Below are 115,343 nucleotides of genomic sequence, written 5' to 3' on the forward strand. Positions count from 1 at the left end.
CGGTGGGGCCAATAAAGCGTGGGTTCAACATTGAAGCATTCCTCAGAATATCAGGGCTGGAAAAGGGGGGGTAGCGATGGGATTGCGGCGATCAGATCGCGGGTAGCGGCATGGCGTGGACTGTGCAGCAGCTCAGCGGTTGGGCGATCTTCCACGATGGCACCGCACTCCATCACCAGTGTGCGTTGGCATAAAGCGGCGACCAGCGAAATATCATGGGAAACAAGCAGCATGCCCATATTTTGCTGACGAGCAATTCGATCGAGCAGGCTGATGATCTGCCGACGCAGCGGCAGATCCAAACCACTGACCGGTTCGTCGGCGATTAAAAAACGGGGTTGCAGCGCAATAGCTCGCGCCAGTGCCACCCGTTGTGCCTGCCCGCCGGAGAGCTGCCCTGGGCGGACGTAAAGCAGATGCTCTTCCAACTCAACCTGCCGTAATGCCCGTTCGGCGGTGACGCCTAAATCTTGCGAAGGAGCGAGTTGCCGCAGAGGGGCGATAATCAGTTCGGCCACCGTGTGGCGAGGGTTGAGTGAGGCGTGGGCGTCCTGCGGTACATACTGCACCAATCGCCGGTACCAACGTAAGCGGTGCGCTGGGGCTGGGCGGATTGCGGTATCCTGGCAAAGAATGTGGCCGGCGTCCGGTGCCTCCAGAGCCAGCAATAATTTAAGCAGGGTAGATTTCCCGGCACCGGAACAGCCCACTAACCCGACGCGATCCTCAGGGTACAGATTCAGGTCGGTGGGTTTCAGCCCGCCGGACTTCGCTGAATACTGCCGACAGACTTGCTGCAGGCTGATAAAGGGCAGCGTCCTGCTGACTGACATGCCATTCATCCCGTTAACCGACCAGACTCAACGGCGATGCCTGGTGGAAGGTTGGGCACTGTACCGTGGCAACCAACTGCTGGGTATAGGGATGAACAGGGTGATGCAGTAACTGTTCGAAGGAGCCCTGCTCGGCTATTTCACCTGCCACCAGGACAATGGCACGCTGACACAGGCTGGCGGCGACGGTGAGATCGTGGGTAATAAACAGCAATGCCGGGGCGTGGGGACGTTCAGTGTAACGCTTCAGGATAGCGACCAGTTGATGCTGACTGACCATATCCAGTGCGGTAGTAGGTTCATCTGCGATTAGCAGGTTTTTCTCACCCACTAACGCCAGTGCCGCACAGACCCGCTGACATTGCCCTCCTGACAGTTGGCCGGGATAGCGCGCCATCATGATCTCTGGCGGCAGGCCTAATGCAGCCAGCATTTCGGCGGCACAGCGTTGCGCCTGTTGTTTTTTCATCTTGCTCTGGCCGCATAACGCCAGGATTAACTGCTGGCCCACGCAGGTCAGGGGATTGAGACTGGTGAAGGGATCCTGGAAAATAGCCGCCAACGCGGTGCGTTTACGCTGTTGTAAGCGTTGACCGCTGATTTCTTGACCCTGAAGTCGGATTGAGCCACTGACTTGCGTGTTGTCAGGCAACGTACCCAAAATGGCGGCGGCAGTGAGGGATTTTCCGCAACCCGATGCGCCAAGCAGACACACCCGTTCGCCGGGGTACAGAGTGAAATTCAAATTGCGAATTTTGACCTCACCGTCAAGCGATAGCGTCAGGTTTTCTACGACGAGTAACGGTGGGGTTTGGCTTTCCATTGATGCATCTATGTTAAATGTTTTGATATGTAATAACATAACATTCGTGTGACTGAGATGACCAGCGGATTTATGAAATAGTTAGAAATAGTCTAAAACGGGTTAACCAAGGTATGATACCCAGGGTTTTGCTGTCAGGTTGGTTTTATCGGTGAGAACACTTATTTTCATTTTGTGTATGGTTGGGTATCTGGTGGTATTAGGCTACCTTGGCATTTTTGTCACTGACAAGATCTGTGAGAAATCCAATAACTACACCAAGGTGTGCCGTCTGGTCGATATCTCGGAGCCGCATATCCCAAAGTAAATGCCGGCTGTCAGCCCAGATAATCGCTGGTGATCAAAGGTGTCAGTAGTCCCGATAACGCGGCCAACGTTGCCCACTGCCGCCACCCCAGGCGCGCCAGCCAATCCTGGCGCAGCGGTGGTGTAGCCAGTTGGCCCACGGCCACCGTGCCGGTAAACAACAGCGTCAGAAAAATGAATACCAGTCCACGGCTCCACGCATTGAATTCGATATGCAGTACATTGGCGTAATACAGTCTCATCAAAATGTAATAGGCCAGCATCACCCAGGCGAAATGCGTGCGTTTTTTCAGCACATTATAAAGTATAAATGCGATGAAAATGCTGTGACATACGGAGATCAGTGGTGCTTCGATCGGGCGTCTGACACAGCCGTTATATACCGCCAAATAGATATTAAAGATCAACTGCGCGTAGATGGTATATATATACCAGCCGTAGGTGATTTTGAGTTTTTTGGGGGTTGGCGGGATTGGGCAATAGTCCGGTATCATTGGAGCCTCCTGAGCTGACTAGCGTTATAACATCCAAAATCTAAATGAAATTTAAACGCCAAACAGGCTTTATTTTACCCTAACGCTGGAACTAATCAGCACTTGTCAGGTCTGTTTAAACCGCAATGCTCAGGGTGTTTTTAAATTGACTGGTGATGGTAATTCATTGATATGAAAGATTATAAAAACGATCGCTCCGCAGTGTATCTGCTGATTATCACGCTGGGACTCTATTTTCTCCTGCTACCGGCGCTGGTAGCGATCGTTTTTAACTGGTTAAATCTAAACCCTTTTACCATTATTCGCTTTTGGCATTTTAATCCGTTCGCCGCTGCCCGGGGTATTCCCCTCTATCAAACCTTTATATACGTATTAAGCCTGTGGGTTATGGTGAATATTCTGCTGGCGCTCATTCTGCTGGGGGCAGGGCGTCTCTATGCCTGGTTTGTCAAAGGGTCTGGTTGAGCACGGCCAGTAACTGCCGAAAGGGGTAGATGGAAAGCGCCTTATGAAGGATAATGATAGTCGTTATCATTTTTAAGCACCAGTAAAGGTTTGAGGATTGTCTCCTTATGCGCAGCCCGCACTGGCAATAAATTGCTCACATTGCTTCTAGTTTGTATGCCAGCCTAGCGCTGGCATTTTTTATTTTTTATTTTCAAATCAATGCCCACATTCTGCCCGGTCCTTTCTCTGCGGCAAGTTACTTTGCCCGCTCATAAAAAGTTTGCTCATACTTGAAATTCTTTATCGATAAAGATAATAATTATCATTAATATTTCCTTTTCTTTACATGCACCATACCGATAGATCCTTGGCCCCTTCGTCAGCCAGCGTTGCTGACGGGGCCCCTGTCGGGTGCGGTTTAATGATACTTACCAGGGATTACCGGCATGCCAATGATTTTTCCAGTCAAACGGTCGAGTGTTTTATGCGCGTTCGCGATGTTCCTGCCACTGAGCTCGCTAGCTGAAGATACCCTGGTGGTCACCGCCAAACCTGCCGATACGGCCGAGGCAGCGACCCAGGGTTACCAGGCGACTACCAGTCAGGGAGCCACTAAAACCGACCAGCCGCTGATCCTGACGGCGCAGTCCGTATCGGTGGTTACACGCCAACAGATGACCGATCAGAATACTCAGACGGTTAATGACGCACTGAAATATACCCCGGGTGTTTTCACCAACTTCTCCGGTGGAGCGACACGCTATGACACCATTGCATTGCGTGGTTTCCACGGCGGTGATGTTAATAACACCTTCCTCGATGGTCTGCGCCTGTTAAGCGATGGCGGCACCTATAATGCCTTGCAGGTTGATCCCTGGTTCCTGGAGCGTATCGACGTCATCAAGGGACCTTCTTCGGTGATGTATGGGCAAAGCATTCCGGGTGGGCTGGTGGCCCTGACCTCTAAGCGACCGCAGTTTGCCACGCAAGGGCAGGTTAACCTCTCGGCAGGCAATAACGACACCAAGGGCGCGGCTTTTGATGTGACCGGCCCACTGTCGGACCAGTGGGCTTATCGCCTGACCGGGATGACGCGCAGCAGTGGCACCATGTATGACCATCAGCGCGAAGAGCGCTATGCCATTTCGCCGTCATTGTTGTGGCAGCCGGATGAAAATACCTCACTATTGCTGAAAGCTTATCTGCAAAAGGATCCGTCCGGCGGTTACCACAGTGCAGTACCGGCAGATGGCAGTCTCTATTCCAGCTCAGGCGACAAGCTGGGGCGCGGATTCTTTGACGGCGAGAGTAGTCGTAACGTCTTCAAACGCTGGGAACAGATCTACAGCTACGCCTTTTCGCACAGCTTTAATGACATTTGGTCATTCCGACAAAATGCCAGCTATACCCATTCCAACGTTGAACTGCAACAGGTGTATCAGATTGGCTGGGATCAGAACCATCAGTTGCTGAACCGCTATTACAGCGGCTCCGCGACCTCACTGGATGCTTTCGCCGTCGACAACCAACTGGAAGCTGACTTTGCCACCGGGCCGCTGGAGCACAAGGTGATGCTGGGTCTGGATTACCAGCGCTTTCGTAATAACCTGTGGGACGAGTCCGCCGGAGCCTCTGAGCTGAATCCTTATACCGGCGTGTCCGGTGGCGCGGGGTTGACCAATCTGACGCATACCGATTCCAGACGCCACTATGAACAGAGCGGTGTTTATTTACAGGATGAAATCAGCCTGCAGAACTGGTATCTGAATCTGTCTGGCCGTTTTGACCGGTTAGAGTCAAAAAATACGGTGCTAAACACCGGCACCAGCGATGAACGTCGTGATGATAACTTTAGCGGCCGCGCCTCGTTGCTATACCGCTTTGACAGCGGTTTCTCACCTTACGCCAGTTACAGCTCGGCGGTGACACCAGAGGCGCTGTCCGATCAAAGTGGCCATATGCTCAAGCCGAGTACCAGTGAGCAATATGAGGTCGGCTTGAAATATCAGCCACCGGGCAGTTCATCAATCTACAGCGTGGCGTTGTATGACCTGACGCAGAACGATGTAGCCAACCGAGTGGTGCAGCAAAGTTATTATCTGCCCGCTGGCAAGGTACATTCTCAGGGGATTGAACTGGAGGCTCGTAGCAAGATCACCGAACGCTTCGATCTGATTGCAGGCTACACCTACAACAAGGTGAAGTTCAAAGATGCGATTGACGGCAACAACGGCAATACGCCGTATCTGGCACCGGATCAAATGGCTTCACTGTGGGGTAAATATGCCGCTGCCTACGGCGTAGATGTTGGCGCTGGGGTACGTTATATCGGCAAGCAATGGGCGGATAATGAAAATACGTTACGCATTCCTTCCGTGACGCTGCTGGATGCTTCGGTACGGATGAACCTGGACAGCGTTAATCCGTCGCTGAAAGGCGCTTATGTGCAGTTAAACGTGAACAACCTGACCGACCGTAAATACGTCGCGGCCTGTTATGGCACCGGTTATTGCTATTGGGGGGCAGAACGCTCAGTGGTGGCGACGGTGGGGTACGACTTCTAAAGGAAGGTTGTGACTGCCCCGTCGATCTTTGGCGGGGCGGTTTCTACTGAGTTAGAACAAAGAGAACATCAACACTACCGGCAGGCTCAAAGGCCAGGTCAGACCAATCGTTAACGCACTGATAAAACGAATCTTGATGGTATCCCGGCTGACCAGGTAGGTAAAAATCATAGAAACCAACAGGCCAATTAAATAAAAGTATTGTGTTGCAACCCACAGCGACGACATGAAACCAATCCCAGTTGTATTTTTAAGCTGTAAATTTTAAGGGCTCAATTCCACATAATCAATGCTTATTAATTCTTTCTTTTATTCGCTCTGTAAAACCACAATATCTGTAGATATATCCGGCTTAAACGGTTCTATAAGAATTCTCGATGAGAGCGTCATTTGAAAATGTTAAGGGTATGTAATATATTGGAGGCTTATAAAGCAAAATGAGGCGTTATTATGAGCTTTTGGAGAATCGTTTTTACCATCATCCTGCCCCCTTTGGGTGTACTGCTGGATAAAGGGATTGGCGGCGCGTTCATCCTCAACATTATTCTGACCTTGCTGGGTTACTTCCCCGGCCTGATCCATGCGTTCTGGATCCAGACCAAACAGTAGCGCATAGGGGGAAATTGTCGCTTTGCAGGCTTCCCCTTAGCTTAATGTTACCGACCCTGGCGTGGGCTCATGCCGGGGTTTTTTAATCTCAGAACGGGCCTAGTGAATATTGAGGCCATAGACAAACAGCCAGGAAAAAAGCATCGCCAACAGGCCTGCGATAAAAAGAATAGAGATCATTTCCTTCACGTAAAATTCCCTTTTGATTTTGTTTGAATGACTTCTCATTGTTTTTTCATGGAATTTTAGATCGTAATAGGTATAAATCCTAGTTTTAATGTGATGGCGAGGCTGATTAACGACCAAGAGACAACATTAGTATTGGAGGTTTGGTACTTGGATATTCCCGTTTTAACCAGCCGCCGGCTGGTATTGCGCCCTCTGCAACCCGATGATGCAGAAGATATTCAACATTTGTTTCCACATTGGGAAATTGTACGTCTGATGACCAACCAAATCCCCTGGCCATATCCTGAGGGGGCCGCGCTTGGATTTATCAACAATGTCGCGTTACCGGCAATGGCAGCGGGTACTGGCTGGTTTTGGTCTATTCGTCGCCACGAAGATCAACGTCATCTGATTGGTGTGATTAACCTCAGTCTGGGCGGTAACAGCAATCGAGGATTTTGGTTAGCGCAGCAATGGCAACGTCAGGGCTTGATGACCGAAGCCAGTCAAAGTGTCACGGATTTCTGGTTCAATGTGCTGGGGCAAGCGGTATTGAGGGTGCCAAAGGCAAAAGACAATCTGGCGTCACGCCGCGTAATGGTATGCGAGTAGTCGCTACACAAGAAAATGACTATATCGGTGGGCGCATGCCGACGGAAATCTGGGAGATTACCCGGGCCGAATGGAACGCCAGAAGGGATGTGGCCGCAGGTTAACTATTCGTAGCTATTGCAGAAAACCACCGATGTGAACTATATACAACAGGGCATATCAGGCGTTATTGGCTTGGAGCCGAGGGCACTGGAAGGATAGCAGTGCCGTGATGAACGGGTCTGGCGTAACGCCTCCACGTGGTAAAAGAGGGAATCTGTAATGAAGGTAAAACCTACCGTAGTTCTGGTCCATGGATTTTGGGGCGGTGCAGCGCACTGGAGTAAAGTCATTACCGAACTGTCACATAAAGGATATCACTCGATCCATGCCGTAGAGATGCCGCTGACATCGCTGGCCGATGATGCAGAACGTACGCGCAAGATGGTGGCACAGCAGGAAGGTCCTGTTCTCCTGGTCGGCCATTCTTATGGCGGCGCGGTGATCAGCGAAATGGGCAACCAACCCAATGTGGTCGGGTTGGTGTTTATCGCCGCCTTTGCGCCGGACGCCGGCGAAAGCCCTGGTGCTATCACTCAGCAACATCCACCGATTGCGGCGGCGAATCTGGCGCCGGACAGCGATGGCTATTTATGGATTAAAGCCGATAAATTTCACGAAAGCTTCTGTCAGGATCTTCCCGCCGATGCAGCACTGGTGATGGCGGTAACGCAGAAGGCACCGCTGGCCAGCACCTTCGGCAATGAGATAACCGAGCCAGCGTGGAAGCACAAACCTTCCTGGTATCAGATTTCCAGCAATGACCGGATGATTGCGCCGGAAAATCAACAGCATATGTCGGCACGCTTGAAGGCTAAAAAAGTAATCACCCTGAATGCCAGCCATGCCTCGCTCGCTTCACACCCACAGGAAATAGCCACTTTTATCGATGAAGCGGCTAACGCCTCGTAAACGCCTATCGTTCAGACCCCGCTACTGCGGGGTTTTTTTATGCCCTGAGATGGGCGGCTAAAATTAATTTTCCTACGCTGCATCCAAAAGCATCTCCTCGTACGTATATCCGGATGTGAGGCAAAACTTCACCTCTCTTACCTTCGAGGAATTGGTCATGAAAAAGCTCATTACTGGCGTTTTATGTGCATCGGTCCTGTTTAGCGGCGCGTCAGCCGCTGCCATGATGTCTGATCAAGTCATGGTCGGCGGTGCCGCCATGTATCCAAGTAAAAATATCGTCGAGAACGCGGTTAACTCCAAAGATCACTCTACTCTGGTGGCTGCAGTCAAGGCTGCAGGGTTGGTAGATACCCTACAAGGCAAGGGACCCTTTACCGTTTTTGCGCCAACCAATGCGGCCTTCGCCAAATTGCCCGCGGGTACCGTCGATAATTTATTGAAACCGGAAAATAAGGCGTTGTTGACCAGTGTGCTGACCTATCACGTCGTGGCGGGCAGATATGATATGAAGCAATTGGAAAAGAAAATCCATGAGGGCAAGGGTTCTGCTGAATTGAAAACGGTGAACGGGCAGCCTCTGTGGATCATGAGCAACGGACCACACAATATTCAGCTTAAAGATGGAAAGGGCAATATTGCTAATATAAGCACCTATGATGTATTCCAAAAAAATGGGGTGATTGATGTTATTGATACCGTCCTGATGCCTAAATAAATTAGGGCTATACTTGGTGCGGATGGCCTGAATAACGGTCATCCGCAACCCGAATCAGGATGGGACATGACAGCACCTTTACCGGAACATGATGTGGCGATGATGAAGGCTATAGGCCGTGGCGATCGTCAGGCCTTTGAACAGCTGTATCGTCAGACGTCGCCGCGTTTGTATGCCGTTGCTTTGCGCATACTACGACGACAATCCTGGGCGGAAGAAGTGTTGCATGAGAGCTTTATCAGCGTGTGGAGTCGGGCTGCCAGCTATGACCCGCAGCTCAGCTCCCCTCTGACCTGGCTGACGCATATTGTGCGCAATCGTGCCATCGACTGGTTACGCGGTACGGGGGGCAGGGCGGCAGAACGTGAGGAAGAGTTCGAAGATATTGACGGCGCCACTCTCACCGAGCCCGTCGAGGAGCTGCAGCGTTCGCAGGAGGGGAAAAAGCTGACGGCGTGTTTAGATCATTTGCCCATCGATCAACGGCAAAGCATTGTGCTGGCTTACTATCAGGGCATGTCGCACGGTGAGGTTTCTGTCTATCTTCAACAGCCGCTTGGCACGGTTAAAAGCTGGATCCGCCGAGCACTCGATCATCTAAAAGACTGCGTGGGATTATGAAAAACCGGGGGGAGTATGACTCAGCCCTGGCCGCGGAGTATGCATTGGGTACGCTGCGTGGCCCGGCGAGATTCAGACTGGAGCAGCGGATCCGTCACGAGCCGGAGCTGGCCGCCCTGGTGGCACAGTGGCAGCGATTATTGGCGCCACTCGACGATGGGTTGATACCCATAATGCCGCCGGAGCGAGTGTGGAAGAAAATTCAACTTAACTTGCCACCGGTAGCGGGCCAACGTCGGTGGCGCTGGGATTATCTCGCCTGGGCTCTAGCCGCCGGTTTGGCCGCTGTGGCGCTGGTGCCGCGTTTTATCGAACCTTCGTCGGAGTTTATTCCTGCCGTGGTGCTGAACAGCAGCCAGACCGGCAGCGGGCAGTGGATTGTGGGGCTGGATAAGAAGACTCGACATCTGCAGTTAACACCGCTCAATGCGCCGCCTATCGACGTGGCTAACAGTCTGCAACTGTGGGCGATCCCTGCCGGGGAAAAACCGGTTTCGCTGGGCATCGTGGCGGCACAACGGGTGACGCGACTCGCACTGGATCCGGTTCAGTTGTCCAGGGGAATGACCATCGCCATTAGCCTGGAACCGGCCGGCGGCTCGCCAACCGGACAACCGACGGGACCGGTACTGTACAGCGGGCTGCTAGCCTCGTTGTAAAGTTAGGGTTTCATTCAAAAAAATCCCGCACAGCGGCGGGATCAAGGGATGATATCGAAAACTGGATGCTGTTTTGATTCTACGGTGTTGTGTGTATCCAGACGACGACAGTAGCGCACCTGAATTTGAGCGACAAGACGAAAATCTATAATGCCGCATGTATCAGAATATCCTCATAAAAAATCAGAAGTATTTGCTCAGCGGTTAATTCTGGCTGGTGTGGGAAGCAAGCTGGGATGAAGTGGTGTTCTGATAACGGTTATTGAACCACTTCCTTGTGGATAGGCGTCCTATCGTCGTTTCCGCTTGGTGTTGAAAGTAGTCCCCCTTCTTTGTCGCAAATACATGACAAAGGAAAATACAACAACTGCAATCAAAACGACGATGATTGCGATGGTCAATAATTCCATGGCGCTCACCTGAGATGGCAATTTGGCCCCTCATTAAATAGGATTATTCCTAACTCGCGCAATGGGAATCGGGCCAGTCAAGCGTAATTAGGAATTACCTTAGCTATCGAGCGTTTTGCCTGGTCAGGAGGAAAAACCATAAAAGCGAACAGTAACTTACAGATTTAACTACGGGAAAGAACGGCGGGGTATTGATTTAATAGCGAACGGTGTTCTGTAAACCCTGAAGTCAATCTCGCCAGCGGTGGTTTTCATTCTTTTTCTAAAAGAAAACGGCCGATTAATCTGATTAACCGGCCGTGATTAATAGTGCGAGTTATGCTGTTTGCTTGTGGAAAAGCTCGCGGAATACCGGATAGATATCGTCCGGTTCGCGGATATGCTGCATGGCAAAGTTTTCGAATTTTGCCTGCAAATCCTCGTACTCACGCCACAACGTTTGGTGGGCGCGGCGGGTTATTTCAATGTAGCTGTAATAACGCACCATCGGCAGCAGTTTCTTCGCCAGCAGTTCGTGACACAGCGGTGAGTCATCGGCCCAGTTATCACCATCTGACGCCTGTGCGGCATAGATGTTCCACTGCGCCGGGTCGTAACGTTCTTCAACCACTTCATTCATCAGCTTCAGCGCACTGGAAACTATAGTGCCGCCAGTCTCCTGCGAGTAGAAGAACTCCTGTTCATCCACTTCCTTCGCCTGGGTATGGTGACGGATGTACACCACGTCGACGTTTTTATAGGTTCTGCTCAGGAACAGGTAGAGCAGAATATAGAAACGTTTGGCCATGTCTTTGGTCGCCTGATCCATCGAGCCGGAAACGTCCATCAGGCAGAACATCACCGCCTGGCTGGAAGGTTCGGGCCGACGCTCATAGTTCTTGTAACGTAAATCAAAAGTGTCGATAAAGGGCACGCTTTCGATTTTTTTGCGCAGCTCGGCAATTTCCTTACGCAGCCGCTCCTCTTCCAGCAGTTGCACCGGTTCGGTGTTTTCCATCTGGGTGAGTTCGTCTTCCAACTCATGTAAGGCGCGCCGTTTCCCGGCGGTCATGGCGGTACGTCGCGCCAGTGAATTCTGCAACGAACGCACCACGCTGATATTAGCCGGCACGCCGTTGGCGGTGTAGCCGGCTCTATGGGTTTTGTACTCGGTGAGCTGCTTATACTGGTTCTTTTTCAGGTTTGGCAGCGCCAAATCTTCAAACAATAGGTCAAGATACTCGTCCTTGGAGATCTGGAAGACAAATTCGTCCTCGCCTTCACCATCCTGGCTGGCATTACCCTGGCCGCTGCCTCCACCGCCGCCGCCCTGTGGGCGTTCGACGCGGTCATTCTGGACAAAATGGTCATTGCCGGGATGAACGCGGTGGCGTGTGCCACCGCGACCCTGATGAAACATCGGTTCGTTGATATCGCCAGAGGGGATCGAAACTGACTCCCCGCTGTCCACGTCGGTGACCGAACGCTTGTTGATGGCTTCGGCAATCGACTGTTTGATTTGCGACTTGTAACGACGCAAGAAGCGCTGGCGGTTCACCATGCTCTTGTTTTTGCCATTAAGCCGTCGGTCAATAAAATACGCCATACTTCCCCCAAACGACGTTGCCAACTTTCTACGCCATCTCCATGACGCTAATTCTCATTAGACGTTATGAAGACTTTCTGACCCGCAGATACCATTCACACAGCAGGCGAACCTGTTTGCGGGTGTAGCCTTTCTCCATCATGCGGTCGACGAAGTCGTCGTGTTTCTTCTGCTCATCCGTTGAGGTTTTAGCGTTAAATGAAATCACCGGCAGCAACTCTTCGGTGTTCGAGAACATTTTCTTCTCGATCACGGTACGCAGCTTCTCATAGCTGGTCCAGTTAGGGTTGCGGCCACTATTATTAGCGCGGGCACGCAGCACGAAGTTGACTATTTCGTTACGGAAATCTTTCGGATTGCTGATGCCGGCAGGCTTCTCGATTTTCTCCAGTTCGGCGTTCAGGGCCTCGCGATCGAACAGCTGACCGGTATCCGGATCACGGTACTCTTGATCCTGGATCCAGAAGTCTGCATAGGTCACGTAGCGGTCAAAAATGTTCTGACCGTATTCCGAGTAAGACTCCAGGTAAGCCGTTTGGATCTCTTTGCCAATAAACTCGGCGTATTTCGGGATCAGGTAGCCTTTCAGGTGCTCCAGGTATTTCTCTGCCTGATCCTGTGGGAATTGCTCGCGTTCGATCTGCTGTTCCAGCACGTAGAACAGGTGGACCGGGTTAGCGGCGACCTCTGCGTGATCGAAGTTAAACACCCGTGACAGAATTTTAAACGCGAAACGGGTGGACAGGCCGTTCATGCCTTCATCGACTCCGGCATAGTCGCGGTATTCCTGATACGACTTGGCTTTAGGATCGGTGTCCTTCAGGCTTTCACCGTCGTAGACGCGCATTTTCGAGTAAATGCTCGAGTTTTCCGGTTCTTTCATGCGAGAGAGTACGGTAAAACGTGCCAGCGTTTCCAGCGTGCCCGGGGCGCATGGCGCATGAGTCAGCTCACTGTGATCCAGCAGTTTGTCGTAGATTTTGATCTCTTCCGACACCCGCAAGCAGTAAGGCACCTTGACGATGTAAACACGGTCGAGGAAAGCCTCGTTGTTTTTGTTGTTACGGAAAGTCACCCATTCGGATTCGTTGGAGTGAGCCAGGATAATACCGCTGAACGGCAGGGCAGAGATCCCTTCGGTCCCGTTGTAGTTACCTTCCTGGGTGGCGGTCAGCAGGGGGTGCAGCACCTTGATCGGCGCTTTGAACATCTCCACGAACTCCATAATCCCCTGGTTGGCACGGCACAGGGCGCCGGAATAGCCGTAGGCATCCGGATCGTTCTGTGCATGATTCTCCAGCTTGCGGATATCAACCTTACCGACCAGTGCCGAGATATCCTGATTGTTCTCATCACCTGGTTCGGTTTTGGCGATGGCAATCTGTTCCAGAATGGAAGGGCGTACTTTTACTACTTTGAATTTGGTGATGTCGCCACCAAACTCATGCAGGCGTTTGGCTGCCCAAGGCGACATGATGGTGCCGAGGTAGCGATTTGGGATGTTATATTCTTTCTCCAGAATATTGGCATCCTCCTGCGGGTTGAACAGGCACAGCGGGTGGTCATTAACCGGGCTGCGTTCACCGTTGGCGCTCAGGGTGTAAATCGGCACCAGTTGCATCAGCGCTTTCAGGCGTTCCGCCAGCGATGATTTCCCGCCGCCCACCGGGCCCAGCAGGTAAAGGATTTGTTTCTTCTCTTCGAGCCCCTGAGCGGCGTGTTTCAGGTAGGAGACTATCTGCTCGATAGCTTCCTCCATGCCGTAGAACTCTTCGAATGCTGGATAGCGTGCGATCACGCGGTTGGAGAACAGGCGAGACATGCGCGACTCAAGCGCAGTGTCGACCATGACTGGTTCACCGATAGCCATTAGCAGACGTTCGGCCGCATTGGCATATGCACTGCGATCTTGCCGGCAAATGGTAAGAAAGTCCTGCAGTGTGAACTCTTCGTCCTTGGCAGCTTCGTAGCGCTGGCGATAGTGGTCAAATATGTTCATGGTGATGCCCGTCCTTTCGTTATTAGCACAGGTAAAGGGAGCTGGTGATGGTCTTTTGGCTCCCGAAAGAAGAAGTTATCCCTGAGTACAGCAACCCGTATGCCAACTTGGTGCGCTTATTATCGCGAGTTGCGCTGTATTGCCACTGGCTCAGGATTTATTCACCTTCTGATTTAAGCTTAGTTTGCATACCAGAAAATTTCCTGCTTGGTAAAAGGCTTTTTTTAAGTCATATCAATGACTCAGTTATTACAGGGATAGCCAAATGCCTTGTCTGGCGCGGCTTGCGGCAAAAAACGTCATGGTTCTGCCATGATTAATTCATATTTCCGATCTAAGTTATTCGATCTTGGTCCTTTTCTATTGTAAAGATTCAGCGCGTAACGGAATTCTCACATAAACTAAGCACGCTATTAACTCTGTTATTTATGGAAAAAGAACCAGTGAAGATTTTTAAACTTAAAACGCTAGCAATTATCGCTTCCGCAATGGTTTGTGCGCAAAGTGCTCAGGCAGGAACTTGGTCACTCGGCGCTTCCGCGCTGGTTAGCCCGGATCCGTATCGTGGTTATCAAGACCGCGTATATCCGGTACCCGTCATTAACTATGAAGGTGACGACTTCTACTTCCGTACGCTGACCGCCGGTTATTACCTGTGGAAAGATCAGGAAAATCAATTGAGCCTGATGGGCTACTTCTCCCCGTTGGGCTATCGCCCGGGAGACAGTGACGACGACCGCATGAAGCAGTTGAACAAGCGCCGTGGCACCCTGATGGCTGGACTGGCCTATTCGCATTTCGCTGAGTGGGGTACTCTGCGTACCACCTTTACCGGCGATACGCTGAACTACAGCAACGGCATGGTGGGTGATTTTGCTTACCTGTACAAATTTGATCTGGGCGATTTCACGTTGGTTCCCGGTGTGGGTGTGTCGTGGAGCAGCAAAAACCAGAACAAATACTACTTCGGCGTGAGTGAAAATGAATCTCGCCGCAGCGGCCTGGACAGCTACACGCCGAGCGATAGCTGGGCTCCGTATTTTGAACTGAGTGCCAACTATCAGATCAACAAGGATTGGAATGCCTTCTTTATGGGGCGTTATATCCGTCTGTCCAGCGAAGTGAAAGACAGCCCGATGGTGGATAAATCTTACACTGGGTTGTTGATGACAGGTGTGAGCTACAGCTTCTAATCGAGATTTGCACGATTATAGTGCGATTCATGCATCATAAAGGGGCGCTGGCGCCCCTTTTGCACATCTGTGGTGCGGTAGTTGGGTGGCTGACTTCGCCCCCTTAACGGGATCAGGCGTTGTTACGGATCCTGAAGGTCACTGCCAGCCGAGCCGGTTGCTCACCTGCAGCAACCAGAGGTTTACTGATGCGGCCGGTTTCTACACAAACCATGGTTTTATAACCGTCGTTTGGCATATCTGCCATGCTGCAAGAAAGCTCTACACCCGGGTTCCAGGCAATCACATCACTCATGTGATGGTGATGAACCTCAATGGTGCGTTGTAGCGACGCATCCTTAATCAGGCTGAATGCGTCCGGTTGGGTATAAACCCGGTCAGTCTGGCCGACGAAGGTCACGTCACCCACCTGGCGGGCTTGTGCGCCAGCGGCCACTTTATCAATGTAAGGCTCGCCGAGGCCGGCCACTTTGACCTGATCAATATCACCAATCTGGAAGTAGGTGTGCAGGGCGGCAGTCGCCTGATAGTCGCCGTGAGATTCCAGCTCTATTTCACATTCTTCACCCAGTTTGAAACGGGCAATCAGCGTAAAGGCATGTGGCCACAGGCTGCGGGTTTGCTCATTGTCTTTCAGCGTAAAGGTCAGAATAACGCCGTTATCGTTTTCATCATGCGCCGTCAGGCTCCAGGGTTGGTTGCGGGCAAAACCGTGCGAAGGTTTTGCCACTGGGCCAAACCAGGGCCAGCAAATTGGCACGCCGCCACGGATGGCGTTGCCTTTTTTAAACGGCGTATTGTTACTCAGCCAAATAACCGGGGTCTCACCGCTAGGCTGCCAGGCCAACAGATGTGCGCCTTGCAGCGAGATGGCTGCGCGTACTTTGGGATGGGAAACCACCACCACCGGCAGCTCATCGAGCTGGCGTTGACTGATATAAGGTGAAATTTGTTCGGTAACGGGTAGGGTGAAAATTTTTTCGTTCATCGGGTTGCCTTTTGTTCGCCGTAAAAACAAAAAAAGGGCGACAAAAATGTCGCCCTCATCATCAGCTTAACATCAATCCATTATTTGGAGATGTGAGCGATCAGATCCAGAACCTTGTTGGAATAACCAGTTTCGTTGTCGTACCAGGCAACCAGTTTCACGAAGCTGTCGCTCAGTGCGATACCGGCTTTGGCATCGAACACGGAAGTCAGAGTTTCGCCGTTGAAATCGGTAGAAACCACTTCGTCTTCGGTGTAGCCCAGCACGCCTTTCAGCTCGCCTTCAGAAGCGGCTTTGATAGCAGCACAGATTTCTTTGTAAGAAGCTGGTTTTGCCAGACGAGCAGTCAGGTCAACCACAGACACGTTCGGAGTTGGAACGCGGAACGCCATACCGGTCAGTTTGCCGTTCAGTTCTGGGATAACTTTACCTACTGCTTTAGCAGCGCCGGTAGAAGAAGGGATGATGTTCTGGGATGCGCCGCGGCCGCCGCGCCAGTCTTTGTGAGACGGGCCATCAACAGTTTTCTGAGTAGCGGTAGTTGCATGCACAGTGGTCATCAGCGCTTCAACGATACCGAAGTTGTCGTTGATAACTTTAGCCAGTGGTGCCAGGCAGTTGGTGGTACAAGAAGCGTTAGAAACGATTTCCTGACCAGCGTAAGATTTGTGGTTCACGCCCATAACGAACATAGGGGTGTCATCTTTGGATGGGCCAGTCAGAACAACTTTCTTAGCGCCTGCAGCGATGTGTTTACGTGCAGTTTCGTCAGTTAGGAACAGGCCAGTTGCTTCAGCAACGACGTCAACGTTGACTTCGTTCCACTTCAGGTTAGCCGGATCTCTTTCTGAGGTACAACGGATGGTTTTGCCGTTAACAACCAGGTGGCCGTCTTTAACTTCTACAGTGCCGTTGAAGCGGCCGTGAGTAGAGTCATATTTCAGCATGTAAGCCATGTACTCTGCGTCTAACAGGTCGTTGATTGCAACGATCTCGATGTCAGAACGTTCTTGAGCAGCACGAAACACAATGCGACCGATACGGCCAAAACCGTTGATACCTACTTTGATAGTCATATATTCCACCAGCTATTTGTTAGTGAATAAAAGGTTGCCTGTAAAATTACAAAAACCTTACCAAGCGTCAAGCGGAATCGTGTCAATTCTTGCTGCAAATCAAACCTGGAAGCCGGGTTTGAGTGCTTATTGCACATTCCGTTTGCGTTCGGCCTCATCCGTTATATGGGGTCAAACCGCTAAGTATAAAGTCAGCCCGTTTAAGATATGTGATCGGTGTCACATATTGTCATGGCGTGACCTTTATGGGCTACAGTTTAGGCCAAAAAGCGCTGCAGTGTTGTTAATTTTTTGTTATTATTACTCATTGTTTTCGTTGACATTATCCACATTCAGAGAAACGCACAAATGGCTAAAGAGACAACCCCTGACCATCCGGCCACGGAACTGAATGAAATCCAACGTTATGTCACTCAGGAACGTGGTACCGAGGCGCCGTATTCCGGCAAACTGCTGCACAACAAACGTGAGGGCGTGTACCATTGTCTGTGCTGCAACCATCCGCTGTTCTACTCCGACAGCAAGTATGACTCCGGCTGCGGCTGGCCGAGCTTCTATCAGCCGGTCTCTGACGATGCTATTCGTTATCTTGATGATAATACGCATAATATGCATCGCGTTGAGATCCGTTGTGGCCATTGCGACGCACACCTGGGGCATGTTTTCCCCGATGGCCCGCAGCCAACCGGTGAGCGTTTTTGCGTTAACTCGGCGTCGCTGAGCTTTACCGACGGTGAGAACGGCGACAAAACGGCCGGCTGACGGATTATTCAGTAAGAAAAATCGATTCAGCTAATTATTCTTCCGTGAGTGAGGAGATGCCCTGATGGACGTAAAAGATCTGATTGCCGCCATGACGCCGGAAATCTATCAGCGACTGGTGCTGGCCGTTGAGTTGGGCAAGTGGCCGGATGGCGTAGCGCTGACGCCGGAACAGAAAGAAAATAGCCTGCAGGCGGTGATGCTATGGCAGTCATTGCACAACGCTGACCCGCAGCATATGAGTATCGGCACCGACGGCCAGATTGTGATGAAGAGCAAGCAGGAGCTGAAACAGCAGTTCATTGCTGAACCGCTGGTCAAGTTAAAGCCGCAGTAAATCTGACAGCAGGGCGATGCGAGCATCGCCCTGCTGATTTATCGTTTCCCGCCGTTAATCCCCAGTGACTCCGCCAGTTGATGTGCCAAGCGGTTATTGTCGTCTGCGCCATATTCCCAGAACATCGCACCCCCCAACCCTTTGCTTTTGATGTAGTCAGCCTTGAGTTCAACCGAGCGTGGATTCTCGTACGAAATGGCAAACAGCGGCTTGCCCTCGGCGGATTTCATCGTCAGGTAGGGTACTTTGGCGTCACTGTCCCAATGGGCGGTGAAGCGCCGTTGCGGATCGTTCAGTAGTTTGCTGACGATATCGTTGTATTTGAAGTAGCTGTCTTTGGTCAGATCCAGCCCCATCTCTTTGAACACGGCGGTTTCGCGTGCGGTGAAGTAGGGCTGGGTGACCGGGTTTTTGGCCGCGTCCGGTTTATCCCAGTCAACGCCCGCTTCGGTTGCCCGTTTTGGCACCCGGCCATAGAAACCAATACCCAGATTTAACTGGGCTGGCTTCAACCCGGCCGCCAGATAGTTTTCCACCACAAAATTGGCGCTGTAACGATCGGCGGCGACGACGGTCGGCCACTGTTTGGAGTCATACAGGTTGGAGTTGAAGTATTGGGTACCGTACGCCATGTCGTAGGTCATCAGGTTGATGTAATCGAGGTAGGGCGCAATGCCTTTAACATCGACCCATTCCTGCGGGCTTTTCACATTGGCGCCGACGGCGATAGTCAGCAACTTGCCTTTATCCAGGGCTTTATGCAGCTCTGCCAGCAACAGCGTGAAGTTGGCGCGATCCGCCGGTTGGCTTTCGACCAGTCCCCAGGCGCCGTTAACCGGGTATTCCCAGTCGAGATCGATGCCGTCCAGATGATATTGCTTAATTACCTGCTGCACCGAACGGATAAACACCGCCCGGCTTTCCGGTGTGGCGGCCGCGCCGGAGAACCCGCGTGCGCCCCAGCCGCCAACGGACAGCAGCACTTTCAGTTCCGGATTCTGTTTACGCAGTACCGGCAACAGTTGCAGATCGGACATCACCTTGGGCGACAGATAAACTTGGTGCAGGCGAGCCGGATCTTTTAGCGCCGGGTTGGTTTCCTGTTTCTCGTCGTTGTAAATCAGGCCGAAAGAGTAATTGAGATGGGTAATTTGAGTGACGTCCAGCTTGTTGATATCGCCGCCAGGGCCGGCGGTAACGTCACCGCCGCCGTTGAAATAACCGACGGACAGGTAAGAAGCGGCGTGGGCCATGCCGGCGCCAGCCATACCAAGCTGTACCGCTACCAGTAAAGGCAGCAGTTTACGGGTTAATACCATGTAATCTCCTTTGGTCGACAAGGCCGACCGAAACCGCCTGAGGCGGTAACATAAAGCCGGGCTCAATCGGCCCCGGATGCGTATAACTTACTGATGCTAATGCATCAGCGGTCATAACAGCAAAAGCGACGCAGACGAACAAGATGTAATCACAGGAGAATGGTTGGAATGTGAGCGATGTCGAGGTTTGGAGCGAGGGAATGAAAATGGGCGCAACCCGCGCCCAAGGATATCAGCGTGCGATAAATTGTGACAGGGTAACGAGTTGTGCCCCGGCCTGTTGCATCGCCTGGAAGGCTTCCTGGCTGTCGTCGGGCTGTAAATTAACGCCGCGGCAGCCGTCGGTAATCACCGTAGTTTTGTACCCCAGCGCCAACGCATCCAGCACGCTGAATTTTACGCAGTAGTCGGTCGCCAACCCCATAATCGCCAGATGGCTAACCTGCTGCGCTTTCAGCCAGGTGTCCAACTCGGTGTGTGAGCGGTGGCCGTTGTCGAAGAAGGCGCTGTAGCTGTCGATAGCCGTATTTTGCCCTTTACGGAACACCGCGATAATGTCTCGCTGGTGTAATTGCGGATGAAACTCAGCACCTTGGCTTTCCTGTACGCAATGCACCGGCCACCACACCTGAGGTAAGCCTTCGAGTTCACCCAGGGTACCAACCTGCGCGTTGGCGTTTACCGCAAAGCTGCGGTGATTGGCGGGGTGCCAGTCCTGGCAAGCGACCACCGACTCACCGCGCGCGGTGCAGGCCGCTATTGCCTGATTGGCTGCGGTAATCACGGCATCACCGTCGGTTACCGCCAGTGCGCCGCCGGGGCAAAAGTCGTTTTGCAAATCGATAAGCAACAGGGCTGTTTTCATCGTCACTCCGTAGTGTGGAACAGGGTTAACCGCTGATACTCAGCTCACCGCGCAGATCTTGCTGCATCTGGCTGCGGATTTGTTCCGGCGTCAGCGGCTGGCTCAGCAGGTAATGCAGCTTGGTCAATGCGGCCTCGACCGTCATATCATAACCGCTGATGACGCCGGCATGGGCCAGCGCATTCCCAGTGGCGTAACCTTCCATGTTGACCCGGCCAGAGATGCACTGCGTCAGGTTGACCACCACAATGCCGCGATCAGAGGCATCGCGCAATTCATCCACCAGCTCCGCTTTTTGTGGCGCGTTGCCCACACCGTAAGAGCGCAGGATCAAGGCTTTCACCGGCTGTAGCAGGAAATTGCGCACGACCGCGCCAGAAATTCCTGGGTAAATTGTCACCACGCCAATCGGCTGCGGCGTAATGTCATGTACTTTGAGCTCACCGTTGCAGGCCGGGCTGTCGATACCGTTCTGGCGGCGAATATGAATACCGGCTTCCAGCAGCGGCGGCAGATTAGGGGAAGCAAAGGCATCGAAACCGTCAGCATGCGCCTTGGTGGTGCGGTTGCCGCGGAACAGCTTGTTGTTGAAGAACAGGCTGACCTCATTCACCGGATGGTTGGCCGCCAGATAAAGCGCGTTCAGCAGGTTGGTTTGGCCATCGGAGCGCAGTTCCGCCAGCGGGATTTGCGAACCGGTCACAATCACCGGTTTGGCCAGGTTTTCCAGCATGAACGACAGCGCCGAGGCAGTGAACGCCATGGTGTCGGTACCGTGCAGGATCACAAAGCCGTCATAGCGGTCGTAATTCAGTTTGATATCGTCGGCAATATGTTGCCAGTCTTCCGGCGTCATGTCGGAGGAGTCGATCAGCGGCGCATATTCATGAATGGTGAAGTCCGGCATTTCCGGCCGGTGGAATTCAGGCATCAAGGCCAGTTGGCGCTGCAAGTGACCGGAGACCGGAATGTAGCCGTGCTCAGAACGCTGCATGCCGATGGTCCCGCCGGTGTAGGCGACGTAAATCGATTTCTTTTGCATAGTGATTGTTTTAACAGAAATAAGATGGGCTGAATTATAGGGGGATAAGCGCAGAAAAAAAGCCCGGCGGGTGCCGGGCTGAGGATTAATTTGTTAGCGGACTTCTCCGCAGGTCAAACAAATGGCGTAGCGGTTTTGCGGATCGTTCAGGTTATTGAACAAACCCGGCTGCTCTTTGACCGCCATGGCCACCGACGCCAGCGGCGCAGGCAGCATGGACTGGATGGCCGCCGGCAGCATGGCGTGAATCGACACACCAAACTGGCTGAGCACCATGTCGGTCAGGCTTGGGGTATCGACAAACCAGTTAAGCTGCCACTGTTTCAACTGCGCCAGCTCGGCGGCTTTCTTCACCGCGTCGTCGAAGTCACCCAACTGATCGACCAACCCATTGGTCTTGGCATCGCTGCCCAACCACACGTGGCCCTGAGCAATCTGATCAACCTGCTGCGGTGTCATTTTGCGTGACTTGGCGACCAGGTCGATAAAGTTCTGGTAACCTTTTTCGATGTTCAACTGCATCATCTGCGAGAACTCTGGCGGCAGCGCCTTGGTGACGGCCAGATCCGCCAGTGGGGAGGTTGCCACACCGTCGGTATGCACGCCAATGCTGTCCAGCGTCTGCTCGTAGGTATTGATCACCCCGAAGATGCCGATGGAGCCGGTGAGGGTGCTCGGGCTGGCGATGATGTAGTCCGCCGGCGTAGAGACCCAATAGCCCCCTGAGGCAGCCATGCCACCCATGGAGACCACCACCGGTTTGCCGGCGGCACGTACCGCAGCCAACTCGGAGCGGATCACTTCAGAGGCACTGACGCTGCCCCCTGGGCTGTTGACCCGGAAAATCACCGCCTTGATGGCCGGATCCAGTCGCGCCTGACGCAGTTCTGCCGCGGTGGTATCGCCACCCACGGTGCCTGGCGTTTGCGGACCGTCCATGATCGCGCCGTTAGCGAAGATCACGGCGATTTTGCCGCCTTGATCCGGCGTCGGTTTCGGCTGATAGTCGTAGATGCTGGTCGCGTTGAAATCATTCGCCTGCTTGTCCCAACCGAAAGTCTTGATCAGTTGGTTCTCGATCACGGTGCGCGACGCCAGTTCATCGACCAGTTTGTTATCCAGCGCATACTTCGCCGTATCACCACCGGCAGCCTGCATACCGCTCAGCACGCCTGCAGCACCTGGGAACAGCTGCTGTGCGGTGATCTGACGGTTAGCCGCCACGGTATCCAGATAGTTCTGCCACAGCCCGCCAATCCAGCGGCTGTCGGCTTCACGGGCGGCCGGTGACATATCGTCACGGATCAAAGGTTCCACTGCGGATTTATACGTCCCGACGCGGAAGATGTTGGTGGTGACCTTGAGTTTTTCCAACAGCGACTTGTAGTAAAGGTTGTTGGTGGCAAAACCGTGCAGATCGACCGCGCCCTGCGGCGACAGGTAAACCTTGTTGGCGTAGCTGGCCAGATAATATTGCGTCTGGTTATAGCTGTCGCCGATGGCAAAGATCGGCTTGCCGCTGTCACGGAATTCACGCAGTGCTTTACCGATGTACTGCAGTGAAGGCTGGTCGGCACCGGCGAAGTCATTTAACTGCAATACCATGCCGGTAATGTTTTTGTCGTCTTTGGCCTTGCGGATGCTGTCAACCACGTCAAACAGGGAGTTTTCCTGCAGGCGGTTACTGGAAGCGCCCAGCAGTTCACGGCCCCATTGGCGTACCTTGTTGTTCATCGACGGCTGGTCAACTACCACGCCGCTCAGATCCACCAGCAACGCACCGCGGGTAGGGACGGCAGGGGTGGTGGCACTCTGGAATGAAAGATAAATACCGACCCCAACCAGGATCAGCAACACCAGGAACAAATTAAGGATCAGTTCCCTGATAAAGTTCAGCAGACGCCATGTCCACCTGAAAACGCCGGCAATGATTTGCCACAATGTGCGCATGTGCTCTCCAGCAAGAGTCGAGAATGTTCCGCTATCCTAATGAGCGGCTGAGGAAATGTCAGCTTTAAATCGTGGGTCACAGAGGCTAATGCCGAGGCTGTCACTCACCGTTTAGCTATGTTAACGTGATCGTAATGAAAATTGTTATCAGGAGTTTACGATGGATGCACTGGATCTTTTACTGAATCGCCGCTCTGCGTCACGCCTTGCGGCCCCTGCGCCGACGGATGAGGCGCGTCAGAATATCATCAATGCGGGCCTGCGGGCGCCCGATCATGGCGCGTTGCAGCCATGGCGGTTTGTGATGATTGAAAACCAGGGTCTGGAGCGTTTTAGCCAATTGTTACAAGCTGCTGCAAAGCAGGACGAGATGGACGAAGCCGCGATAGAAAAGGCGACAAAAGCGCCATTCCGTGCCCCATTGATCATCACCGTGGTGGCACACTGCACCGAAGAAACCAAGGTCCCCCGCTGGGAGCAGGTGGTTTCTGCCGGCTGTGCGGTACAGGCGATGCAGATGGCCGCACTGGCGCAGGGCTTCAATGGCATCTGGCGCACCGGTGCCTGGACCGAGCATCCTCTGGTGCGTGAAGCCTTTGGCTGCCGCGAGCAGGACGAAATTGTCGGCTTCCTGTATTTGGGCACCCCGCAGCTAAAAGCGTCCACCAAAGTGATTGCCCCAGACAGCACGCCTTTCGTCAGCTATTTCTGATCCCTGGCGCAGGCAGCGGCAAAATCGCACTAAATCCCGCCATTCTGTGTTGTTTCTGAGCAGGCTGTTCGGTTATCGACGGCCCGCTCTTACCATTCCCCTCGGCAAGCGCTACCCTATGCTATCTTGAATGCCGTTAACCGAAGGGAGTGGTATATGACATCGCCAGCGATCCGTTTAACCCAGTACAGCCATGGCGCCGGCTGCGGTTGTAAAATCTCACCGAAAGTTCTCGAAACTATTTTGCACAGCGAGCGGGAGAAGTTTGTCGATCCCCGCTTGCTGGTAGGTAATGAAACCCGCGACGATGCGGCGGTGTATGACATCGGCAACGGCGTTGGCATCATCAGCACCACCGACTTCTTTATGCCGATCGTCGATAACCCATTCGACTTCGGCCGTATCGCCGCCACCAATGCCATCAGCGACGTCTATGCCATGGGCGGTAAACCGATCATGGCGATTGCGATCCTCGGCTGGCCGATTGCCACGCTGCCAGCGGAAGTAGCACAGCAGGTGATCGACGGTGGGCGTTATGCCTGCCAGCAGGCGGGTATCGCGCTGGCGGGGGGCCACTCTATTGATGCGCCTGAGCCTATTTTTGGTCTGGCGGTCACCGGCATCGTCAACACCGACCGGGTGAAGAAAAACAGCGCTGCGCAGGCTGGGGCTAAATTATACCTGACCAAGCCATTGGGCATTGGCGTGCTGACCACCGCCGAGAAGAAAAGCAAATTGCTGCCGGAGCATGAAGGTCTGGCGACCGAAGTGATGTGCCAACTGAACAAACCGGGCACGGATTTTGCCGAAGTCGAAGGCGTGACGGCGATGACGGATGTCACCGGTTTCGGCCTGCTGGGCCATCTGAGCGAGGTTTGCCAGGGGTCAGGGCTACAGGCGACGGTATGGTTTGATCAGGTCCCTAAACTGCCTGACATCGAGCGTTATATTGCCGAAGGCTGCGTGCCTGGCGGCACCGGGCGCAACTTTGAAAGTTACGGCCATCTGGTTGGTGAAATGACCGACCTGCAGCGCCAATTGCTGTGCGATCCGCAAACCTCCGGCGGCTTGCTGTTGGCGGTGCTGCCGGCGGCAGAAGCGCAGGTGCAGGCGATTGCCGAGCGCCACGGCATTCAGCTTCAGGCTATCGGTGAATTGCATGCGGCCGTGCCGTCCAAACCCCTGATCGAGGTTGTCTAGTGTCAGCCTCGAGGGAACGGGAAGACACCCAGGACTACCGCCGTATTTTTTTGCAGGATATCCCGCTGATTGATGTGCGCGCGCCGGTTGAGTTTCAGCAAGGTGCGTTCGACAATGCGCTGAATCTGCCGCTAATGAACGACGATGAGCGGCAGGCCGTCGGCACCTGTTACAAACAGCAGGGGCAGCAGGCGGCGATTGCGCTGGGTCATAGCCTGGTTAATGGCAGGTTGCGCGAGCAGCGCACGGCGGCCTGGCTGGCGCAATGTGCCCAATGGCCGCAAGGCTATATTTATTGCTTTCGCGGCGGGTTGCGTTCACAGCTGGTGCAGCAGTGGCTGCGTGAGGCTGGCGTAGTCTATCCGCGCATCACTGGCGGCTACAAAGCGCTGCGTAATTTCCTGCTCACCACGCTGGAGCAGAGTGCCGAACTGCCGATGGTGCTGATCGGCGGCAATACCGGCAGTGGTAAAACTCTGCTGGTCAATGAGCTGGCCGACGGCATCGATCTGGAGGGTGCGGCACACCACCGCGGTTCATCTTTTGGCCGAACGCTGGTGGATCAAAGCGCTCAGATAGATTTTGAGAATCGTCTGGCTGTGTTATTGCTGAAAAAACAGCATGGTGGCTGCCGCCGTTGGGTGCTGGAGGACGAAGGGCGCATTATTGGCAGTAACAACCTGCCGTTACCGATCTTCAACCGCATGCAGCAGGCACCTGTAGCGGTGATAGACGATCCCTTTGAGGTGCGTCTGGCACGGCTGCAGCAAGAATATATCGATCGGATGCGTATTGAGTTTGAACAGGCTTACGGTGCGCAGCTGGGCTGGCAGAAATACGATGAGTATCTGCATCACGGCCTGTTTGCTATTCGCCGTCGCCTGGGGCTTGAACGTTTCCAACTGCTGACGCAACGTCTGGAATGGGCGCTACAGGGCCAGCAAACCACTGGGAATAGTGACGAGCATCAGGCGTGGCTGGTGCCGTTGTTGCAGCACTACTACGATCCGATGTATCACTACCAATTGGAAAAGAAATCCCAGCGGATTGTGTTCCGTGGGAATTATGCTGAAGTAAGAGAATTCCTGATGACGTACAGCCAGAATAACGGTGAATAATGCGACTGTTTATTGCCGAGAAACCGAGTTTGGCGCGCGCCATTGCCGACGTCCTTCCCAAGCCGCATCGTCGCGGCGACGGATTTATCGCCTGCGGTAACAACGATGTGGTGACCTGGTGTGTGGGCCACTTATTAGAACAGGCGCAGCCGGATGCCTACGACAGCCGTTATGCGCGTTGGTCGCTGGCGGATCTGCCGATCATCCCTGAAAAGTGGCAGTTGCAGCCGCGTCCGTCGGTCAGCAAGCAGCTTAATGCCATCAAAAAGCTGCTGCACGAGGCCGATGAAGTGGTGCATGCCGGTGACCCGGATCGCGAAGGGCAATTGCTGGTGGACGAGGTGCTGGATTACCTGGCGTTGTCGCCGGAAAAACGCCACAGCGTCCGCCGTTGTCTGATTAACGATCTCAACCCGCAGGCGGTAGAACGCGCCATTGAACGGCTGCGTGATAATCGCGACTTTATCCCCTTGTGTGTCTCTGCTCTGGCGCGCTCCCGCGCAGACTGGCTGTATGGCATCAACATGACCCGCGCTTACACCATTTTGGGGCGCAATGCCGGGTATGACGGTGTGTTGTCGGTAGGGCGGGTGCAGACGCCGGTGCTGGGGTTGGTGGTACGGCGTGACGAGGATATTGAAAACTTCGTCTCGAAGGACTTCTTCGAAGTTAAAGCGCACATTGTGACGCCCAAAGATGAGCGTTTTGTCGCTCTGTGGCAACCCAGTGACTCCTGCGAGCCTTATCAGGACGAGGAGGGACGCCTGCTGCACCGGTCGTTGGCAGAACACGTGCTCAAACGCATCGAGGGCCAACCGGCGCTGGTCACGTCTTATAATGATAAGCGTGAATCAGATACCGCCCCCTTGCCGTTTTCACTGTCGACCTTGCAGATTGAGGCTTCCAAACGCTTCAACCTGAGCGCGCAGCAGGTGCTGGACGTCTGCCAGCGGCTGTATGAAACCCATAAATTGATTACCTATCCGCGTTCTGACAGCCGCTACCTACCGGAAGAGCACTTTGCCGGACGTCATTCGGTGCTGAACGCCATCAGTGTTCATCAGCCGGATCTTTATCCGCAGCCGGTGATCGACAGCGATCGCCGTAACCGTTGCTGGGACGACAAGAAGGTGGATGCCCACCACGCCATTATCCCGACTGCCCGCGCCAGTAAGGTCAGCCTCAGCCAGGACGAACTGAACGTTTACGGCTTGGTTGCGCGACAATACCTGATGCAATTCTGCCCGGATGCCATGTTCCGCAAGTGCGTGATTGAGCTGGATATCGCCGGGGGCAAGTTTATCGCCAAGGCGCGTTTTCTGGCGGAAGCCGGGTGGCGAACGCTGTTGGGCAGTAAAGAGCGTGATGAGGAAAACGAAGGTTCTCCGTTGCCGGTGGTGGCGAAAGATGACGAGCTATTGTGTGAGCGCGGGGAGGTGGTTGAGCGTCAGACACAACCGCCAAGGCCGTTCACCGATGCCAGCCTGCTTTCCGCCATGACCGGGATTGCGCGTTTTGTTCAGGATAAAGCGCTAAAGAAAATCCTGCGAGCGACCGATGGTTTAGGGACCGAGGCCACGCGCGCAGGGATCATCGAATTACTGTTCAAGCGGGCGTTTTTGTATAAAAAAGGGCGTTATATTCATTCCAGTGAAACCGGTCGGGCGTTGATCCATTCGCTGCCGGATATTGCCGCCCGTCCTGATATGACGGCCAACTGGGAAGCCACGCTGACGCAAATCAGTGAGAAATCCTGTCGCTATCAGGACTTTATGCAACCTCTGGTAGGCACTTTGCAGGAGCTGATTTATCAGGCCAAGCAGAGCCGGGCGAGTATGGCGTTTCGCGGGTTGCCGCCGTCACCTTCAGCCGGTGCGAAAAAACGCAAGAAAAGCGCCGGTAAGGCGCGGGAGAAGAGCGAATGAATTATGGCTTACTGATGCTGGCCAGCGGCGCGTTGCTGTTTTGTTCCACGGCGATGGCCAATCGTGGTGACGTGGATGTGGTGGTGCCGGTGTCGCCGGAAATCTGGGGGGCAGCAAAAAATGCCGCTGCCCAGCCCTCCGCGCAGCCTTGCAGTCGCTGCTGTATCTATCAGGATCAAAACTATTCTGAAGGGGCGGTGCTCAAGGTGGAAGGGGAAGCGTTGCAGTGCGTACGCGACCCCAACGTGGTGGGGACTAACCCGTTGATCTGGGTGCGTCTGAAGAAGTGACGTTGTAACTCAGACCTTCGCCCGCTGTGCGGCGATATAGGCAGTTAATAGCGGTACGTCCGCCGGGGCCAGGGGATAGTCAAACGCCTGCTCCGGCGCTAACCAAACAAAGTCCGAATGGCAGCGGTTTTGTAATTCACCGCTGAAGGTTGCTACCCGCCAGGCATGCAAGCGAATAATGCGCTCGCTTTGCTGCCACTGGTTACTGGCGACATAACTCCCCACACTGGCTACAATCCCCAACTCTTCATCCAGTTCACGCGCCAGCGCCTGTGGTTGGCTCTCGCCTGCCTCGACCTTACCGCCGGGAAACTCCCACAGCCCAGCCTGATCGCTGTCGGCATCACGTTGTGCCAGAAGAATTTTGCCATTTTTTTCAATGATGGCGGCGACGACATCGATAATTTTCATACGTACCACATAGCAAAACCCCGGCGGTGCCGGGGTTGGGTAAATTACAGTGAGAACTCTGCCCAGACCGGGGCGTGATCCGAAGGTTTTTCCATCCCGCGGATCTGATAATCGATGCCAGTCGCGGTGCAGCGTGCGGCCAATGGCGTGCTGGCTAACAACAGGTCGATGCGCAAGCCCCGGTTTTCATCGAATCCACGTGAACGGTAGTCGAACCACGAGAATTCATCGTTACGTTCCGGGTTCGCATGGCGGTAGGTATCCACCAGACCCCAGTTCATCAGGCGATCCATCCATTCGCGCTCTTCCGGCAGGAAGGAGCACTTACCGGTACGCAGCCAGCGCTTGCGGCTTTCTTCACCGATACCGATGTCGTAATCGCTTGGGCTGATATTTACGTCACCCATCACCAGTACCGGTGAGTCCACCGACATTTGCTGCTCCAGGTAGTTTTGCAAATCCTGGTAGAAGCGCGTCTTGGCTGGGAATTTGATCGGATGGTCACGGCTTTCACCCTGTGGGAAATAGCCGTTGATTACCGTCAGTGTCCCTTGGGGTGTCGCCAGATCGGCCATGATGATGCGGCGCTGTGCGTCTTCATCATCGGTCGGGAAACCACGGCGTACGGCAAGCGGTTTTTCTTTGGTTAGCAGTGCCACGCCATAGTGGCCTTTTTGGCCATGGTAGAACACGTGATAACCGTGCTGACTGACTTCTTCCAGCGGGAACATGTCATCGTGAACTTTCGTTTCCTGCAGGCCGATGACGTCGGGCTGATGCTGTTCAATGATGGCGGCCAGCTGGTGCGGACGCGCACGCAGTCCATTGATATTAAAAGAGACAAACTTCATGAGCGGTGCCGTTTTTACAAGAAAAATGTGTTGAGATAGTAGCAGAGTTTGGCCAGAAATGTAACGCAGGCCAGCGGCAACGGCCGCCGGCGGCAAGCAGAGTTATTTTGCCCAGCGGTCGTAATTCTTCGGTTGATAGTCGTCGAATTGCTGCAGCAAGGTTTGCGCTGAATCGCTGATGTGCATGGTGCCGAGGTAGTCATGGCGCATAAAGCCTTGATCGGCCACGTGCTGCAGGAAACTGTTTAACGGGCGATAAAAACCGTTCACGTCCAGCAGGCCAACCGGTTTGCTGTGATAGCCGATCTGACCCCAGGTCCAGATTTCAAACAGTTCTTCCAGCGTACCTATGCCGCCAGGCAAGGCAATGAATCCATCTGCCAGCGCCGCCATGCGTGCCTTACGGGTGTGCATATCAGGTACCACTTCCAACTCCGTCAGGCCCCGGTGCGCGGTTTCTGCTTCGACCAGGCGCTCAGGAATGATGCCCACGGCCTCACCACCGGCGGCGAGGACCGCATCCGCCACAATGCCCATTAATCCTTTTTTACCGCCGCCATAGATTAGACGCCGACCCTGAGCGGCCAACGTCTGACCCAATTGCCGTGCATTCTCGGCATAAGCAGGATTGACGCCTTCGCTGGCACCACAAAAAACGCAGATATTGTTACGCATGCACTTTCTTCCTTACTGCATTAAAGAAGTCAGTGGTATAGCGAATTGTGGGCCGGAGTTCAAGTTGAGGATGCGCTAAAGGGTTAGGGGAATTGATAAATGAGAGATCTGCAAGATAGAGCGGATTTGGTGTTTGATTTAATACTGGGGGACATACAAGGATGGTGGTGGGGGAAGGATTATTCGTCGCGGTGCGACTCACCCTTCGGGCCGCGCTGAAGCGCGTTGTCTCATTGCATGAGACTCGAACCTGTCGAAGCTTCTCATCCCTCCCGGTAAGGAGTGATGTGGTACTTTCAAGTTTGATTTAATACTAGGGGAACATACAAGGATGGTGGTGGGGGAAGGATTCGAACCTTCGAAGTCTGTGACGGCAGATTTACAGTCTGCTCCCTTTGGCCGCTCGGGAACCCCACCATGGTATTCATGGTTTACAAATTGTAGTTCCGGTTTGAACCGGAAGAAACCTGGCCGGTTTCTTTACTGCGACTTCACTCTTAACAGAGAGAAGATGGTGGTGGGGGAAGGATTCGAACCTTCGAAGTCTGTGACGGCAGATTTACAGTCTGCTCCCTTTGGCCGCTCGGGAACCCCACCACTGGCCTTGCTTGCGAAACATCTGTCTCGGTAAGCGGGGCGCATCATATCAAATGAAACGGGCGTGTAAAGTATTGAAATGCAGAAAATGAATCGTTTGCCGATTTTTTACTCGCGGCGGTGCATCCCTGAACGAAAGGCACCGCTTTATTGAGCAATTACAGAATAACCGTCCGGTTGCCGTAAACAAATACCCGCTGCGCCAGCACATGGTACAGCGCGCGGCTGAGTGCGTTTTTCTCAACGTCACGTCCGGCACGCATCATATCGTCAGCAGAATAGGTGTGATCGACATGGATCACGTCCTGCATGATGATGGGGCCTTCATCCAAATTATCGTTAACGTAGTGGGCGGTAGCGCCGATGATTTTCACACCGCGTTCGTAAGCCTGATGATAAGGACGAGCACCGATAAACGCCGGCAGGAACGAGTGATGGATATTGATCACCTGATTCGGGTAGTGCTGGACGAATGCCGGCGTCAACACCCGCATATACTTGGCCAATACCACGTAGTCCGGTTGATACTGATCGATCTGGGCCATCATTTTCTGATCGTGCTGATCGCGCGTCAGGCCTTCATGGCTGACCAGGTGGAACGGAATATCGAAACGCTCGACCAGCGTTTGCAAGGTATCATGGTTGCCGATAACCGCCGCGATTTCCACATCCAGGCCGCCATAGGCGCTTTTCATCAACAGGTCGCCCAGGCAATGTGCTTCCTTAGTGACCAGCACCACAATGCGACGACGGCCAGAGTTATGCAGTTCGCGAACCGAGCCCACCGGCAGCGCGCTGTCGAGATCTGCCAGCAGTGTGGTGTCGTTGAAAATGCCTTCCAGTTCGGTACGCATAAAGAAACGGCCGGTGCGGTGATCAACGAACTCATTGTTTTGAATAATGTTGAGTTCATGCTTGTAACAAATATTGGTGATCTTGGCGATCAGGCCTTTGGCATCCGGACAAATGGTGCGCAAAACTTTTCTTTGTACATTTTGGTGTGGCATGGGAGTGAGGATCCTGTCTGATACTGAACGTCCTGTCTTCGCAGGCGAGAGTTTTTATCATCTGTATTTTCAAGCAACGCCTGATTGGCCGCGGCCTGAAATCTATTGAATACTATGACTGCCGGCTAACGCCCGCAGCACTTTTTATATTTTTTCCCTGAGCCGCAGGGGCAAATGGCGTTTCTGCCTGGCTGGGGCTTGGTTCCGTCAATATAGTACCAGCGTTGCTCAAGTTGAAGGAAGCGTGAACGCTCGTGCATCGCCTTGTGCTCGCCGGTGCTGCCGTCGACGAAGCGGGCGATGAACTCGACAAAACCCTCTTCGACTTCATGCCCCTGTTTTTCTTCCACCACCGTCAGACCGAGCCATTCGGTATTCTTGAAGCTGTCGACGATCCCGTTGCGCCATTCAGCGGCATGGCAGTCGGGATGCCAGGTGGCTATCAGGTAATCTACATTGTGTTTTACGTAAGCGCTAAAACGCGAACGCATTAATTTACCGGGGGTCGCAGGCGTTTGGGTGCCGTTGATGTAGGGCTCGCAGCATACGCTATACTCCAGGCCGCTGCCGCAGGGGCATAATTCGGGCAAGGTAACTCCTAAAATGGCCGGAACGAAGTGAACGGGCCGATGCTGAAACAAATTTAGCGCATATGTTACCTAACAATATTCGGCTGTGACAATCTACGCTGACAGCAGGGTCGAAACAATTCACCGAAAAAGGGCGGAAACGATGCGGAAAATTAAGGTCGGATTGGCATTGGGCGCGGGGTCGGCCAAAGGATGGGCTCATATCGGTGTGATCAACGCGCTAAAGAAATTGGGTGTTGAAGTCGATATAGTAGCCGGCTGCTCGGTGGGTGCCTTGGTTGGCGCGGCATTTGCCAGCCACCGTTTACCGGCGATGGAAACCTGGGTGCGTTCATTCAGCTATTGGGATGTGATCCGTCTGATGGACTTGTCCTGGCAACGCGGTGGGCTGTTGCGTGGCGAACGTGTGTTCAACGCGGTAGCGCAGTTGTTGAAGATTGATGATATCGCTGAATGTTCACTGAAGTTTGGCGCGGTAGCGACTAATCTGAGCACCGGGCGGGAACTGTGGTTAACGGAAGGAGATATTCATCAGGCGGTGCGTGCGTCGTGCAGCATGCCTGGTCTCTTGGCACCGGTGTGGTTTGACGGTTATTGGCTGGTGGATGGTGCGGTGGTGAATCCGGTACCTATCTCATTGACCCGGGCTTTGGGGGCAGACATCGTTATTGCCGTTGACCTGCAACATGATGCCCATTTAATGCAGCAAGATTTGTTCTCGGTACGCGGTCCTGAGCTGGAGGCACCAAAAGATTTCCCCGCCCGAAACTGGCGAGGGCGATTGAGGGAACGTATCAGCAAAATGACCACCAGAAAGCCGAATTTCACGCCGACGGCGATGGAGATCATGGGGACTTCGATCCAGGTGCTGGAAAATCGGCTGAAACGCAACCGCATGGCTGGCGATCCGCCGGACGTGCTGATCCAACCCTATTGCCCACAGATTTCGACATTAGACTTCCATCGCGCCGATGAAGCGATTGAAGCGGGTAGACTGGCGGTTGAAAAACAGCTGGATAAGCTGTTGCCATTGATAAAAAACAAATAATTTACGGCTCTTAACGGTATGACCTGCAGTGGGGAAAATTTCCGGCAGGCATAAATAGTCTTTTTGAGCCACTATTACACTATGGAAAGGGAAGAGGCTCGGCTGATGGCATTACCACTGACTCACAAGCGCATTTTGGTCGTTGAGGACGAACTGGTTTTTCGTTCCGTGCTTGTTGGCTATTTGAAATCGTTGGGGGCGGAAACCAGTGAAGCGGCCAACGGTTTGCAGGCATTGAGTCTGGTGGATGATGTTCATCCCGATTTAATCCTGTGCGATCTGGCGATGCCGGAAATGGATGGGATCGAGTTTGTCGAACATCTGCGCCTGCAAGGCGTACAAACCCCGGTGTTGGTGATCTCGGCAACCGATAAAATGGCGGATATCGCCAAGATGTTGCGGTTGGGCGTCCAGGACGTGTTGTTAAAGCCGGTGACCGATCTTAATCGCCTGCGTGAAGCGGTGCTGGGTTGCCTGTATCCCAATATGTTTACTTCGCCGGCTATCGAAGAAGTGGAACTGTTCCAGGACTGGGATGCACTGAGTAAAAATCCCTCCGAAGCAGTGAGGTTGCTCAAACAGCTACAGCCACCGGTTCAACAAACCATTGCTCATTGCCGGGTTAATTACCGGCAATTAACCACCGGCGAAAATCCGGGGCTGGTGCTGGATATTGCCGCGCTATCGGATAAGGATCTGGCGTTCTATTGTCTGGATGTGACCCGTGCAGGGGATAATGGCGTATTGGCGGCATTACTCCTGCGGGCTTTATTTAATGGACTACTGCAGGATCATTTAGCTAATCAGCGTCATCGGTTACCGCAAATGACATCATTGTTAAAGCAAGTTAATCAATTATTACGTCAGGGCAAACTGGAAGGGCAATTCCCGCTGTTGGTCGGTTATTATCACGCCGAATATAAAAACCTGATTTTGGTCTCCGCAGGCCTACATGCCAATGTGAATACCGGTGATAATCAAATTCAACTGAGCAACGGTGTGCCGCTAGGGACACTGGGTGCGACCTATATGAATCAAATCAGCCAGCACTGTGCCGCCTGGCAGTGCCAGGTCTGGGGCTCTGGCGGCAGGCTGCGCTTGATGCTCAGCGCCGAATAAACCAACGTGATTAAAACAGCATGTGGAATTTAGATATTTGACGTGCTTATTTTTACCTCAGTTAGCCCATAGGGTAATTGTCCTAAAGTTTTTCTATTTGTGCTGTGGCTAATGCCAGTCAGTCATAAGCTGGTATACTCCGAAGGTTTTTTTGTATGGTTGATGAAGCTCATAAACCGAGCGCTATTAAGAGAGGAAATAATGCCTGCTGTAAATCGTAAAGTCAGAAAGGCTGTGATCCCGGTTGCAGGCTTGGGAACACGGATGTTGCCGGCGACAAAAGCCATTCCAAAAGAAATGCTGCCGCTGGTTGACAAGCCCTTGATCCAATACGTTGTCAATGAATGTATTGCAGCAGGGATTAACGAGATTGTGTTGGTTACCCATTCCTCCAAGAATTCGATCGAAAACCATTTCGATACCAGTTTTGAACTGGAAGCGATGCTGGAAAAGCGTGTTAAGCGCCAGTTGCTGGATGAAGTGCAGTCTATCTGTCCAAAGGGCGTTACCGTGATGCAGGTACGTCAGGGGGTAGCTAAAGGGCTGGGGCACGCGATTATGTGTGCTTATCCGTTGGTGGGTGACGAGCCGGTGGCAGTGATTTTGCCGGATGTTATCCTCGATGAGTACAGTTCCGATCTGAAAAAAGACAATTTGCACGAAATGCTGCAGCGCTATGAACAAACCGGCATCAGCCAGATTATGGTCGAACCCGTGCCGCATAAAGATGTTGGCAACTACGGCGTGGCCGATTGCAAAGGATATGAGCTGCAGCCGGGCGAAAGTGCCCCGATGGTCAGCGTGGTCGAGAAACCTTCGCCGGATGAAGCGCCGTCTAACCTGGCCATTGTTGGCCGTTATGTGCTCTCCGCCGATATCTGGCCGCTGTTGTCGAAAACCCCTCCGGGTGCCGGTGGTGAAATCCAGCTTACCGACAGCATTGAAATGCTGATGCAGCAAGAGACCGTAGAGGCTTATCACCTGAAAGGGATCAGCCATGATTGTGGCAATAAGCTCGGTTATATGCAGGCGTTTGTCGAATATGGCATGCGCCATGCCGGGCTGGGCCAAGATTTTACGCAGTGGTTGAAGCAGTTACTGGCCGCTGATAAAAAATAATTTATTTATCTTTCGTCTTAATTTGAAAAACTAGGATTTTCCCATGAAAGTAACAGTTTTTGGTATTGGCTATGTTGGCCTGGTGCAGGCTGCGGTTCTTGCTGAAGTCGGCCACGACGTGATGTGTATTGATATAGACGAGCGTAAAGTCGAAAACCTGAAGAAAGGGAACATCCCTATTTTTGAGCCTGGCCTGACGCCGTTGGTGCAGCAAAACTATGAAGCCGGTCGTTTGCATTTCACCACCGATGCTAAAGCCGGCGTCGCGCATGGCACCATTCAGTTCATCGCCGTGGGGACACCACCGGATGAAGATGGTTCGGCCGATTTGAAATACGTGACTGCTGTAGCGCGCACCATCGCAGAACATATGACCGACAGTAAAGTGGTTATCGATAAATCTACTGTGCCGGTTGGCACCGCAGATAAAGTCCGTCAGGTTATGGAAGAAACGTTGCAGAAGCGTGGCAGCAAAATTCCTTTCGATGTGGTTTCCAACCCTGAGTTCCTGAAAGAAGGCGCTGCGGTAGCAGACTGTATGCGTCCTGAGCGCATCGTCATCGGTACCGATAACAAAGATGTGATCGAGCCTATTCGCGAGCTGTATGAGCCGTTCAACCGCAATCACGATCGCATGATCATGATGGACATTCGCAGTGCTGAGCTGACCAAGTATGCTGCCAACTGTATGCTGGCGACCAAAATCAGCTTTATGAATGAAATGTCTAATCTGGCCGAAATGCTCGGTGCTGACATTGAAAAAGTGCGCCAGGGTATCGGTTCTGATTCCCGTATTGGCTATCACTTTATCTACCCAGGCTGCGGTTATGGCGGCTCCTGCTTCCCGAAAGACGTTCAGGCCCTGATCCGCACCGCTGAACATATTGGCTACCAGCCAAAACTGTTGCAGGCGGTAGAGCAGGTCAACTATCAGCAGAAATATAAGCTGACCAAATTTATCAAACATCACTTTGGTGAAGATCTGAAAGGCAAAACCTTTGCACTGTGGGGGCTGGCATTCAAACCCAATACCGACGACATGCGTGAAGCTTCCAGCCGTGTGCTGATGGAGCAACTGTGGGAAGCGGGTGCTACCGTGCAGGCGTACGATCCTGAAGCGATGAACGAAGTGCAACGTATCTACGGCCAGCGCGACGATTTGAAGCTGGTGGGTACTAAAGAAGCGGCTCTGCAGGGGGCTGATGCGCTGGTTATCTGTACCGAATGGCAGAACTTCCGCGCGCCTGATTTCGACGTGATTAAAGGCTCGTTAAAGCAGCCGGTGATCTTTGATGGCCGCAACTTGTTTGACCCTGAGCGTCTGGAAAATCGTGGCTTTACCTATTATGCAATTGGTCGCGGCGCGTCCATTCAGCCGGTTATTTAAGGGACAAATATGAAATTCCTGGTTACAGGCGCGGCAGGGTTTATTGGTTATTACACCGCTGAGCGTCTGTTGGCCGCTGGGCATCAGGTTGTCGGTATCGACAACCTGAATGATTATTACGATGTGGGTCTGAAAATGGCTCGCCTTGATCTGCTGGCGGATAAACCTGATTTCCAGTTTATCAAGCTGGATCTGGCCGATCGTGATGGCATGGCGCAGCTGTTTTCAGAGCATCAGTTCCAACGGGTGATTCACCTGGGGGCTCAAGCCGGGGTGCGTTATTCTTTGGAAAACCCGCTGGCATATGCGGACTCGAATCTCATCGGGCATTTAAACGTGCTGGAAGGGTGCCGACACAATAAAGTTGAGCATCTGTTATATGCTTCTTCCAGTTCGGTATATGGCCTGAATCGTAAGCTGCCATTTGCGACCGAAGATTCTGTTGATCACCCGATATCATTGTATGCGGCAACCAAAAAAGCCAATGAGCTGATGTCGCACAGTTACTCCCACTTATATGGTCTTCCCACCACCGGTTTGCGTTTCTTTACCGTATATGGCCCGTGGGGGCGCCCGGATATGGCGCTGTTTAAATTTACCAAGGCCATATTGGCGGGCGAAAGCATTGATGTATATAACCACGGGGAGATGCACCGTGACTTTACCTACATCGACGATATCGCAGAGGCTATTGTGCGATTGCAGGCAGTTATTCCTCAGGCAGATCCAGCCTGGACGGTTGAGCAGGGTTCGCCGGCGACCAGTTCTGCGCCATACCATGTTTATAATATCGGCAACAGTAGCTCGGTGAAGCTGATGGAATATATCAGGGCACTGGAACAGGCGTTGGGGGTTAAGGCTCGTAAGAATATGCTGCCGATGCAGCCTGGCGACGTGTTAGATACCAGTGCAGATACTGCGGAGCTTTATCGTGTGATTGGCTTCAAGCCTGAAACCAGCGTTGAAGAAGGCGTGAAGCGCTTTGTTGAATGGTATAAATCATTTTATAAAGTTCAGTAATTGAGCAGTGTGTAAATGCTATAAGGGGCCTTGGCCCCTTTTTTATGTTTAGGCAAAGTCAGGGCAGCCCGGTAAATCAGGAGACAAAACCAATGGGGAGAGGGTGACTTCCATAGGATAATTACCTAAAGCCTAACTTGAGTTCTGTCATCTCTGAAAATAAGCATAACAAAAAGGCTCCCGAGGGAGCCTTTTTAACGTGCAGCGGAATGCTATTACAGCAGGAAATCGTCCAGAGATTTACCTTGCTCTTCGATAGCTTTCTTAATCACTGCTGGAGTACGGCCCTGGCCAGTCCAGGTTTTCAGTTCACCGTTTTCGTCTTTATATTGGTATTTAGCCGGACGTGCTGCACGTTTAGCTTTACCAGCGGCTTTAGTTGCAGCCATAGTTTGCAGCAGTTCATTAGGATCAATACCGTCAGCAATCAGCATTTCACGATATTGCTGCAGTTTACGGGTGCGTTCTTCAACTTCTGCTTGAGCCTGGCTGTCTTCTTCGCGACGTTCGTTCACAACAACTTCCAGTTTTTCAAGCATCTCTTCCAGCGTTTCCAGGCTGCATTCTCTTGCCTGTGCGCGTAGAGTACGGATGTTGTTCAAAATCTTTAATGCTTCGCTCATTGTCCTAGTCTCAAATTATATTGGTGGGGGGCGTCTGGATAATAATAGAGTGCTCTTTTCTTTTCTGCAATAGACAAATTGAAAGGAACGCTCAAATTTACCTTTTAAAACACCTAACCTGAACACTCCGGCTAATATAGGCGGGGGGGATAAGTATTACAACCTCCATTTTTAAGTCAAATTTTCAACAATGCGGTATGTTTGCTATGGCTGAAAGGCATTCATGGCTAAGTTATAATTGTGTTTTATATCAATATTACGATGAATTCTGTGGGTTAAATCACGCGTCTTAGTATGCAAACACTGTAAACAATGGGGGTATACGAGTAAGGATAACGTCAAGAACTGTAGCCTTAGCTGTTTTATGTCATTAAATACTCTGCTGTAGAACCGGCTGGTGTTAATAGATTCAGTACCTCTGTGTCTCGGGGACTGACCTGTGTTGGTATAACCATTAATGCCGGATGCTAATCATTAGCAGTAATTAAATGTGATGACGGACGGGAGTTATCCTGTAAATAGATGTAAAAGCACGGCGCGCACAGAACCTAATGTTTCATTTGAAAGTTTGGTATTCGTTTAGTCGGGATGTTGATTAACCCGGACGTGAGCAGGCCAGCAGGTTATGTTACACTTTACGTCTGAATCAACGTTTGAATATTTCTTATACCATTGGAGTTGCGGGCCCATGGCTCAACTTTATTTTTATTACTCTGCTATGAACGCAGGGAAATCTACCGCGTTGTTGCAATCTTCATATAATTATCAAGAACGTGGTATGCGTACGCTGGTGTTTACCGCCGAAATAGATCACCGTTTTGGCGTGGGTAAAGTGAGCTCGCGGATCGGCCTGTCATCCCAGGCACAGCTCTATAATAACGAGTCGATGCTCTACGCAATGATTGCACAGGAACATCAACAGCAACCGATACATTGCGTGTTGTTGGATGAAAGCCAGTTTCTGACGAAGCAGCAGGTTGAGCAATTGTGCGATGTGGTCGACCAACTGGATATTCCCGTTTTGTGTTATGGCTTGCGCACTGACTTTCTGGGTGAGCTGTTCATCGGCAGCCAATACTTGCTGGCCTGGGCAGACAAACTGGTAGAGTTGAAAACTATCTGCCATTGCGGACGTAAGGCCAATATGGTGTTACGGCTGGATGAGAGCGGGCAGGCTATGCATGCCGGTGAGCAGGTCGTGATAGGCGGCAACGAGAGCTATGTCTCCGTTTGCCGCAAGCATTATAAGGAAGCCATACAGGCACAGGAGTAAGATTTTGAACCCCACAGGGAGCCTTGTAGCGTGTTTGAGCGCAATGGTGCAACCTGGAAGGTTGAGTTAATCCTTCAGCATAAAAAAACCGCCTTTCGGCGGTTTTTTATTGGTTCAATGAACCGTTACTTTTTGGTCTTTTTTTCCGCTTTGGCCGCAACAGGTGCTACCAAAACTTCTTCATCTTCCGCTTCACTAAACTTACGGCCGTAGAAGGTATCCAGCATAATTTGCTTAAGTTCTGCAATCAGCGGATAACGCGGGTTGGCGCCGGTACATTGGTCGTCAAAGGCGTCTTCAGACAGCTTGTCAACTTTCGCCAGGAAATCGGCTTCCGTCACGCCGGCTTCACGGATTGATGCCGGGATGCCCAGTTCGGCTTTGATCTCGTCCAGCCAGGTCAGCAACTTCTCGATTTTCTGTGCGGTACGGTCACCCGGTGCGCCCAGACCGAGGTGGTCAGCGATTTCAGCATAGCGACGACGAGCCTGTGGGCGGTCGTACTGGCTGAATGCCGTTTGCTTGGTTGGGTTGTCGTTCGCGTTATAGCGAATAACGTTGGAGATCAGCATGGCGTTGGCCAGACCGTGTGGGATGTGGAACTCAGAGCCCAGTTTGTGGGCCATTGAGTGGCAAACCCCCAGGAAGGCGTTGGCGAACGCGATACCGGCGATGGTGGCGGCATTGTGCACGCGCTCACGGGCTACCGGGTTCTTGGCACCTTCTTTGTAGCTGGCTGGCAGATACTCTTTCAGCAGTTTCAACGCTTGCAGCGCCTGGCCATCAGAGTATTCGTTCGCCAGTACTGAAACGTAAGCTTCCAGTGCGTGAGTCACCGCATCCAGGCCGCCGAAGGCGCACAGGGATTTTGGCATGTTCATCACCAGGTTGGCGTCAACGATCGCCATATCCGGTGTCAGTGCGTAATCCGCCAGTGGATATTTCTGGCCGGTCACGTCGTCGGTCACTACCGCAAACGGCGTTACTTCTGAACCGGTACCTGAAGTGGTCGTCACGGCAATCATTTTTGCTTTGACGCCCATTTTCGGGAACTTGTAGATACGTTTACGGATATCCATAAAGCGCAGCGCCAGGTCTTCGAAATGGGTTTCAGGATGTTCGTACAGTACCCACATGATCTTCGCAGCATCCATCGGTGAACCCCCACCCAGCGCGATGATTACGTCTGGTTTGAAGGAGTTCATCTGCTCAGCGCCTTTACGCACGATGGACAGTGTTGGATCCGCTTCAACTTCAAAGAAGACTTCTGTTTCAATGCCGTGAGACTTCAGAACGGAGGTGATCTGGTCTGCATAACCGTTATTGAACAGGTAGCGGTCGGTCACAATGAAGGCGCGTTTTGCCCCGTCGGTCGCTACTTCTTCCAGCGCGATAGGCAGTGAGCCACGGCGGAAGTAGATTGATTTCGGAAGTTTATGCCACAACATGTTTTCTGCTCGCTTCGCTACAGTTTTCTTGTTGATCAAGTGTTTTGGACCGACGTTTTCAGAGATGGAGTTACCCCCCCATGAACCGCAGCCCAGCGTCAGTGACGGAGCGAGTTTAAAGTTGTACAGGTCACCGATGCCCCCCTGAGAAGCCGGGGTGTTGATCAGGATACGTGCGGTTTTCATCTTGTCGCCGAAGAAGGCAACGCGTTCCGGCTGGTTATCCTGGTCGGTGTACAGGCAAGAGGTGTGACCGATACCGCCCATGGCGACCAGCTTTTCCGCTTTGCTTACGGCGTCGGCAAAGTCTTTGGCGCGATACATAGCCAGTGTAGGCGACAGTTTTTCGTGAGCGAAAGGCTCTGTTTCATCAACCAGCTTCACTTCACCGATCAGCACTTTGGTGCTTGCCGGTACTTTGATGCCAGCCATTTCAGCGATTTTCGGTGCAGACTGGCCAACGATAGCCGCATTCAGGCCACCGTTTTTCAGGATAATGTCCTGAACGGCTTTCAGCTCTTTACCCTGCAGCATGTAGCCGCCGTGGGTAGCGAAACGTTCGCGTACTGCATCATAGATTGAATCAACCACGATGACAGACTGCTCAGAGGCGCAAATAACGCCGTTGTCGAAGGTTTTGGACATCAAGATTGAAGCAACAACGCGTTTGATGTCTGCAGTTTCGTCAACCACCACAGGGGTGTTACCTGCACCAACGCCGATAGCCGGTTTGCCGGAGCTGTAGGCGGCTTTCACCATGCCTGGACCGCCGGTCGCGAGGATCAGGTTGATGTCAGGGTGGTGCATCAGTTGGTTAGACAGTTCAACGGTAGGTTGGTCAATCCAGCCGACGATATCTTTAGGCGCACCGGCGGCAATCGCGGCCTGCAGCACAATATCCGCGGCTTTGTTGGTGGCATTTTTCGCACGTGGGTGCGGAGAGAAGATAATACCGTTACGGGTTTTCAGGCTGATTAACGCTTTGAAAATCGCCGTGGAAGTTGGGTTGGTGGTAGGGACGATACCGCAAATCAGGCCAATAGGCTCTGCAATAGTGATGGTACCGAAAGTATGGTCTTCGGCCAGAATGCCGCAGGTTTTTTCATCTTTATAGGCGTTGTAGATAAACTCTGATGCGAAGTGGTTTTTGATCACTTTATCTTCAACGATACCCATTCCGGATTCTTCGACGGCCAATTTGGCCAGAGGAATACGGGCATCGGCAGCGGCGAGGGCAGCAGCGCGGAAAATTTTATCAACTTGCTCTTGAGTGAAGTTGGCATATTCGCGCTGGGCTTTTTTGACACGTGCAACTAGCTCGTTCAGTTCAGCGACATTTGTTACAGCCATAATGCTCTCCTGATAATGTTAAACTCTTTCAGTAAATCAGCCGTGCGAGCAAGTAGTATAGACAGATCGGTGGAAAATGCTGTTTTAAAAACAAAGGCTTTCCGCCATTTTTTGTCACATGTCGCTGATTTGCTTAAAGAGCTTTACCCGATGCTTCAGCAGGAGAAGACAGCGGGGCGAACAGAGATGCCACTTTTTCCTTAATCTGTTCTACTCCCTGACTACGACTAAGAGCTTAACTACTCTTGGTTAGTGATTTTGTGATTTAAATCATAAAAACCGCAAGCTGACACCATTCAGCTGTGGTTGTTGAGAATTATTATTGATAACTGCTATGTCAGGCACTTTTCTCAACATGAAAAATCATAAACCGTACATTGCTTTAACAATAGAGAATTATCTTATCGGCATGGGCATAAATAGATATAAATCCCGCCCATGACCAATGGATTACCCGTGGCAATTCTATTACATTAGCGCGCGAAGGCAGTGTCACTTTTAGAGCTACTAAAGCGGAGTCATTTGTGGGCCCATCTCTGTTGGATTTTTCCGGCTTCATTAAATTTTTTGTCGGCCTGTTTGCGCTGGTGAACCCGGTGGGTATTTTACCGGTGTTTATCAGCATGACCAGCTACCAGGCGGCGGCCGGGCGCAATAAAACTAACCTGACCGCCAACCTGTCGGTCGCCATTATCCTGTGGACCTCACTGTTTTTGGGGGAGGGGATTTTGCGCATGTTCGGCATCTCGATTGATTCGTTCCGTATTGCCGGTGGCATTCTGGTGGTCAGTATTGCCATGTCGATGATCAGCGGCAAGCTGGGTGAGGACAAACAGAACAAGCAGGAGAAATCAGAGAGCGCAATCCGTGAGAGCATCGGCGTGGTGCCGTTGGCATTGCCACTGATGGCTGGGCCGGGCGCTATCAGTTCTACCATAGTGTGGAGTTCTCGCTACCACAGCTGGCAGAACCTGCTGGGGTTTACCCTGGCCATCGCGTTGTTCGCCTTTTGTTGCTGGTTGTTGTTCCGTGCTGCGCCTCTGCTGGTGCGTCTATTGGGGCAAACCGGCATTAACGTCATTACCCGTATCATGGGGTTGTTGCTGATGGCATTGGGTATCGAGTTTATCGTGACGGGTATAAAGGCCATATTCCCCGGCTTGCTGTAATCCGGCGAATGAGTCGCGAATAGGATGATTCGCGACTCAAATTAATTTTAAAAAATAAAAACTATTATTGGCTCGCATTAATATAGTGCTTAATGTGAATGAATTTTATTCACTTGCACCATAATGCGGCATAAATCTTAATCTGTTGCTCAATAAAAGCTCTAAGCGCTATTTTTACCCCTTATCCTCCTCGGTTATTGCCCTTTATTACCTTCTGAACATCAAGTTTGCTGTTAATTTAATCACATCATTCTGTAGGGCTTGTCTCGCTTTCATCCAGGTGTTATTAGTGATTAACCGCACATAAGCAGGTGTTTGTTCTTTGAACGGTGTCTTTGTTAACTGAATGTTTCTTTATCTGGTGTGTGAGTTCGCTGCGTACGGCTTTGATGGTGATAATTTAAATTTTAGTGATTAAAATCAATGAGTTGAATTGCACCTTTGTTACCCCTTCGTCATGGTGACAAAACCCGTCTGATGCAATAAAAGAGAATTGCTTAACATTTCTGTAAAAATTATTGGCTATGGAAATTGCCTTCTGCTAATTTCCGAGCAACTTTCTACGCGTAATTAACGGTATCGCGTCGCCAAAGTGGGAATGATTTTTGCTGGTGTCTGTTTATTTAGAATTCTTATAAATACTTCACGAATATCGATAAGCATTGCTTGTCGGTGAAAAGGAGCCTCGACCATGCAGCAAACCCTAAAATGCACTCCATTGGCCATGTTCATTGCCGGCTTGCTGAGTCTCAGCACCGTTTATTCTGCTCAGGCGGCTGATGTTCCGGCCGGGGTACAATTGGCCCAACAGCAGAAGATTGTCATTAACAACGGTTCGGAAGTGGCTTCATTGGATCCGCATAAGGTCGAAGGTATACCGGAAAGCAATATCATTCTGAACCTGCTGGAGGGGCTGGTCAGCACCGACGCTAATGGGCACGTGATTCCGGCCGCGGCGACAAATTGGGAAAATCAGGATTTTAAGACCTGGACTTTCCACCTGCGGCCCGACGCGGTATGGAGTGATGGCTCACCGGTGACCGCACAGGATTTTGTCTACAGTTGGCAGCGCCTGGCCGATCCGAAAATCGGCTCACCTTACGCCAGCTATCTGCAGTACGCCAAAGTTGAAAATATCGACGCGATCCTGACCGGCAAGCAAAGTCCGCAGACCCTCGGCGTTAAAGCCATTGATGATAAAACGCTGCAGGTCTCTCTGAGCGAGCCAGTGCCGTATTTTATCAGCATGCTGAGTCATACCTCGCTGAAACCGGTGAAACGTTCGGTGGTGGAGAAGTTTGGCGACAAATGGACGCTGCCTGCGAACTATGTCGGCAATGGGGCCTATCGCTTGAAAGATTGGGTAGTGAATGAGCGCATTGTGCTTGATCGCAGTCCAAGCTACTGGAATAACAAGAAAACGGTTATCGATCAGGCAACGTTCTTGCCAATTTCTTCTGAGGTCAGTGACGTTAACCGCTTCCGCAGCGGTGAAATTGATATCACCAACAGCGCCATCCCGCCGAACCTGTTCGCGAAGATGAAGAGTGAGATCCCTGAGCAATTGCACGTTAACCCTTATCTGTGCACTTTTTATTACGAGATCAACAATCAGCGCGCGCCATTTACCGATGCGCGGGTGCGCGCTGCAGTGAAACTGACGTTGGACCGCGACATTATCGCCAACAAGATCATGGGCCAGGGACAGATCCCGGCCTACAGCTTTACCCCGACCTTTACCGAAGGTGCCAAGTTCACCGCGCCGGAATGGGCAGGATGGAGCCAGGAACAGCGTAATGCCGAGGCGAAGAAACTGTTGGCCGAGGCTGGCTTCAGCGCGGCTAAACCGCTGAAATTCACGCTGCTGTACAACACCTCCGATCAAAATAAGCAGCAGGCGATCGCGGCGGCGTCAATGTGGAAGAAAAACCTCGGCGCGGATGTCACGCTGCGCAATCAGGAGTGGAAAACCTCACTGGAAAGCCGTCATCAGGGGCAGTACGACGTGGCTCGGGCCACCTGGTGTGGTGACTATAACGAGCCAAGTGCCTTCCTGAACCTGCTGATCTCCAATAGCAGTATCAACACCATTTTTTACAAGAGCCCGGCGTTTGACGCCCTGATGGCCAGCACGCTGAAAGCGCCGGACGAAGCTGCGCGTGCTGCCCTTTATCAGCAGGCTGAGGTGCAGTTGGACAAAGACTCAGCGTTGGTCCCGGTGTATTACCGCGTTAGCGCGCGTTTGATCAGACCTTCAGTGGGCGGCTTTACCGGTAAAGATCCGCTGGATTACACCGATGTGAAAAATCTATACATCATCAAGCAGTAACGAGGGGTATTACGTCACGCCAACAACGGTGAGTAATACAGGGAAGGCCGCCTGCCGTATTCGTTCATCGGCAGCCGGTATAACAAGGTCCGCTCACGGGCAACGCAGGCTCCACGACGAGCCTGTGATAATAAAAACTGGAGTATACACATGACCAACATCACGAAAAAAACCATCCTTGCGGCCGGCATTATTGCCGCGCTGGGCATCACAGCAACCGGAAGTGCTTTTGCGGCTAACGTGCCGGCGGGCGTGCAACTGGCGGACAAGCAAGAAATCGTTAAAAACAACGGTTCGGAAGTGCAATCCCTGGATCCGCACAAAATTGAAGGCGTGCCGGAAAATAACGTTACCCGCGATCTGATGGAAGGTCTGGCCAACAATGGTCCGGATGGTTCCATCGTTCCAGGCGTGGCGGAAAGCTGGGATAACAAAGATTTTAAAGTGTGGACCTTCCATCTGCGTAAAGACGCAAAATGGTCGAATGGCAAGCCGGTAACGGCGCAAGATTTCGTTTATAGCTGGCAGCGCGTGGTGGATCCGAAAACGGCATCCCCTTACGCCAGCTATCTGCAATACGCTCACGTAGAAAACGTCGATGACATCATCGCCGGCAAGAAAGACAAATCCACCCTGGGCGTGAAAGCTATCGACGATCACACCTTCCAGGTCACCCTGACTGAGCCGGTGCCTTACCTGGTTGAAATGACGCCGCACTATGCGATGAAGCCAGTGTTTAAAGACGCGGTCGAGAAGTTTGGCGAGAAGTGGACCTTGCCGGCGAACTACGTCAGCAACGGTGCTTACAAGCTGAAAGACTGGGTGGTTAACGAACGTATCGTGCTGGAACGTAACCCGGAATATTGGGATAACGCCAAAACCATCATTAATAAAGTGACGTTCCTGCCAATTTCGTCGGAAGTGACCGATGTGAACCGCTACCGCACCGGCGAAATCGACATGACCTATAACAACATGCCGATTGAACTGTTCCAGAAGTTGAAGAAAGAGATCCCGAAAGAAGTTCACGTTGATCCCTACCTGTGTACCTATTACTACGAGATCAACAACCAGAAAGCCCCATTTACCGATCAGCGCGTACGTGAAGCGCTGAAGCTGGGTCTGGACCGTGACATCATCACCAATAAAGTGAAAAACCAGGGTGATCTGCCGGCCTACAGTTTCACACCTCCTTACACCGATGGCGCCAAACTGACGCCACCAGAGTGGTTCGGCTGGACACAGGAAAAACGCAACGAAGTAGCGAAAAAACTGCTGGCTGACGCGGGTTACGGCCCGGGCAAACCACTGACTTTCTCACTGCTGTACAACACTTCCGATCTGCACAAAAAACTGGCGATCGCCGCGGCCTCCATCTGGAAGAAAAACCTGGGTGTGGACGTGAAGTTGGTGAATCAGGAGTGGAAAACCTTCCTGGATACCCGTCATCAGGGGACCTATGACGTAGCGCGCGCCGGCTGGTGTGCCGACTATAACGAACCAAGCTCGTTCCTGAACATGATGCTGTCTGACAGCAGCAGTAATACCCCGCACTATAAGAGCGCGGAGTTCGATAAGCTGATGGCGAATGTGCTGACGGCGAAAACCAAAGAAGAACGTGCAGAGCTGTATCAGAAAGCCGAAGTGCAGTTGGATAAAGACTCCGCCATCGTTCCGGTTTATTACTACGTGAATGCCCGTTTGGTGAAACCTTATGTTGGGGGTTACACCGGTAAAGACCCACTTGATAACGTGTACGACAAAAACCTGTACATCATCAAGCATTGATAAGGTAAGTGCCGGCGGTGTGAACCGCCGGCCCATGTTGAGAATAATAAGCCGTTATCAGGCTGCAGCACAGGGTTAGGGCAATGCTTAAATTTATATTTCGTCGCTTGTTAGAAGCGATCCCGACACTATTTATCCTTATTACCATCTCATTCTTCATGATGCGTTTGGCACCCGGCAGCCCATTCACCGGCGAGCGCGCATTGCCGCCGGAAGTGATGGCCAACATCGAGGCCAAATACCATTTGAACGATCCGATCTGGAAGCAGTATGGCCATTATCTGGTGCAACTGTCGAAAGGGGATTTCGGTCCGTCATTCAAATACAAAGATTACTCGGTTAACGATCTGGTGGCTGCTTCATTCCCGGTCTCCGCCAAGCTTGGCCTTGCCGCATTTTTGTTGGCGGTCGTCCTGGGAGTTAGCGCCGGGGTGGTTGCCGCGCTGAATCAAAATACCAAATGGGATTATACGGTGATGGGCTTTGCCATGACCGGGGTGGTGATCCCCAGTTTCGTGGTGGCGCCGTTACTGGTGTTGATTTTCGCCATCACGCTGAAATGGTTGCCGGGTGGCGGTTGGAACGGCGGGGCGCCGAAATACATCATCCTGCCGATGGTGGCGTTATCACTGGCCTATATTGCCAGTATCGCCCGTATCACGCGGGGATCGATGATTGAAGTGCTGCACTCAAACTTTATCCGTACAGCCCGCGCCAAAGGCTTACCGATGCGTCGCATTATTTTCCGCCATGCGCTCAAGCCTGCGTTATTACCGGTACTTTCTTATATGGGCCCGGCGTTTGTCGGCATCATCACCGGCTCCATGGTGATCGAAACCATTTATGGTCTGCCGGGTATTGGCCAGCTGTTTGTTAATGGCGCGCTGAACCGCGACTACTCTTTGGTATTGAGCCTGACCATCCTGGTAGGCGGCCTGACCATTTTGTTTAACGCGATCGTGGACGTGCTGTACGCCGTTATCGATCCAAAAATTCGTTATTAAGCTGGAGCACGCAAATGATGTTGACGAAAAAGAACAGCGAGGCTCTGGAGAACTTCAGCGAAAAGCTCGAAGTGGAAGGGCGCAGCCTGTGGCAGGATGCCCGTCGCCGCTTTGTGCATAACCGTGCGGCAGTCAGCAGCCTGTTCGTGCTGGTGCTGATTACCCTGTTTGTGATTGTGGCGCCCTGGCTGTCACAGTTTGCCTATGACGATACCGATTGGGCGATGATGTCGGCCGCGCCGAGTTTTGATGCGGGACACTACTTTGGCACCGACTCCTCCGGTCGTGACTTGCTGGTGCGGGTGGCGATTGGCGGACGTATCTCGCTGATGGTTGGCGTATCGGCCGCGCTGGTGGCGGTGGTGGTCGGGACTTTGTATGGCGCGATGTCCGGTTACCTGGGCGGAAAAACCGACTCGGTAATGATGCGCCTGCTGGAAATCCTCAACTCCTTCCCGTTCATGTTCTTCGTGATCTTGCTGGTTACCTTCTTTGGGCAAAACATCCTGCTGATCTTTGTGGCGATCGGCATGGTGTCCTGGCTGGATATGGCGCGTATTGTGCGCGGACAAACCCTGAGCCTGAAGCGTAAAGAGTTTATCGAAGCGGCGTTGGTGTGCGGTGTGTCGAGTCGCAATATCGTGCTGCGCCATATCGTACCGAACGTGCTTGGCGTGGTGGTGGTATACGCTTCATTGCTGGTGCCGAGCATGATCCTGTTCGAATCTTTCCTCAGCTTCCTGGGGTTGGGTACCCAGGAGCCGTTAAGCAGCTGGGGTGCATTGCTGAGCGATGGCGCCAACTCGATGGAAGTTTCACCGTGGTTGCTGCTGTTCCCGGCGGGTTTCCTGGTTGTCACTCTGTTTTGTTTCAACTTTATCGGCGATGGCCTGCGTGACGCCCTCGACCCGAAAGATCGTTAAGGAGTGCAATCATGAGCACCATTGAAAATCCGCAGTTGCAAACCAGCACCGCCGCTAAATCGCCGCTGTTGCTGGATGTAAAAGACCTGCGCGTGACCTTCGGCACCCCGGACGGTGACGTGACGGCAGTGAACGATCTGAACTTTGACCTGCGCGCCGGCGAAACGCTGGGTATCGTGGGGGAGTCCGGCTCCGGTAAATCCCAGACTGCCTTTGCGCTGATGGGGCTGTTGGCCAGCAACGGTCGCATTGGCGGCTCGGCTAAATTTAACGGCCGTGAAATCCTCAACCTGCCGGAGAAGCAGCTCAACAAGCTGCGGGCGGAAGAGATTTCGATGATTTTCCAGGACCCGATGACCTCGCTCAACCCTTATATGCGCGTTGGCGAGCAGTTGATGGAAGTGCTGATGCAGCACAAAAACATGGGCAAAAGCGAGGCTTTTGAAGAATCGGTACGCATGCTTGATGCGGTTAAAATGCCTGAGGCGCGTAAGCGCATGCGCATGTATCCGCATGAGTTTTCCGGCGGTATGCGCCAACGCGTGATGATTGCCATGGCGTTGCTGTGCCGGCCGAAGCTGTTGATCGCCGATGAACCTACCACCGCACTGGATGTGACGGTTCAGGCGCAGATCATGACGCTGCTGAACGAGCTTAAGCGCGAGTTCAACACCGCCATCATTATGATCACCCACGACCTGGGCGTGGTGGCCGGTATCTGTAACAAGGTGCTGGTGATGTACGCCGGGCGTACCATGGAATACGGCAGTGCACGCGATGTGTTCTATCGTCCGAGCCACCCTTACTCGATTGGTTTGCTGAATGCGGTACCGCGTCTGGACGCCGAAGGTGAGGCGCTGATGACTATTCCTGGCAACCCACCGAATCTGCTACGTCTGCCGAAAGGCTGCCCGTTCCAGCCGCGTTGTTCTTACGCGATGCCGCAATGTGCAAGCGCTCCGCCATTGGAGCAGTTTGGTGAAGGGCGTCTGCGCGCCTGCTTTAAACCGGTGGAGGCGTTGGTATGAGTACGGTAACCGACAAGAAAGTCTTGCTCGAAGTGGCTGATTTGAAAGTGCACTTCGACATTCATGATGACAAACAGTGGTTCTGGCAGCCGCCGAAAACTCTGAAGGCCGTTGACGGCGTGACGCTGCGCCTGTTCGAAGGGGAAACTCTGGGTGTGGTGGGCGAGTCGGGTTGTGGTAAATCAACCTTCGCCCGCGCCATTATCGGTTTGGTGAAAGCAACCAGCGGGCGCGTTGCCTGGCTGGGTAAAGACTTGCTCGGCATGAGTGACGTTGACTGGCGCAAAACCCGCAGTGATATCCAGATGATCTTCCAGGATCCGCTGGCCTCGCTGAACCCGCGCATGACCATCGGGGAAATCATCGCCGAGCCGCTGCGCACTTATTACCCAAAAATGCCGCGTCAGGAAGTTAAAGACAAGGTTAAGGCGATGATGCTGAAGGTTGGCCTGTTGCCAAACTTGATCAACCGCTATCCGCATGAGTTCTCCGGCGGTCAGTGTCAGCGTATCGGTATCGCGCGCGCCCTGATCCTGGAGCCAAAATTGGTGATTTGTGATGAACCGGTCTCGGCGCTGGACGTGTCGATTCAGGCGCAGGTGGTGAACCTGCTGCAGCAACTGCAGCGTGAAATGGGCCTGTCGCTGATCTTTATTGCCCATGACCTGGCGGTAGTAAAACACATCTCTGACCGCGTGCTGGTGATGTATCTGGGCCATGCGGTGGAACTGGGCACCTATGACGAGGTGTACCACAACCCACAGCACCCTTATACCAAAGCACTGATGTCGGCGGTGCCGGTTCCGGATCCGGACAAGGAAAAGGATAAAAAGATCCAGTTGCTGGAAGGGGAACTGCCTTCACCGATCAACCCGCCATCTGGCTGCGTGTTCCGCACTCGCTGCCCCATCGCCGGGCCGGAATGCGCCAAGACCCGACCGTTGCTGGAAGGTAGCTTCCGCCATGCGGTTTCTTGTCTGAAGGTTGATCCGCTGTAACCGGTGTTTTTCGCCAACAAAAAACCCGCCAAATTGGCGGGTTTTTTTATGCCTGATGGCCTCTTACTCTTTCCACAGAATGTGGCAAAGCTTGTGGTCTTTCTCACGGCACAGCAACACGCGGGCAAACACGTCGTTGATCGGCTCGCCATCGCTGTCTGCCAGGCCAATCACCACTTCGGCGAAAAAGTCCGGGTTCAGGTCAAAATCCACATGTTCTGACCAGTCTTCCGCCGGGTCATACAGTTCGGCACCACCGCGCTCCTCAAACTGCAGGTTGAACAGCAGAATATCCGCCGGATCCAGATTGTCGCCGGCCAACTCCAAAAAGATGTCGTAAGCCTGTTCCAGCGTTTCGTCTTCAGTAAGGCGGTTATTCAAATCCATAATTAAATCCCGATAACAAATGATTCCTCATTATACCCTATGAATTTCAAGTTGCAGCTAGGCGATCAGCTCATTCATCCTCAGATTGGTAGGGGCGCTGCATGCTGCGCCCGTTTTAATCGGGGCGAATTTGTTCGCCCCCTACGGAAAGGGTATAAAGCATGCCCGCTACGGCATTTATAGCAGCGGGCTGAAAAAGTAGAACAGGCGCTCAACAATGCGGTGCCAGAACGGCCGTTTCTGCCACTCTTTGGCATTCAGCAACTGCGAGCGGGCTATATAGTCATCCTGCACGCAGGCCAGATCGCTGCCGAAACCGTCATCGTCGATCACCAGTGTAATTTCGAAATTCAGCCACAGGCTGCGCATATCCAGATTCACTGTGCCAACCAGGCTGAGCTGGCCATCGACCAGTACGCTCTTGGTATGCAGCAGGCCATCTTCAAACTGGTAGATATTGACGCCGGCTTCCAGCAGCTCGGAGAAGAAAGAGCGACTGGCCCAGCGTACCATCGTGGAGTCATTGTCGCGTGGGACAATAATGCTGACTTCAACCCCGCGCAGGGCGGCGGTGCAAATCGCATGCAGCAAATCGTCACTGGGCACGAAGTAGGGGGTGGTCATGATCAACTGCTCACGCGCTGAGTAAACCGCGGTCAGCAGCGCCTGGTGGATCATTTCTTCCGGGAAGCCGGGGCCGGAGGCGATAACCTGGATGGTGTGACCGCTTTCCTGTTCGAACGGCATGATATTGACGTCCGGTGGTGGCGGCAGGATCCGTTTACCGGTTTCAATCTCCCAGTCACAGGCATAAACGATGCCCATGGTACTGGCGACCGGGCCTTCCATTCGTGCCATCAGATCGATCCACTGACCAACACCGGCGTCCTGTTTGAAATAGCGTGGATCAACCATGTTCATACTGCCGGTGTAGGCAATATAGTTGTCAATCAGCACCACTTTACGGTGCTGGCGCAAATCCATTCGGCGCAGGAATACGCGGAACAGATTGACCTTGAGTGACTCCACCACTTCGATGCCGGCATTACGCATCATGCCGGGATAGGGGCTGCGGAAGAACTGCAGGCTGCCGGCAGAGTCCAGCATCAGGCGGCAATGCACGCCGCGGCGCGCAGCGGCCATCAGGGATTCGGCTACCTGATCCACCAATCCGCCGGGTTGCCAGATGTAAAACACCATCTCAATATTATGACGCGCCAGCTCAATATCGCGGATCAGCGCTTTTAGCGTTGCGTCGGTGGTGGTGAGTAACTGGAGTTGGTTGCCCTTGACGCCATCAATACCCTGGCGGCGATTGCACAGCTGGAACAGAGGTCTGGCGACCTCGCTGTAGTCGGTGGCGAAGATGCGTTGGCTCTCTTTTAATTCGCTCAGCCAGCGTGCGGTAGAAGGCCACATCGCCTTGGCGCGTTCGGCGCGGCGTTTGCCCAGATGCAATTCACCAAAGGATAAATAAGCCACAATACCGAACAGCGGCAGAATATAGATAACCAGCAACCAGGCCATAGCAGAAGGCACAGCACGGCGTTTCATCAGAATACGCAGTGTCACACCGGCGATAAGCAGCCAGTAACCAAAGACCATGAGCCAACTGATTACGGTATAAAATGTTGTCATAAAGGCGAAAAATCCCGTTCGCAAACCACCAACGATGAGTGTACGCACAGAACGCTAAAGGGGAAACCTTTTCTCGGCGCTTATGTTGCAAAAATATGATTGGCTTAAGGCACTTGCTGTAAACAAAAAATACATTTTTCTCCGGTCATCGCGTCGCCCAGTCGGATTGAAATACGGCGAACTGAGGGTTGGATCGCTCAGCGAAAGGGCTATAATGCCCGCCGTAGGTTTTTGACGGATGAGTGACAAACGATGAGACGCAGTAGAAACGAGGTCGGCCGCTGGCGGATGCTACGACAGAGTCAGCGCCGCAGGCATCGCTGGTTGGAACGCCAGTCTTGCAGTAATCGACATATTATTCGGGTGCGGCGTCGCCTGGATGACCAGCACCGGCGTTCATTGCTGTTTGTGGTGGCCTACGAGTGGTAAAACAAAAACAGTCCCCTCAGGGACTGTTTTGCTAACTGCGGCAGGGGTTATTTCCCCAGATAGGCGTTAAGCATCCAAACCTGCTTTTCCTGTTCTTTGATGTAGTCGCTCATCAGTGAAGCCGTGCCTTCATCACCCGCATCGGCGGCCAGTGTCAACAGGTCGCGCTGCTGTTGCAGCAGCACCGAATAACCGTGCAGCAACCCACCCAGCGTGCCTTTATCGTCGGTAACGTTGGTGTCTTCCTTGATGTCGGAAGTTTTCAGATAATCGCTGAAGGCATGACGTGGCTGCGAGCCCAGGGTCAGAATACGTTCCGCCAGCTCATCCACCTTGGTCAGCAGATCGTTATAGGTTTCTTCAAATTTGACGTGCAGCTCAAAGAAATGCGGGCCGGAAATGTTCCAGTGGTAGCCGCGCACGTTCATATACAGCACCTGATAATTCGCCAGCAGCGCATTCAACGCTTCGGATAGTTTTGCCGATTGTTTACTGTCCAGGCCGATATGGTTTTTCGCTGCTTTCTTCGTCGTTGCCATAATAATCTTCTCCTGATTATTTGATTCGATGATTTACACAATATCCATAACAAACACAGTAACCGGATTTATCGCAGGGTTAAAGACGATCAAAAGCATCAATGCAATCGCTGAAACCAATAACGATAAATCCGACAAGCAAATTGCCAATTCAGTTTAAGCAGAATGCGCTAACAACAACAGCGGCTTCTTATCATTACTTGCGCAAGGCCATTTTTGCCACACCGGCACCCAGTACCATCAGCAATGCCGCCGCGATCAGCACCACGATAAATGCGCGGTCGAAAGCCAAACGGGCCAGTTGTTTAAGTTGTTCAGCCTGATCGGTGGCCAGAGTGACGGTCAGCCGCAGGGCTTCATCGATACTGTCGTAAGCGATAGCGCTTACCGGCAGAGTGCCAGGCAGCACCAGGCTGTGGCTGTAGATGGCGCTCATCAACCCGCCCAGCAAGGTGATACCCAGAACGCCGCCCAGTTCATAGGACACGTCTTCGATCGACGCCGCCATGCCGGATTTTTCTTCCGGGGCATTGAGCATGATGGCGGTCGACGCGGCGGTAATCGCACCACCGATGCCAAAACCGGCGATAAACAGGCAAACCAACTGCAACACCAGGTGACTCTGATAAAGCAGGGCCAGGCCGCCGATACCCAAACCGGTCAGGAGCAACCCACCGAATATCATGCTGCGCTCGCCGTAGCGTGGCAGCATTAATCCGGCCAGCGGACCGGCTAATGCAGAGGCCACGGGGATAGGCAGAATAAACAGCGCTGCTTGTAACGGGCTCAGTTCAAGTACCAGTTGCAGACGTTGAGTCAGCACCAGCTCCACACCGACTAACGCAATCATCGAAATCAGAGCGACGCCGACGCCGCCGGCAAACAGCCGATTCTGGAACAGCGAGAAGTCGATCATTGGATAACGCGCCTGACGCTGGCGGCGGACAAACAGCCAGAGCGAAAAAATACCGATGGCAGCTGCCACCGTTAACGCGGTGAAGGAGGGAGTCGCCTTGCTCAGTTCCTTCAGCGCATAGATGCTGCCCACCAGACCGGCCATGATCTGCACCGAACCGATGATATCGTAAGGGCGTTTATTTTCTCCGCCGCAGTGCGGTATCAACCGCCATGCCAACGGTAACACTACCATGACGACGGGCACGTTAATCAGGAACACCGACCCCCACCAGAAATATTCCAGCAACACTCCGCCAACCACCGGGCCAATAGCGGCACCACCGGAGGCGACAGCAGCCCAAATGCCAATCGCCAGGGCGCGTTCGCGTTCGTCGGTAAAAACGTGGCGGACAATGGACAGCGTGGCTGGCATCATCATTGCTGCGCCGACAGCGAGGAATACGCGGGCGGCGATCAACCATTCGGCTGATGGAGAAAAGGCCGCACACAGGGAGGCGACGGCAAACACGGGCAGTCCGGCAATAAACAGCCGTTTATGACCAATGCGATCGCTCAACATGCCTGCACCGGGCAGCAAACCGGCAACCACTAACGGGTAGGCATTCACAATCCATAATTTTTGCGAGGCACTGGCATCCAGCGCTAACGTCAGGCGTGGCAATGCGGTGTACAGCACCGTCATGTCGATGATGATCAAAAATAGCGCGCTGGAAATCATTGCCAAGATCAACCAGCGGTTGTTTACGTGCATAATATTATTCCAAAAAAGCGAGCGACGCGGATGCGTTGCCATAAAGTCACTACCCGAATCTGTCGGGTGGTATACTGACGCTAATATATATCCATACGTATGTATTGAAAAGAGGGTTTCTCAATGGGACGTCAACGCAGCATCGATCGTGACAAGGTTCTGGATGCGGCTGAAGAGATTGTTGCCACGCAGGGTGCCGCCGGGCTGACCATCGACTCCGTCGCCAAAGCGATGGGGATTTCCAAGGGGGGGGTGCAGTACTGCTTTGGTAGCAAAGACGCGTTAATTGACGCGATGTTCGATCGTTGGGGTAAGGCCTATGATCGGGTGTTTGATGCCATTGCCGGAGACGATCCCTCGGCCACCACTACCGTACAAGCGCATATGCAGGCGACCCGAAGCTCCGATCAGGCGTCCAGCGCCAAGGCGGCGGGGCTGATGGCGACCCTGATCCAAACGCCAGAGCATCTGGACAGTACGCGCGAGTGGTACCGCAGCCGGATCGCCGGTCTGGACTTAACCACCGAGGACGGCAAGCGCGCTCGATTGGCTTTCCTGGCCACAGAAGGGGCATTTATGCTGCGTTTCTTTGGCCTGATGGAGATTGACCAGCCAGAGTGGGACGCCATGTTTGCGGATATGCAGGCGCTGATTTTGCAAAATGGGGGGAATAGCTGAGTTTTTGCAAGTTAACGATTAACGCGGCATGAACCATCCGCCGCGTTAATATTGCACCCCGATACGAGGGGGTTATTTATAAGCTACGGCATTGATGGTTTCGAAGGAGGTTTTCCCTTCACGGCCAATGATCACGTAGTACTTCCCGCCTTTTTCATCCACCGCTTTAGACAATCTTGTGTGGTCGATGCCTACGGTATCATCGCCGTCTTGCGAGATGGTGACCGGGCCAATTTCGGTATGTTTTGCGGCTTCTTCCTTGGTGATCTCGATGGCTGCCATCGAAGAGAAAGAGGCGAATGCCAGTACTGCCAACAGATATTTAGTTGCTTTCATCACTATTCCTTTTTGAAGGGATAAAGAGTCGGTAAATCTGAACGTTGACTTCGGCTAAAGTGTAGGACAGCAGAGGCGATATTTCATTTAATGGCAAAAAGAAGTGGGTTTGAGTTTACCTATCACACTGATAGATGGCGGACCGGCAAGCTAAAAGAGTAGATTTATCGGACAAGATATTCCCTCGAAGAACCCTTTAGCCAGCCACTCCGTGCTGGCTTTTTTTTGCCTGTGATTTAGCGGAAAGGTAGAGCAATGCCTAACCCGCGGGGCGTGATTGAACTACAGCACTTGCTTAAAGGGTTTGACCGTCACCTCGGCAAAAACGCCGGCGGTGACGTAGGGATCCTGTTCGGCCCAGGCTTGGGCATCGGCCAGTGAGGCGAATTCCGCAATCACCGTAGAACCGCTGAAACCGGCACTGCCCGGATCGTTGCTGTCGATGGCTGGATTGGGGCCGGCAATCACCAGGCGACCTGCGTCACGCAGTGCCTGCAGGCGTGCCAGATGTGCCGGGCGTACCGACAGGCGGTTTTCCAATGAGTTGGGCACGTCTTGTGCGTAGATCAGATAAAGCATGTTTCACCTTTAAAATCATTGCTATAGAAGGGTAAATTTAAAGTAGCGCAAAAGGGGGGGCAAGGGAATGCCTACCCGCTGGAATTTAGCTGTGGCTGGCGCTTATGCCTTGAAGCGACTAGCTTTTATTCGTATAGTGCGGCCGCGCGATTTAATGAGACAAGGATTGAGAGGTGAGGAAATGACGGAACCGGTTAGAGATAAACTCGACTTGCCTGAGGGCAAAAGCAAACTGCTGCTGCACTCTTGCTGTGCGCCCTGTTCCGGTGAGGTGATGGAAGCCATTCAAGCCTCCGGTATCGAATACGCCATTTTCTTCTATAACCCGAATATCCATCCGCAAAAGGAATACCTGCTGCGCAAGGACGAGAATATCCGCTTTGCCGAACAGCACGGGGTGCCAATCATCGACGCCGATTACGATACCGATAACTGGTTTGCTCGCGCCAAAGGCATGGAGCATGAACCCGAGCGTGGTATCCGTTGCACTATGTGCTTCGACATGCGTTTTGAACGCACCGCACTGTACGCGCACGAAAACGGCTACGATACTATCTCCAGCTCGCTGGGTATCTCTCGCTGGAAGAATATGCAGCAAATCACCGACTGCGGAGTGCGCGCGGCGGAAAAGTACCCCGATCTGGAGTATTGGGATTACAACTGGCGTAAAAAGGGTGGTGCGTCGCGGATGATCGACATCAGCAAACGTGAGCGTTTTTATCAGCAGGAGTACTGCGGCTGTGTCTATTCGCTACGTGACAGCAACCTGCATCGTAAAGCGCAGGGCCGGCCGCTGATCAAACTGGGCGTGCTGTATTACGGCGATGAAGAATAACGCTGCATTGGTCAAAGATAACCCGCCACGGCGGGTTTTTTCGTTTTTACCCGGGTGAATCAGGTTAATGAAGCGTGTAAAAGCCTCAGTTAAAAGGCAAATAAAAGGTTAATATCCCCATGAGTTTACAGGTTTTAGCAATGAATAATGACGATTAGAGCGATAGTTGGCTATTCGTTATTGAATATGATTGCTATTTGCATTTAAACTTGGCGAACCAGAGGAAACAGAATCATTATGCCGCTAAAAAAGATGTTCCTTAATCGCCGTTTGTCCGTGCCAATTGTCCTGTCCGTTGGCTTACATAGCGCCCTGGTGGCGAGTTTGCTCTATGCCTCTGTCAAAGAGGTGATGGAGTTGCCGAAACCTGAGGATGCGCCGATCAGCGTCATGATGGTCAATACCGCCGCGATGGCAGAGCCGCCACCGCCTGCAGCGGCCGAACCTGAGCCAGAGCCGCAGGTGGAGCCTGAACCCGAGCCGGAGCCGGAACCGCTTCCAGAGCCGCCGCCAAAGGCGATACTGAAGCCTGAGCCGGTGAAACCCAAGCCGAAGCCAAAACCGAAGCCGAAGGTCGAAAAAACGGTTAAGCGTGAGCCGCAGAAAACCGAGCCGCGTGAGCCGTCGCCGTTTGAAAATAACCAGCCGGCCAAGCCTATTGATAGGGCTCCGGTGAAGCAGGCGCCATCCGCGCCGGTTGCGGGCAATTCGCGTGATGTCGTGCCGAGAGTACTGGTGCAATCTAAACCAATGTACCCGCCTCGGGCGCAGGCATTGCAGATCGAAGGCAAGGTAAGGGTACAGTTTGACATCGATAGCGATGGCCGTGTGAGTAACGTGCGTATCCTGTTTGCTGAGCCACGCAATATGTTCGAACGTGAAGTGAAGCAGGCATTGCGTAAGTGGCGCTATGAAGCCAAAGAAGCAAAAGGTCATATCGTGAATATCCGCTTCAAGCTGGATGGTTCGACCGACGTAAACTGATTGAGGTCTGCGCCAATAAAAAAGGGTCGCCCTGTGGCGACCCTTTTTACTGCCTGAATTCCGGCTTATTCTTCGAAACCCACACGGAAGTTCATCTTACCGTCGGGCAGGGCGCGTGAATTACCTTCGTCGTCTACGGCAACATAGGTAAACACGGCTTCGGTCGCACGGTAGCGCTGGCCGATAGGGGCAGAAGACACTTTCTTGACCCACACTTCGATGTTGATGGTGATCGAGCTGCGTCCGGTACGGATACAGTGTGCGTAGCAACATACCACGTCACCTACCGCGACCGGTTTCAGGAAGGTCATGCCATCCACTCGCACGGTCACGACACGGCCTTCGGCAATTTCTTTCGCCTGAATAGCGCCACCGATGTCCATCTGCGACATCAGCCAGCCGCCAAAAATATCGCCGTTGGCATTGGTATCTGCCGGCATCGCCAGCGTTCGCAGCACCATTTCGCCACTGGGTAAAGGTCGTTGTTGAGTCATAGCTGTCTGCTTATCAAGGAAGGGATTTCACTATACTGCCCGTAGCAAACGCCACGGGCATTAACAATTTTGTAACTATTTTTTCTGTTCTTCCGGCATGTGCCGATAGATATAAACGCCGCTGAGCAGGGTATACACCAGCGTCAGCGCGGTCAGGCCGAACACTTTAAAGTTAACCCAAACGCTCTGAGGCAGCCAGAAAGCGACGTAGATATTCGCCAGGCCACAGACCAGGAAGAAGACGGCCCAGGCCAGGTTGAGGCTGTTCCAGACTTTATCCGGCAGCGTCAGCTCTTTGCCCAGCATGCGTTGCACCAGTGGCTTTTTGAGCACCAGTTGGCTGATCAACAAGGCCAGTGCGAACAGGCAGTAGATGATCGTAACTTTCCATTTGATAAACAAATCGTTATGGAACACCAGTGTCAGGGTGCCAAACACCAGGACCATCAGGAAGGTGATCAGCGTCATCTTCTCGATTTTGCGGTATTTAAACCAGGTGAACACCAGCGCCAGGGCGGTAGCAACAATCAGCGCGCCAGAGGCGACGTAGATATCGTAGAGCTTATAAAATGCAAAAAAGACAATTAACGGGAGGAAATCAAGAAACTGCTTCATAAATCAATCCATCATCTGTTCATCGGCCGACTATACCGGATTTGGCGGGCTCTGTGTACCGCTGGCAAGCGCTGATTATCGGCGTTTGGCCGCCGGATTTCCGCCATGAAAGCAGGAATTTGCATAAACTTACGATTGAGGTCGCGAGTTCGCGGCGGGCAGATTGCCAGTACGGCATTGGCATCGCATGATACACACAATAATAGCCGGATAATTTATAACGGAAAACAGTTTATGCAGTGGAAATCTCTCCAGGCGCTGACGCCCGGTTTGACGCATTTATTAGGGTATCAACGCAGTTGGCTGAAACCGGACATTCGCGCCGGGCTTTCCGTGGCCGCCGTGGCCTTGCCGGTGGCGATTGCTTACGCCGAGCTGGCGGGGGTCAGCCCGATAGTAGGGTTATATTCCTGTATTTTACCGATGGTAGCCTACGCGTTTTTTGGCTCCTCACGCCAACTGATTGTGGGGCCGGATGCGGCGACCTGTGCGGTAATTGCCGCCGTCGTGACGCCATTGGCGGCGGGCAATATGGAGCGCCACTGGCAACTGACCATAATGATGACCGCCATGATGGGCGCCTGGTGCCTGTTAGCCAGCCGCTTCAAGCTGGGTGCGCTGGCGGACCTGCTCTCCAGACCGATTCTCAGTGGGCTGCTGAACGGCGTGGCGATCACCATTATTGTTGATCAGATTGGCAAGGTGCTAGGTTTCGGCGTGCATCCGGCGCAGTTAATCGAACGTATCTACGCGTTGCCGGGCAACCTGATGCACAGCGATTGGCTGACCATGTCGGTGTCGTTACTGACGCTGATTACGCTGATCGGGTTTAAAAAATGGCGGCCCAACTGGCCGGCGCCGTTATTTGCCATCGTTCTGGTGACCTTTGTTACCTGGGCCGGCGGGCTGCAGCAGCATGGGGTGGTGACGGTCGGCGGTTTTAGCGATGTATTGCCCATCGTGCAGTGGCCGGATTTTCAGCCGGGTTTACTGCGCGACATGGTGATCCCAGCGCTCAACCTGGCGGTGGTGAGCTTTGTCAGCATGATGTTGACCGCCCGCAGCTTTGCGGCGAAAAACGGTTATGAGGTGAACGCTGACGCTGAGTTCCGTGCGCTCGGGCTGGTGAATATTGTCTCGGCGTTGTCGCAGGGGTTCGCCATCAGCGGGGCAGATTCGCGCACCGCGGTCAATGACGCCAACGGCGGCAAGAGCCAACTGGTGTCGATCATTGCGGCGGCGGTGATTGCCTTTGTGCTGTTGTTTCTGATGGCACCGTTGCAGTTTATTCCAGTCGCGGGGTTGGGCGTGGTGCTGATGTATGCCGCCTGGTCGCTGCTGGATATTCGCGGTATCTGGATCATGCGGCGTCGCAATGCCCAGGCCTTCCGTCTGGCGATGTTTACCTTCCTCAGTGTGCTGCTGGTGGGGGTGATCAGCGGCATTGGCCTGGCGGTATTATTGGGTCTGATGCAGTTCCTGCGCACGGTGTTCCGCCCGACGGAGCAGCTGCTGGGCGTTAATGACGAAGGCATGATCCACTCAATGGGCAACAATAACGGCATTAAAGCGGTGCCCGGCGTGATGATGTACCGCTTCAACTCGCCGTTGACCTATTTCAACGTGGCGTACTTCAAGCGGCGGATCTTGAACCTGGTCGACAGCACGCCGTTCCAGCCGCGTTGGGTGGTGGTAGACGCCGTTGCCAGCTTTACCCATGCCGATGTCAGCGTATTGGCGGCCATCGACGAATTGAAACGGGATCTGTTACAGCGTAACGTGAAGCTGGTACTGGCAGGGCGGCGAACCGAACTGACGCGCTGGTTCCGTATCAATCGGTTGGGGCGCGATCGGGAATTAATCCTGGTGCCGGATTTGTATTTGGCGCTGAAGCTGATTCAAAGTAAAGAGCAGGCGGAACCGCCGGTGGCTCAGTAAGCAAAAGGGCACGCCGAAGCGTGCCCTTTACATTCCTGCTGCAAAATTAGCTGCGCAGCAGCATATACAGACGGAACAGGTAAACCAGCAACAGGGCGGAAACCAGGTTGCTCAACGCAGTCAATACCACGCTGGCGACGTTCGGGGTCAGCACCGAAAGGTGGCTCACCATAAACAGCACCAGCAGCTTGGCTGCCAGCCACAGCATCATCGCCGGAACAATCACACGCGCATTGGCGAAAGCCAACTTGCAGCTCAGCTTAATCGAGGCAAACACGCCTTTCTTGTCGGTAGCGGTGATCACCGGTGCCAGCGAGAAAGCGATCGCCATGATCACGCCAGGTACCACAAACAGCGTCAGGCCCAGTTGAATCAACAGCGTGCAGATGAACAGCAGCAACAGCAAACGCGGCAGTTCCGGCGCGGAAGCACCGATAGCGCGCAGTGCGCTGATGCGCTGCCCCTGGGAAACCAGGCGAATCAATGTCAGCATCCCGCCAACCAGCAACACGTTGCCCACTAATGCGGAAAAGGTGGCGGCGGCTGAAACCTTCAATAACACCATCTGTTGCTCAGGCGTCATTTGTTGAATGATTTCCTGGATCCCCATACCGGCGGATGCAGCAAAGTCACCTTCCGTTGCGCTCAGGATCTTCAACTGTTCGACATCAGGACTGAAAGCCTGATTGAGCAGTACAGAAATGAACGCGGTCAACAGCGCCAGCATCAGGATACTGGTCAGTTGGTTACGGAAAAAATTAAAACTGTCACGGTACAACGTGTTGGCCGTGATAGGCATGCAGACTCCTTGGCATCGAGAAACAGAGATAAATCAAAATCAGTGGGCGATTGTACCCTGTTCCTGGCCGCTGTGGCACCCCGTGAAGTGCACTGCGACGATTTCTTCGGCGATCGCCGTTATCGTTATCTTTCAAGCCGCCACCTTTAGCCTGGTTCTCGCCAGATTCGTCTCCCCTGATCCGGTCGAAGGATGAAAATGTCTCCCCGTTTATGCTACTTCCCCATAACTAAACATGTAGATAATTTGCAACAAAAGTGTTTTTTGATTCAGATCAATTCTTGATTTATTAGCCCCTTAGGTAACCTTGTTTTTAGTAGGATTTAAAATTTTTACACATAAGATGTGATCTCGATGGGATCATAAATACCCGTAAGTAGGTATATTCCCCCTGGATGATAACCACACAAATGGAATGGATAATGAAAAAGACAACTCTGGTGGTATTGGCGGCGATGATGGCCCCTATGTTGGCAAGTGCACATCAGGCAGGCGATTTTCTTTTCCGCGCTGGCGCAGCAACGGTGCGGCCAAATGCCGGATCGGATGACGTGCTGGGGCAAGGCTCATTCAGTGCCGACAATAATACCCAGCTTGGTCTGACCTTCGGCTATATGGTCACGGACAATATTGGTGTCGAACTGCTGGCCGCAACGCCGTTTCGCCATAAAGTGGGGCTGAATGGCAAGGCGGTGAACGGTGATATCGCCACGGTGCGCGATCTGCCGCCAAGCCTGATGGCGCAATACTACTTTGGCGATAAGCAGGACAAACTGCGTCCGTACCTGGGGCTGGGGGTTAACTACACCACCTTCTTCGATGAGAAATTCAACGACAACGGTAAAAGCGCCGGGCTGAGCAACCTGAGTTTGAAAGACTCCTGGGGCGTGGCCGCGCAGGCGGGCCTGGATTACAACCTGGATGAGCACTGGATGCTGAACATGTCAGTGTGGTGGATGAACATCGAAACCAAAACTCGCTTTGACGATGCGGACGGTAATCATCACAGCATTGATACGCGTTTGGATCCGTGGGTGTTTATGTTCGGGGCAGGGTATCGCTTCTGACAGGGGTGAAACAGGGAGGCGCATGCAGCGCCTCCGTTTAACTTTTACTACTTGATATTCATCACGTTCTCAACGGATTTTACACCCGCAACGCCACGAGTCACCTGCACCGCACGGTTGGCATCGGCGCTTGAGCTGACAAAGCCGCTCAGTTGCACGCGACCTTTAAAGGTCTCGACGCTGATTTCGGTAGATTTGATGGTTTTATCCGCCAGCAGCGCTGACTTCACCTTGGTCGTCACTACCGTATCGTCAATATAACCGCCAGTCCCTTCAGATTTCGCTGTTGGCGCGCAGGCACTCACTGCGAATGCCACAACGGCTGCCATGCATAAGACCGAAAGGGTTTTAAATAGCTTCATAAATTACTCTCCATGCAATGTTATTGTTGAAACTACATTCGGGTTTTCACCTGAAAACGTAGCGCATTCCCCCAAATAAAGAAATGCCCGACGCGCAGGGTTAATTGTGAGACAAGAATCGGGTTTGTTCAAATCTAAGGTGTAAAAAAGTAGCACAACTTTGAAGAGAAACAATATGTTAACAACGGGCACAGATTCTCCGCGCCCGTTGCTGGCCAATTACGCTCGGGTTGCGGCCTTCATTTCACTGACAAAGGCCGCCAGTCGCGTCAGCATTTCGGCCGGTTGCGCTTGGTTTTGCTCGATAATCTTGACGATCGCCGAGCCGGATATTGCCCCGGCAGCCCCGGCCTGCAGTGCATCACGCACCTGAGCCGGCTCGGAAATGCCAAACCCTTGCAGCGGTGGGGCTGCATGGTATTCACGCAGTTTGTTCACCAGGTGATGCAGTGGCAATTGCGCGCGACTTTCGGTCCCGGTTACGCCAGCGCGTGACAACAGGTAGGTGTAGCCCCGGCCGTGTGAGGAGATTTCGCGCAGCAAATCGTCGTCGGCATTTGGCGGACAGATAAAGATTGGCGCGATGCCATGGCGGATAGCGGCGGCACGGAAGGGGGCGGACTCTTCATACGGCACGTCGGCAATCAGCACCGAGTCTACGCCCACCTCGGCACAGCGTTGGTAAAACGCATCGATACCTTTATGGAACACCAGGTTAGCGTACATCAGCAGGCCGATAGGAATGTTGGGGTGCTTCTGACGGATCGCGGCCAGCATTTCAAAGCACTGGGTTGGCGTGACGCCAGAGGCGAATGCGCGCAGCGCCGCACTTTGAATGGTCGGGCCGTCCGCCAGTGGGTCGGAGAACGGGATACCCAATTCCAGCGCGTCAGCACCGGCTTCAACCAAAGTATCGATGATTTGCAATGACAGTGTCGGGTTTGGATCGCCGAGGGTCACGAACGGGACGAAGGCGCCTTCCTTGTTGCTTGCCAGGCGGTCGAACAGTTGCTGGTAACGTTCCATCAGATTTCTCCCCGAGCTTTCAGAATGTCGTGAACGGTAAATATGTCTTTGTCGCCGCGTCCGGACAGGTTAACCACCAGGATCTGTTCCTTTTGCGGTGTTTCACGGATCATTTTCAGCGCGTGTGCCAGGGCATGGGAAGACTCCAGCGCCGGGATAATCCCTTCGCTACGCGACAGCGCTTTGAAGGCATCCAGTGCTTCATCATCGGTAATCGACACATATTCTGCGCGACCGATGCTGTTCAGATAAGCGTGCTGCGGCCCAACGGAAGGGAAGTCCAGCCCCGCAGAAATAGAATAGGACTCTTCAATCTGGCCTTCGGAAGTCTGCATCATCGGCGCTTTCATGCCGAAATAGATCCCCACATGGCCGTGCTTCAAGGGGGCGCCGTGCTGGCCGGTTTCAATACCCAGCCCGGCGGGTTCAACGCCGATCAGACCCACGCTGGCGTCATCGATAAAGTCAGCGAACATGCCGATGGCGTTGGAGCCGCCACCGACACAGGCCAGCACCGCATCCGGCAGGCGACCTTCGCGTTCCAGCATCTGCGCTTTGGTTTCCTCGCCGATCATGCGCTGGAATTCACGGACGATGGTTGGGTACGGGTGTGGGCCTGCTGCGGTACCCAACATATAGTGGGCGGTTTCGTAGCTGCCAGACCAGTCGCGCAGCGCTTCGTTACAGGCATCTTTCAGCGTAGAAGAACCGCTGTGCACCGGGATCACTTCCGCACCCATCAGACGCATGCGGAAAACATTAGGTGACTGGCGCTCAATATCTTTGGCCCCCATGTAGATGCGGCACTTCAGGCCGAGCAAGGCACAGGCCAGGGCCGAGGCAACGCCGTGCTGACCGGCACCGGTTTCGGCGATGATTTCGGTTTTGCCCATGCGTTTGGCCAACAGTGCCTGACCCAACACCTGGTTGGTTTTGTGTGCGCCGCCGTGCAGCAAGTCTTCACGTTTCAGGTACAGCTTGGTTTTGGTCCCTGCAGTGAGGTTTCTGCACAGTGTCAGCGCCGTTGGGCGACCGGCATAGTTTTTCAGCAGGTCGATAAATTCAGCCTGGAACTCCGGGTCGCGCTGTGCGCTGACAAAGGCTTCTTCCAGTTGTTTTAAGGCCGGCATCAGAATCTGCGGCACATATTGGCCACCAAATTCGCCGAAGTAGGGGTTAAGCAGCGTCATTTTAGTTCCTGTTATTATCCGTTAATGATCTTCAGTAAGCGCGCAGGGTCTGAAACACCGCCGCCAGGCGGGCAGGATCCTTAATGCCGGGCTGGCTCTCAACGCCGGAGTTAAAGTCAAGACCGGCGCAGCCGAGTTTGGCCGCGTCAACACAGTTGTCTGCGCCCAGGCCACCGGCCAGCATCACGTTTTCCAGGTTTTCACCCTGGAGTACCGACCAGTCGAAACGTTGGCCGGTGCCGCCCGCGCCGTTATCCAGCAGGTAGCGGTCAACGTGCTGCAAATCGCGCTTTGGCAAATGGTCTTTCACGTTCAGCGCCTTCCAAATCTGACAGTCGATCGGCAGTTCGGCACGCAGGGCGGTGATATAAGTTTGATCTTCCGCGCCGTGCAGTTGTACTGCTTTCAGGCCCAGACGCTCGACGGTCTGTACTACCGTTTCTACCTGCGCGTCACAGAATACGCCGACGTATTTCAGCGGAGCGCCGGAAATGACTTCACGGGCGCGGTTGATATCAACATAGCGCGGGGAGCGTCCGACAAAAATCAGCCCACCGTAGACAGCACCTGCCTGATAGGCCGCGGCGGCATCCTGCGGACGGGTTAGCCCACAGACTTTATTGTCACCGAGCATCACCCGGCGCACGGCGGCGCGCAGGTCGGGTTCCGACATCAGTGCACTGCCAATCAGAAAACCGTTGGCAAAGTGACTCAGCTCGCGGATCTGACCGTAGTTGTTGATGCCGGACTCGCTGATCACGGTCACACCGTGCGGCACGCGTGGCGCCAACTGACGAGTGCGATCCAGATCGATGCTCAGATCGCGCAGATCGCGGTTATTGATGCCCACCACGCGCGCTTCCAGAGCAATGGCTCGTTGCAGCTCTTCTTCACTGATCACTTCGGTCAGCACGCCCATGTTCAGGCTGTGCGCCACCGCGGTTAACTGACGGTATTGCTCGTCATTAAGCACCGACAGCATCAGCAGGATGGCATCGGCTTGATAGAAGCGAGCCAGGTAAATTTGGTACGGGTCGATAATAAAATCTTTGCACAGTACCGGCTGTGTCACCGTCTTGCTAACCAGCGGCAGGAAATCGAAGCTGCCCTGGAAATATTTTTCATCGGTCAGCACCGAGATCGCCGAGGCGAAATCCTTGTAGACCTCAGCGATTTCTACCGGATCAAAGTTTTCGCGGATCAACCCTTTGGAAGGGGATGCCTTTTTACATTCAAGAATAAACGCCGTTCTGGCTCCCTCTAACGCGTGGTAAAAACCGCGTTCACTCGGGACTATTTCATTCTGAAAACTGGCCAGTGGCTGTTGTTGCTGTCGTGCTGCGACCCATTGCGCTTTGTCACGAACAATCTTGTTGAGCACGGTTTCCTGCATCATTTATCCTCTTGCTGCCAGTGCGGTGACGCGCTCGTAAGCTTGCCCGCTGTGAATCATGTCCAGTGCCTGCTGCGCATTTTGGCGCAGGTCTTCATGCCCGAATAACTTCAGCAGCAGCGCCACGTTAGCGGCTACCGCAGCGGCGTGCGCCGGGTCACCTTTACCTTGTAACAACCTTGCCAGAATGTCACGATTTTCTTCCGGTGAGCCGCCCAGCAGGGCTTCCAGCGGATAGCTTTGCAGCCCGAAGGACTGTGGCGTCAACTGATAGCTTTCAATTTCGCCGTTGTTCAACTCGGCCACATGGGTAGTCGCATGAATCGCCACTTCATCCATACCGCCGCCGTGCACCACCGCTGCCCGTTGATAACCGAGCACCCGCAGGGTTTCGGCAATCGGCAGCACCAGTTCCGGACTGTAAACACCGATCAGCGCCAGCGGTGGACGTGCCGGGTTGATCAACGGGCCGAGCACGTTGAACACCGTACGGGTTTTCAGTTGCTGGCGTACCGGCATCGCATGGCGGAATCCGGTGTGATACTGCGGGGCGAACAGGAAGCACACACCCAGTTCGTCCAGTGCCTTACGCGCTTCTTCTGCCGGCAAATCCAGGCGAATGCCAAATGCTGCCAGCAGATCAGAGGAGCCCGACCGGCTGGAAACGCTACGGTTGCCGTGTTTGGCCACTTTGGCACCGCATGCCGCCGCCACAAAGGCACTGGCGGTGGAGATATTAATGCTGTTGGTGCCGTCACCACCGGTGCCGACGATATCGGCAAACGGGTAATCCGGGCGTGGGAACGGCAGGGCGTCGGCCAGCAGCGCTTTGGCCGCTCCGGCGATCTCTTCTGGGCGTTCGCCGCGAATTTTCATGCTGATCAGTGCCGCTGCCAATTGGCTTGGTTCCAGCTCACCGCGCACGATGGCGCTGAATAACTGCTGACTTTCCTGTTGGTTCATCGACTCTGAACGGTACAGTTTTTCAAGAATAGTTTGCATCGTCGTATCCCTCGTTATTTCGCCAGCGCCCAGGCCAGCGTCTGCTCAAGCAAACGCACGCCGTGGGTGGTCAGGATCGATTCCGGATGGAACTGAAAACCGCATACGCGATGCTGGTCATGACGTACTGCCATCACCATCTCGCCAAACTGGGCGTTGACGGTGAGCTCGGCCGGGATATTGCTGCCGACCAGTGAGTGATAACGTGCCACCGGCAGTGGGTTCACCATCCCGGCAAACATGCCTTCGCCATCGTGGCTGATGGCCGAGGCCTTGCCGTGCAAGATCTCACCGGCCTGGCCAACGTGGCCGCCGTAGGCTTCAACAATCGCCTGATGTCCCAGACAGATGCCGATAATCGGCAACTGGCCGCGCAGGCGTTGTAACAGTTCCGGCATGCAACCGGCTTCGGACGGGGTACCCGGGCCCGGTGACAGCATCAGAACCGGCTGTTCCAACTGCTGCAGGCGTTCGATAATCACTTCGGCAGAAATCTGGTTACGGTAAATCACCACCTGATGACCGCTGGCACGCAGCTGGTCGACCAGGTTATAGGTAAAGGAATCAACGTTATCGAGCAGTAAGATATCGGCCATCAGAACACCTCCTTGGCCTGGTGCGCGCTGGCAATGGCACGCAGCACGGCACGTGCCTTATTACGGGTCTCATCGGCTTCCGCCTGAGGAACAGAATCCAGCACCACGCCGGCGCCGGCTTGCACGGTAGCAATGCCGTCTTCAACATACGCGGAGCGGATGACAATACAGGTATCCAAATCGCCGGTGGCGGTGAAATAACCGACTGCACCGCCGTAGCTGCCGCGACGCGTGCCTTCAGAGGCGGCAATTAACTGCATGGCGCGTACTTTTGGCGCACCGCTCAGGGTGCCCATGTTCATGCAGGCCTGGTAGGCGTGCAGCACGTCGAGGTCGGCGCGCAGGGTGCCAATCACCCGGGAAACCAGGTGCATCACGAATGAGTAGCGGTCCACTTTGGTCAGGTCAGCCACATAGCGGCTGCCGGCCTGGCAGATGCGCGCCAGATCGTTACGCGCCAGATCGACCAGCATCAGGTGCTCGGCCAGTTCTTTGTGGTCGGTGCGCATTTCCAGCTCGATACGGCTGTCGAGATCCAGATCCAGCGAACCATCGGCGCGACGCCCGCGAGGACGAGTACCGGCAATCGGGTAGATCTCGATTTGGCGGTTGCCGGCATCGTATTTCAGCGCGCTTTCCGGCGAAGCACCGAACAGGGTGAATTCATCATCCTGCATATAGAACATATACGGGCTTGGGTTGTTGTCCTTCAGCGTTTGATAAGCGGCCAGCGGGGCCGGGCACGGCAGTGAGAAACGGCGCGATGGTACTACCTGGAAGATTTCGCCCTGACGGATGGCCTGTTGCAATTCGCTGACGACCGCGCCGTATTCTTCATCGGTCTGGTTGCAGCTCAGCTGCATGTCTTCCAGTTTCTGGTGTGGGATCGGCTGCGGTGTCTGTTTCAATTGAACCTGCAGCTGTTCCAGGCGCTGTTGCAGACGTTGCTCTTCTGCCGTGTCGGCAGTGAAAACGCTGGCCTGCAGACGGGCCACGCCGCGTTGGTGATCCAGTACCAACAGGGTTTCTGCCAGATAGAAACAGAAGTCCGGGCAGCGCTGATCCTGACGCAATGCCGGCAGGTCTTCGAAACCGGCGACCAAATCGTAGGCAAACAGGCCGCCGAGCATTACCGCTTCACGTTCGTCAGCCGGGGAGTCAACCAGCGTCAGCAGGGTGCGCAGTGCATCAAACACCGACAGCGAACGCAGGCGGGCATCTTCATCCTGGATGGCATCAATCACCGGGAAGATCAGTTCACGTCCATTAGGACGCACCTGGATCTGGACTTCGGTCGGCAGTGCCTCATCCAGCAGCGGCAGCATCGCCGCGCCGTTGGCGGTCAGCGCCTGCAGCGTCACGGTGCGGCCCAGAGCGGTGATGCGCAGGGCACTGTCGATCACCAACAGGCTTTGCAGGTTTTGCTTGCTGTTGATTTCAGCCGATTCCAGCAGCAGGGTGGCCGGGCGAGCACCGCACAGCTGGTGGAAAATGGTGGTCGGATCGCCCCGGTAACTGGCCTCCGCTTTCAGTAATTTGAGTTGTGGTTTGGTGTTCATCATTGGTGGTTCCAGTTAAAATTTGTCCATAAAAAAGCCCGCGTTACCAGCGGGCTTAGGGAATCTGCAGTGTCAGATGACAGGTATGCGTGATTACTCCGCCCGAGAAAGGGAGTGACGCCACCAACGAAGAAGAGAAGTTTGCTTATTCATTTCTATGCTCTCTTGTTTATCATCCAACCAGGGAACTGCCCTGAACTTGTGTACTAGTTAACTGGTTCGTGGGAATAAAGTCAACCCTCTTTTCGCACAATGTTTTAGCGACAGGCGTGAATTATTTTCATCAACGGGAAGGGGCCATGGACCAGAATAGATTTCCGTCCGCCGGGCGATCGCGGGTATGATAGAAGGCCAAGCCATTGCCGGATATTCCTTTTGACAGACAGCAACCCCCAACCTTCCGCATTTACTCTCTACGACCTCCACAGCCATACCACCGCCTCTGACGGCTATTTAACGCCGGCGCAGTTGGTGCAGCGGGCGGTTGAAATGCGGGTGGGCGTACTGGCGATTACCGACCACGACACCACCGCGGGCCTGGCCGCAGCGGCTGCCACCATTGCTGAGTTGTCGCTGCCGTTGCAGTTGGTTAACGGGGTAGAGATTTCCACGCTGTGGGAAAACCACGAGATCCATGTCGTGGGCCTGGGGATAGAGACCACGCACCCGGCGATGGTGCAACTGTTGGCCGAACAGACCGAACGCCGTCACCTGCGCGCCCATGAAATAGGTGTGCGACTGGCCAAGGCGCGTATTGAAGGTGCTTTTGAAGGCGCACAAAAATTGGCAGATGGCGGGGCGGTGACCCGTGGCCACTTTGCCCGTTATCTGGTGCAGATCGGCATGGCCGATAATATGGCGCAGGTGTTCAAGAAATACCTGGCCAAAGGCAAAACCGGCTACGTTCCGCCACAGTGGTGTACAATAGAACAAGCCATTGATGTGATTCATCAATCCGGCGGTCAGGCGGTGATAGCTCACCCAGGCCGTTACGACCTGACGGCCAAATGGCTGAAGCGGTTGCTGGCGCACTTTGCGGAACATGGTGGTGATGCCATGGAAGTTGCGCAGTGTCAGCAGGCGCCGCATGAGCGTTCGCAATTGGCGAAGTATGCTCAGGAATATCAATTATTGGCGTCGCAGGGCTCTGATTTCCATCAGCCCTGCTCGTGGATCGAACTGGGCCGTAAACTGTGGTTACCCGGCGGCGTTGAACCCGTGTGGCGTGACTGGCCGCAGCCACAGTTGGCCAAAGTCGATTGATTTAACGTGGGCGATGCCGCCCGCGTGCATCATTTTTAGGAGCAAGTCATGAGTCAGCTTTTTTATATTCATCCAGACAATCCCCAACCGCGACTGATAAATCAGGCGGTGGATGTGTTGCGTAAGGGCGGCGTGATCGTTTATCCCACCGATTCCGGTTACGCGCTGGGCTGCAAGCTGGAAGAGAAGTCGGCAATGGAACGTATCTGCCGCATTCGTCAATTGGACGGCAATCATAACTTTACGCTGATGTGTCGCGACCTGTCTGAGCTATCGACCTACGCTTATGTCGACAATACCGCGTTCCGACTGATCAAGAACAACACCCCCGGCAACTACACCTTCATTCTGAAAGCGACCAAGGAAGTCCCGCGCCGCCTGATGAATGACAAACGCAAAACCATAGGGTTACGCGTGCCGTCGAACCCGATTGCGCTGGCGTTACTGGAGGCCTTAAACGAGCCGATGATGTCGACCACGTTGATGCTGCCAGGCAATGATTTTGCCGAATCCGATCCGGAAGAAATCAGCGAGCACTTGGGTAAACAAGTGGATTTGGTGATCCACGGTGGCTTCCTGGGACAGCAACCGACCACGGTGGTCGACCTGACCGAGTCTGCACCGGAAGTGCTGCGCGAAGGGGCGGGTGACCCAACGCCTTTCCGTTGATTCATCGCGGTAGTTTTTGCTCATTATTCTGAAAAGTGGCCGAAACGGCGTCATTTAGGGTTAAAGCCGCTATTCTACAGTATCAAAAATAGATAATAGGCAGGATGCATAGCGATGATTAAGCGGGTTTCTCTTTTAGCGGCCATATTGTTTTCCTCTGCGGCCAGTGCAGGTTTTTATTCCGGCAGCGCCTTGCTGTCTGAGACCAGCGGCTATGTGAAAAATAAAGCCGGGGCTGCCACCGTTGCCGAAGCGCTCGATGGCGGGATGTTTATGGGCTATGTGGCCGGGGTATTCGATACCTTTTCGATGCAGGGCAATCGCAATATTTGCCCGGATGCCGGTATGAGCGTGGGCATGGCATCAGATGCGGTCATGCAATATTTAAATGAACACCCGGAACAGCTGCACTATTCAGCACCTTCGGTGATTATGCTGGCGTTAACCGCCGCTTACCCTTGCGAACGTCATTAAGATTGTTCGTTTAGTGCGTATTCTTTCATTAGGTGCGAAGCCTGTTTGTTAGCATCATTTCCCATAGATGAGATCGATAAACGCTGTCATTTTACCACTAGCGCATAAGTCCCTAAGTGATTTAGGGCAATGACGTTTAGGAGACAAAATGACAGCGTTTCGCCATGGCACTCTTTCCCTCGATTATCACGATTCCGGCTCAGGTCCGCTGACATTGGTCTTGCTGCCCGGCTGGTGTGAGCCGAAAACCGTTTTTGCCCCTTTTACCGCACTGGCGGAGCAACAATACCGGGTGATCACTCTCGACTGGCGTGGCCACGGGCTGTCCGCCGGCGGTGTCGGTCTTGCGCTGGGCGCTGAGGATTTACTGGCGGATTTGCGCCAACTGTTACTCGAGCTGCGGGTGGAGCGGTTTGCGACGTTGTCGGTGGCACACGCCAGTTGGATTGCGGTGGCGTTGGCCGAGAGCTTGCCACAGCAGACGCAAGCCATGGTCTTTCTCGATTGGATCATGACTCAGCCTGAACCAGCATTTTTCGATTCGGTGCAACAAATGCAGCGGCCAGAAAAATGGCTGGCGGCACGTGATGAATTGTTTAGTTTCTGGCAGGGGGGAATTGAGCAACCACGGGTCAAACATCATCTGACTGTCGAAATGGCGCAGGAAGATTTTCGCGTTTGGCAGGCGGCTGGCGTAGCGATTGAACAAGCCTATCTGCAATACCGTTCGCCACTTCATCGACTGAGTCAATTAAGCTCCCCTCCGGTTTGTCGGCATATTTACTCGCTGGATCGTGATGACGATTACCTGCGGCACCAACAGGCGTTTGCCGTTGACCATCCGTTCTTCTCGGTTGCGCGGCTGGAAGATGCCCGCACTCATCTTGGTATTCTCGAGCAGCCGGAGGCGGTATATCGGGAGGTTGACAATTTCCTCGGTCATTAAATAACAGCAGTTGTTTATCTAACGGGTCTGCGCCCGTTTTCCCCCGGGTGCTGAAGACATCAATAGCTTTCGATAATCGACCCGGTAATAAAGTGGGTTTCAACCCTATTGAAAGCCTGTATAATGCGCGGTTCGATCTATGTAAACGTATTGTTACTGTCGTGGCGCCTGACGCCGCGGTGGTCATCCCCCCGACGCCTGTGAAGGCGACACTAGAGGTTGCTCAATGAGCGAGAAGTTACAGAAAGTTTTAGCGCGCGCCGGCCATGGCTCGCGTCGTGAAATCGAAACCATTATTGAAGCCGGCCGCGTCAGCGTCGACGGTAAAGTCGCCAAACTGGGTGATCGCGTTGAAGTAACCGCTTCAATGAAAATCCGTTTGGATGGCCACGTGGTCTCGGTTAAAGAATCCGAAGAAGCGGTTTGCCGCGTACTGGCGTATTACAAACCGGAAGGCGAACTCTGCACCCGTAGCGATCCTGAAGGCCGCCCGACGGTGTTCGATCGCCTGCCTAAGCTGCGTGGCTCACGCTGGGTGGCGGTAGGGCGTCTGGACGTCAATACCTCAGGCTTGCTGCTGTTCACCACCGACGGTGAACTGGCGAACCGTCTGATGCACCCAAGCCGTGAAGTTGAGCGTGAATATGCGGTGCGTGTATTTGGTCAGATTGATGACGAAAAAATCAAGCAACTGAGCAAGGGCGTTCAGCTGGAAGACGGCCCGGCCGCTTTCCGCACCATCAGTTTCCAGGGTGGCGAAGGCATTAACCAGTGGTACAACGTTACCCTGACCGAAGGGCGTAACCGCGAAGTTCGTCGTCTGTGGGAAGCGGTTGGCGTGCAGGTGAGTCGCCTGATCCGTGTGCGTTACGGCGATATCGATCTGCCGAAAGGCCTGCCGCGTGGCGGTTGGACCGAACTGGACTTGCCGGCGATTAACTATCTGCGCGAACTGGTTGAATTAAAACCGGAAACCGTTAGCAAGATGCCGATTGAGCGTGAACGTCGCCGCGTGAAAGCCAATCAGATCCGTCGTGCCGTCAAGCGCCATACCCAGGTGGCTGGCAGCGGTCGTCGCAGTGCGGCAGGCAGCAAGCCTGGCAAACCCGCCAAGCGTAGCTAGTCATTACGCCGCAACCCTCTCCGGGCTGCGGCGTTTTCTTTGCTTTACCAGTCAATTCCCTGTTGTGCCTTGATACCCGCGTCAAACGCGTGTTTCACCGGTCGCATCTCCGTGACCGTATCCGCCAGTTCCAGTAAATCTCTATGGCACCCCCGCCCGGTGATAATCACCGTCTGGTGCGCAGGACGTTGTCGTAGCGCCTCCAGCAGCTCATCCAGCTCAAGGTAACCGTAGCTGACCATGTAGGTCAGTTCGTCCAGTAGCACCAGATCCAGGCTGCTGTCGGCCAGCATACGCTTGCCGTGTTGCCATACGGCCTGACAAGCTGCGGTATCGCTGGCTTTATCCTGGGTTTCCCAGGTAAAACCGGTGGCCATCACCTGAAACTCAACGCCGTGCTGCTGCAGCAGATTCTTTTCACCGTTCGGCCATTCTCCCTTGATGAACTGAATGACGGCGGCTTTCATTCCGTGGCCGACGGCGCGTGTCAGGGTGCCAAATGCTGCGGTGGTCTTGCCCTTGCCGTTACCGGTGAAGACCAGCAGTAAACCCCGTGCATCCTGAGCCGCAGCGATGCGGGCATCGACCTGTTCTTTCAGGCGCTGCTGACGTTGTTGGTGGCGATCTTCAGCCATGATAAAGCCCCTTTTATTCGGCTGCGCCGGGTTTACGGTTTGGCTGGGCATCGAAGCTCATGCCGGTTTTACGGCGGCTGTCATCGCCCATCAGATAGAGGTAAAGCGGCATAATATCAGCCGGGGTTTTCAGCTTGCTTTTGTCTTCGTGTGGGAAGGCTGATGCGCGCATTTGGGTGCGTGTTCCACCAGGATTGATGCAATTTACCCGCAGATTGCGACTTTTGTATTCATCGGCCAACACCTGCATCATGCCCTCGGTGGCGAACTTGGACACCGCATAGGCACCCCAGTTGGCACGTCCGGTGCGGCCGACGCTGGAACTGGTAAAGACCAGCGATCCGGCGTTGGATTTCAGCAGCAGTGGCAGCAGCGCCTGAGTGAGCATAAAGGTCGCGTTGACGTTCACCTGCATCACCTCGTTCCACATTGCCATCGACAGCCCGGCCATGGGAGCGATATCACCCAGCAGACCGGCGTTATGCAGCACGCCGTCGAGACGTGGCACATGAGTTGTTAACGCTTCAGCCACCTGTTGGCACTGTTCCTGGGTGGTATGCAGCAGATCCAGCGTGATGATGTAGGTTGGCGCACTGCTGATTTTTGCGATCTCGGCTTGTACCGCCTGTAACTTGCTTTCGGTACGCCCCAACAGCACCAGCTGTGCGCCAAATTTGGCGTAGGTGAGTGCCGCTTCGCGACCGATGCCATCACCGGCGCCGGTGACCAAAATAATACGTTTTTCCAGCAGATCTTGTTTAGGTTGGTAATGCACAATAATTCCTCGCGCCTTGGTGGCTGGTCTCCCGCTTACGTCGGGGAGAGAGTGGATTGAGAGGCCATGACAGGAGCTAAGGCTCGACCGCATGCAGGGCCCCGCAGCGAATTTGGATCATCATGTTGATGAATAATCCGTGTTATATGCCTTAAATGGATCGTATTTTCAATGATTAGGCAGCAGAATCGGCATTCTTTTGTAACAAAAAGGGAACAACAGCGGCTTGGTTAAGCCCAAATGTGCCCACATAGTAAAAAGGTATCACAAGGATTTTTTATTTAGCCGCGACAGCCACCGCGTCGGTTGGCTAGAATGAATGAGATCATACTAACAACCTGTTAATAAAGGCGGAATCTGTGGAGTTTATATCTGTTTATGGCCTGTTTTTGGCCAAAATCGCGACGGTAGTGATTGCTATCGCCGCGCTGGCGTTGCTGGCGGTCAGCCTGGGGCAACGCAAGAACCGCCAGAAAGGGGAACTGCAGCTGACTGACCTCGGCGAACAATATCGCGACATGCAGCGTGATATGCGGCTGGCGCGCATGGGCGATGCGGAACAAAAGGCCTGGAGCAAACAGTTTAAAAAGCAGACCAAGGCCGACGATAAACTGAAGAAACAGCGTGCCAAAGCCGGCGCGGTTGAAGCCACCAAACCTTGCCTGTACGTGCTGGATTTCAAAGGCAGCATGGATGCCCATGAAGTGACTTCACTGCGCGAGGAAATTTCGGCGGTGCTGGCGGTAGCGACACCGCAGGATGAAGTGTTGCTGCGCTTGGAAAGCCCTGGTGGGGTGGTGCACGGTTACGGCCTGGCGTCATCGCAACTGGCACGTTTGCGTACCGGTGGTATTCGCCTGACGGTAGCGGTCGATAAAGTGGCGGCCAGCGGAGGTTATATGATGGCCTGCGTGGCGGATCGCATTGTTGCAGCGCCCTTTGCCATCATCGGTTCTATCGGCGTCGTGGCGCAAATCCCTAACTTCCATCGCCTGCTGAAAAAGAATGATATTGATGTAGAGTTGCACACCGCCGGTGAGTTCAAACGCACGCTGACGCTGTTTGGCGAAAATACCGAGCAGGGGCGTGAGAAATTCCGTGAGGATTTGAACGACACCCACGAGCTGTTTAAACAGTTTGTTCATCAACAGCGTCCATCACTGGATATCGACAGCGTGGCGACCGGTGAGCATTGGTTCGGCACCCAGGCGAAAGACAAAGGGCTGATTGATGCCATTGGCACCAGTGACGATTTGTTGATCGCTGAAATGGAAAACCACGAGGTGGTTGGGGTGCGCTATGCACGCCGTAAACGCATGATGGACCGTTTTACCGGCAGTGCGGCGGAAAGTGTCGATCGTCTGCTGTTACGCTGGTGGCAGCGGGGTGAAAAGCCACTGCTTTAAACCGGATGTTTTAACATCATGGGGGCCAAGGCCCCCTTTTTTTATGCTTAATCGACCAAATGGTATTTATCAGAAAACACGTGGGCCAAGTGTTTAAACATATTAAATACAGCGGTAGTTTTTATCGTTGGCAATCCAACCGGATCCAAAAAGAATTCACCGCGGAAAACTAAAACGCTGCCTTTTTGTTCAACATCAGTGGCAACCATACCATGCAGATATTCATCATGCTGGCGAATAAGTTTATTTGCTTCTTCCAACAGGGCTTCACGAGCAATAGGTGAGGTATCAGTGCGCATTTATTACACTCCAATGAAAAATTCTGCACATATTCTAACGCCAGTTCGCATTTATCCGCAAACAGACTAAGGTTTATTTGCCGTCTGGATGGCTAGCACTATCCGCCGATTGGCGAAATCTGTCTTTCCGTGCTAATTAGGTTGCGTGACGCTTTTTATCAGGTACAGTGTGGGATTTTGCGGCGTCGGGTGGAAGGTTTTGTTTACGCCATGAATGAGTTTCACACAGCCGTACTTCTGGGGCATGAGTGAATAGTAGGCAGGATCAACAACTTGCGCTCAGGTTGAGCAGTTAAACAGCCAATAGAAAAAAACATGTTGATCTCTTGCCAGACTGCCGCAATATAAAAAAGAGATATGAATCGCTGCGGCACGGCGAGATAAAAGACTTCTTTTTAGAAGAAATAAAATTAGGTAAAGGTAAATATGGGTAAAGCTCTCGTAATAGTTGAGTCCCCGGCAAAAGCCAAAACTATTAATAAATATTTAGGTAATGACTACGTGGTGAAGTCCAGCGTCGGTCATATCCGTGATTTGCCGACCAGTGGCTCAGCCAGCAAAAAGAGCGCTGACTCAACCGAAGACAAAGCCAAGAAGAAAGTTAAAAAAGATCCGACGACGGCGCTGGTAAATCGCATGGGCGTCGATCCTTACCATGGCTGGGAAGCGCAATACGAAATCCTGCCGGGTAAAGAAAAAGTTGTTGCCGAGTTAAAGTCGTTAGCGGAAAACGCCGACCACATTTATCTCGCAACCGACCTTGACCGCGAAGGGGAAGCCATTGCCTGGCACCTGCGGGAAGTTATCGGCGGTGACGACAAACGCTTTAGCCGCGTGGTGTTTAACGAAATTACCAAGAACGCGATCCAAAATGCGTTCAAACAGCCCGGCGAACTGAATATCGATCGTGTTAATGCCCAGCAGGCGCGTCGCTTTATGGACCGCGTGGTGGGTTACATGGTTTCGCCGCTGCTGTGGAAAAAAATTGCCCGTGGCCTGTCCGCCGGGCGAGTGCAATCTGTTGCGGTTCGACTGGTGGTGGAGCGTGAGCGCGACATCAAAGCCTTCGTGCCGGAAGAATACTGGGAGTTGCACGCCGATCTGTTGGCGAAGGGTGATACCGCGCTGCAGATGGAAGTGACACATGCCCACGACAAACCGTTCAAACCGGTTAACCGTGAGCAGACCCACGCCGCACTCAAACTGCTGGAAAAAGCCCGTTATACGGTGCTGGATCGCGAAGACAAACCGACCAGCAGCAAGCCGGGTGCGCCTTACATCACTTCTACCTTGCAACAGGCGGCCAGTACCCGTTTGAGCTTTGGCGTGAAGAAAACCATGATGATGGCCCAGCGGCTGTATGAAGCAGGTCACATCACCTATATGCGTACCGACTCCACCAATCTGAGCCAGGATGCGCTCGAGATGGTGCGTGGTTACATCGGTGACAACTTTGGCGACAAGTACCTGCCGAAAGCCCCGAATCAGTACAGCAGCAAAGAAAACTCGCAGGAAGCACACGAAGCTATCCGTCCGTCGGATGTGAACGTGCTGGCCGAGCAGTTGAAGGATATGGAAGCGGATGCGCAAAAACTGTATCAGCTGATATGGCGCCAGTTTGTTGCCTGCCAGATGACACCGGCGCAGTACGACTCCACCACGCTGTCGGTGAAAGCCGCTGATTACCAGTTGCGCGCCAAAGGCCGTACGCTGCGTTTCGATGGCTGGACCAAAGTGATGCCTGCGCTGCGCAAGGGTGATGAAGATCGCACCTTGCCATACGTTGAAGTAGGCAGCGATCTGGAACTGCAGAAGCTGATCCCAAGCCAACACTTCACCAAGCCGCCTGCGCGTTACAGCGAAGCGTCATTGGTAAAAGAGTTGGAAAAACGGGGTATCGGCCGTCCATCGACCTACGCTTCGATCATCTCAACCATTCAGGATCGTGGCTATGTGCGGGTCGAAAGCCGCCGTTTCTACGCCGAGAAAATGGGTGAGATCGTTACCGACCGTTTGGAAGAAAACTTCCGCGAGCTGATGAACTATGACTTCACCGCACGCATGGAAAACGGCCTGGACCAGGTAGCGAATAACCAGGCCGAGTGGAAAGCGGTGCTGGATGAATTCTTTGCCGAGTTCAGCGAACAGCTGGAAACGGCGGAGAAAGAGCCGGAAGAAGGCGGCATGCGCCCGAATCAGATGGTGATGACCAGCATTGATTGCCCAACCTGCGGTCGCAAGATGGGTATCCGTACTGCCAGTACCGGCGTGTTCCTGGGTTGCTCCGGCTATGCATTACCGCCGAAGGAACGTTGTAAAACCACCATTAACCTGGTGCCGGAAACGGAAGTGCTGAACATTCTCGAAGGGGATGACGCGGAAACCAACGCGTTGCGTGCCCGCCGTCGTTGCCAGAAATGCGGCACGGCGATGGACAGCTACCTGATCGATAACCAACGCAAGCTGCACGTGTGTGGTAATAACCCGGCGTGTGACGGCTATGAGATCGAAGAGGGCGAGTTCCGCCTGAAAGGGTACGACGGTCCTGTGGTTGAGTGCGATAAGTGTGGTTCTGAAATGCACCTGAAAATGGGGCGCTTCGGCAAGTACATGGGTTGCACCAACGAGACGTGTAAAAATACCCGCAAGATCTTGCGTAATGGTGACGTTGCACCACCGAAGGAAGATCCGGTTCCCTTGCCGGAACTGCCATGTGAAAAGTCGGACGCTTACTTTGTTCTGCGTGACGGCGCTGCCGGTGTGTTCCTGGCGGCTAACACCTTCCCTAAATCGCGCGAGACCCGTGCGCCGTTGGTGGAAGAGCTGGCCCGCTTCAAGGATCGTCTGCCTGAAAAACTGCGTTATCTGGCGGATGCGCCGGTGGCCGATGCGGAAGGCAACAAAACCATGGTGCGTTTCAGCCGTAAAACCAAGCAGCAGTATGTCTCTTCGGAGAAAGACGGCAAAGCCACCGGCTGGTCCGCTTTCTACATAGATGGCAAATGGGTTGAAGGCAAAAAGTAAATTTGCAGTCTGAATGCAACATTAAAAACCAGCCCATGTGGCTGGTTTTTTATTGGCTAAAGGGGCTGAACGGATCTATCCTTTGCTGTTTTTTCCTTCCTAGCGCCAGGGTTTCACCTTGATAGCAATGCAAAATAATCGTTACCACAGTGTGACGTGGATCTATACTTGAAGCTGTAGCGTGATATAGTGGTTATATAAAAAGTTTTTTTATGATTAAAGCTTATTAACAGCGGCGGTTTCTTCAGCGTCTGGGTGAAACACGGTGTTTAGGGCTTGTTACTTTTCAGCATACCGGGGCGACACCGATATACCTGGCTGCGGCTCAACGCAGTGTTTAACCTAGGATGGTATAAGATATGAAATTGCAGCAGCTTCGTTACATCGTGGAAGTGGTTAACCACAACCTGAATGTCTCCTCGACGGCAGAAGGGCTTTACACTTCACAACCCGGTATCAGCAAGCAGGTGCGGATGCTGGAGGATGAACTGGGCATTCAGATTTTCGCCCGTAGTGGTAAGCACCTGACTCAGGTGACGCCGGCAGGTCTGGAGATTATCCGTATTGCGCGTGAAGTCCTGTCCAAGGTAGATGCGATTAAAGCCGTCGCCGGCGAGCATACCTACCCGGATAAAGGCTCATTGTATGTGGCTACCACCCATACCCAGGCGCGTTATGCCTTGCCTAACGTGATTAAAGGTTTTATTGAGCGTTATCCGCGTGTCTCGCTGCACATGCACCAAGGGTCGCCGACGCAAATCGCTGAGGCCGTATCCAAAGGCACCGCAGACTTTGCCATCGCCACCGAAGCATTGCACCTCTACGACGATTTAATCATGCTGCCTTGCTATCACTGGAATCGCGCGGTGGTAGTGAAGCCCGATCACCCCTTGGCTGGCAAAAGTCACATCACCATTGAAGAGTTGGCGGCTTATCCGATCGTCACCTATACCTTCGGCTTCACCGGCCGTTCCGAACTGGACACCGCGTTTAACCGTGCCGGCCTGACGCCACGTATCGTCTTCACTGCGACCGATGCCGACGTGATCAAAACCTACGTACGTCTGGGGCTTGGAGTGGGTGTGATCGCCAGCATGGCCGTGGATCCGGTGCAAGATCCAGACCTGGTGACGGTGGATGCACGTGATATCTTCACTTACAGCACCACCAAAATCGGCTTCCGTCGCAGCACCTTCCTGCGCAGCTACATGTACGATTTCATCCAGCGTTTCGCGCCACATTTGACGCGTGACGTGGTCGACAGTGCCGTTGCGTTGCGTTCCAACGAAGAGATCGAAGCGATGTTCAAGGACATTTTGCTGCCAGAGAAGTAAGCCGTTAGATTAATGGCTGATAGCAGGAGGGGATACAACCCCTCCCTGTTTTCACTTTTTCGACCTGTTTACCCCGTTTACCCATCCAGCTCGTCCTTCTCAAAGACTCCCAACTGCTTAGCTGCCACTCATTGCCAGTTTCTGTTGCACGGCCAGCAGGGTGCGTCGTCTTATCCAACCGCTGGCCGGACGAATTGCCCCCCAATAGCAGGCGAAACGAGCTTTTACCTGAGGTGTAGGGCACCAGACGAAGGTTTCGGTGCTGAGCGTGGCCAATCCGGCACTGTCCTGTGTGACGTTAAAGCGCAGCACCAGTTTGGCGGCATTGGGATCGCTGTAATGGTAAAACTCCTCGGCACTGGCCAGACTTGCCACCCCCATGGTAGGGCGCCAGAAACGGCCAGCCAGTCCGAGGGAGATTTCATTACTGTTCTGATGCAACAAGGTAAAGGTATTGAAACCAAATGCAGCAGTCGGCTCAGCGCTCTTGGTATCGGTGAACCATTGACGGAGTTTAGCGGGTAACTGGCGTAGCATCAGTAACCGACTGATGATCGGATCCTCGGCCATATCCAGCGCAAGCACGGCCTGAATAATGGCCTCAGGCAGGGCATTAATGGGGGCTGACTGATGCTTTTCATGGAAGCTGAAGGCGGGAATATAGGGTGGTGCGCCATCCCAGCGCTGACATTCACGTTCACTGACGAATCCCAAAAATGCCACTACTCGCTCCTTAGAGTTAAAATATGACTTTGGCATCACGGCCAATGCTGCGCGGTAAGTCGCAAGTTGTTCATCGAACGGCTGGAAAGGAACCTTAACAGATAGCTATCGACGCGGGAACATGACTCCCTTGCTTTTCTGTGCTCAGTGCAGACCATGTCTAACCCGTTGGGAAAAAACAACTTCTCCATCCTTGATTACTTCTGCCTATCGTTATGATCAATACGTGTTGTTATCAAAACGTTACATCATCTTTGTGTTATCTTTAAATAAGACCTCAGTGATTACCCTGTTTTAGACATAATAAGAAATGGAGGAGCTATGTCGTCCGATCTTCGTGAAACAAGTATGGATAAGCTGGTTGCGCTCAATAGCGAGTATCGCTATTACAGTTTGCCACTGGCAGCGAGACAGTTGGGTGATATCGACCGGCTGCCAAAATCAATGAAAGTGCTGTTGGAAAACCTGCTGCGCCATGTGGATGGCGACACCGTACAGGTTGACGATCTGAAAGCTATCGTTGGCTGGTTGCAGACCGGCCATGCCGATCGTGAGATTGCCTACCGCCCGGCCCGCGTACTGATGCAGGATTTTACCGGCGTGCCCGCGGTGGTGGATTTAGCCGCGATGCGTGAAGCGGTACAGCGCTTGGGCGGCAATGTCGACCAGGTCAACCCGCTGTCGCCGGTCGATCTGGTGATTGACCATTCGGTCACCGTTGATGAATTCGGCGATGACGAAGCGTTTGAAGAAAACGTACGCATCGAAATGGAGCGCAACCACGAGCGCTATACCTTCCTGCGCTGGGGGCAGAAAGCCTTCAACCGTTTCCGCGTAGTGCCGCCGGGCACCGGTATCTGTCACCAGGTTAACCTGGAATACCTCGGTCAAACGGTGTGGCACACCGACGAAAGCGGTCAACGCATTGCCTATCCGGATACCCTGGTGGGCACCGACTCCCACACCACCATGATCAACGGCCTGGGTATTCTTGGCTGGGGTGTGGGCGGTATCGAAGCCGAGGCGGCAATGCTGGGCCAGCCGGTATCGATGCTGATCCCGGACGTGGTGGGCTTTAAACTCACCGGGAAACTCAGCGAAGGCATTACCGCCACCGACCTGGTGTTGACCGTCACCCAGATGCTGCGTAAGCACGGGGTGGTCGGCAAGTTTGTCGAGTTCTACGGTGACGGCCTGGCTGATTTGCCGCTGGCCGACCGAGCGACCATTGCCAACATGTCGCCAGAGTTTGGTGCGACCTGTGGCTTCTTCCCGGTGGACGACGTGACGCTGGGTTATATGAAACTGAGTGGCCGCAGCGATGAACAAATTGCGCTGGTAGAAGCCTACGCCAAAGTGCAGGGCATGTGGCGTAACCCTGGTGATGAGCCGGTATTTACCAGTACCCTGGCGTTGGATATGTCGACGGTGGTTGCCAGCCTTGCCGGGCCGAAACGCCCGCAGGACCGTGTGGCACTGCCTGACGTTCCTAAAGCGTTCAATGCCGCAACCGAACTGGAAATCGGCAACCAGCAACGTAAATCTGAATTCAAACCTTTCACTTTGAACGGGCAGCAACACGAGCTGCATAGCGGCGCAGTGGTTATCGCGGCCATTACCTCCTGTACCAATACCTCTAACCCCAGCGTGATGATGGCAGCCGGTCTGCTGGCGAAAAATGCGGTGAAAAAAGGGCTGAGAACCAAGCCCTGGGTAAAAACCTCGTTGGCGCCGGGTTCCAAAGTGGTGACCGACTATTTCGATAGCGCCAAGCTGACCGCCTACCTGGAAGAGCTCGGCTTTAATCTGGTGGGTTATGGCTGTACCACCTGTATCGGTAACTCCGGGCCATTGCCCGATCCTATCGAGCAGGCGATTAAAGAGGGTGATCTGACCGTAGGGGCGGTGTTGTCCGGTAACCGTAACTTCGAAGGCCGTATCCATCCGCTGGTGAAAACCAACTGGCTGGCCTCGCCGCCGCTGGTGGTGGCCTATGCGCTGGCCGGCAGCATGAAGGTTGACCTGTCCAAAGACCCACTGGGCGAAGGTAGTGACGGCAAGCCGGTTTATCTGAAGGATATCTGGCCAAGCAGCCAGGACATTGCCCTGGCGGTGGAGGAAGTTCGCACCGAGATGTTCCACAAGGAATACGGTGCGGTGTTTGACGGTGATGCTAACTGGCAGTCGATTCAGGTTGCCGGTTCGGCCACCTATCCGTGGCAGGAAGATTCCACCTATATCCGTCATCCGCCGTTCTTCAGCACCATGAAGGTGCAGCCGGATCCGGTACAAGACATCAAGGACGCGCGCATTCTGGCGATCCTGGCCGACTCGGTGACTACCGACCATATCTCGCCAGCGGGGAATATCAAACGTGACAGTCCGGCGGGGCGCTATCTGAGCGATCATGGCGTTGCAGCACTGGACTTTAACTCCTACGGCTCACGCCGTGGTAACCATGAAGTGATGATGCGCGGCACCTTTGCCAATATTCGCATCCGTAACGAAATGGTACCGGGGGTTGAAGGGGGCTATACCCGTCATATTCCGTCACAGAATCAGCTGTCGATCTACGATGCCGCGATGCAGTATCAGCAGGAGCAGGTACCGCTGGCGGTGATTGCCGGTAAAGAATACGGTTCCGGCTCCAGCCGTGACTGGGCGGCGAAGGGGCCGCGTCTGCTGGGGGTACGAGTGGTGATTGCCGAGTCATTTGAGCGTATTCACCGTTCTAACCTGATTGGCATGGGCATTCTGCCGCTGGAGTTCCCGGCAGGCGTGACGCGCAAAACGCTGGGGCTGAGTGGCGATGAGCAGATTAGCGTCAGCGGATTGCAAACGCTGAAACCGGGGCAAAATGTGCCGGTGCTGATCACTTTTGCAGATGGACGTAAGGAAGTGGTTAATACCCGTTGCCGTATCGATACCGGTAATGAGCTGACCTACTATGAAAATGACGGCATTCTGCACTACGTGATCAGGAAAATGCTGTAATAAAAAGGGCGCCTGTCATGGCGCCCTGATTTTTCCTTGGGGGAAATTACTCTTGGTCCAGCAAATGGCCCATTTTCGCGGCCTTGGTCGCCAGGTAACGTTCATTCTTCGGGTTACGTCCCACGATCAACGGCACTCGCTCGCTAATGTTGATACCGGCTTCCGTCAGGATCTCAACCTTTTTCGGGTTGTTGGTCAACAAACGCACCGCATCCACGCCCAGCAGTTTGAACATGTCTGCACACAGGGTGAAATCTCGTTCATCAGCGGCGAAGCCCAACTGGTGGTTGGCTTCTACCGTGTCGGCGCCCTTGTCCTGCAGCGCATAAGCGCGGATCTTATTCAACAAACCGATATTACGACCTTCCTGGCGGTGGTAGAGCAGAATACCGCGACCTTCTTCTGCGATATGCTCCAGTGCCGCTTCCAACTGAAAACCACAGTCACAGCGCAGGCTGAATAATGCATCACCGGTCAGACACTCAGAATGAACCCGTGAGAGTACCGGCGTCGCGCCAGAAATATCACCGAACACCAGCGCCAGATGATCGTGACCGGTAGCCAGTTCTTCGAATCCTACCATCAGGAAATCGCCCCAAGGTGTTGGCAATTTGGCCTCTGCCACCCGTTTAAGCTGCATGTTGCTCTCCACAAATACATCCGATTCAATCATGGTTGCGCATCCTACGTCCGGCACAGAGAACTGACCAGTATTAAAATGCGCAACGACGATCGGCATTTCATTAATTATCGACTATTTTGCCATAACTTCTTGCCCTGAGGTGCTCAGCAAATCGGCATCCGGTGTTTTCAGCCAATTATTATTGAATTAGGTTATATATCTGTTTAATTTTTAGAGTGTTATCAATATTACAAGATTGTTACACTGGTAATCGGCTTATGCAAAGGACGATAGGAATGTTTGAGATAGCAAAACGCACCGCAGCAGGCGCGATAGTGCTGTTGCTGATGCCGTTGGCCGCGTGGCTTTCCGGTTGGCAATGGCAGCCGGGCGGCGATGGCCGACTGTTAAAAGGCCTGTACTGGCTGACCGAAACGGTCACTTCGCCCTGGGGGATTATCACCAGTATTATTCTCGGTGCCTGGTTCCTGTGGTGCCTGCGCTTCCGTATCCGGCCGGCGATAGGTCTGTTGGTGTTGCTGAGCGCATCGATTCTGATTGGTCAGGGGGTGAAGTCTTTGATCAAGGATCGGGTCCAGGAGCCGCGGCCGTTTGTGTTGTGGCTGGAGTCTGCTCATCAGATCGATGAAAAGTACTTTTACTCGCTCAAGCGTAAAGAGCGGGGCGCGTTGGTAAAGGAGCAATTGCAGGATCAACCTCTGGTACCGGTATGGTTGCGTGAGCACTGGCAGTTTGAGACCGGTTTTGCATTTCCTTCGGGGCATACCATGTTTGCCGCCAGTTGGGCGCTGCTGGGCGTAGGGCTGTTGTGGCCACGTCGGCACTATAAGACCGTGGCGGTATTAATGCTGTGGGCAACGGGCGTCATGGGTAGCCGTTTGCTGTTGGGCATGCACTGGCCACGCGATCTGGTGGTGGCGACGTTGATCAGTTGGTTGTTGGTGACAATAGCTTGTTGGTTGGCACAGCGCTGGTTTGGCCCTTTGACACCGCCGCCGCAAGAACAGCAGGAGATTGCGGAAAGAAGCTCGCCCCATAAACACTAGGTGACGATGTCACTTATCGCGGCGCCGATATGGCGCCGCATTAACCCCTTACATTTCCCTTCGTTGTAATTCTTATCAACGCCCCCATATCCTTATTAATCTATTATTTTGAGAAGCTTTCTCATTAATTTGTTCGAGAGCGTCGTTTACTGTCGAATATGCCAGCAGATATGTGGTTTTATCGTGCCGCAGGGTTTCCCTGCCACGATGGGAAATGCTAACTTAAAGGTTAGGGACGCCACGTATAGGCATAGTTCATCCGATTAACTCGGCATCGCGGGAAAGAATGTGAAATATTTGCTGATTTTTTTGTTGGTTCTGGTGATTTTCGTGATTTCAGTCACGTTGGGCGCGCATAACGATCAGGTTGTAAGTTTTAATTACCTGGTTGCGCAGGGCGACTATCGCGTATCGACCCTGTTGGCGGCGTTGTTTGGCGCCGGTTTTGTTCTCGGTTGGGTCATTTGTGGCCTTTTCTATCTGCGTACCCGCATTTCGCTGGGGCGGGCTGAGCGCAAAATCAAAAGGCTGGAACTGCAGCTTGAACAACCTGCTGAATCGGCAGCTCCGTCCGTTGTCAGCAAGGAATAACCTTCTATGTTAGAGCTGCTGTTTCTGTTGTTGCCCGTGGCTGCCGCGTACGGCTGGTACATGGGGCGCAGAAGTGCTCAACAGGATAAACAACAGGAAGCTAACCGTCTGTCACGCGAGTACGTGGCCGGGGTTAACTTTCTGCTCTCCAACCAGCAGGATAAAGCGGTTGATCTGTTCCTTGATATGTTGAAAGAGGACAGCAACACCGTTGAGGCCCACCTGACGCTGGGTAACCTGTTCCGTTCGCGCGGCGAAGTAGACCGTGCCATCCGCATCCATCAGGCGCTGATGGAAAGCGCTTCTCTGACCTTCGAACAACGCCTGTTGGCGGTGCAACAGCTGGGGCGCGATTATATGGCCGCCGGCATGTACGACCGCGCGGAAGACATGTTCGGCCAGTTAATCGGTGAAGAAGATTTCCGCATTTCCGCGTTGCAGCAACTTTTGGTGATCCATCAGGCCACCAGCGATTGGCAAAAAGCCATCGACGTGGCGGAAAAACTGGTCAAGCTGGGCAAAGATAAACAGCGTATCGAGATCGCCCATTTCTACTGCGAGCTGGCATTGCAGGCGATGGGCAGTGACGATCTCGATAAGGCGATGAGCTTGCTGAAACGAGCAGCCTCGGCCGATAAGCAGTGTGCCCGGGTGTCGATCATGGTAGGGCGCATTTATATGGCTCAGGGGGAGTACGCCAAGGCGGTAGAGTCGCTCAAGCGGGTGCTGAATCAGGATAAAGAACTGGTTAGCGAAACCTTGCCGATGCTGCATGAGTGTTACCCACATCTGGAGCAGCAGCAGGATTGGTCGGACTTCCTCAAACGTTGTGTGGAAGAAAATACCGGCGCTACCGCTGAATTGATGCTGGCGGAAATTATTGAACAGCAAGAAGGGCGTGATGTGGTGCAGGTGTATATCAACCGCCAATTACAGCGCCACCCGACGATGCGGGTATTTTATCGCTTGATGGATTATCACCTGGCAGATGCGGAAGACGGCCGAGCGAAAGAAAGTTTGTTGCTGCTGCGTGATATGGTCGGTGAACAAATACGCACCAAACCGCGCTATCGCTGCCATAAATGCGGTTTTACCGCACATTCTCTTTATTGGCATTGCCCGTCGTGTCGAGCCTGGTCATCGGTTAAACCGATCCGCGGGCTGGATGGACAATAACGCACAGTAATACGCAACAAAAAACGGGGCTAAATTAGCCCCGTTTTTTTATGAGAATAGCGCTTTATTTTTTCTTGCCGGCTTTGACGCCACCTTTCAGCAACTGACGCAGCTTCTTCAATTCTTTCTGGTTCAGCGGTTGCTCAATCTCTTCTTCAATACCCTGGTTGTCGATTTCACCATGGTGCAACTCCGCCGATTTCTTAGCGGCTTTTTCCGCCTTAGCCGGGAAGTCGAAGCTATGTTCAAGACGTTGGCAAACCTCAGCGCTCAGAGAAAGTTGGTTATCGGCGGCAATGGCACGAATTTTTTCTTTGAGTTCCAGAGGGATTTTAATGGTTAGTGTAGATATCTCGCTCATTTTGAAGCCTTTCTGCGGGAGGATTGCCTTCAAGCTAAGCCAGTCGTGAGTGAGAGTCCAGTGTGTAATAAAAATTTAATATTTCTGTAACATTTTCGTGGGGGAATAACGAACGATATGGCGGGGGAAATAGAGGTAGAGCCCGGCGTACCGGGCCCCATACCTAAAGCACTTATTTGTAGATGACTGCGGTGCCGCTCAGCATGTTATTACCACCGGCTGAGATAATGCGGTAGCTGCTGGCACCCTGGGCTTCTGCTTTGGCGGCCAGTTTGCTTTCCAGGCTGCTGAGGGTAGTCGCATGACCTGCGGAGACGACACCGGAGGCGGTCAGGCTGGTGGCCTGCTGCAGGTCAACCGGCTCAGCGGCGAAGGTGGCGAAAGAGGTCATGGCGATAGCGGCAGCGGCTGCAAAATATTTGATGCTTTTCATAAGAAACTCCAGTCTGTTTGTTTTGGTTGGAAGCCGTTTGCTTCCGATGTGTTGAATAATAAAGCATCCACGCAGATTTAAAATCTGATAATGCTGAGTGTGTTATTCAAATTATTTGATTGATAATTTACGCATCTTTACGGCGCTTTACGCAGTCTGGGCTAATGGCATTCGGGCTATATTGACGCTTGATGACGAACCAGGGGCTAACATTACTTAACCGCAGAGCGCGCTGCGGCTGGGATTTCTGTCGGCTGACATGTAGAATGCGGCGGTCAGTTTGGCGGGTTGTTACCTGGTTATGTCCATTTTACAGAAGGTAGAAGAAATGAAGTCTGAAAATAACATTAATAACAATGACTTAAAATCATTTCCAATCATCGTTGCGCTGGATTACGCGGACAAAGGTGCCGCACTGGCATTGGCCGATCGTATCGATCCGCAGGACTGCCGGTTAAAAGTGGGCAAGGAAATGTTCACCCTGTTTGGACCGCAACTTGTGCGTGATTTGCACGACCGCGGTTTCGACGTATTTCTGGATTTGAAATTCCACGATATTCCCAATACCACCGCCCGTGCGGTAGCGGCAGCGGCCGAGTTGGGCGTATGGATGGTTAACGTCCACGCCAGCGGCGGTGCGCGTATGATGACCGCCGCCAAAGAGGCGTTGTTACCCTATGGCGCGCAGGCGCCGTTGTTGATCGCCGTGACCGTGCTAACCAGTATGGAGGCGGAAGATCTGCAGGCTATCGGTATTGACCTCTCTCCGGCCGAGCAGGCGGAACGGCTGGCGCGGCTGACCCGCGATTGCGGGCTGGACGGCGTAGTCTGTTCTGCGCATGAGGCCGAGCGCCTGAAAGCGGCCTGTGGCCAACAGTTCCAGCTGGTTACGCCGGGTATCCGCCCTGAAGGCAGTGCCGCAGGCGATCAGCGTCGCATTATGACGCCGGTGCAGGCACAGGCGGTGGGCGTTGACTACATGGTGATTGGGCGTCCGATCACCCAATCCGCTGACCCTGCCGCCACGCTGAGCGCCATTCGCGCATCACTGGCTTGAGGAGATGACCATGAAGGACGATAACAGCCGCCTGGTCTATTCCACCGACAGCGGTCGCATCAAGCAGGAAGAGGTTAAGCCAGCGCGCGACAAGGGTGACGGCATCGTACGCATTCAGCGTCAGAGCAGCGGCCGCAAGGGGAAGGGCGTTTGCCTGATCTCGGGCGTTGACCTGGATGATGCGGCGCTGGAAAAACTGGCGGCCGAGCTGAAGAAGAAGTGCGGCTGCGGCGGTTCGCTCAAGGAGGGTGTTATTGAGATCCAGGGCGATAAGCGCGATTTGCTAAAACAGCTGCTGGAAGCCAAAGGAATGAAGGTCAAGCTGGCGGGCGGTTGATCGCCTAAGGTGAATTGCCATGCCGCGGTGCAATACTGCGGCATGGCTTAGGGTGATGCTGCCGGGCGTTAACCCGTGAATGGCAATGAGCCATTGACTGAAGATAAAACAGACCTGAAATAATCTTTATTATGGTTAATACGTCAAAGCGTAAACGCTTTTGCCAGCCTGTCGGCAGAGGTATCCGGATTGCGGCCGATCGGGTTATTTGCCTACCTGATGACCAATGATGCCCCCAACGGCGGCCCCGCCGAGCGTACCCAGTGCGCTACCATCGGTCAACACCGCGCCGCCTACAGCCCCTGCACCGGCACCAATAGCGGTGTTACGGTCACGTTTGGACATGTTGGAACAAGCGCTGAGTGAAAACGCCAGCGTAAGCGCCAGAGCGGCGGTGGCGAAACGTTTATTGATAATCATCATAATGACTTCTCCTTAGCATTGGCTTATGGGAGTGCCCTATAAGTATAGGCATGAACCCTAAATTCGGCCTGCTGTTGGCTCCCAAAGCGTATCGATATAAAAAATGGCATTTTTTGTTAAAGGCAGAACAATTGAAAAGCCAGAAGCGCTCTCTCTGCCAATATCCACTATAAGCTTCTGCCTGACGATAAACAGGTAAATAGTCTTAAAGTCCATTCCCCGCCTCTACAGGCCATTCACTCCGTGCCCCCACAGTTCTCGGTTTCCAGCAGAAGGCTACGCGGTCTTTAGCGATTTACGCCATACCCTCTAACAGCTGGCCTGCCGACAATATTCCCAACAGGTTTAACCGGGAAAGACACATGCTTAATGAACTCAAGCAGCAGGTATTAGAGGCCAATCTGGCCCTGCCACGCCATCATCTGGTGACGTTCACCTGGGGTAACGTCAGTGCTGTCGATCGCCGTGAAGGGCTGATGGTGATCAAGCCTTCAGGAGTGGAATACGAAGTGATGACCCGTGACGACATGGTGGTGGTGGAGCTGGAAAGTGGCAAGGTGGTCGAGGGGAGTAAAAAACAGTCATCGGACAGTGATACCCACCGCGTACTTTACCTTGAGTTTGGCGCCGCCGGAGGCATTGTTCACACTCATTCACGCCACGCCACCATCTGGGCGCAGGCGGGGCTGGACATTCCTGCCTGGGGCACCACGCACGCCGATTATTTTTATGGCGATATCCCCTGTACCCGGCAGATGCAGAATGAGGAAATTAACGGCCGCTATGAATGGGAAACCGGCAGGGTGATTGTCGAAACCTTTGCCAAACGCCAGTTGGATCCCGCGGCGATCCCTGCGGTGTTGGTGCATTCGCACGGTCCTTTTACCTGGGGGAAGGATGCGGAAAACGCGGTGCATAATGCGGTGGTACTGGAAGAGATTGCCTATATGGGGATTTTTTCAAACCAACTGACGCCGGGGTTGGCGGGTATGCAGCAGACGCTGTTGGATAAACATTACCTGCGCAAGCACGGTAAAAATGCCTATTACGGCCAGTGATCTTCAGAACGGCCGCCGCTCGACGGCCCTTCGTTTTTCTGCCTGACGCTTAGTCGTTCACTATATCCAACTGTATTCCCTGGCGTTTCAACTGGTGTTGGTATTCCAGTGACAGCCGCGAATCGGTGATCACCCGATGCACCTTTCCCTGCTGAGTCAGCGGATTGGGCTGGATTTGGCCAAATTTGGATGAGTCGGTCAGGACAATATTTTCCACGCCCTTCGCCAGCACGGCATTAACCACGTCGGCGCGCATCATATCGCGGCCGGTAAAGCCGGTATCTGCATGGTAGCCGTCAATGCCGATAAACGCCTTGCTAAAATGAACCTGCTGAATGCATTGGCGCGTTAAGGGGCCGACTACGGTTTCACTCTTTTTCTGATACATGCCCCCCAGCACGATCACCTCGCAGTCGGTCTCTTTCAGTAGGTTGGCGATGTAGTGGCTGACGGTGATCAGCGTGATGCGCTTGCGCTCGGCAATGTAGCGAGCCAGCAACGCGTTGGCGCTACCACTTTCGATAAAGATGGTTTCATCGTCGTTAACCAGCGACGCGGCATACTGCGCCAGCTTTTGCTTGAGGGTGAAGTTGGACATCATGCGCGCATCGACGTCGTCACTTTCCAGCGCCAGCGCGGAGCCGTGTACCCGCTTCAGATAGCTGCGCTTCTCCAGCAGGTTCAAATCCTGACGGATTGTCACCTCTGAAACGCCTGTGGCGGCAGCCAAATCGCTGACGCTGATGCGTCGGCGGTCGTTAACCAATTGCAATATTGTCTGTTGTCTTGAATTCATATCAACCTGATGTGCGGCCACCAAGGTGCGGCCGCTAATATTTATTGTTTAAATAGTATGTTCTGTTCGCGCAATAATATCATCCTGCGCGTCAGGGGATAATGCGGTAAAGAAAGCGGAATATCCAGCAACGCGAACCACTAAATCACGATATTGGTCAGGATGTTGCTTCGCTTTCAGCAGGGTTTCCCGCGACACGATGTTGTACTGCACATGCCAGCCCTGGTAGGCCTCAAAGAAGGTACGCAACATCAACATCAGCTTTTCGCGATCGGCCGGGTTCTCCAGCGTGGTCGGATTCAGCTTCTGGTTCAGCAGCACGCCACCGAGGATCGACGCGGTGGGTAACTTGGACAGCGAGTTGAACACGGCGGTAGGCCCCAGGTGATCGGTACCGGAGGCCGGGCTGGCGCCTTCCGCCAGCGGCGTATGTGCTTTGCGGCCGTCCGGTGTTGCCAGGGTGGCGGCTCCAAAGGGCACGTTAGCCGAAATGGACGAGGTGCCGGCGTAGTAAGTGCCGCCGATCGGGCCACGACCAAAACGGGTGTTGTGGTACTGCCTGAGTTCATCAATGTAGGTCTGATAAGCCCGCACCAGCAGTTGGTCAACTTCATCCACGTCGTTGCCGTATTTTGGCGCGGCGTTGAGCAGCCGCTGGCGTAACTGTTCTCCGCTCAGCCCGTCAAAGTCATTGGCCAGCGCAGCCGCTAACTGCTGCTGACCGATCACGCCCTGTTCGAACACCAATTTGCGGACTGCCGCCAGGCTGTTGCCCAGGTTGGCGATGCCGACCTGCAGGCCTGAAACCCAGTCGTATTTTGCCCCACCTTGCTTAATGCTTTTACCGCGCTCAATGCAGTCGTCCACCAGGGATGAACACAGAATATCGTGAGCGTTTTCTTCCAGCACGCTATCGACCACGCACTCAATTTCAATCGACTTACGGGTGAAATAGCGGATCTGGCGGTCCCAGGCCCCCAACACCTGGTCGAAATGGCTGAAATTGCCCTGTGACAGCGCCAGCTCCTGCGGCAGGAATATTTGGCCGGAAGTGGCATCGCGCCCCTGTTCCAGCGCCGCCAGCAACACGCGGGCGAAGTTGATAAAGCTCATGCCGGTGCAGCGGTAGCCCCATTTACCGCCTACTGCGGTTTCGATGCAGCCGATTGCCGCGTAGTCATAAGCATCCTGCGGTTCCACCCCCAGCTTGATAAACTCGGGAATGACGATTTCGTCGTTGTTGAAGGCCGGCATGCCGAACCCGCAGCGGATCACCTGCACACAGGCGTCGAGAAAATCGCTGCTCATCCCGGCGTGGTAGCGCACGCTGAGGTTGGGTTGGGTAGAGCGCAGGCGACCACAAGATTCCAAAATGGTGTAGGACAGGGGGTTAACCGCATCGCACGGCTTGCCGTCGAGCAGTTGCTGCCCACCGATAGTCACGTTCTGGTACAGCGGGCTGCCTGCCGAGGCTTTGGAGTGCGAGCCGGAACGGATCTTGTTGATCTCCAGCAGTTTCAGCCAGCAGCTGTGCAGCATTTCAATCGCGCGTTCGCGCGGCAAAGTCTGCTCCAGCTCGACATCACGGCGATACCAGGGATAGAGATATTGGTCGAGACGACCAAAGGACACTGAATGCCCGTTGGATTCAATTTGTAGCGTCAACTGAATGAAGTAACACAGTTGCAGAGCCTGCCAAAAGGTCTGTGGCGGACGGTGGGCGATCAGCTTGCAGTTTTCTGCGATGGCCAGCAACTCCTCACTGCGCCAGTGGCGGCTTTCCGCCTGGGTCATGCTGCGGGCCAACCGGGCAAAGCGCAGGATATGTTCGCTCAGTGCTTCCAGCGTCAGGTCGATGGCCTTCAGGAATTGCTCCTGCTGCAGTTCTTGCCAATCGGTGAGCCGGATGCGGCTGCGGCGCTCATCCACTTTGTCACGCAGCCCGTCGAGGCCTTTCTCCAGTAGCAGTGGGAAATTTACCGCCAGGTGCGCATCCCCCGAGGTCATATTACCTTCGGCCTTGATGATGCCGGTGGCCAGCAGGGCCTTTTGTTCATCGGTGAACATGCCGTAGCAGCGGTCCTGTACCGTTTGGCCCCGCCACCATGGGCATATCCGGTGCAGGATTGCCTTGTTCTCCTCGCTGACGGAAAAGCCGGCACCCGGACGGTCGGCCAACTGGTCTATCTCATCTTCGATCCAACCGACGGTATATTCCGGGAAAATCGGCGCGGCGCGTAATTCGCTGGCCTGGTTGCCGATAATAAGCTCATCGTTGTCAATTCGCAGCGTGCGTTTGGCCAGATGGTTGGCCAACGCCAGTGCCCGGCGCACCGGTAAGGGTTTGTCCAGATGCTGCTGATAGGCCTCGGTATAATGCTGTGCGCGTTCGGTACAAACTGGCGGTTTGACAATATGGATCAGCGCGTTCTTATGGGCCAGAGTACGTGCGGTCAGGGTGGTCAGGTCCAGCGTGGTCATGATGTTATCCTCGCAAAATGGCGGTCAGCCCTTTGGCTTCGGCGTACTGCTCGGCATAGGCCAGCAATTCGGGCGCATCCAGTGGGGTACGGGCAGCGTGATAAGGTTCGCCGAGCAGGTGGTATTTATTGATGCCCAGCGTGTGATACGGCAGGAAATGGATCTCTTTGGCACCGGCTTCATCGGCAGCGAAATCGACAATCGCACGGACAGAATGGCGATCGGCGTTAAACTCTGGGATCAGCGGGACGCGTACGGTAGTTGGGGTGCCCTGGGCGGCCAGTCGGCGGAAGTTATCCATCACCCGTTTGGCGGATCCGCCGGTCCACTGTTTGAAACGTCGTTCATCGACGTGTTTCAGATCCGCCTGCATCAGGTCAAGCCAGGGCAGTGAAGGGGCGATGTGCGACCACGGGGTATGCAGGCAGGACTCTACCGCGGTATGAATACCGGCTTCATGACCGCGACGCAGCAGTTCTTCCGCTACGCTCGGTTGCATAAAGGGTTCTCCGCCAGACAGCGTCAGGCCCCCACCGGTACGTAAATAAAAGGGCCGGTCGCGCAGTACCTCGGCCATGATATCGTCGATATTGACTGCGTTACCGCACAGGCTGAGTGCGCCGGTTGGGCAACGGGCGGCCAATGCGGCATAATCTTCGTGGCTGAGCAAATCGCGTTGGATCACCAGCTTGTCGTCTATCCGCCGGATTGCCGGTGAGTTATCGTCACCGCACAACGTGCAGCCGTTTAGGCACAGGCGAGGGTCGAACAACAGGTCTGCCTGTCGCGCCCGGCTTTCCGGGTTCTGGCACCAGAGGCAGCCAAGTGAGCAGCCCTTCAGAAACACCACGCTGCGAATGCCGGGGCCATCATGGGTGGAATAGCGCTGCAGATTGAAGATCACGAGTCACCTGTCATTCAGTTGCTTTACTGATGTCATTAAAGTTGTTTCGAATGAAAGTTGATTTGATTTCGATCAAATATAAACGCATTGCATGTCCTACTATGATGAGAGTTTGAATTCGCCCACAGAAGATTCAGGAGTCCGTAATGGAGCTTTATCTCGATACCGCTGATGTGAACGCAGTAAAACGCCTGGCGCGCATCCTGCCGTTGCACGGTGTGACCACCAATCCAAGCATTATTGCCAAAGAAGGGAAGCCAATTTGGGAGGTGTTGCCGGCGCTGCGCGATGCGCTGGGGGGCACCGGCAAGCTGTTTGCCCAGGTGATGGCCAACGATGCCGAGCGCATGGTGGCGGAAGCGGCGTTGCTTCATCAGCGAGTGCCGGGGCTGGTGGTGAAGGTGCCGGCAACGGCAGAAGGGCTGGCCGCGATTAAAAAACTGAAGGCGATGTCGATCCCTACTTTGGGGACGGCGGTCTATGGCGCGGGTCAGGGGTTGTTGGCGGCGCTGGCGGGGGCAGAGTACGTGGCGCCTTACGTTAACCGTTTGGACGCGCAGGGCGGCGACGGTATCGAAATGGTGCATGAGTTGCAGCAGTTGCTGACGCTGCATGCGCCGGGGGCTCGGGTATTGGCTGCCAGTTTTAAAACGCCGCGTCAGGCGTTGGCATGCTTGCTGGCGGGTTGCCAGGCCATCACCTTGCCGGTCGACGTGGCTGAGCAGTTCCTTGCTGCCCCGGCGGTTCAGGCAGCGGTAGAAAAGTTCGAGCAGGATTGGCAGGGGGCGTTTGGGACTAACTTGCTGAACTGAAAAGTCGTCTTTTAGCCTGAGATACTCGGGCCTAGCGCACCGAGGGGCAACTCCGGCAGCTAAAGCTGCTACGACCCCTTCGGCACGCTCTCCCTAATAACGGACTTTTAAGTTGTCTGAGGGCGCGGAAGCGCCCTGGTTATCACCAGTCGGAGTTAGCCATTCTCACGCAGCACGATCGGCGACTCTTTCACCGTTGGCTGGCTGGCGTTCAGCGCACGACGGATCACAAAGAAGGCGGAGACCAGCATGGTGACCGCTACCAGCATAAAGAAAGCACAGAGCGCGGCGTTAATCTGGTTGCTGAACACGATGGTTTCCATATCCTTCAGCGTTTTAGCGGGGGCGATCAACGTACCTTGCTCAATACCGTTAGAAAATTTCTTCGCCTGCGCCAGGAAGCCGATGCTCGGTTTCTCATGGAAGATTTTCTGCCAGCCGGCGGTCATTGAGGTGATAAACAGCCAGACGGTCGGCAGGATGGTCACCCAGGCATAGCGCTGTTTTTTCATTTTAAACAGCACCACGGTACCGAGGATCAGCGCCATCGACGCCAGCATCTGGTTGCCGATACCAAACAGCGGCCACAGGGTGTTGATACCTCCGAGCGGATCAACTACCCCCTGATACACAAAGAAGCCCCAGCCGGCAACGGCCACCGTAGTGCCCGCCAGATTACCGAACCACGAACGGTTGTTGGCCAGCCTTGGGATTGCCACGCCGACCAAATCCTGCACCATAAAGCGACAGGCGCGGGTCCCGGCATCGACGGCGGTCAGAATAAACAGGGCTTCAAACAGAATGGCGAAGTGGTACCAGAACGCCATCATCGCACGGCTGTTAAATACCTCGGTAATGATGTGTGCCATACCCACCGCAAAGGTCGGTGCGCCACCGGCACGCGACAGAATCGAATGCTCCCCGACGTCTTTGGCAATCATCGTCAGGGTTTCCGGGGTGATCATAAAGCCCCAGCCGTTGATCACCTGCGAGGCACTTTCCACCGTGGTGCCGATCAGCGCCGCCGGTGAGTTCATGGCGAAGTAAACGCCCGGGTCGATGACCGAGGCGCAGATCAGGGCCATGATCGCCACGAAGGATTCCATCAGCATGGCACCGTAGCCGATAAAGCGGATATGGCTTTCACGTTCCACCAGCTTCGGCGTAGTGCCGCTGGATACCAGTGCATGGAAGCCCGAAATCGAGCCGCAGGCGATGGTGATAAACAGGAACGGGAACAGCGAACCGGCAAACACCGGGCCACTGCCGTCGATAAAGCGCGATACCGCCGGCATTTTCATCTCTGGCATGGCGAAGACGATACCGACCGCCAGCCCGATAATGACGCCAATCTTCATAAAGGTGGACAGATAGTCACGCGGTGCCAGCAGCAGCCACACCGGCAGCACCGAGGCGACGAAGCCATAGACCACCAGCACCCAGGTCAGCGTGGTGCCGTGTAGCGTGAAGAAGGGACCCCAATAGGGGTCTTGAGCCACATTGCCGCCATAAATGATCGCCAGCAGCATCAGGGCAAAGCCCACCACCGAGATTTCAGCGATTTTACCCGGCCGGATGAAACGCATATACACGCCCATAAACAGCGCGATAGGAATGGTGGCGGCGATGGTGAACAATCCCCATGGGCTGTCGGCCAGGGCTTTTACCACCACCAGTGCCAGCGCAGACAGAATGATAATCATCACCCCCAGTGCGCCCAGCATGGTGATCACCCCGGCAAAGGCCCCCAGTTCCTGCTTGGCCATTTCCCCCAGCGAGCGACCGTCGCGGCGGGTGGAAATGAACAGGATCAGGAAGTCCTGCACCGCACCGGCCAGCATTACCCCGACCAGGATCCAGATGGTGCCGGGCAGAAAGCCCATTTGCGCCGCCAGGATCGGGCCAACCAACGGCCCGGCACCGGCAATGGCGGCAAAGTGGTGACCAAACAACACCCACTTGTTGGTAGGAACATAATCCAGCCCGTCATTGCGACGCTCCGCCGGCGTCATGCGACGATCGTCGAGCTCAAATACTTTTTTGGCGATGAACAGACTATAGAAGCGGTAAGCGATGCTGTAGCAGGCAATCGCCGCCACCACCAGCCAAACCGCGTTGACATGTTCGCCACGGCTAAGGGCCAGCATGGCGAAGGCAAATGCGCCCACCAACGCCACCACCAGCCAGATGATCCCGGACTTGACGTTCTTCATCTTCAACGACTCCTTGGTGTGCAGAAATAAACAAAGCGATGCTGTTATGGATAATGGATACCCATTAAAAGTAGGAGTTTTGCGCGTGAAGAACAGCAGGTCGGATGAGAAATGTGATGCTGGTTAAGTAATGACGTAAAAACAATGTGATGAGATTGTTGCGGTCATCGGCAGGCGAAAAAAAACACCGGAGGTTGACCCGTCCGGTGTTTGTCTGACGTGAGATAACTCTCGCGGGGTTAGGCCGCCGGTCTGGCGATCACGCTGCGGGTTTCCATACGCACTTCGGCGATGGTGACCTGCAGGCTGTCACCCTGACGATAGACGACTTCGCCTTTGATCTGCACCGTGCCGGTGTCCTGGCTGCAGACCATTTCATCACGCACCGCGTGAATAAACGGCGCCGGGATAAAGGCCACCGCACCGTTGTCCAGCAGGCGCACACGCAGGCCGCCGCGGGTTACGTCGATGATTTCCGCATTGAAGCGCTCATCGGTGCCGGCTTTATCTTTCAGGTAGCGAGCGTACAGCCAGTCACCCACGTCGCGCTCCGCCATGCGGTTCAGACGACGGCGTTCGGCCAACTGGACGGTCACTTCATCCTGCGGCTTCTCAGCGGACTGCCCGGTAATAATGGCTTTCAGCAGGCGGTGGTTAACCATGTCGCCGTATTTACGGATCGGTGAGGTCCAGGTGGCGTAGGCTTCCAGCCCCAGGCCGAAATGCGGGCCCGGTGTAGTGCTGATCTCGGCATAGGTCTGGGAACGACGGATGCGGCTGTCGAGGAACTGGGTCGGCTGTGAATCCAGGTGACGGCGCAGTTCGCAGAACCCGTCCAGCGTCAGCAGTTTCTCGGCTTCGGCTTCTACGCCGTTAGCCTGCAGCACGGTAACCGCCTGCTCGACCAGCAGCGGATCGAAACCGGTATGCACGTTGTAAATACCGAAGCCCAGGCGGTCGCGCAGCACGATAGCGGCGCAAACGTTAGAAGCAATCATGCACTCTTCAACGATGCGGTTAGCGCTGCGGCGCTGCTCGGTGACTATCTCCAGCACTTCGCCTTTTTCGCCCAGCACAAAGCGGTAGTCAGGGCGATCCTTGAACACCAGAGCGTGCTGGTGGCGCCAGGCGTTACGCACATCGCATACGCGCTTGAGCAGGGTAATTTGCTGTGCAATATCGTCACTCGGCGGTTGCCAGCCGGCAATGCCTTCCAGCCAGTCGGACACTTCGTCATAAACCAGTTTGGCTTTTGACTCGATCTCGGCGGCGAAGAACTGAATGTCGTTAGCTAATGCGCCGTCAGCGCCGACGGTCACGCGGCAGGCCAACACCGGACGGCGTTGGTTCGGGCGCAGTGAACACAGGTTTTCTGACAGGTCACGGGGCAACATTGGGATGTTGAAGCCCGGCAGGTAGTTGGTGAAGGCCCGCTCGCGGGCGATTTCATCCAGCGGACTACCTTGCTCGACGTAGGCGGTCGGATCGGCAATGGCGATGGTCAATTGCAGTGAGCCGTCACCGTTGTCCTGTACCAACAGGGCATCGTCCATGTCTTCGGTGCTGGCACTGTCGATGGTGACAAAGTTCAGCGCAGTCAGGTCTTCACGCGGCAGCGAAGCGTCCGGTTCGCTGATTGCGATCATTTCCGGGGCTTCTTTTTCCAGATTGTGACGGGCCAGAGTTACCCACCACGGCGCCAGGTGATCTTCACCTTCGGTAATGAAATGGGTCAGATCGGCGTTAAAACCACGATCGCCCTTCAGCGGGTGGCGACACATCTGGGCAACTGCCCAGTCACCGGCCTGGAAGTTATGCTTCAGATCACGCGCTGGACGACATGGGATCGCGTCTTTCAGCAAAGGATGATCGGGCACGATGGACAAGCGGTCATCGCGCTTTTGCACACGGCCGACAAAGCGCGACAGGAATGGCTCGATCAGGGTTTCCGGCTCGGCGATTTCGCGTTCTTTCTCGGTGTGCAGGGTCGCGCTCACCCGATCGCCGTGCATGACTTTCTTCATGTACGGTGGCGGAATGAAATAACTTTTTTGACCGTCTACTTCAAGAAAGCCAAAGCCTTTCTCAGTCCCTTTTACTACGCCTTCAACGCGCGGGGTCTGAGAGTGAAGTTGCTGTTTAAGCTGCGCCAGCAGCGGGTTATCTTGAAACATATCGTCCAGTGAATGGGTTGTGAGTGGCAAGATTTGCGGCTGACAGTTTTACGCGAATCACCTGCTGCGAGCAAGCCTAACGTCGCGGTTTCCCGCGTTGGCTCGTGATTTAATGGAATATCGAGCGTTCAATCGTCGGCAGGAAAAAAACCGGCTCAGAAGGCCGGGAAGAAGCGGAGCGAAATCAGCCCTGATGATTAACGCGCCCAGCGTAAACCGGCGCTGCAGGTCAGGCGATACGCCGTGTCGGTTGCGCGACGCAACGGCGGATTTCTACCGGTATCGACTTGGAGGTCGGCGTGCCGGTGCCGTCACCAAAACTGGCCAGCGGCACCAGCGGGTTGGTCTCCGGGTAATAGGCCGCCAGATTGCCGCGCGGGATATCGTAGCTCACCAGTTTGAAACCGCTCACTTTGCGAGTGATGCCGTCATTCCACAGGGTTTCGATCTCCACCAGTTCACCGTCCTGCATATCCAGTGCCGCCAGATCTTCCGGGTGAATAAACAGCACTTCTCGCTGGCCATACACGCCGCGATAACGGTCATCCAGCCCGTAGATGGTGGTGTTGTACTGATCGTGCGAGCGTAGGGTTTGCAGCGTGAAGGGGGCCTGGCGACCGTCCAACTGCGGGAAAAGACTGTCCGGTAATGGGGCCGCGCCAAATTCCGCTTTGCCGCTGGGTGTCGCGAAGCGCAGTTCAGCGGCGGCGTTACCCAGATAGAAACCACCCGGTTGATCGCAGCGATGGTTAAAATCTTCGAAGCCGGGAATAGTGGCGGCGATGTGATTGCGGATCAACGAATAGTCATCTGCCAATTCCAGCCAGTCGAGCTGTTGGTTGCCCAGTACCGCATCGGCAATACCGCAGACAATGGCGGTTTCCGAGCGCTGGGTCTCCGCCAGGGGTTTACCTACGCCTTCAGATGCATGCACCATGCTGAACGAGTCTTCCACCGTGATGTACTGCGGGCCGCTGGCCTGCAGATCCTGTTCGGTTCGGCCGAGGGTCGGTAGGATCAGGGCGTCCTTGCCGGTAACCAAATGGCTGCGATTAAGTTTGGTACTGATATGTACCGTCAGGTCACAGCAGCGCAGGGCGCGGGCGGTGCGTTCGGTGTCCGGTGCGGCAGCGGCCAGGTTGCCACCCAGCGCCAGCAGCACCTTCACTTCGCCACGCAGCATCGCTTCAATCGCCTCTACCGTGTTATGGCCCGGCTCACGTCGCGGCGAGAAGTTAAAATGCTGTTCCAGGCTGTCGAGCAGCGCCTTGGGTGACTTCTCATCAATACCCATGGTGCGGTTGCCTTGCACATTACTGTGGCCGCGCACCGGACACAGGCCGGCGCCCGGTTTGCCCAACTGGCCGAACAGCAGTTGCAGGTTGGTGATCTCACGCACCGTCGGCACTGAGTGTTTATGCTGGGTGATGCCCATCGCCCAGGTACAGATCACTCGTTCAGCACCCTGATAAATGGCTGCCGCCTGGCGCAACTGCGCTTCACTGAGGCCGGACTGCTGGGTTATTTGCTCCCAGGAAGTCGCATCCACCTGGGCCAGATAGCTCTCTACGCCAACGCTGTGCTGTTCAATGAATGCCAAATCGAACAGGCCCGGTTCACCGGCCGCCAGACGTTGACGGTGGCCTTCCAGCAGCGCTTTCACCATGCCGCGTACCGCCGCCATATCCCCGCCGAGATTAGGCTGGAAATAGGACGAACTGATCGGTGACGACTTGGGGGTCAGCATTTGAATTGGGCTTTGCGGATCGGCAAAGCGCTCAAGGCCGCGTTCGCGCAGGGTATTAAAACTGACGATACGTGCGCCACGACTGGCGGCATTTTTCAAACTGTGCAACATGCGTGGGTGGTTGGTGCCGGGGTTCTGACCAAACACGAAGATGGCATCGGCCTTTTCAAAGTCATCCATACGGATGGTGCCTTTACCCACGCCGATGCTTTGTTTCAGGCCAACACCGCTGGCCTCATGACACATGTTGGAGCAGTCGGGGAAATTACTGGTGCCGAGCATACGGCCAAACAGTTGATACAGATAGGACGCTTCGTTGCTGGCGCGGCCCGAGGTATACAGCTCGATTTGGTTCGGGTTATCCATCTGGTTGATGTGCCGGGCGATCAACGCCAGCGCGTCTGGCCAACCGATCGGCTGATAATGGTCAGTCTCGGCGTTATAGCGCATCGGGTGGGTGAGGCGGCCCTGATATTCCAGGAAGTAATCACTTTGCTGCTGCAGGGTGCTGACGCTGTGGGCGGCAAAAAATTCCGGTTCCACCGCATTACGCGTGGCTTCCCAACTGACCGCCTTGGCGCCGTTTTCGCAGAAACTGAAAGTGCTGTGATTATCATCGCCCCAGGCACAGCCTGGGCAGTCGAAGCCGCGGGCTTTATTTACGCGCATCAGGTTACGCAGGTTTTTCAGCGTCTGCTTGCTGTCGAGCACATAGCGGGTGGTGGCTTCGAGAGAACCCCAGCCGCCCGCCGCGCCGGTATAGGGCTTTATTGACGGTTTGAATTTCATATTGGTCTTCGCAGGTGGTTGTAGCTAAAAAGTGAACGCTTTTTTAAGCGCTTTCAGTATTTATGTCACAAGTTTAGGAGGGGGCGGCGCCAGCGTCTAATCGAATGGGGCTATGACGGCATAGAGCCGGTTTATCGCGCCGTCGGCCTGAGCAAACAAATCGTTGCATAATGACACCCGCTGAAAAAGAGTAATGATTCCGCTTTCCTCACAATTAATGCAGTCTATGCCTCGGATTATATTGGTATTTTATTTCGCCCACAGGGCCTGAGGAACAGCGATTGAAGCGTTCAGTATTGGTGGTGATCACCGGAATTTTGCTGCCGTTGGCGGTACAGGCGGCAGATGCGCCGCTCAGCTTTCCCCTTAATACCCCACCGGCGATAGACGCCGCCTCTTACGTATTAATGGATTACACCACCGGTCAGGTGCTGGCGCAGGCCAATGCAGACCAGCGCCGTAATCCGGCCAGCCTGACCAAACTGATGACCGGGCTGGTGATCGATCACGCACTCGACCAGCACAAGATTGGCCTGGATGACCTGGTGACGGTAGGTAAAGATGCCTGGGCTGGGGGGAATCCGGTCTTCAAGGGTTCATCGCTGATGTTCCTGAAACCAGGTGACAGGGTCACGGTTCGCGATCTCAGCCGTGGCATTATCATTGATTCCGGTAACGACGCCTGTGTCGCCATGGCGGATTACGTGGCAGGGAGTCAGGCCGCCTTCGTCAAGCTGATGAATGAAAAGAGCGCTCAGCTGGGTCTGCAAAATACCCATTTTGAAACCGTCCACGGCCTGGATGCGCCGGGGCAATTCACCACGGCGGGCGATCTGGCGGTGATTTCACGCGCCATCATTATGAGTGAGCCGGCGGAATATCATATGTACAGCGAGAAATCGCTGACCTGGAACGGCATCACCCAGCAGAACCGCAATGGGCTGCTGTGGGACAAAAACCTGCGGGTGGACGGCCTGAAAACCGGGCATACCGAATCTGCCGGCTTTAATATTATTGCCTCTGCCACCGAAGGTGACCGCCGACTGATTGCGGTGGTGATGGGCGGTAAAAGTTCGAAAGGACGAGAAGAACAGGCGCGTAAACTGCTGACCTGGGGCCTGCGTGATTTCGCCACCGTGCATCTGTTCAATGCCGGGCAAAGTCTGGGCCAGGAGAAAGTGTGGTACGGCGACCGCCATGAGGTCGCGGTAGGCAGTGCGCAGGATCAATACTTCAGCCTGCCGAAAAGCGAGGCGGGTAAACTGAAAGCGCAATATGTGATCAATACGCCGCGTCTTGATGCGCCGTTGGCACAGGGGCAGCCGATCGGTGAAATTCGTATCAGCGACAACGGCAAAGTACTGAAAACCTTGCCGCTGGTGGCGTTGCAACCGGTCAATCAGGGCGGCGTATTCTCGCGCCTGATGGACTATGTGAAGCTGAAAATCTGACCCTCCGGGCGCAGGGCGCTGCGCCCGAAATCCTGCAGCGATGATATGTCCTTGACGATGGCGGTGACGACCTTATCTAAATATGAGAGTTACTAATTAAATAGTCCTCAAATATTTTTCACATTGAACAATCCCACTAAAATGTTAGGATATTTCCGATTGTAATCAAGGTGATTGCGATCTGGTTAAGGCGTCGTCGTTATTTGGCTGCCTTAAACAATAGTTAAAAATTTATCTATGGGGATAGGGAAGTGAAAAAATTGATTGGTGTAACAATGCTGGCCTTTCTACTGTCAGCATGTGACAAACCCAAAATAGATGCGTCAACTGACGAGTCCATGAAAGAGTCCATTCAAAAGATTAGGGAAACACTCCCCCAGGAGAAGCAGCCTCAATTTGATGACGCGCTTAAAGTAGTCGCGTTCAGTCAGGTAAGCATGCGGGACCTCATGCAGGCAGGAGTGACTAAAGACGCAGATTTTGTACAAAACAAAATGAAGACTGCTCTGGCGGGTAAAACGGGTGATGAAGTTATCTCTTATGCCGAAACAATCAAGCTGGAACGACAAGAAAGAGAAAAAGAACAGGCTCTGCAAGAGATTACTGAGTTAGAAAACAGAAAAAAAACCTCTGCAGAAAGTGTTGAGCAACTGAAAGCTTTTAAAGTGACGAGCTCCCGGTTTTACTTCCAAAAAGAAAAATATGGAAGCGATCAGCCAATCATTGCGTTAAGTGTAGAAAATGCCACGCCTAAAGCGGTATCTCGTGCTCATTTTAAGGGGGTAATTGCCAGTCCCGACAGATCTGTTCCCTGGTTTAGCGATTCATTCAATTATGAAATTGCCGGTGGTCTTGAGCCTGGTGAAAAAGCGGATTGGGCTTTGGCCCCTAATCGGTTTTCTGACTGGGGAAAACTAAAGCTACCGGCGGACGCTGTATTTACCGTCACGGTAGTGGGAGTCGACGATGCTAATGGCAAGCCTATTTTTGGTAATGCGGAATTTACAAAGCGTGATGCTGTACGCCTTGACGGACTGAAGAAAAAGTACTCCGTGAATTGAAGCTATCTTGGTAAACGTTCCCAACCCGGCAACTGAGCCGGGTTTTTTATGTCCTGCTTATAGGAACGACGGGCCGATCCAAGACTTGCCAAGATAAGGATTATCATAAAAAATATTGTTACAGTGTCCTGTAACGCGCAGGAGTGTTTTAGTCAGTATATTAGTTATGCATGATGGCCTCCTGCAACCTTTGCTGTAATAGCTGGAAATAAAGAAAATCGATATAAAACAACTGATTTACCTGTGTAATCTCGAGCGTGAGCGCCACTTTGGTCGGGCGGCAGAAGCCAGCTTCGTCAGCCAGCCGACGTTATCCATGCGGTTGAAAAATCTGGAAAAAGAGTTGGGTGTTTCGTTGATCAACCGTGGCAACAACTTTGAAGGTTTTACCGCCGAAGGTGAGCGGGTGCTGTCGTGGGCGCGTGAGATTGTCTCGGTCTATCAGGGACTGAAGCTGGAGGTGGAGTCGCTTAAGCACGGTCTTAACGGCACGCTGCGCATCGGTGCCGTTCCTCAGTGCAGCATTTCACTGGCGCAAATGTTAAAGGCGGTCAGTGAGCGTTTCCCTCAGTTGGATTACCGGGTGTCGGTACTGAGTGCCGATCAGTTACTCGAGGCGCTGACGGCACATACCGTGGATATTGGCATTGGCTTTTTTGAGCTTTCTACGTTGCAGGAGCTGCATTTCCAGTCGCAACCGCTGGCGGATGCCGGTGTTGAGCTGGTGTACCACCCCGAGCATTTCCCCGAATTGGCAGGGGATGCGCCACTGACGCTGGATGAAGTGGCGGCACTGCCGCTGTGTTTGGCGGAACCGACGCGTTACTTCCGCCGCTACCTTGATCAAAACTTCCGTGAAGCCGGTTTGACGCTGCATGTGCGCATGGAAACCACCTCGATATTCCAATTGCTGCAGGGCATTTTTGTTGGACTGGGGTGTGGGGTGTTTCCGCACGGTAACCTGTTGCCGACCATGATGCCAGAGTTGCAACGCCGACCGATCGCCATCGCGGCGATGTCACGCCATGCTGCAGTCGTGGCTGCCGAGCCGGGGCGCGCATCGCCATTGGCGCAGCATTTCTTTGATGCCGCGCGCGGTTGGCTATTGCGGTAACTATTCCGCCTGGCTTTCGCCGAGGCGCTGTGTATCCCCCAGGGTTTGGCGTAAACGGTTCTCCCAGGCATAGAGCGCCCCGGTGAGGATCACGTCCAGCGCCTGCGCCTGATTCAGCCCGCTGTTAAACAACGGCTGTACGCTGCGTGGCGTGAATTTTTCCGGCGTGCGGGTCAGGTCTGCAACCACCCGGATCACCGCCTGAGAAACCGAATTATCGGTACTCTCCAGCCCGTGATGAGCATTGTCGAACAGGGCATTGACCAATAAGTCATCTTCAATATCCTGCGCTACGGTGGATGCGCAGTAGCGGCTGCCGTTAATGCGGGAAACCGCCAGCGTCGCCAGCGCTTTCAACCGTGCCGAAAGGCCATAACCCTCGGCGTTGATGCTGTTAAACACGCCATTGCGCTCACGCAGTGCCGGGGCATCATGAGCCAGCAACAGATAATAAGACTCACTGCGGGCGTCGGGATGGCTTTGATCGAGTACGTCGAGCTGTTCAGCGCGGGCCTCTTCCAACACCACCGACGGTAGCCGTGATTGCCAGGCCAGTTCTTCCTGCGTGAATTCCACGCCCTTTGCATCCTCTATGTTCGGAAAGCCGGGCACTACACCGGTTGGCCGCCCGGCTAAGGCCGCGACACCGGCAACCACGCGTGCCTGATAGCTGACAAATCCGATAATTTGTGAGAACGCTACGATGTCCGCCGGGCTTAACCCGACGTCGCTGAGCTGTTGTAAGGCTTTAGGGCAAATCAAGGTCGGCTGACTGGCGAGTTGGCGGGCATATTGGGTGATTTGGGCCAGGCGGATATTGCTTTCACGTGAGGCGTCGGGGCTGTACAGCGGGGCGAGGCGGGCCGCGTAGTGACTACAAAGAGACTGAACCCCGGTCACCTGAGCGACAGTCAGTGCAGTGCTGAGACGATCATAAGGTGACAATGTCACAAATCGGGTTAATTCGAGCTGATCCGGGAACAGCACGTGATAACTGGCAAGCGAGGCGTTAAACACCCCGGCGCGGGCGGTCAATGCGCTGTTCAACGCTTCGTCGGCAAAGGCTCCCAACCCCAGCAGGAAGCGATCGCGGATGCCGGCCGCCTGTGGCTCCAGCGGTTGGTCACCCCGGACGCTGCTTTGGGTTTCGTGATACCACTGGGCATTATGTTGTCGACGTAGTAGTTCCATAGGGGAGGATCCTTAATCAAGAGCAATAGCCACCGATGCGTAAGGCAGCGGCAGCAAGATAAAAAGGCAACATGCCTGTAGAGGGGCACGAAATGACAGGATCAGCGCTGACTATCGCAACACAGTGTGTGGCCATAAACAGAGAAGCCTGCGGCTAAAGTGAGCAAGAACTGCGTGAGTCGGCGATTGCGGGGGCTGGTCATCAGTGCGATATCCTGTCGTTTAATAAGCTCAACGTAGGGGATATCCTCACCGATTCGATTGGCGAGATAAAATAATGTTAAGTGCTAATCAATAACTGAATGGAATAAAATATAATGAGATATAACAAAATTGTAATTTGTATTTGAGGATTTTGGCTAAGCGCCATGCCGTTTCGGCAATAAAAAACCCGCTCGGAAGCGGGTTTTTACGATCATAGGGGTCAGAATCTGCCGCCATCGCGCCGCCAGGCATCGGCGGTAAGGGCTTCGCCGAAGTGGCTGGCGATCAGCCGTTTGGTCAGTTCATGCAGCGGGGAAGCCAACACTTCGGCGGTGCTACCGCGTTCGACGATTTCCCCTTCGTGCATCACCATCACCTGATCGCTGATGTGTTTCATCATCCCCAGATGCTGAGTTACATAGATATAGGAGATGCCGTGTTTCTCCTGCAGCTCCAGCATCAGGTTGATGATCTGCGAGCGCATCGACATATCCAGCGAGGCCAGCGCCTCATCGGCAACGATCACCTTGGGTTGCAGGATCAATGCACGGGCCAGCGCTACTCGCTGTTTCTGACCGGAAGCCAACATGTGCGGGTAATAATTGGCGTGGTCCGGCAGCATCCCCACCTGGCGCAGCGTCTGGTTGATATGCTGCTCGCGCTCGGGGGCAGCCATTTCGGTATTCAGCCGCAGCGGGGCATCCAGCAGTTGGCCGATACGCTGACGCGGATTGAGCGAAGTGCTCGGATCCTGAAATATCATGCGGATGCGCTGGCTACGATAGCGATAATCGCCATAGTCGAGCCGATGGTCATCAATCAACAGTTCGCCGGATGAGGGTTCCACCATGCCGGACAGCATCTTGGCCAGCGTAGACTTACCGGAACCGTTCTCGCCGATGATGGCCAGCGTTTGCCGCTCACGCAGGGTAAAGCTGACCGATTTCACCGCTTCTACGTGTTGACGACGAAACAGCCCGGTGCGGTAACGGTAGGTTTTGCTCAGATTGCGCACTTCCAACAGCGTTTCCATGTTATTGCTCCTCCATGTTCAACGGGAAGTGGCAGGCGAACAGGTGGTTTTTCACCGGGCGCAGGCGTGGCGTTTCAATACACTTTTTCTGTGCATAGGGGCAGCGTGGCCCCAGACGGCAACCGATCGGCAAATGTTCCAGCGACGGAATGGCCCCCGGCAGGGTATTGAGTCGGCTTTTATGCGGTAGCGCGCGGCCGAAGTCCGGCATTGAGCGGATCAGCGCCTGAGTGTAAGGATGGTGCGGTGCGGCCAGCAGGTCTTCGCACTGGGCACTCTCCACCGTCTGGCCGCAGTACAGCACGTTGACCCGATCCGCCCATTTGCTCATCATTTGCAAATCGTGGCTGATCAGCAAAATGGTGGTGTTGTTGTTTTGGTTCAGGCGCGCCAGCAGGCGGAAAATCTGGGCCTGGGTGGTCGGCTCCATGGCGTTGGTCGGCTCATCGGCAATCAACAGGCGCGGCTGATTGGCCAGGGCGATGGCGATCATCACTTTCTGGCACTCACCGTCGGTCAGCTCATAAGGGAAGCTGCCCATAATGTCTTTATGATCCTTGATGCCCACCCGGTGCAGCAGCTCAATAGCGCGGCGTTTGCGCCAGTTAAAACGTTGCCACCAACGGCCCTTATAGGTCCAACCGGGGATCGCCTGCGCCAACTGACGGCCGATGCTTTCGGAAGGATCCAGACAGGACTGGGGTTCCTGGAAAATCATCGAGACGTTATGCCCGACCAGTTTGCGTCGTTCGCGCGGGGTTAACTGCAGCAGATCGATATCGTCAAAGCGGAAGCGGTCCGCGGTAACGCGCCAGTTGTCTTTGGTGACGCCGCAGATCGCCTTGGCGATCAAACTCTTGCCCGAGCCGGATTCCCCCACCAGGCCGCGCACTTCACCTTCGCTCAGCGTCATGCTAACGCGATCAACCGCTTTGACCGGCCCTTCGGCGGTCATAAATTCAATCGTCAGGTTGCGGATATCAAGTAATGGCATTATTCCACCCCCGTATTGATTGCGCGGCGCATACCGTCGCCCAACAGATTAACCAGCAGCACGCTGATCAGGATCGCGGCACCGGGCAGCATGACCGTCCAGGGGGCGACATACACCAGCTCCAGCGAATCGCCGAGCATGGCTCCCCATTCCGGGGATGGAAGCTGTGCGCCGAGATCGAGAAAGCCGAGGGCGGCAATATCCAGGATCGCCATCGACAGGGCGCGAGTGAATTCAGTCACCAGCACCGCCACGATATTTGGCATCACGGCGTACCACAGGATCTGCATCGTAGAGGCACCGTCCAGGCGCACCGCGACCACATACTCTTTTTCCAGCTCGTCGTGCACTGCGCTGTAGATGGTGCGCACCATGCGTGGCAACAACGCCAGCCAGACGGCCAGCATGGCGTGTTCGAGCTTGGGCCCGAGGAACGCCACCACCACAATCGCCAGCAGCAGCGAAGGGATGGAAAGCAGGGTGTCGAGAATATGATTGAGCACCGCAGAACGAAAACCGCGAGTTACGCCGGCAAACACCCCGAGGATCACCCCGACAAGGGCGGCGGCCACCGTGACCAGCAGTGCGGCACCGTAAGTGGAAGCGGTACCGGCCAGCAGACGGCTGAGAATATCGCGGCCGAGGTCGTCAGTGCCGAGGAAGAAGGAGACGTTGCCGTAACGCGACCAGGAAGGCGGCAGCAGTTGATAACCCAGGAACTGTTGGTCTAGCGCATAAGGCGCCAGCAGGCTGCCAAACAGGGAAAGCAGCAGCAGCGCTATCACGCCGTAAAAGCCAATCATCGCCAGCGCATCGCCGTAAAAAATCCGCCAGGTATAGAGCAGCGGGCTCGGCATTTTCTTTTCGCGGTATACGTTATCTAAGGGCATACCATTCCTTATGTTTCAGTGGGTTGGTGGCAGCACCCAAAATATCGGCCAGCACGTTAATGGTGATCACCAGCGTGCCGACCACCATCACACCGGCGGAGATCGCCGCATAATCCTGCTGGCGGATGGCGTTAATCATCCAGCGCCCCAGCCCCGGCCAACTGAACACCACTTCGGTGATCATTGCCAGCGTCAGCATGGTAGAAAACTGTAGCCCCAGCTTGGGGATGATCGGCGGCAACGCATTATGC

General features: G+C 53.9%; 108 protein-coding genes, 2 tRNA genes, 1 other RNA gene, 2 pseudogenes and 1 other annotated feature (2 of these 114 running past the window's edge). Of the genes and pseudogenes, 56 read left to right on the forward strand and 57 right to left on the reverse strand.

The window, feature by feature from the left end; genetic code table 11:
* The 3 genes in view from OC597_RS08460 to OC597_RS08470 are tightly spaced (at most 19 nt apart) and all read right to left on the reverse strand, a layout consistent with a single transcriptional unit that may run on beyond the window.
* On the reverse strand, window positions 1-31 hold the beginning of the coding sequence (locus OC597_RS08460) for an ABC transporter substrate-binding protein (protein ID WP_261463406.1). The gene continues 1,478 nt to the left of window position 1, outside the view; 31 of the gene's 1,509 nt are visible here — the first part of the coding sequence; it begins with the start codon at window positions 29-31; its stop codon lies off the left edge, out of view.
* Between the two features lie 19 nt (window positions 32-50).
* A complete protein-coding gene (locus OC597_RS08465; RefSeq protein ID WP_410071705.1) occupies window positions 51-833 on the reverse strand; it encodes an ABC transporter ATP-binding protein in 783 nt (260 codons plus the stop codon).
* Between the two features lie 13 nt (window positions 834-846).
* Window positions 847-1,656, reverse strand: a complete 810-nt coding sequence (locus OC597_RS08470) for an ATP-binding cassette domain-containing protein (RefSeq protein ID WP_261284780.1) — start codon at window positions 1,654-1,656, stop codon at window positions 847-849.
* Window positions 1,657-1,807: 151 nt separating this feature from the next.
* On the opposite strand from OC597_RS08470, the gene OC597_RS08475 reads away from it, so the two are divergent.
* The gene (locus tag OC597_RS08475) at window positions 1,808-1,963 is read left to right on the forward strand and encodes a hypothetical protein (RefSeq protein ID WP_261256572.1); all 156 of its coding nucleotides are present in this window, start codon (window positions 1,808-1,810) and stop codon (window positions 1,961-1,963) included.
* Window positions 1,964-1,973: 10 nt separating this feature from the next.
* Here the strand turns inward: OC597_RS08475 and OC597_RS08480 are convergent, their stop codons facing one another.
* Complete coding sequence (locus OC597_RS08480) at window positions 1,974-2,456, reverse strand: hypothetical protein (RefSeq protein WP_261284778.1); 483 nt, start codon at window positions 2,454-2,456, stop codon at window positions 1,974-1,976.
* Between the two features lie 201 nt (window positions 2,457-2,657).
* Between OC597_RS08480 and OC597_RS08485 the strand changes: the two genes are divergently transcribed.
* On the forward strand, window positions 2,658-2,921 hold the full coding sequence (locus OC597_RS08485) for a hypothetical protein (RefSeq protein WP_262208364.1): 264 nt from the start codon (window positions 2,658-2,660) through the stop codon (window positions 2,919-2,921).
* Between the two features lie 428 nt (window positions 2,922-3,349).
* Window positions 3,350-5,467 carry a TonB-dependent siderophore receptor gene (locus tag OC597_RS08490; RefSeq protein ID WP_262208366.1) on the forward strand — a complete coding sequence of 706 codons (2,118 nt, stop codon included), beginning with the start codon at window positions 3,350-3,352 and terminating at the stop codon, window positions 5,465-5,467.
* 51 nt (window positions 5,468-5,518) lie between these two features.
* Here the strand turns inward: OC597_RS08490 and OC597_RS08495 are convergent, their stop codons facing one another.
* Complete coding sequence (locus OC597_RS08495) at window positions 5,519-5,695, reverse strand: GhoT/OrtT family toxin (protein ID WP_012145459.1); 177 nt, start codon at window positions 5,693-5,695, stop codon at window positions 5,519-5,521.
* 222 nt (window positions 5,696-5,917) lie between these two features.
* Between OC597_RS08495 and OC597_RS08500 the strand changes: the two genes are divergently transcribed.
* The 6 genes and pseudogenes from OC597_RS08500 (at window position 5,918) to OC597_RS08525 (ending at window position 9,805) form a co-directional block, all read left to right on the forward strand.
* Window positions 5,918-6,076, forward strand: coding sequence for a YqaE/Pmp3 family membrane protein (locus tag OC597_RS08500; protein WP_006322621.1), 159 nt, complete (start codon window positions 5,918-5,920; stop codon window positions 6,074-6,076).
* A gap of 336 nt (window positions 6,077-6,412) precedes the next feature.
* A pseudogene (locus tag OC597_RS08505) lies at window positions 6,413-6,960 on the forward strand (GNAT family N-acetyltransferase).
* Between the two features lie 157 nt (window positions 6,961-7,117).
* Entirely contained in the window at window positions 7,118-7,807 is a 690-nt protein-coding gene (locus OC597_RS08510; protein ID WP_261256577.1) for an alpha/beta hydrolase, read from the forward strand.
* 157 nt (window positions 7,808-7,964) lie between these two features.
* Window positions 7,965-8,525, forward strand: a complete 561-nt coding sequence (locus OC597_RS08515; protein ID WP_219016421.1) for a fasciclin domain-containing protein — start codon at window positions 7,965-7,967, stop codon at window positions 8,523-8,525.
* Between the two features lie 66 nt (window positions 8,526-8,591).
* On the forward strand, window positions 8,592-9,146 hold the full coding sequence (locus OC597_RS08520) for a sigma-70 family RNA polymerase sigma factor (RefSeq protein ID WP_261284775.1): 555 nt from the start codon (window positions 8,592-8,594) through the stop codon (window positions 9,144-9,146).
* Entirely contained in the window at window positions 9,143-9,805 is a 663-nt protein-coding gene (locus tag OC597_RS08525) for an anti-sigma factor (RefSeq protein ID WP_261284774.1), read from the forward strand. The genes OC597_RS08520 and OC597_RS08525 overlap by 4 nt, the downstream gene beginning before the upstream one ends.
* Before the next feature lie 726 nt (window positions 9,806-10,531).
* Here the strand turns inward: OC597_RS08525 and OC597_RS08530 are convergent.
* Window positions 10,532-11,800, reverse strand: coding sequence for a YeaH/YhbH family protein (locus tag OC597_RS08530; RefSeq protein WP_099064231.1), 1,269 nt, complete (start codon window positions 11,798-11,800; stop codon window positions 10,532-10,534).
* A gap of 64 nt (window positions 11,801-11,864) precedes the next feature.
* Entirely contained in the window at window positions 11,865-13,799 is a 1,935-nt protein-coding gene (gene yeaG / locus OC597_RS08535; protein WP_099064230.1) for a protein kinase YeaG, read from the reverse strand.
* Between the two features lie 47 nt (window positions 13,800-13,846).
* Between yeaG and OC597_RS08540 the strand changes: the two genes are divergently transcribed.
* Entirely contained in the window at window positions 13,847-14,119 is a 273-nt protein-coding gene (locus OC597_RS08540; protein ID WP_129934475.1) for a hypothetical protein, read from the forward strand.
* A gap of 108 nt (window positions 14,120-14,227) precedes the next feature.
* Window positions 14,228-14,992, forward strand: coding sequence for a MipA/OmpV family protein (locus tag OC597_RS08545; RefSeq protein ID WP_261256582.1), 765 nt, complete (start codon window positions 14,228-14,230; stop codon window positions 14,990-14,992).
* A 112-nt stretch (window positions 14,993-15,104) separates the two neighbouring features.
* Here OC597_RS08545 and OC597_RS08550 read toward each other — a convergent pair whose 3' ends face one another.
* Together OC597_RS08550 and gapA are read right to left on the reverse strand one after the other, a co-directional pair.
* Complete coding sequence (locus tag OC597_RS08550; RefSeq protein ID WP_262208370.1) at window positions 15,105-15,980, reverse strand: D-hexose-6-phosphate mutarotase; 876 nt, start codon at window positions 15,978-15,980, stop codon at window positions 15,105-15,107.
* 80 nt (window positions 15,981-16,060) lie between these two features.
* A complete protein-coding gene (gene gapA, locus OC597_RS08555; RefSeq protein WP_085117105.1) occupies window positions 16,061-17,056 on the reverse strand; it encodes a glyceraldehyde-3-phosphate dehydrogenase in 996 nt (331 codons plus the stop codon).
* A 348-nt stretch (window positions 17,057-17,404) separates the two neighbouring features.
* On the opposite strand from gapA, the gene msrB reads away from it, so the two are divergent.
* Both msrB and OC597_RS08565 read left to right on the forward strand, forming a co-directional pair.
* Entirely contained in the window at window positions 17,405-17,818 is a 414-nt protein-coding gene (msrB, locus tag OC597_RS08560; protein WP_099064226.1) for a peptide-methionine (R)-S-oxide reductase MsrB, read from the forward strand.
* A 64-nt stretch (window positions 17,819-17,882) separates the two neighbouring features.
* Entirely contained in the window at window positions 17,883-18,155 is a 273-nt protein-coding gene (locus tag OC597_RS08565; RefSeq protein WP_012145451.1) for a YeaC family protein, read from the forward strand.
* A gap of 38 nt (window positions 18,156-18,193) precedes the next feature.
* Here OC597_RS08565 and chiD read toward each other — a convergent pair whose 3' ends face one another.
* From chiD to sppA, 4 genes are all read right to left on the reverse strand, one after another.
* Complete coding sequence (gene chiD, locus OC597_RS08570) at window positions 18,194-19,474, reverse strand: chitinase ChiD (RefSeq protein WP_262208374.1); 1,281 nt, start codon at window positions 19,472-19,474, stop codon at window positions 18,194-18,196.
* Window positions 19,475-19,706: 232 nt separating this feature from the next.
* Complete coding sequence (gene pncA / locus OC597_RS08575) at window positions 19,707-20,339, reverse strand: bifunctional nicotinamidase/pyrazinamidase (protein ID WP_261424091.1); 633 nt, start codon at window positions 20,337-20,339, stop codon at window positions 19,707-19,709.
* 25 nt (window positions 20,340-20,364) lie between these two features.
* Window positions 20,365-21,381 carry an asparaginase gene (ansA, locus tag OC597_RS08580; protein ID WP_261256586.1) on the reverse strand — a complete coding sequence of 339 codons (1,017 nt, stop codon included), beginning with the start codon at window positions 21,379-21,381 and terminating at the stop codon, window positions 20,365-20,367.
* A 93-nt stretch (window positions 21,382-21,474) separates the two neighbouring features.
* Window positions 21,475-23,331, reverse strand: coding sequence for a signal peptide peptidase SppA (gene sppA, locus OC597_RS08585; protein WP_012145447.1), 1,857 nt, complete (start codon window positions 23,329-23,331; stop codon window positions 21,475-21,477).
* Window positions 23,332-23,491: 160 nt separating this feature from the next.
* Between sppA and OC597_RS08590 the strand changes: the two genes are divergently transcribed.
* The 5 genes from OC597_RS08590 (at window position 23,492) to OC597_RS08610 (ending at window position 28,576) form a co-directional block, all read left to right on the forward strand.
* Entirely contained in the window at window positions 23,492-24,043 is a 552-nt protein-coding gene (locus OC597_RS08590) for an NAD(P)H nitroreductase (RefSeq protein ID WP_085117099.1), read from the forward strand.
* Window positions 24,044-24,199: 156 nt separating this feature from the next.
* The gene (gene selD / locus OC597_RS08595; protein ID WP_261256587.1) at window positions 24,200-25,243 is read left to right on the forward strand and encodes a selenide, water dikinase SelD; all 1,044 of its coding nucleotides are present in this window, start codon (window positions 24,200-24,202) and stop codon (window positions 25,241-25,243) included.
* The gene (gene mnmH, locus OC597_RS08600) at window positions 25,243-26,361 is read left to right on the forward strand and encodes a tRNA 2-selenouridine(34) synthase MnmH (RefSeq protein ID WP_261424089.1); all 1,119 of its coding nucleotides are present in this window, start codon (window positions 25,243-25,245) and stop codon (window positions 26,359-26,361) included. The genes selD and mnmH overlap by 1 nt, the downstream gene beginning before the upstream one ends.
* The gene (locus OC597_RS08605; RefSeq protein WP_085117096.1) at window positions 26,361-28,286 is read left to right on the forward strand and encodes a DNA topoisomerase III; all 1,926 of its coding nucleotides are present in this window, start codon (window positions 26,361-26,363) and stop codon (window positions 28,284-28,286) included. Before mnmH ends, OC597_RS08605 begins: the two co-directional genes overlap by 1 nt.
* On the forward strand, window positions 28,283-28,576 hold the full coding sequence (locus OC597_RS08610) for a DUF1496 domain-containing protein (protein ID WP_261424087.1): 294 nt from the start codon (window positions 28,283-28,285) through the stop codon (window positions 28,574-28,576). Before OC597_RS08605 ends, OC597_RS08610 begins: the two co-directional genes overlap by 4 nt.
* A 9-nt stretch (window positions 28,577-28,585) precedes the next feature.
* Here the strand turns inward: OC597_RS08610 and OC597_RS08615 are convergent, their stop codons facing one another.
* The 8 genes from OC597_RS08615 to OC597_RS08650 all read right to left on the reverse strand — a co-directional run bounded on the left by OC597_RS08615 (window position 28,586) and on the right by OC597_RS08650 (window position 32,707).
* Window positions 28,586-28,987 (reverse strand): pyrimidine (deoxy)nucleoside triphosphate diphosphatase, encoded by a 402-nt coding sequence (locus OC597_RS08615; protein ID WP_261256594.1) that lies wholly within the window; start codon window positions 28,985-28,987, stop codon window positions 28,586-28,588.
* 44 nt (window positions 28,988-29,031) lie between these two features.
* A complete protein-coding gene (gene xthA, locus OC597_RS08620) occupies window positions 29,032-29,838 on the reverse strand; it encodes an exodeoxyribonuclease III (protein WP_085117093.1) in 807 nt (268 codons plus the stop codon).
* A gap of 102 nt (window positions 29,839-29,940) precedes the next feature.
* Window positions 29,941-30,513, reverse strand: coding sequence for an LOG family protein (locus OC597_RS08625; RefSeq protein ID WP_261256597.1), 573 nt, complete (start codon window positions 30,511-30,513; stop codon window positions 29,941-29,943).
* A gap of 162 nt (window positions 30,514-30,675) precedes the next feature.
* A non-coding RNA gene (locus OC597_RS08630) (RtT sRNA) lies at window positions 30,676-30,801 on the reverse strand.
* A 44-nt stretch (window positions 30,802-30,845) separates the two neighbouring features.
* Window positions 30,846-30,930 (reverse strand) — tRNA-Tyr (locus OC597_RS08635).
* A gap of 95 nt (window positions 30,931-31,025) precedes the next feature.
* Window positions 31,026-31,110, reverse strand: a tRNA-Tyr gene (locus OC597_RS08640).
* A 158-nt stretch (window positions 31,111-31,268) separates the two neighbouring features.
* On the reverse strand, window positions 31,269-32,117 hold the full coding sequence (purU, locus tag OC597_RS08645) for a formyltetrahydrofolate deformylase (protein ID WP_085117091.1): 849 nt from the start codon (window positions 32,115-32,117) through the stop codon (window positions 31,269-31,271).
* 125 nt (window positions 32,118-32,242) lie between these two features.
* Window positions 32,243-32,707 carry a YchJ family protein gene (locus OC597_RS08650; protein WP_261256600.1) on the reverse strand — a complete coding sequence of 155 codons (465 nt, stop codon included), beginning with the start codon at window positions 32,705-32,707 and terminating at the stop codon, window positions 32,243-32,245.
* A gap of 142 nt (window positions 32,708-32,849) precedes the next feature.
* Here OC597_RS08650 and rssA point away from each other — a divergent pair, with 142 nt between their 5' ends.
* The 5 genes from rssA to OC597_RS08675 all read left to right on the forward strand — a co-directional run bounded on the left by rssA (window position 32,850) and on the right by OC597_RS08675 (window position 38,400).
* Window positions 32,850-33,755 (forward strand): patatin-like phospholipase RssA, encoded by a 906-nt coding sequence (gene rssA / locus OC597_RS08655; protein WP_261256602.1) that lies wholly within the window; start codon window positions 32,850-32,852, stop codon window positions 33,753-33,755.
* Window positions 33,756-33,860: 105 nt separating this feature from the next.
* Complete coding sequence (gene rssB / locus OC597_RS08660; protein ID WP_261256604.1) at window positions 33,861-34,874, forward strand: two-component system response regulator RssB; 1,014 nt, start codon at window positions 33,861-33,863, stop codon at window positions 34,872-34,874.
* Window positions 34,875-35,075: 201 nt separating this feature from the next.
* Entirely contained in the window at window positions 35,076-35,993 is a 918-nt protein-coding gene (gene galU / locus OC597_RS08665) for a UTP--glucose-1-phosphate uridylyltransferase GalU (RefSeq protein ID WP_261256606.1), read from the forward strand.
* Between the two features lie 43 nt (window positions 35,994-36,036).
* On the forward strand, window positions 36,037-37,380 hold the full coding sequence (locus tag OC597_RS08670; protein ID WP_261463423.1) for a UDP-glucose dehydrogenase family protein: 1,344 nt from the start codon (window positions 36,037-36,039) through the stop codon (window positions 37,378-37,380).
* 9 nt (window positions 37,381-37,389) lie between these two features.
* Window positions 37,390-38,400 carry an NAD-dependent epimerase gene (locus OC597_RS08675; RefSeq protein WP_261424084.1) on the forward strand — a complete coding sequence of 337 codons (1,011 nt, stop codon included), beginning with the start codon at window positions 37,390-37,392 and terminating at the stop codon, window positions 38,398-38,400.
* A gap of 215 nt (window positions 38,401-38,615) precedes the next feature.
* Here the strand turns inward: OC597_RS08675 and hns are convergent, their stop codons facing one another.
* A complete protein-coding gene (hns, locus tag OC597_RS08680) occupies window positions 38,616-39,023 on the reverse strand; it encodes a histone-like nucleoid-structuring protein H-NS (RefSeq protein ID WP_006321188.1) in 408 nt (135 codons plus the stop codon).
* A gap of 688 nt (window positions 39,024-39,711) precedes the next feature.
* Here hns and OC597_RS08685 point away from each other — a divergent pair.
* Window positions 39,712-40,296: a thymidine kinase gene (locus tag OC597_RS08685; RefSeq protein WP_261256613.1), complete on the forward strand. Its 585-nt coding sequence runs from the start codon at window positions 39,712-39,714 to the stop codon at window positions 40,294-40,296.
* 125 nt (window positions 40,297-40,421) lie between these two features.
* Here OC597_RS08685 and adhE read toward each other — a convergent pair whose 3' ends face one another.
* Window positions 40,422-43,094 (reverse strand): bifunctional acetaldehyde-CoA/alcohol dehydrogenase, encoded by a 2,673-nt coding sequence (gene adhE / locus OC597_RS08690; RefSeq protein WP_261256616.1) that lies wholly within the window; start codon window positions 43,092-43,094, stop codon window positions 40,422-40,424.
* 524 nt (window positions 43,095-43,618) lie between these two features.
* Here adhE and OC597_RS08695 point away from each other — a divergent pair.
* The 7 genes from OC597_RS08695 to oppF all read left to right on the forward strand — a co-directional run bounded on the left by OC597_RS08695 (window position 43,619) and on the right by oppF (window position 52,333).
* The gene (locus OC597_RS08695) at window positions 43,619-44,263 is read left to right on the forward strand and encodes a YchE family NAAT transporter (RefSeq protein ID WP_085117083.1); all 645 of its coding nucleotides are present in this window, start codon (window positions 43,619-43,621) and stop codon (window positions 44,261-44,263) included.
* Window positions 44,264-44,954: 691 nt separating this feature from the next.
* Window positions 44,955-46,592, forward strand: a complete 1,638-nt coding sequence (locus OC597_RS08700) for an ABC transporter substrate-binding protein (RefSeq protein ID WP_261256618.1) — start codon at window positions 44,955-44,957, stop codon at window positions 46,590-46,592.
* Between the two features lie 150 nt (window positions 46,593-46,742).
* Window positions 46,743-48,380: an oligopeptide ABC transporter substrate-binding protein OppA gene (gene oppA, locus OC597_RS08705; RefSeq protein WP_261256620.1), complete on the forward strand. Its 1,638-nt coding sequence runs from the start codon at window positions 46,743-46,745 to the stop codon at window positions 48,378-48,380.
* 83 nt (window positions 48,381-48,463) lie between these two features.
* Window positions 48,464-49,384, forward strand: coding sequence for an oligopeptide ABC transporter permease OppB (gene oppB, locus OC597_RS08710; protein ID WP_085117080.1), 921 nt, complete (start codon window positions 48,464-48,466; stop codon window positions 49,382-49,384).
* A 14-nt stretch (window positions 49,385-49,398) separates the two neighbouring features.
* On the forward strand, window positions 49,399-50,307 hold the full coding sequence (gene oppC, locus OC597_RS08715; RefSeq protein WP_261256622.1) for an oligopeptide ABC transporter permease OppC: 909 nt from the start codon (window positions 49,399-49,401) through the stop codon (window positions 50,305-50,307).
* An 11-nt stretch (window positions 50,308-50,318) separates the two neighbouring features.
* Window positions 50,319-51,335, forward strand: a complete 1,017-nt coding sequence (locus tag OC597_RS08720; RefSeq protein ID WP_262208383.1) for an ABC transporter ATP-binding protein — start codon at window positions 50,319-50,321, stop codon at window positions 51,333-51,335.
* The gene (gene oppF, locus OC597_RS08725; RefSeq protein WP_099062841.1) at window positions 51,332-52,333 is read left to right on the forward strand and encodes a murein tripeptide/oligopeptide ABC transporter ATP binding protein OppF; all 1,002 of its coding nucleotides are present in this window, start codon (window positions 51,332-51,334) and stop codon (window positions 52,331-52,333) included. The genes OC597_RS08720 and oppF overlap by 4 nt, the downstream gene beginning before the upstream one ends.
* 63 nt (window positions 52,334-52,396) lie before the next feature.
* Here the strand turns inward: oppF and OC597_RS08730 are convergent, their stop codons facing one another.
* Window positions 52,397-52,720, reverse strand: coding sequence for an HI1450 family dsDNA-mimic protein (locus OC597_RS08730; RefSeq protein WP_004945300.1), 324 nt, complete (start codon window positions 52,718-52,720; stop codon window positions 52,397-52,399).
* 177 nt (window positions 52,721-52,897) lie between these two features.
* Window positions 52,898-54,358 carry a cardiolipin synthase gene (gene cls / locus OC597_RS08735; protein WP_085117076.1) on the reverse strand — a complete coding sequence of 487 codons (1,461 nt, stop codon included), beginning with the start codon at window positions 54,356-54,358 and terminating at the stop codon, window positions 52,898-52,900.
* 252 nt (window positions 54,359-54,610) lie between these two features.
* On the opposite strand from cls, the gene OC597_RS08740 reads away from it, so the two are divergent.
* Window positions 54,611-54,787 (forward strand): YciY family protein, encoded by a 177-nt coding sequence (locus OC597_RS08740; protein WP_071593055.1) that lies wholly within the window; start codon window positions 54,611-54,613, stop codon window positions 54,785-54,787.
* Window positions 54,788-54,834: 47 nt separating this feature from the next.
* Here OC597_RS08740 and OC597_RS08745 read toward each other — a convergent pair whose 3' ends face one another.
* Together OC597_RS08745 and OC597_RS08750 are read right to left on the reverse strand one after the other, a co-directional pair.
* A complete protein-coding gene (locus OC597_RS08745; protein WP_085117075.1) occupies window positions 54,835-55,326 on the reverse strand; it encodes a Dps family protein in 492 nt (163 codons plus the stop codon).
* 196 nt (window positions 55,327-55,522) lie between these two features.
* A complete protein-coding gene (locus OC597_RS08750; RefSeq protein WP_262208384.1) occupies window positions 55,523-56,995 on the reverse strand; it encodes an MFS transporter in 1,473 nt (490 codons plus the stop codon).
* 123 nt (window positions 56,996-57,118) lie between these two features.
* On the opposite strand from OC597_RS08750, the gene OC597_RS08755 reads away from it, so the two are divergent.
* Window positions 57,119-57,673 carry a TetR/AcrR family transcriptional regulator gene (locus OC597_RS08755; protein ID WP_261424082.1) on the forward strand — a complete coding sequence of 185 codons (555 nt, stop codon included), beginning with the start codon at window positions 57,119-57,121 and terminating at the stop codon, window positions 57,671-57,673.
* A gap of 72 nt (window positions 57,674-57,745) precedes the next feature.
* On the opposite strand, the gene OC597_RS08760 is transcribed toward OC597_RS08755, so the two are convergent.
* Window positions 57,746-58,009 carry a hypothetical protein gene (locus OC597_RS08760; protein WP_262208386.1) on the reverse strand — a complete coding sequence of 88 codons (264 nt, stop codon included), beginning with the start codon at window positions 58,007-58,009 and terminating at the stop codon, window positions 57,746-57,748.
* Window positions 58,010-58,291: 282 nt separating this feature from the next.
* Window positions 58,292-58,588: a YciI family protein gene (locus OC597_RS08765; protein WP_261256630.1), complete on the reverse strand. Its 297-nt coding sequence runs from the start codon at window positions 58,586-58,588 to the stop codon at window positions 58,292-58,294.
* 181 nt (window positions 58,589-58,769) lie between these two features.
* Here OC597_RS08765 and OC597_RS08770 point away from each other — a divergent pair, with 181 nt between their 5' ends.
* On the forward strand, window positions 58,770-59,423 hold the full coding sequence (locus OC597_RS08770) for an epoxyqueuosine reductase QueH (protein ID WP_262208387.1): 654 nt from the start codon (window positions 58,770-58,772) through the stop codon (window positions 59,421-59,423).
* A gap of 237 nt (window positions 59,424-59,660) precedes the next feature.
* The gene (tonB, locus tag OC597_RS08775; protein WP_261284760.1) at window positions 59,661-60,407 is read left to right on the forward strand and encodes a TonB system transport protein TonB; all 747 of its coding nucleotides are present in this window, start codon (window positions 59,661-59,663) and stop codon (window positions 60,405-60,407) included.
* Between the two features lie 65 nt (window positions 60,408-60,472).
* Here the strand turns inward: tonB and yciA are convergent, their stop codons facing one another.
* Both yciA and OC597_RS08785 read right to left on the reverse strand, forming a co-directional pair.
* Window positions 60,473-60,901: an acyl-CoA thioester hydrolase YciA gene (gene yciA, locus OC597_RS08780; protein ID WP_012145405.1), complete on the reverse strand. Its 429-nt coding sequence runs from the start codon at window positions 60,899-60,901 to the stop codon at window positions 60,473-60,475.
* 75 nt (window positions 60,902-60,976) lie between these two features.
* The gene (locus OC597_RS08785) at window positions 60,977-61,516 is read right to left on the reverse strand and encodes a septation protein A (protein WP_261284759.1); all 540 of its coding nucleotides are present in this window, start codon (window positions 61,514-61,516) and stop codon (window positions 60,977-60,979) included.
* A gap of 234 nt (window positions 61,517-61,750) precedes the next feature.
* Between OC597_RS08785 and OC597_RS08790 the strand changes: the two genes are divergently transcribed.
* The gene (locus OC597_RS08790) at window positions 61,751-63,454 is read left to right on the forward strand and encodes a SulP family inorganic anion transporter (RefSeq protein ID WP_262208391.1); all 1,704 of its coding nucleotides are present in this window, start codon (window positions 61,751-61,753) and stop codon (window positions 63,452-63,454) included.
* 46 nt (window positions 63,455-63,500) lie between these two features.
* On the opposite strand, the gene OC597_RS08795 is transcribed toward OC597_RS08790, so the two are convergent.
* Window positions 63,501-64,253, reverse strand: a complete 753-nt coding sequence (locus OC597_RS08795; protein ID WP_099062850.1) for a YciC family protein — start codon at window positions 64,251-64,253, stop codon at window positions 63,501-63,503.
* Window positions 64,254-64,675: 422 nt separating this feature from the next.
* Here OC597_RS08795 and ompW point away from each other — a divergent pair, with 422 nt between their 5' ends.
* Window positions 64,676-65,320 (forward strand): outer membrane protein OmpW, encoded by a 645-nt coding sequence (gene ompW, locus OC597_RS08800; protein WP_099062851.1) that lies wholly within the window; start codon window positions 64,676-64,678, stop codon window positions 65,318-65,320.
* Between the two features lie 47 nt (window positions 65,321-65,367).
* Here ompW and OC597_RS08805 read toward each other — a convergent pair whose 3' ends face one another.
* From OC597_RS08805 to OC597_RS08830, 6 genes and pseudogenes are all read right to left on the reverse strand, one after another.
* The gene (locus OC597_RS08805) at window positions 65,368-65,682 is read right to left on the reverse strand and encodes a BON domain-containing protein (protein ID WP_012145400.1); all 315 of its coding nucleotides are present in this window, start codon (window positions 65,680-65,682) and stop codon (window positions 65,368-65,370) included.
* Between the two features lie 219 nt (window positions 65,683-65,901).
* Window positions 65,902-66,708: a tryptophan synthase subunit alpha gene (trpA, locus tag OC597_RS08810; protein WP_261256639.1), complete on the reverse strand. Its 807-nt coding sequence runs from the start codon at window positions 66,706-66,708 to the stop codon at window positions 65,902-65,904.
* Entirely contained in the window at window positions 66,708-67,898 is a 1,191-nt protein-coding gene (gene trpB, locus OC597_RS08815; protein WP_099062853.1) for a tryptophan synthase subunit beta, read from the reverse strand. Before trpB ends, trpA begins: the two co-directional genes overlap by 1 nt.
* A 31-nt stretch (window positions 67,899-67,929) precedes the next feature.
* Window positions 67,930-69,291 (reverse strand): bifunctional indole-3-glycerol-phosphate synthase TrpC/phosphoribosylanthranilate isomerase TrpF, encoded by a 1,362-nt coding sequence (gene trpCF, locus OC597_RS08820; RefSeq protein ID WP_262208443.1) that lies wholly within the window; start codon window positions 69,289-69,291, stop codon window positions 67,930-67,932.
* A gap of 3 nt (window positions 69,292-69,294) precedes the next feature.
* Window positions 69,295-70,889, reverse strand: a pseudogene (gene trpD, locus OC597_RS08825) (bifunctional anthranilate synthase glutamate amidotransferase component TrpG/anthranilate phosphoribosyltransferase TrpD).
* Window positions 70,889-72,451 carry an anthranilate synthase component 1 gene (locus tag OC597_RS08830; RefSeq protein ID WP_261284757.1) on the reverse strand — a complete coding sequence of 521 codons (1,563 nt, stop codon included), beginning with the start codon at window positions 72,449-72,451 and terminating at the stop codon, window positions 70,889-70,891. The pseudogene trpD and the gene OC597_RS08830 overlap by 1 nt, the downstream one beginning before the upstream one ends.
* 25 nt (window positions 72,452-72,476) lie before the next feature.
* Window positions 72,477-72,580: a sequence feature (Trp leader region), on the reverse strand.
* A gap of 243 nt (window positions 72,581-72,823) precedes the next feature.
* Between OC597_RS08830 and rnm the strand changes: the two genes are divergently transcribed.
* From rnm to rluB, 5 genes are all read left to right on the forward strand, one after another.
* Window positions 72,824-73,711 carry an RNase RNM gene (gene rnm / locus OC597_RS08835; RefSeq protein WP_261256641.1) on the forward strand — a complete coding sequence of 296 codons (888 nt, stop codon included), beginning with the start codon at window positions 72,824-72,826 and terminating at the stop codon, window positions 73,709-73,711.
* Window positions 73,712-73,759: 48 nt separating this feature from the next.
* Entirely contained in the window at window positions 73,760-74,380 is a 621-nt protein-coding gene (locus OC597_RS08840; RefSeq protein WP_085117058.1) for an L-threonylcarbamoyladenylate synthase, read from the forward strand.
* 114 nt (window positions 74,381-74,494) lie between these two features.
* On the forward strand, window positions 74,495-74,854 hold the full coding sequence (locus OC597_RS08845) for a Rap1a/Tai family immunity protein (RefSeq protein ID WP_261256642.1): 360 nt from the start codon (window positions 74,495-74,497) through the stop codon (window positions 74,852-74,854).
* Between the two features lie 148 nt (window positions 74,855-75,002).
* Entirely contained in the window at window positions 75,003-75,800 is a 798-nt protein-coding gene (locus tag OC597_RS08850; RefSeq protein WP_262208397.1) for an alpha/beta fold hydrolase, read from the forward strand.
* Between the two features lie 226 nt (window positions 75,801-76,026).
* Complete coding sequence (gene rluB, locus OC597_RS08855; RefSeq protein ID WP_085117041.1) at window positions 76,027-76,923, forward strand: 23S rRNA pseudouridine(2605) synthase RluB; 897 nt, start codon at window positions 76,027-76,029, stop codon at window positions 76,921-76,923.
* Between the two features lie 44 nt (window positions 76,924-76,967).
* On the opposite strand, the gene cobO is transcribed toward rluB, so the two are convergent.
* Both cobO and OC597_RS08865 read right to left on the reverse strand, forming a co-directional pair.
* Window positions 76,968-77,558, reverse strand: coding sequence for a cob(I)yrinic acid a,c-diamide adenosyltransferase (gene cobO / locus OC597_RS08860; RefSeq protein WP_099062862.1), 591 nt, complete (start codon window positions 77,556-77,558; stop codon window positions 76,968-76,970).
* A 13-nt stretch (window positions 77,559-77,571) separates the two neighbouring features.
* On the reverse strand, window positions 77,572-78,333 hold the full coding sequence (locus OC597_RS08865; RefSeq protein ID WP_262208400.1) for a YciK family oxidoreductase: 762 nt from the start codon (window positions 78,331-78,333) through the stop codon (window positions 77,572-77,574).
* Between the two features lie 359 nt (window positions 78,334-78,692).
* Here OC597_RS08865 and sohB point away from each other — a divergent pair, with 359 nt between their 5' ends.
* Entirely contained in the window at window positions 78,693-79,739 is a 1,047-nt protein-coding gene (gene sohB, locus OC597_RS08870; protein ID WP_262208401.1) for a protease SohB, read from the forward strand.
* A gap of 47 nt (window positions 79,740-79,786) precedes the next feature.
* Here sohB and OC597_RS08875 read toward each other — a convergent pair whose 3' ends face one another.
* A complete protein-coding gene (locus OC597_RS08875; RefSeq protein WP_262208403.1) occupies window positions 79,787-80,038 on the reverse strand; it encodes a YciN family protein in 252 nt (83 codons plus the stop codon).
* Between the two features lie 426 nt (window positions 80,039-80,464).
* Between OC597_RS08875 and topA the strand changes: the two genes are divergently transcribed.
* Both topA and cysB read left to right on the forward strand, forming a co-directional pair.
* Window positions 80,465-83,062 carry a type I DNA topoisomerase gene (gene topA / locus OC597_RS08880; RefSeq protein ID WP_261256648.1) on the forward strand — a complete coding sequence of 866 codons (2,598 nt, stop codon included), beginning with the start codon at window positions 80,465-80,467 and terminating at the stop codon, window positions 83,060-83,062.
* Window positions 83,063-83,421: 359 nt separating this feature from the next.
* A complete protein-coding gene (gene cysB / locus OC597_RS08885) occupies window positions 83,422-84,396 on the forward strand; it encodes an HTH-type transcriptional regulator CysB (protein WP_085117036.1) in 975 nt (324 codons plus the stop codon).
* Window positions 84,397-84,513: 117 nt separating this feature from the next.
* Here the strand turns inward: cysB and OC597_RS08890 are convergent, their stop codons facing one another.
* Window positions 84,514-85,119: a hypothetical protein gene (locus OC597_RS08890; protein WP_261256650.1), complete on the reverse strand. Its 606-nt coding sequence runs from the start codon at window positions 85,117-85,119 to the stop codon at window positions 84,514-84,516.
* A 321-nt stretch (window positions 85,120-85,440) separates the two neighbouring features.
* Between OC597_RS08890 and acnA the strand changes: the two genes are divergently transcribed.
* Entirely contained in the window at window positions 85,441-88,113 is a 2,673-nt protein-coding gene (acnA, locus tag OC597_RS08895) for an aconitate hydratase AcnA (RefSeq protein WP_261256651.1), read from the forward strand.
* A 46-nt stretch (window positions 88,114-88,159) separates the two neighbouring features.
* Here acnA and ribA read toward each other — a convergent pair whose 3' ends face one another.
* On the reverse strand, window positions 88,160-88,753 hold the full coding sequence (gene ribA / locus OC597_RS08900; protein WP_085117134.1) for a GTP cyclohydrolase II: 594 nt from the start codon (window positions 88,751-88,753) through the stop codon (window positions 88,160-88,162).
* A gap of 278 nt (window positions 88,754-89,031) precedes the next feature.
* Here ribA and pgpB point away from each other — a divergent pair, with 278 nt between their 5' ends.
* The 3 genes from pgpB to lapB all read left to right on the forward strand — a co-directional run bounded on the left by pgpB (window position 89,032) and on the right by lapB (window position 91,569).
* Window positions 89,032-89,802: a phosphatidylglycerophosphatase B gene (gene pgpB / locus OC597_RS08905; protein ID WP_261424072.1), complete on the forward strand. Its 771-nt coding sequence runs from the start codon at window positions 89,032-89,034 to the stop codon at window positions 89,800-89,802.
* Between the two features lie 288 nt (window positions 89,803-90,090).
* On the forward strand, window positions 90,091-90,393 hold the full coding sequence (locus OC597_RS08910; RefSeq protein WP_085117032.1) for a LapA family protein: 303 nt from the start codon (window positions 90,091-90,093) through the stop codon (window positions 90,391-90,393).
* A gap of 6 nt (window positions 90,394-90,399) precedes the next feature.
* Window positions 90,400-91,569 (forward strand): lipopolysaccharide assembly protein LapB, encoded by a 1,170-nt coding sequence (gene lapB / locus OC597_RS08915; protein ID WP_261256655.1) that lies wholly within the window; start codon window positions 90,400-90,402, stop codon window positions 91,567-91,569.
* A gap of 64 nt (window positions 91,570-91,633) precedes the next feature.
* Here the strand turns inward: lapB and OC597_RS08920 are convergent, their stop codons facing one another.
* Window positions 91,634-91,930 (reverse strand): Arc family DNA-binding protein, encoded by a 297-nt coding sequence (locus tag OC597_RS08920; protein ID WP_085117133.1) that lies wholly within the window; start codon window positions 91,928-91,930, stop codon window positions 91,634-91,636.
* A 172-nt stretch (window positions 91,931-92,102) separates the two neighbouring features.
* Window positions 92,103-92,363 carry a multiple stress resistance protein BhsA gene (bhsA, locus tag OC597_RS08925; protein WP_085117030.1) on the reverse strand — a complete coding sequence of 87 codons (261 nt, stop codon included), beginning with the start codon at window positions 92,361-92,363 and terminating at the stop codon, window positions 92,103-92,105.
* A gap of 328 nt (window positions 92,364-92,691) precedes the next feature.
* Between bhsA and pyrF the strand changes: the two genes are divergently transcribed.
* Window positions 92,692-93,420: an orotidine-5'-phosphate decarboxylase gene (gene pyrF / locus OC597_RS08930; protein ID WP_262208406.1), complete on the forward strand. Its 729-nt coding sequence runs from the start codon at window positions 92,692-92,694 to the stop codon at window positions 93,418-93,420.
* 10 nt (window positions 93,421-93,430) lie between these two features.
* Window positions 93,431-93,757, forward strand: coding sequence for a stress response translation initiation inhibitor YciH (gene yciH / locus OC597_RS08935; RefSeq protein WP_262208408.1), 327 nt, complete (start codon window positions 93,431-93,433; stop codon window positions 93,755-93,757).
* Window positions 93,758-93,961: 204 nt separating this feature from the next.
* Here the strand turns inward: yciH and osmB are convergent, their stop codons facing one another.
* A complete protein-coding gene (gene osmB / locus OC597_RS08940; RefSeq protein ID WP_004945176.1) occupies window positions 93,962-94,180 on the reverse strand; it encodes an osmotically-inducible lipoprotein OsmB in 219 nt (72 codons plus the stop codon).
* 362 nt (window positions 94,181-94,542) lie between these two features.
* Between osmB and araD the strand changes: the two genes are divergently transcribed.
* Window positions 94,543-95,238 carry an L-ribulose-5-phosphate 4-epimerase gene (gene araD / locus OC597_RS08945; protein WP_262208411.1) on the forward strand — a complete coding sequence of 232 codons (696 nt, stop codon included), beginning with the start codon at window positions 94,543-94,545 and terminating at the stop codon, window positions 95,236-95,238.
* Window positions 95,239-95,287: 49 nt separating this feature from the next.
* Here araD and OC597_RS08950 read toward each other — a convergent pair whose 3' ends face one another.
* Genes OC597_RS08950 through OC597_RS08960 form a run of 3 tightly spaced genes read right to left on the reverse strand, consistent with a single transcriptional unit; the run spans window position 95,288 to window position 99,419 of the window.
* A complete protein-coding gene (locus OC597_RS08950) occupies window positions 95,288-96,034 on the reverse strand; it encodes a DeoR/GlpR family DNA-binding transcription regulator (RefSeq protein WP_099062875.1) in 747 nt (248 codons plus the stop codon).
* 48 nt (window positions 96,035-96,082) lie between these two features.
* Window positions 96,083-98,515, reverse strand: a complete 2,433-nt coding sequence (locus OC597_RS08955; protein WP_262208414.1) for a formate C-acetyltransferase/glycerol dehydratase family glycyl radical enzyme — start codon at window positions 98,513-98,515, stop codon at window positions 96,083-96,085.
* Between the two features lie 4 nt (window positions 98,516-98,519).
* Window positions 98,520-99,419: a glycyl-radical enzyme activating protein gene (locus tag OC597_RS08960; protein ID WP_262208418.1), complete on the reverse strand. Its 900-nt coding sequence runs from the start codon at window positions 99,417-99,419 to the stop codon at window positions 98,520-98,522.
* Window positions 99,420-99,565: 146 nt separating this feature from the next.
* Between OC597_RS08960 and fsa the strand changes: the two genes are divergently transcribed.
* Window positions 99,566-100,231 carry a fructose-6-phosphate aldolase gene (gene fsa / locus OC597_RS08965; RefSeq protein WP_261256675.1) on the forward strand — a complete coding sequence of 222 codons (666 nt, stop codon included), beginning with the start codon at window positions 99,566-99,568 and terminating at the stop codon, window positions 100,229-100,231.
* 155 nt (window positions 100,232-100,386) lie between these two features.
* Here the strand turns inward: fsa and OC597_RS08970 are convergent, their stop codons facing one another.
* The 3 genes from OC597_RS08970 to OC597_RS08980 all read right to left on the reverse strand — a co-directional run bounded on the left by OC597_RS08970 (window position 100,387) and on the right by OC597_RS08980 (window position 107,154).
* Window positions 100,387-102,444, reverse strand: coding sequence for a carbon starvation CstA family protein (locus OC597_RS08970; protein WP_261256677.1), 2,058 nt, complete (start codon window positions 102,442-102,444; stop codon window positions 100,387-100,389).
* A gap of 239 nt (window positions 102,445-102,683) precedes the next feature.
* Window positions 102,684-104,618, reverse strand: coding sequence for an exoribonuclease II (locus OC597_RS08975; RefSeq protein WP_261424067.1), 1,935 nt, complete (start codon window positions 104,616-104,618; stop codon window positions 102,684-102,686).
* Between the two features lie 229 nt (window positions 104,619-104,847).
* Window positions 104,848-107,154, reverse strand: a complete 2,307-nt coding sequence (locus OC597_RS08980; RefSeq protein ID WP_262208420.1) for an FdhF/YdeP family oxidoreductase — start codon at window positions 107,152-107,154, stop codon at window positions 104,848-104,850.
* 281 nt (window positions 107,155-107,435) lie between these two features.
* Here OC597_RS08980 and dacD point away from each other — a divergent pair, with 281 nt between their 5' ends.
* From dacD to OC597_RS08995, 3 genes are all read left to right on the forward strand, one after another.
* Window positions 107,436-108,605, forward strand: coding sequence for a serine-type D-Ala-D-Ala carboxypeptidase DacD (dacD, locus tag OC597_RS08985; RefSeq protein WP_261284743.1), 1,170 nt, complete (start codon window positions 107,436-107,438; stop codon window positions 108,603-108,605).
* A 251-nt stretch (window positions 108,606-108,856) separates the two neighbouring features.
* On the forward strand, window positions 108,857-109,666 hold the full coding sequence (locus OC597_RS08990) for a DUF6694 family lipoprotein (protein WP_261426478.1): 810 nt from the start codon (window positions 108,857-108,859) through the stop codon (window positions 109,664-109,666).
* 217 nt (window positions 109,667-109,883) lie between these two features.
* Window positions 109,884-110,780 carry a LysR family transcriptional regulator gene (locus OC597_RS08995; protein WP_262208445.1) on the forward strand — a complete coding sequence of 299 codons (897 nt, stop codon included), beginning with the start codon at window positions 109,884-109,886 and terminating at the stop codon, window positions 110,778-110,780.
* Here OC597_RS08995 and OC597_RS09000 read toward each other — a convergent pair whose 3' ends face one another.
* The 5 genes from OC597_RS09000 to sapB form a co-directional block, all read right to left on the reverse strand.
* Window positions 110,781-111,971 carry a CMD domain-containing protein gene (locus OC597_RS09000; protein WP_262208422.1) on the reverse strand — a complete coding sequence of 397 codons (1,191 nt, stop codon included), beginning with the start codon at window positions 111,969-111,971 and terminating at the stop codon, window positions 110,781-110,783. It abuts the gene before it with no gap.
* A gap of 424 nt (window positions 111,972-112,395) precedes the next feature.
* Window positions 112,396-113,208 (reverse strand): putrescine export ABC transporter ATP-binding protein SapF, encoded by an 813-nt coding sequence (sapF, locus tag OC597_RS09005; RefSeq protein ID WP_012145361.1) that lies wholly within the window; start codon window positions 113,206-113,208, stop codon window positions 112,396-112,398.
* 1 nt (window position 113,209) lies between these two features.
* Window positions 113,210-114,202, reverse strand: a complete 993-nt coding sequence (sapD, locus tag OC597_RS09010) for a putrescine export ABC transporter ATP-binding protein SapD (RefSeq protein WP_012145360.1) — start codon at window positions 114,200-114,202, stop codon at window positions 113,210-113,212.
* Complete coding sequence (gene sapC, locus OC597_RS09015) at window positions 114,202-115,092, reverse strand: putrescine export ABC transporter permease SapC (protein ID WP_261256691.1); 891 nt, start codon at window positions 115,090-115,092, stop codon at window positions 114,202-114,204. Before sapC ends, sapD begins: the two co-directional genes overlap by 1 nt.
* Window positions 115,079-115,343, reverse strand: partial view of a putrescine export ABC transporter permease SapB gene (gene sapB, locus OC597_RS09020; protein WP_261256693.1) — the 3' portion only. Its footprint extends 701 nt past the window's final position; only the last 265 of its 966 coding nucleotides appear in the window; its start codon lies off the right edge, out of view; it ends in the stop codon at window positions 115,079-115,081. Before sapB ends, sapC begins: the two co-directional genes overlap by 14 nt.

Origin of the sequence: Serratia proteamaculans, assembly GCF_946227095.1 — a bacterium.
GTDB classification, from domain to species: Bacteria; Pseudomonadota; Gammaproteobacteria; order Enterobacterales; family Enterobacteriaceae; genus Serratia; species Serratia proteamaculans_E.

Coding starts and splice junctions, on each gene's coding strand:
- trpB (WP_099062853.1), bottom strand. CDS start 67,898: ATGACGCTGCTTAACCCCTACTTCGGCGAATTTGGTGGCCAATATGTG.
- OC597_RS08685 (WP_261256613.1), top strand. CDS start 39,712: ATGGCTCAACTTTATTTTTATTACTCTGCTATGAACGCAGGGAAATCT.
- OC597_RS08465 (WP_410071705.1), bottom strand. CDS start 833: ATGTCAGTCAGCAGGACGCTGCCCTTTATCAGCCTGCAGCAAGTCTGT.
- bhsA (WP_085117030.1), bottom strand. CDS start 92,363: ATGAAAAGCATCAAATATTTTGCAGCCGCTGCCGCTATCGCCATGACC.
- pncA (WP_261424091.1), bottom strand. CDS start 20,339: ATGAAAACAGCCCTGTTGCTTATCGATTTGCAAAACGACTTTTGCCCC.
- OC597_RS08490 (WP_262208366.1), top strand. CDS start 3,350: ATGCCAATGATTTTTCCAGTCAAACGGTCGAGTGTTTTATGCGCGTTC.
- OC597_RS08950 (WP_099062875.1), bottom strand. CDS start 96,034: ATGAATTCAAGACAACAGACAATATTGCAATTGGTTAACGACCGCCGA.
- rluB (WP_085117041.1), top strand. CDS start 76,027: ATGAGCGAGAAGTTACAGAAAGTTTTAGCGCGCGCCGGCCATGGCTCG.
- oppA (WP_261256620.1), top strand. CDS start 46,743: ATGACCAACATCACGAAAAAAACCATCCTTGCGGCCGGCATTATTGCC.
- OC597_RS08720 (WP_262208383.1), top strand. CDS start 50,319: ATGAGCACCATTGAAAATCCGCAGTTGCAAACCAGCACCGCCGCTAAA.
- OC597_RS08700 (WP_261256618.1), top strand. CDS start 44,955: ATGCAGCAAACCCTAAAATGCACTCCATTGGCCATGTTCATTGCCGGC.
- lapB (WP_261256655.1), top strand. CDS start 90,400: ATGTTAGAGCTGCTGTTTCTGTTGTTGCCCGTGGCTGCCGCGTACGGC.
- OC597_RS08975 (WP_261424067.1), bottom strand. CDS start 104,618: ATGTTTCAAGATAACCCGCTGCTGGCGCAGCTTAAACAGCAACTTCAC.
- araD (WP_262208411.1), top strand. CDS start 94,543: ATGCTTAATGAACTCAAGCAGCAGGTATTAGAGGCCAATCTGGCCCTG.
- OC597_RS08530 (WP_099064231.1), bottom strand. CDS start 11,800: ATGGCGTATTTTATTGACCGACGGCTTAATGGCAAAAACAAGAGCATG.
- OC597_RS08520 (WP_261284775.1), top strand. CDS start 8,592: ATGACAGCACCTTTACCGGAACATGATGTGGCGATGATGAAGGCTATA.
- selD (WP_261256587.1), top strand. CDS start 24,200: ATGACATCGCCAGCGATCCGTTTAACCCAGTACAGCCATGGCGCCGGC.
- oppB (WP_085117080.1), top strand. CDS start 48,464: ATGCTTAAATTTATATTTCGTCGCTTGTTAGAAGCGATCCCGACACTA.
- rssB (WP_261256604.1), top strand. CDS start 33,861: ATGGCATTACCACTGACTCACAAGCGCATTTTGGTCGTTGAGGACGAA.
- yciH (WP_262208408.1), top strand. CDS start 93,431: ATGAAGGACGATAACAGCCGCCTGGTCTATTCCACCGACAGCGGTCGC.
- pyrF (WP_262208406.1), top strand. CDS start 92,692: ATGAAGTCTGAAAATAACATTAATAACAATGACTTAAAATCATTTCCA.
- pgpB (WP_261424072.1), top strand. CDS start 89,032: ATGTTTGAGATAGCAAAACGCACCGCAGCAGGCGCGATAGTGCTGTTG.
- ansA (WP_261256586.1), bottom strand. CDS start 21,381: ATGCAAAAGAAATCGATTTACGTCGCCTACACCGGCGGGACCATCGGC.
- oppC (WP_261256622.1), top strand. CDS start 49,399: ATGATGTTGACGAAAAAGAACAGCGAGGCTCTGGAGAACTTCAGCGAA.
- purU (WP_085117091.1), bottom strand. CDS start 32,117: ATGCCACACCAAAATGTACAAAGAAAAGTTTTGCGCACCATTTGTCCG.
- OC597_RS08760 (WP_262208386.1), bottom strand. CDS start 58,009: ATGAAAGCAACTAAATATCTGTTGGCAGTACTGGCATTCGCCTCTTTC.
- trpCF (WP_262208443.1), bottom strand. CDS start 69,291: ATGCAGGAAACCGTGCTCAACAAGATTGTTCGTGACAAAGCGCAATGG.
- sapC (WP_261256691.1), bottom strand. CDS start 115,092: ATGCCCTTAGATAACGTATACCGCGAAAAGAAAATGCCGAGCCCGCTG.
- cobO (WP_099062862.1), bottom strand. CDS start 77,558: ATGGCTGAAGATCGCCACCAACAACGTCAGCAGCGCCTGAAAGAACAG.
- msrB (WP_099064226.1), top strand. CDS start 17,405: ATGGCTAAAGAGACAACCCCTGACCATCCGGCCACGGAACTGAATGAA.
- OC597_RS08785 (WP_261284759.1), bottom strand. CDS start 61,516: ATGAAGCAGTTTCTTGATTTCCTCCCGTTAATTGTCTTTTTTGCATTT.
- tonB (WP_261284760.1), top strand. CDS start 59,661: ATGCCGCTAAAAAAGATGTTCCTTAATCGCCGTTTGTCCGTGCCAATT.
- OC597_RS08850 (WP_262208397.1), top strand. CDS start 75,003: ATGACAGCGTTTCGCCATGGCACTCTTTCCCTCGATTATCACGATTCC.
- OC597_RS08470 (WP_261284780.1), bottom strand. CDS start 1,656: ATGGAAAGCCAAACCCCACCGTTACTCGTCGTAGAAAACCTGACGCTA.
- OC597_RS08980 (WP_262208420.1), bottom strand. CDS start 107,154: ATGAAATTCAAACCGTCAATAAAGCCCTATACCGGCGCGGCGGGCGGC.
- OC597_RS08875 (WP_262208403.1), bottom strand. CDS start 80,038: ATGCGCACTGATACCTCACCTATTGCTCGTGAAGCCCTGTTGGAAGAA.
- galU (WP_261256606.1), top strand. CDS start 35,076: ATGCCTGCTGTAAATCGTAAAGTCAGAAAGGCTGTGATCCCGGTTGCA.
- OC597_RS08565 (WP_012145451.1), top strand. CDS start 17,883: ATGGACGTAAAAGATCTGATTGCCGCCATGACGCCGGAAATCTATCAG.
- OC597_RS08625 (WP_261256597.1), bottom strand. CDS start 30,513: ATGCGTAACAATATCTGCGTTTTTTGTGGTGCCAGCGAAGGCGTCAAT.
- OC597_RS08480 (WP_261284778.1), bottom strand. CDS start 2,456: ATGATACCGGACTATTGCCCAATCCCGCCAACCCCCAAAAAACTCAAA.
- OC597_RS08770 (WP_262208387.1), top strand. CDS start 58,770: ATGACGGAACCGGTTAGAGATAAACTCGACTTGCCTGAGGGCAAAAGC.
- OC597_RS08840 (WP_085117058.1), top strand. CDS start 73,760: ATGAGTCAGCTTTTTTATATTCATCCAGACAATCCCCAACCGCGACTG.
- yciA (WP_012145405.1), bottom strand. CDS start 60,901: ATGACTCAACAACGACCTTTACCCAGTGGCGAAATGGTGCTGCGAACG.
- chiD (WP_262208374.1), bottom strand. CDS start 19,474: ATGGTATTAACCCGTAAACTGCTGCCTTTACTGGTAGCGGTACAGCTT.
- osmB (WP_004945176.1), bottom strand. CDS start 94,180: ATGATGATTATCAATAAACGTTTCGCCACCGCCGCTCTGGCGCTTACG.
- OC597_RS08970 (WP_261256677.1), bottom strand. CDS start 102,444: ATGAAGAACGTCAAGTCCGGGATCATCTGGCTGGTGGTGGCGTTGGTG.
- sppA (WP_012145447.1), bottom strand. CDS start 23,331: ATGCGCACATTGTGGCAAATCATTGCCGGCGTTTTCAGGTGGACATGG.
- OC597_RS08675 (WP_261424084.1), top strand. CDS start 37,390: ATGAAATTCCTGGTTACAGGCGCGGCAGGGTTTATTGGTTATTACACC.
- acnA (WP_261256651.1), top strand. CDS start 85,441: ATGTCGTCCGATCTTCGTGAAACAAGTATGGATAAGCTGGTTGCGCTC.
- OC597_RS08540 (WP_129934475.1), top strand. CDS start 13,847: ATGGTCTTTTGGCTCCCGAAAGAAGAAGTTATCCCTGAGTACAGCAAC.
- OC597_RS08495 (WP_012145459.1), bottom strand. CDS start 5,695: ATGTCGTCGCTGTGGGTTGCAACACAATACTTTTATTTAATTGGCCTG.
- OC597_RS08790 (WP_262208391.1), top strand. CDS start 61,751: ATGCAGTGGAAATCTCTCCAGGCGCTGACGCCCGGTTTGACGCATTTA.
- cysB (WP_085117036.1), top strand. CDS start 83,422: ATGAAATTGCAGCAGCTTCGTTACATCGTGGAAGTGGTTAACCACAAC.
- OC597_RS08605 (WP_085117096.1), top strand. CDS start 26,361: ATGCGACTGTTTATTGCCGAGAAACCGAGTTTGGCGCGCGCCATTGCC.
- gapA (WP_085117105.1), bottom strand. CDS start 17,056: ATGACTATCAAAGTAGGTATCAACGGTTTTGGCCGTATCGGTCGCATT.
- OC597_RS08730 (WP_004945300.1), bottom strand. CDS start 52,720: ATGGATTTGAATAACCGCCTTACTGAAGACGAAACGCTGGAACAGGCT.
- OC597_RS08740 (WP_071593055.1), top strand. CDS start 54,611: ATGAGACGCAGTAGAAACGAGGTCGGCCGCTGGCGGATGCTACGACAG.
- xthA (WP_085117093.1), bottom strand. CDS start 29,838: ATGAAGTTTGTCTCTTTTAATATCAATGGACTGCGTGCGCGTCCGCAC.
- OC597_RS08805 (WP_012145400.1), bottom strand. CDS start 65,682: ATGAAGCTATTTAAAACCCTTTCGGTCTTATGCATGGCAGCCGTTGTG.
- OC597_RS08500 (WP_006322621.1), top strand. CDS start 5,918: ATGAGCTTTTGGAGAATCGTTTTTACCATCATCCTGCCCCCTTTGGGT.
- sapF (WP_012145361.1), bottom strand. CDS start 113,208: ATGGAAACGCTGTTGGAAGTGCGCAATCTGAGCAAAACCTACCGTTAC.
- rssA (WP_261256602.1), top strand. CDS start 32,850: ATGCGGAAAATTAAGGTCGGATTGGCATTGGGCGCGGGGTCGGCCAAA.
- yeaG (WP_099064230.1), bottom strand. CDS start 13,799: ATGAACATATTTGACCACTATCGCCAGCGCTACGAAGCTGCCAAGGAC.
- ompW (WP_099062851.1), top strand. CDS start 64,676: ATGAAAAAGACAACTCTGGTGGTATTGGCGGCGATGATGGCCCCTATG.
- OC597_RS08590 (WP_085117099.1), top strand. CDS start 23,492: ATGGATGCACTGGATCTTTTACTGAATCGCCGCTCTGCGTCACGCCTT.
- OC597_RS08545 (WP_261256582.1), top strand. CDS start 14,228: ATGGAAAAAGAACCAGTGAAGATTTTTAAACTTAAAACGCTAGCAATT.
- OC597_RS08750 (WP_262208384.1), bottom strand. CDS start 56,995: ATGCACGTAAACAACCGCTGGTTGATCTTGGCAATGATTTCCAGCGCG.
- OC597_RS08745 (WP_085117075.1), bottom strand. CDS start 55,326: ATGGCAACGACGAAGAAAGCAGCGAAAAACCATATCGGCCTGGACAGT.
- oppF (WP_099062841.1), top strand. CDS start 51,332: ATGAGTACGGTAACCGACAAGAAAGTCTTGCTCGAAGTGGCTGATTTG.
- OC597_RS08515 (WP_219016421.1), top strand. CDS start 7,965: ATGAAAAAGCTCATTACTGGCGTTTTATGTGCATCGGTCCTGTTTAGC.
- OC597_RS08670 (WP_261463423.1), top strand. CDS start 36,037: ATGAAAGTAACAGTTTTTGGTATTGGCTATGTTGGCCTGGTGCAGGCT.
- OC597_RS08610 (WP_261424087.1), top strand. CDS start 28,283: ATGAATTATGGCTTACTGATGCTGGCCAGCGGCGCGTTGCTGTTTTGT.
- hns (WP_006321188.1), bottom strand. CDS start 39,023: ATGAGCGAAGCATTAAAGATTTTGAACAACATCCGTACTCTACGCGCA.
- OC597_RS08550 (WP_262208370.1), bottom strand. CDS start 15,980: ATGAACGAAAAAATTTTCACCCTACCCGTTACCGAACAAATTTCACCT.
- OC597_RS08955 (WP_262208414.1), bottom strand. CDS start 98,515: ATGACCACGCTGGACCTGACCACCCTGACCGCACGTACTCTGGCCCAT.
- OC597_RS08920 (WP_085117133.1), bottom strand. CDS start 91,930: ATGAGCGAGATATCTACACTAACCATTAAAATCCCTCTGGAACTCAAA.
- OC597_RS08510 (WP_261256577.1), top strand. CDS start 7,118: ATGAAGGTAAAACCTACCGTAGTTCTGGTCCATGGATTTTGGGGCGGT.
- trpA (WP_261256639.1), bottom strand. CDS start 66,708: ATGGAACGTTACCAGCAACTGTTCGACCGCCTGGCAAGCAACAAGGAA.
- OC597_RS08755 (WP_261424082.1), top strand. CDS start 57,119: ATGGGACGTCAACGCAGCATCGATCGTGACAAGGTTCTGGATGCGGCT.
- fsa (WP_261256675.1), top strand. CDS start 99,566: ATGGAGCTTTATCTCGATACCGCTGATGTGAACGCAGTAAAACGCCTG.
- OC597_RS08795 (WP_099062850.1), bottom strand. CDS start 64,253: ATGCCTATCACGGCCAACACGTTGTACCGTGACAGTTTTAATTTTTTC.
- OC597_RS08525 (WP_261284774.1), top strand. CDS start 9,143: ATGAAAAACCGGGGGGAGTATGACTCAGCCCTGGCCGCGGAGTATGCA.
- OC597_RS08615 (WP_261256594.1), bottom strand. CDS start 28,987: ATGAAAATTATCGATGTCGTCGCCGCCATCATTGAAAAAAATGGCAAA.
- OC597_RS09000 (WP_262208422.1), bottom strand. CDS start 111,971: ATGGAACTACTACGTCGACAACATAATGCCCAGTGGTATCACGAAACC.
- topA (WP_261256648.1), top strand. CDS start 80,465: ATGGGTAAAGCTCTCGTAATAGTTGAGTCCCCGGCAAAAGCCAAAACT.
- cls (WP_085117076.1), bottom strand. CDS start 54,358: ATGACAACATTTTATACCGTAATCAGTTGGCTCATGGTCTTTGGTTAC.
- OC597_RS08830 (WP_261284757.1), bottom strand. CDS start 72,451: ATGATGAACACCAAACCACAACTCAAATTACTGAAAGCGGAGGCCAGT.
- OC597_RS08845 (WP_261256642.1), top strand. CDS start 74,495: ATGATTAAGCGGGTTTCTCTTTTAGCGGCCATATTGTTTTCCTCTGCG.
- adhE (WP_261256616.1), bottom strand. CDS start 43,094: ATGGCTGTAACAAATGTCGCTGAACTGAACGAGCTAGTTGCACGTGTC.
- sapD (WP_012145360.1), bottom strand. CDS start 114,202: ATGCCATTACTTGATATCCGCAACCTGACGATTGAATTTATGACCGCC.
- ribA (WP_085117134.1), bottom strand. CDS start 88,753: ATGCAGCTTAAACGGGTGGCAGAGGCCAAATTGCCAACACCTTGGGGC.
- OC597_RS08765 (WP_261256630.1), bottom strand. CDS start 58,588: ATGCTTTATCTGATCTACGCACAAGACGTGCCCAACTCATTGGAAAAC.